Genomic DNA, 114,380 nt, shown 5'->3' on the forward strand with positions numbered 1-114,380 from the left:
TACTGAATCGAGGATAATCTGGCAGTCGACCGAACTGGGCTTAACGTGGTCAAATTACATGCCCGATGACCGAGGTTGTGGCCGAGTAAGGTGTCAGGCAGAATTCGCAGCCTCGTCCGAGGCACTCCGTTCTCCCCACCCCTGTATGGGTGGGTGCTTGCCATTGAATCGAGGGCCAGAACCGTGTCAGCCTTCCACTCGGAGACCGATGTCGCTCCCGGCGCCGGATCTCTGGAGGGCCGTCGACCGGTGATCGAGGCCTGTGTGAACCTGGACGCCACCTCCCGGAACACGAGGGCCCTGGCCGCTCGGGCCGGGACGGCGTCGTTGATGGCGGTAGTCGAGGCCAACGCGTACGGCCACGGTGCGGTGCCGGTGGCGGTCACCGCCTTGGCGGCTGGGGCGCGGGAACTGGGGGTTCGGACGATCGATGAAGGGTGCGCACTTCGCCGGGCCGGTATCGGCGCCCCGATCCTGGCGTTCGCGCCGGTACGTGGGTACGGGGAGGACTGCCTCGACGCGGGAATACGAACCGGCGTCGCCGTAACGGTTGAATCCGCCGATCAGGTGGCGGCCGTGAGGGCGGCGGCACGGTGCGGGACAACTGCGACGGTCCAGGTGGCCGTCGACTGCGGACGTGCACCCCAGCGGGTCCCGCACTGGGCAGATCTGATCCGGTCGCTACGCGCCGCTCAATCGGAGGGGACGGTGCACGTTCGCGGCATCTACTCGTCGACCGGCGACGACACCAATGCCGACTCTGTGGTGGATCGAGACCGCGACCATTTTCTCGAGTACTTACGGTTCGCACGCGCAGCCGGGGTGACCTTCGAATCCGCCCATCTCGCCGGCGCGCAGGCGCTGCGTCGCAGTGACTTACGCTTCGACCTGGTCCGCGCCGATCTCGGTCTGTACGGTGTCGCGCCAACCGGTTCTGCCCTCGAAGCGGAACTGGTTCCGGCCCTGACGTTGTCGGCGGAGGTGGCGCTGGTGAAGAAGATCGCGGCGGGCGATGGGGTCTCGTACGGATTCCGGTGGGTGGCAGAGAGGGACTGTTCGATCGCATTGCTGCCTGTGGGGTACGCGGACGGGATTCCGCGTGCGCTGGGTGGCCGTATGTCGGTGCTGCTGGGCGGCAGGTGGCGCCCTCAGGTCGGGCGGGTGTGCATGGATCAGATACTGGTCTACCTCGGGACCGACACCGATGTGGTGGAAGGAGATCGCGCCGTGTTGTTCGGGGGAACCGCTGGCAGCACCGCGGGTGCGCAGCGGTGGGCTCACGCGCTCGGGACGACGCCCGCCGAGATTCTCGGCGGACTGCGTGGTCGGATCGAGTGGCGTTATGTCGGTGGCGCGCCGGGTACCCCCGGCGCATAGCTCCGCGGATGCGGTGTCCGCGGAGCTATGCGCATCTACGGAACTATTCGTGGGTGCCGGTCAGTTGTCGTGACGCACCGAGTCGGGGTTCCCGGTCGGTATCGGCCGGTCGCTGGTCGGCATCGTCGATCGCGCATGGTCTCCTGCTGAGCGCGATCGTCGAGACGGCCCCAGCCACGCTCCAGAGTGCGAGCCAGGTACAGATCAGCCAGGTGGAGTGTGTCCAGCTGTAGAACAGCGTCGCCATGAACGGGGCGGTGCCACCGATGACACTAACTGACAGCGCCTGACTCAACGCGACGCCGCTGAACCGGACATCGACACTGAATCGCTCCGCAAGGAACGCCGGCTGCGGGGCTTGCAGTGCCGAATGCACCACCGCCAGCATGAAGGTGATACCCAAGAACGCGGCCCACCCCGACCCGGTATCCATCAGCGCGAACAGCACGAAACCTCCGAACAGAGCGGTGAAGCACCCGGCGAGAATGACGATGCGGCGGGAGAACCGGTCACTCAGATGACCGGATACCGGCAGGCTGATCAAGTAGACGATTGATGCGGCGAGCAGCGCATTGAGCATCGAGGTGCGGCTGATGTCCAAGATCGTGGTGCCGTAGGAGACGGCGTAGGTGGACACCAGATAGAACAGGATGCCTCCAGGCGCGATGACGCCCGCGGCCAGAGCGACTTCCCGCCATTGATTGCGCAGTAGTGAACGCACCGGGGTGCTTTGCTGGGCCGAGGCGGTCTGCAGTTCGGTGAAGTCCGGAGTTTCCTCGACGCCGAGGCGAATGAACATCGAGATGGCGAAAAGGACGGCGCTGAGCAGGAACGGGATCCGCCAACCCCAGGTCTCGAAGGCGTCGCCGGAAATGTGGTCACTGACGGTGATGGCGATGGTCGACAGCAGGAGTCCGCCGGGTACCCCCATCTGAACGGTGCTTCCGTACAGCCCGCGCCGGTGCGGGGGTGAATGCTCGACGAGCATCAGAGCAGCTCCACCCCACTCTCCGCCCATCGCGATGCCTTGCACGAATCGGAGGGTGACCAGCAGGAGCGGAGCGAACCAGCCGACTTGCTCGAATGTCGGAAGTACGCCGATCAGAACCGTCGCGGTGCCCATCATCAACAGCGAAAACACGAGCGTCTTGCGCCGACCGACCTTGTCCCCCATTCCGCCGAAGAGAACACTGCCCAACGGCCTGGCCAGGAATCCGACCGCGAAAGTCGCGAAGGAGGCGAGGGTCCCTGCTAGCGGGCTGTATGACGGGAAGAACAAGGGCCCGAACACGAGGGCTGCGGCGGTGCCGTACAGGAAGAAGTCGTAGTACTCGAGGGCAGTGCCGGCGAATCCTGCTGCGGTAACCCGCAGCATCTTTGTGGTGGAGCGTTTTTCAGTCACGCTCATGATGGGTTCCTCCAGGAAAATGGCTCGAGGGAGTAGTCGTGGTGACGTGTTGGCACGGGGGCTGGGAGTGGGCGACGTTCATGCGGAGAGTCCGCCGTCGATCACGAGTTCGGCGCCGGTGACGAAGCCGCTCGACGGGGAGACAAGGTAGGCCACGGATGCAGCGATTTCGTCGGTCTGGCCGAGGCGCCCGAGTGGTGTCGCGCTGACCACGGCCTCTCGTTGTGAGTCGGGAACAACGTCCAGCACGCTGGTATCGATGAATCCGGGATGAACCGAGTTGACCCGGATGCCGAACTGTCCGAGATCCACTGCGGCAGCTTTGGTCATACCTCGAACCGCCCATTTGGTTGTGGTGTAGGAGATTTGGTTGGGGTAGGCGCGGTGGGAGGCGATGGAGGAGATGTTGACGATACTGCCGTGGCGGGCTGCCTTCATCAGCCCCGCGACGGCGTTCATGCCGAGAAAGACTCCGAGTTGGTTGACCCGGTAATGGGAGTTGAAGTTCTCCGGACTGGTGTTCTCGATGTCGCCTTCCGGTTTGTAGATACCCGCATTGTTGACCAGTGCCGTCACCTTGCCGTGCCGGTCGACGGTGCTGTCGATGACGTCCTGCCAGGATTGTTCGTCGGTGACGTCATGTGGGATGTAGTGACATCGTGGACCCAGTTCGTCGGCAAGTCGACGGCCGCTCTCGGCGCAGCCGCCGGCGATGGTGACCGCACTGCCGTGCTCGCTCAGTGTCCGGACGATGGCGGCGCCGATGCCGCGGCTGCCGCCGGAGATGATCGTGACGTCGTTGTCGAGGGTGGTGGGTTTCATTCGGTGTCCATGTGCAGGGTCGTCGGTGGCGTGGGGTGGGCGAGGCTGTGCGGTCGGGCCTACCAACGCGGAAGGGCGTCAAGGAAGCTGGCCAGCGCCGTTGATACGGCGTCGGGGTTTTCCTCAGTCACCAGGTGGCCCGCGCCGGGGATTCGGGCGAAAGCTGATCCCGGTATCCGGGCATGCATCCGTTCGGCAGCTGCAATGTCGATGCCGTTGTCCTGCTCACCGTGCACGATGAGGGTCGGGATCTCTATCTCGGACAGGCGGGAGAGGCGGTCGCTCTTGCTGATCCACGAGTTGTATTCGCCCCACACCGACCGCGATGGTCTAGCTCGCCACTTGCGCACCCACGAATCGATCAAGTCATGACGGTTCGCGACGGCCTGCGGGCCGAAAATGATAGGAATGAAAGTTTCTGCGAAGGTCGCGGGGATGGGGTCTTCGCTCTTCATGGGCAGGAACACTTCGGCGAACTGAGCCTTCTCCTCGCTGGTGTAGGCGTCTGCCATCGTGTCCATCAGGACCAGCCCGGCCAGCCGTTCTGGGTACTTCAAGGCCAACTCGATCGCCATGAACCCGCCCACCGACATTCCCACCAGCACGAATCGGTCGACTCCTGCTCGCGCGGCCACCTCCAGGCAATCGGAGACCAGCGAGTCGAGGTCGTACGCGGTGGCGTATTCCGATGTTCCGGCCCTGCTGGTATAGGCGATGGTCCGGCAGCGATCGGCCAGAGCAGCGGTTTGCGCGGCGTACATGGTCCGATCCAGGAGCGTGCCGTGGCTGAAAAGCACTGCTGGGCCGGGTCCGTGATCTTCGACGTCGAAAACGTTCATCGGTTCTTTCCTTCGGGCCAGGGCATCGTGTCGCTCGGCCAGGGGCCGGTGGGGTAGCACAAGGGGATTTTGTTCGATGGCGGGGTCGCAATGCTCCGGTTGGTCCCGGTTGTGCAGCAACGCATGTCAGTGCACCAGGTCTTCGAGGTTGGAGTTGAGCGCCTTCGGCTGCGGGACCAGCCACAGGCCGACCAACGCGATCAGCGGCAGCACGGCACCGAAGACGATGACCAGCACATTCCAGCTGTAGAGGGTCAGCAGCGGGGCGACGACGAGCGCGAGAGTTCCGTAGCTGGCCCACAGCATGCCCGAACCCCAGGCTCCGCCCGTGCCACGGATACGCGTGGGGAAGGCTTCCTGGAGAAAATTCGAGGATCCGCCCCAGAGACCGATGGTGATCAAGACGTACACGATGAACCAGGGCACGATCGTCGACGGTGTCGCCAGGTACACCATGAAGATGGCGCATACAGATCCGAGCACTCCAACGGCCGTGAGGGTGTAGTGGGCACCTTTGCCCCGTGTGAGGAAACTGGCGGCGAGGATGGTGACGATACCGAGCCAGTTCGCCCAGCTGATCGCACGGTTGGCCTCGAGGAACGAAATGTCCTTCGCCTGCATGAAGCTCAGTCCGAAGTAGGACATGATGGCGTATTGGGGCACGATGAAGAGGAAGAACACGGTGACGCCGATGGTGCGGCGACGCATATCGGCTGCCCACAGCTGAGCGAGCACACTCTTCTCCGTCATAGCGACGTCGATGTGGAACCTGCTCGCCCCAGTTCGACGGGCATGCTGGAGATCCTGGAAGTGCGGTGTTTCCTTGATGACGAAGGAGACGGCGATACCGAAGACCAAGGGGAGTGTGCCGACGATCCAGAACACCGCCCGCCATCCCATGCCGGCGGCGATGTGTTCGGAGAAGAACGCCGACGATCCGAATCCGATGGCCCACCCCACTGGCACAGTCCCGGTCATCCATCCGCGATGCTTCGCGGGTACCGATTCCGCAATGAGTACGGTGGCTAGCCCCCACGAGACATAACCGATGGTTGCGATCGACCGCATGACACCGAATGATGCTGTGTTCCAGGCGAAGCCAGTCAGAATCGTGAACGCCGAGCAAATCGCGATAGCCGCTATGAATAGAGGCTTACGGCCGAACCGGTCGGTCATGGGGCCGATGAGGAACATAGCGATGACACCGCAGGTGAAGAATCCGGCTGCATAGATGTATCCGACAGCGCTGTCGGAGAATCCCAGACTTTGTTGGACGAGGGGGTAACTGGTGGGGAAGATTGCGGCGTCGGCCGCGATGGTCGCGTAACCGAGCACGCCGAGCACCATGACGGCCCAGTGATAGGGCCTCAGCGGCCCCTCCGAGGCAGGAGTGGCTGGCGGTCTCTCGCGCAAACCATCGTCAACGGCTATTTCTGTCATCGGATCTCCTGGTGACGTCGAGGGGCGATCGAGGAGGAGGGGAACACGCTGTGGCGCGCGCCACAAAGTGTGCGTCTTTTTGTATCACTTATCAAGTCTTACGGCCAACGACTCGTCCCTTCGTCCTTGAAAGGACGGTTGAACTGGCGATGTTCGACAAGGCTGCCGGACGTTTACCCCCGCACCCGCTGGAAGCGCACGAATAGTTGATACAATCTGAGCTTCGTGAAGCGGCAGTGCCTAGAAAGGAGGTATAGGTGTCGACATCCTGTCCCGACTGCTATTCGCGGAACGAGACAGTTCCTGGTGCCGTGAGGTGTTCCGCTGTCCACCGCGCAGTGACGGCACTGCGATCGGACGAGCTGGACGACCAGGCCGCCCGTCGTGTGGCTCTCGACATCCTCAGTCAGCTCGTCGCGGTTCCAAAAGACATCCATGGCACCGGCGGTTCGGCATCCTGGCCATCATTGAGCGGCCGAGAGCGCGACGTGCTCGGGTGCCTGGTCGCGGGCTCGTCCAACCGCGAGATCGGACAGCAGCTCTACATCGCCGAGAGCACCGTGCGCTTTCACGTCAGCAGTATCCTGCGCAAGCTGGGCGTGCGCACACGGGCAGAAGTCATTGCACTGGTGTTGCGCCAGCCGCGAATCGCATGCCCCACTCGCTGACACTCGCCCCGCCGTACCCGGCCACCTGCCGGCCAGGCCGTGAACGACGTAGAACTGACAAGTTTGTGCCTGCCACTAGGCGTCGTCGGCGAGGATCCCATCGCGCTTGAGCTTGGCGATCACGTACTCCCCCTCGAACTGGACATGTTCGCGCGATGCGGCATCCGCCGCTGCCGCGTCTCCACTCCTCAAGGCGTCCAAAATCTTCTGGTGCCCCCGATTGGCTTCCGGGCTCGCCCCCGGGGGTGCCTCGTACACGGCCCGTGGCAGGTTCTTGGCCAGCTGCCGCAGCACCGACAACAGGCGCCGACTGCCACCGGTCTGGTTGATGAGAGCGTGGAACTCCCAGTTCAGGTTGTGTAATAGATCAGGATCATCGCTCGCCTGCATGCCCTCGTGCAGCTCCTGCAGCCGGGCAAGCGTTGGTTGCGTGATCCGCGACGCAGCGCGCCGCGATGCGAGCCCCTGCACCATTCCGTAGATCCGGTAGTGATCGTCGATGTCCTCGCGCAGGATGGGAACGACGAAAGAACCACGATGAGGTTCGGAGTCGATCAACCCCTCGGCCTCGAGAGTGATGAGCGCTTCCCGAACCGGCAGGCGACTGACCCCGAGGTCTTTGGCGATTTGGTCCTGTGGCACTCGCTGCCCCCGGATCAGAGACCCGTCGAAGATCATGTTCTTGATGTAGTCGACGACCTGACCACTCATGTTCCGCCGCGAGACATGAGGACGAGCATCCTCACTCCTGCCACCGTTCCGTGCACGACGATTCGACAATTCGACCTCAGCGTCGGACGTGGTCATATCGACTCCTAATTTGATCAATCATCAACAATCGCTAGTGTAACGCGGTCGACAGGAGGGCGGGCACATCGCCCTCGGCAACACACCACACCCGCGCTTTTCCCCGCCGAGACACCTTCAGTATCGATCTGACCTGCTGGTTTTCGAAACCATCCGTCGTCAGCCCGTCGAGTTCTGCGTATCGCGTTTCCACACCGTCCAGGTCGGACTCGACTTCATGGGCGTCCTGACGTAATGTGCGTCACACCCGATGTATCACATATCCATTTTGAGAGGCACGATGACAACCACCGCATCGACTGATCACCTGCTCTCCTCGGCTGTCGTCAAGCGTTTGGACGCGGCGCCGCACGTCTTCATCGACGGCGAACGGCGCGCAGCGCGCAGCGGCGAGGAGCTTCCCATCTTCGACCCGGCAACCGGGCGCCAGATTGCGGTTGCGGCCTCGGGAGGGGTGGACGACGTCGCCGACGCGGTCGAGGCGGCCCGGCGCGCGTTCGCCGAGTCCGCTCCCTGGCGGCAGATGAGCCCACTCGACCGCGGACGCATCCTCCACCGGATCGGCGATCTGATCTACCAGCACGCCGACGACTTCGCTCAGCTCGAGGTCCTTGATGCAGGAAAGGTTCTCGGCGCAGCACGAAACATCGATGTCGAGTTCGCCGCCCGAGCATTTCACTACTACGCCGGTTGGCCCACCAAGATTGTCGGTTCGACCGTCCCGGTATCTCATCCCAACATTTACATACGCACCGAACGTGAGCCGGTCGGGGTGGTGGGCGCGATCACCGCGTGGAACTTCCCGCTTCTGCTGTGCGGATGGAAGATCGGTCCCGCCCTCGCGTCCGGGTGCACGATTGTCCTCAAGCCTTCCGAGGAAACGCCCCTGTCGGCGCTGTGGCTGGCGGAGCTGGCCACCGAGGCCGGACTTCCCGCCGGCGTGCTCAACGTCGTCCCCGGCACTGGCGGAACCGCTGGGCAAGCACTGGTCACCCATCCCGGGGTCGACAAGCTCACCTTCACCGGCTCGACGAAGGTCGGCAAGCACATCGCCCGCCAAGCCGCGGACGACGTCAAACGGGTGACGCTCGAACTGGGCGGCAAGTCCGCCAACATCATCCTTCCCGACGCCGATGTGCAGGAGGCGGTGACCGGTTCGGCGGGTGGCATCTTCTGGCACTCCGGCCAAACTTGCAGCGCCCCATCGCGATTGTTTGTGCACAATGACATTCACGACGAGGTCATCGAGCGACTCACCGCGATCGCCGGCCAGTTGAGGATCGGGCCCGGCATCGAGGAGGGCGTCGACTTCGGGCCCCTGGCCAACAAAGCGCAACTCGAGCGTGTCCGGGGATACGTCCAGCGCGCAAAGGAAGAGGGCGCCACGATCTATCAGGGCGCGCAGATACCCGAGGATCTGACCGGACACTTCCACCCCCCGACGATCATCGCCAATGCGACCGACGACATGGAATGCGCCCGTGAGGAGATCTTCGGTCCGGTCGTCGTCGTTCTCACCTTCGACCACATCGACGAGGTCATCGAGCGCGCGAATGCCAGCGACTACGGCTTGGCCGCGGGCATCTGGACGAAGAATGTGAACACCGTCCAGACGATGACCCGCCGACTGCAGGCCGGGACCGTCTACGTCAACGGGTGGGGGTTGACCGATCCGGCGGCTCCCTTCGGCGGGTTCCACCAGTCCGGCTACGGCCGCGACCTGGGCCCGGACAGCCTCGACGGATACCTGGAAACCAAGTCCGTCTGGACCATGCACAGCTGAATTTCCCTCGAACGATCGGAAAGAACAATGAAGACACGCGCTGCCGTACTGACCGCGCCCCACGCCCCCTTCGAGATCATGGAACTCGACATCGACGATCCCGGCCCCGGGGAGGTCATGCTGCGGATGTCCGCGGCCGGGCTGTGCCATTCGGATCTGCACATGATGGACGGAGATCTGTCGGTGCGCTATCCGATGGTGGGCGGCCACGAAGCGGCGGGCATCGTCGAGAAGGTTGGCCCCGGAGTGAAGAAGGTCGCGGTCGGTGACCACGTGGTCTGCAGCTTCACCCCGAGTTGCGGCATCTGCCGGTACTGCTCGACCGGACGCCAGAATCTCTGCGACGCAGGGTCCACGATTCTCGAAGGCAGCATGCCGGACGGCACTTTCCGTCTCCACAAGGACGGCACCGACTACAGCGCTTTCTGCATGCTCGGGGCATTCTCCGAATTCGCGACTGTGTCCGAATACTCGGTCGTGAAGGTCGACGACTGGCTTCCGCTCGACTCCGCGGTACTCGTCGGGTGCGGTGTCCCGACCGGATGGGGAACCGCGGTCAACGCCGGCAACGTTCGCCCCGGGGACACCACCGTCATCTATGGGATCGGCGGATTGGGTATCAACGCGGTGCAGGGTGCGGTGCACGCCGGTGCGAAGTACATCGTGTGCGTCGATCCCGTCGAGTTCAAGCGAGAGACGGCACTCAAATTCGGTGCGACCCACGTCTTCTCCAATGCCGAAGATGCGCACGCGAAGGTCACCGAACTGACCTGGGGCCAGGGTGCCGACCAGGCCCTCGTGCTCATCGGAACCATGGACGAGGAAACCATCACCGCGGCATTCAACGTGATCGGGAAGGGCTCGACGGTCGTGGTCACGGGTGTGTCCAACGCCGCCAACCTCACCGTCCACGTGTCGGGCCAGGAAATGGTGTTCATGGAGAAGACCATCAAGGGCACCCTGTTCGGATCGTCGAATCCGCAGTACGACATCGTCCGCTTGCTGCGACTCTACGATGCAGGTCGGCTCAAACTCGACGAGCTCATCACCACCCGTTACACGCTCGACGAGATCAACCAGGGATATCAGGACTTGCGAGACGGTAAGAACATCCGCGGAGTCATCGACTTCTCACTCTGACCTCCCCCGGGGTGCTTCGACCCTTCCGGTCTCCTCGCATTATGAGACCGGAAGGGTGCCTGGCGTGCCCGCGCGGCCGGTGGCGCCCGTTCTTCCTCGCATCGAATCCACCGCTGCACAACGTTATCCGACGTTGCTGCCCGATTCTCGTCCCCCTTGCGGAAACGTCGCCGGGCATGGCACAGTAAATTGTCCGTACGTATCAGTTATCAAATATGGAGTTGTAGTGCAGCCATACCGGCCCACAGATAAGGCCGTACTTCGCGCGGCCACCGCGGTGGTCGGGGTCGGCACGACCGAATTCGGCAATCTCGCGGGTTCCTCCGCCGACGATTTGGGCTTGACCGCCCTTCAGGCGGCACTCACCGATGCCGGACTGACTCCCGGCGACCTCGACGGCTTGATCGTGAACCGGGTCAGTAGTTACGAAGCAGTGGCCTCACGGATGGGAATCGAACCACGCTGGTCGGCGCAGCTACCGGCGGAGGGACGCATGACCGGCATCGCCATCCAGATGGCGGTACTGGCCATCGCTACCGGGATGGCCTCCACCATCGCGCTGGTGTACGGCAACAACGGGCGCTCCGGTGGGCACACCTATGGAGGCGGCAGCGCGAGCGCCAGCGCGGCCGCCGAGGGATACGGCACCACCCCGGCGCTGACCCTGCCCTACGGAATGACTTCTCCCGGAGCCTTTTACGCAATGATGTTCCAGCGGCACTGTGCGCAGTACGGCACCACCGCCGAACAGCTGGCGCAAGTCGCGATCACCCTCCGAGAGCACGCCTCGCTCAACCCGCAGGCCGTGTTCACAGACCGCATCTCACGCGAGATCTACCTCGAGTCCCGATTCATCGTCGAACCGCTGAAGATCTACGACTACTGCCTGATCAACGACGGCGGGGTGGCCATGATCCTCACCTCCGCGGACCGGGCCCGCGACTGTGCTCAACCGCCCGTTCATGTCCTCGGGCTCGGACAACAAGGGCAGCTACGCAACTCTGACTTCCCCCCGGACGACTTCTGGCGTGAGGCGATCGCCAGCGTCGGGCAGCAGGCCTACGCAATGGCCGACTGCACCCGCGCCGACATCGACGTCCTGATGGCCTACGACAACTTCAGCCCCAACGTGCTCTTCACCCTCGAGGGCCTCGGATTCTGCGCACCCGGCGAGTCCGGAGCATGGATCCAGGACGGCCGAATCGGGCTGCGTGGTGAGCTGCCGATCAACACCTCCGGCGGACACCTGTCGGAAAGCTACATGCAAGGGTGGGGGTTGAACGTCGAGGCGATCCGCCAGTTGAGGAAGACCTGCGGCGATCGCCAGGTGCACGACGCGACGATCGCTCAATACCTGTGCGCCGCTCCCGTGGTGACCTCGGTCGTATACGGAGCACAGGCATGAGCCCCCGCTATTCGTTGACCGCCCATCGCGAGGGGCTGGCCCGCCACAAGCTGTTGATCAGTGCCTGCGCGGCCTGCGGAACCCAGCAGTTCCCTCCGAAAGCGGTCTGCACTCGATGCGGCGACACAGAGACTCCACAGTGGAACGCGGTGACCGGAGAGGGCCACCTATGGTCCTACGCAACCTTCCGCAAGACCTACCGGACCGACTTCCACCTGCCGAGTCCATACGTCGTCGCGGTCATCGAACTCGACGAAGGCGCCAGAATCTACGGCAACCTCGTCGGCGTGCCAATGCCCTCCCTCCGGATCGGGCAGCGCGTCCGCGCCGAATTCATCACCGACGACGGAGAGTCGCACCTGATCTTCGTCGCAGCCGACAAGGAAGGCACATGACCGACACAGCCCCCTCCCCCGGCCCGCTCCGTGGACTGCGCGTCGTCGAGATCGCCGCGCTCGGGTCGGCACCGTTCGCCGCGATGATGCTCGCCGACGCCGGCGCGGAAGTCCTGCGGATCAACCGGCCCGGCCAGACCACCGACGACGCCGGCATCCTCGGCCGGGGACGGACCACGCTGAGCCTTGATCTCAAGGACCCCTGCGAACGCGACCGTGCCCTGGACGCCATCGATCGCGCCGACGTGCTCATCGAAGGATTCCGGCCGGGCGTGATGGAACGACTTAGGCTCGGACCCGATACCTGTCTAGGCCGCAACCCTGCCTTGATCTATGCCCGAATGACCGGCTGGGGGCAGGACGGACCGCTCGCCGATACCGCCGGCCACGACCTCAACTATCTCGCGCTGACCGGTGCCCTTCGGTCCATCGCCCGCCAGGGGGAAGTTCCCGTTCCGCCGCTCAATCTCGTCGGTGATTACGGCGGCGGCGGGATGCTGCTGGTCACGGGAATACTCGCCGCGCTCTACGAGCGGGTGTCGAGCAATGTCGGTCAGGTCGTCGACGCTGCGATGATCGACGGAACCAGCTTGCTGATGAGCGGTATCTGGAACCGCAAGGCCACCGGGAACTGGTCGAGCGAACCCGGCACGAACAGTATCGACAGTGGTGCGCACTTCTACAACGTCTACCGGACCTCGGACGACGCTTTCATGGCCGTGGGCAGTATCGAGCCGCAGTTCTACCAGCGGCTGCTCCTCGGGCTCGGGCTCGCCGACGCCGACCTGCCGGCACAACAGGACCGGGCGCAGTGGCCGGCCATGAAGGATCGGTTCGCGAGTATCTTCCGGACGCAAACCCGCGAAGAATGGACGGTGGTCTTCGCCGAACTCGACGCGTGTGTGTCCCCGGTTCTCACTCTCGACGAAGCGGTGACCGACCCACACATGCAGTTCCGAAACACCCTCATCCGGGGAGAATGCGTCGAACCTGCCCCCGCTCCCCGATACAGCAGAACACCGGGCAATGCCGGCGGACACGGTGAAAACACGGAGCCGGCAACAACGTTGATGACGCGTTGGGCGTCGACCGATTGCACGACACCGGCGACGACCAGAACAGGACAACACTGATGGCTGCACCATCGATCACCACCAGAACAGTCGAGGACGGCCTGACACTCGCAGAGAACATCGGCTTCACCGAGGGCCCCGTGTGGACCACCGACGGCCGACTATTCGTCACGAGCGTCAGCCGCGGCGCGTTGTACGAGGTCTTCCTCGACGGCCAACCGGCCGTTGCGGTCGCCGAAACCGGTGGCGGACCCAACGGCATGACGCTCGGGTGCGACGGTCGACTGTGGATCACCCAGAATGGTGGCGAGGCGATGCCCACCAGGTCACAGCTGCACACCACCCCGTCCATCCAGGTCTGGGATCACCACGCTCCCGCCGCGCCGCGCACCATCCTCAGCGAGAACGTCCATGCTCCCTCGGACTGTGCGTTCGGGCCGGACGGCGCGCTCTGGTTCACCGACCCGAACGGTCACGGCTTCGGCGACGCAGCCCTGCCGGGCCGCGTCTGGCGATACGATCCCGCGGCCGATCACGCAACCGTCATTCTCGACGACGTCTTCTTCCCCAACGGCATCGCGTTCGGAACCTCCCCGGAACACCTGTACGTCGCCGAGACCGCGCGCGACCGGGTGCGCCGCTATGTGGTCACAGCTTCGACCGCGACCGTCGATCATGACTTCCCGGAGATCACCGTCCCAACCCCCGATGGCATCACCGTCGACGCACGCGGCGGGTTGTGGGTGGCGGGGAGCAAATCGGGCACGGTTACCTACTTCGACCCGGCCGGGCAGCTGCGCGAGCAGTTGGCGATCGGTAAAGGAACGATGCCCACCAGTGTCTGCTTCGCCGGCGCCGCGCTCGACCGTCTCATCGTGACGGTCGCCAAAGGCGGGCGCGTACTCGCCTTTGCCGTCGACACACCCGGCTTACCCACCCCGCCTGCAGCTGTCCCCATCGTTTCGTCGCCTGCACAACCCGAGGAACTCCAATGACCGCATCAGCTCCTGCCGCTCACACCTGGGGGGCATTGCTGCACGAAATGGCCGACCGCTTCCCCAGACGCGCCGCGCTCTCTTTCGAAGGGACCGACATCACCTTCGCCGACCTCGATCGCGAGGTCAGCAGATGGTCGAAGGCACTGCTCGCCATAGGAATCGGTCGCGGTGACTCGATCGCCATCTTGGCAGGCAATCGGCCCGAGTGGCTATATACCGCGATGGCCGGGGCCCGGATAGGCGCCGCCGTCGTGCCCATCAACACCTGGTACAAGACCGATGAACTCTCGTATGCGCTCGACCACGGCGACGTGAAAGCCCTGCTGTTCTTCGACCGACTGCGCGGTACGGACTATGCCCCCATCGTCGCGGGCGCCGTCGCGGCGGTCACCGACTCACCCGGCCCCGACCGCGTACTCCACGACACGGCATTGCCGACGTTGCGTCAGGTCGTCGAGCTCGGAGACCACCGTCTCCCGGCTGCGGTACCGCTGCACCAGTTCCTCGGGCGCGGAGAACAGATCAGCGACGCCGCACTGACCGATGCCGAAGCCGCTGTCGAACCGGACGACCTCGCGTACCTCATCTACACCAGTGGCAGCACGGCCCGACCCAAGTGTGTCGCTCTCGAACACCACCACGCCATCGTCAATACCTTCAACATCGGCGAACGGCAGGCGCTCGACGAGCACGACCGGTCATTTCTCGCGACACCGCTGTTCTACGGTCTCGGTGTCATTCAGGCCCTCGGCGCGACCTGGACCCACGGCGCGTGCGTGGTCCTCATGGAGGTGTATGAACCCGGCCGAGCCCTCGAACTGCTCGAACGTGAACGCTGCACCGCCTACTACGGACTGGGCAACATGACCCGAAGCCTCGTCGACCATCCCGACCGCGCTCGCCGCCAACTCAGCCTCCGCAAGGGTGTCCTCGGCCTGAGCAAAGCCGACCGCCAACTCGCCCGCACCGAACTCGGACTGACCCTGGGCACCAGCATCTACGGATTGACCGAGTCCTACGGGTTGTGCGCGCTGACCGATGCCCACGACCCCGTCGAACGGGCCGAGGGCACCATCGGCCGACCCCTCCCCGACTGGGACTTCCGCATCGCCGACCCGGAAACCGACGACCCCCTACCGGCCGGTGAAATCGGACAGATCCTGATCCGCGGACACGTCATGCGCGGCTACTACAAGGATCCCGACCGCAACCGCGAGGTCATGACACCCGACGGCTTCTTCCGCACCGGCGACCTCGCATACATGGACGAGCACGGGTACCTGCACTTCCACTCCCGGCTCTCGGAAATGATGAAACCCGGCGGCATCAACGTCAGCCCCCTCGAAGTAGAACTCCTGGTCGGGGAAATCGCCGGCGTCCGGGAAGTGCATGCCGTGGGCATCCCCGACATCGTCCGCGGTGAGGCGATCGTCGTCTTCGTCGACGCCGACCGCGACGACGTCACCCTCGCCCGGATCCAGGACCACGTCCGCAGCAAGGCCGCCAAATACAAAGCCCCGCACCATGCGATCTACGGAACCAGCGCCAGCTTCCCGCGCGTCGCCAGCGGCAAGGTACCCAAGGCCCGCCTACGCGAACTTGCGCTCACCGAACTCGGGCTCGACGCCACCGGGATGCCCACCCGGTCCGTTCCCACTCCGCTCGCCGACCACTGACACAGACGGACTCTCACGTGACCTTCGACATCCCCGAGGAAGAACAACTCCTCATCCAGACTGTCCGCGACTTCATCGACCCGCGATGTGAAGCCCGTGGTCAACGAGATGGAACACCAGAACGAGTACCCCGAGAAATTCATCGAACAGATGAAGGATATCGGCATCTGCGGGCTGGCCGTTCCCGAAGAATTCGGGGGCGCCCCGGTCTCGACGCCGTGCTATGTCCAGGTCACCGAGGAACTCTCGCGCGACTTCCGCGACGCCCCCTGGTGGTCGTCGGTGAGGGCACCAACGAAATCCAGAAGAACGTCATTGCAGCGCAGCTAGTTCAGAGAGGCGGAATGTAGCCCATGATTTCCACAGGTTCACCACTGAGAAGCGATGTCGTCAATTTGGAGCCGCAGGGCCTTAAGGGTATTGCCTGCCGGATGTGTAGCCGACGCTCGTTCCCGGAGCGGCCGCTGTGCCCTCATTGCGGGGCTGACGCCGTCGACAACGTCCTGCTGGCCGGCCGAGGTCGAGTCGTCAGTTGGACCGTCGTTCACCAGGCCCCGCCCCCGTTGCAGACGCCGTACACCCTGGTGACCGTCGATCTCGACGACGGTGTCCGATTGTTGGGCGCGGCGACAGGTGCCGTCGAGATCGACGACGAAGTTGCTGTCGAGTTGTTCACATTGAAGACTGATTCCTCCGGAGAGCCACTGTGGTGGTACCGCTTCCGGGGCACCGAGGAGAACCGATGAGCGAGACCTACATCGCCGGCGCTGGCATGGTGCGATTCGGCAAGTACCCCGTCGACGTCACGTTCGAGAAACTTGCCGTCGGCGCCGCACGCGAAGCGATGTCCGACGCGGGCGTGAGCACCAAGGACATCGAATCTGTCTACGTCGGGCATGTCTTCGGCGGTCCGGTCGCCGGCCAACGCGTCGCGGCGCAAATGGGCCTCGGCGGACTCCCCGTATCCAACCACGAAAACTACTGCGCCAGCGGTGCCACCGCGATCCGAGAAGCCTGGATCGCGATCAAGGCCGGCCTGTACGACATCGTGCTGGTCATCGGCGCGGAGAAGATGACCGACCGCGTGTCCGGTGGGGTCATGCCCGATCCCACGGACCTCGATGCCATCAACGGCTTGGTCATGGCCGCCAATCACGGGATGAGCGCTCGGCGGTACATGTCCGACCACGGTGCCACCCGCGAGCAGATTGCCGCGGTGGCCGTGAAGAATCACGCACACTCGGTGCACAACCCATTCGCTCAATACCAGCGGCCGATCAGTTTGCGGGAAGTTCTCGACGCCCGCACCATCGCCGATCCCCTGGGACTGCTCGATTGCAGTCCCATCAGCGACGGCGCCGCCGCAGTGGTGCTGTGCAGTGCAGCCGGTCTCGCCAAACTCGGGCGATCATCAGCTCCGCGCATCGCCGGCTGCGCCCTCGTCAGCGGCAAGATCGTGACCGCCGACACCAACCTCAACGACGAGGACGTGTCACGCCGCGCCGGCGAACAGGCCTGGGACATCACCGGATACGGGCCGGAAGACATCGACCTGGTAGAGATGCACGACTGCTTCACGATCGCCGAGATCGTCCGCCTGGAAGGCCTCGGCGTCGTCCCCGTCGGCGAGGGCGGTAGGTGGGCCGAGAACGGTAACACCTCGATCGGCGGCAAACTCCCCGTCAACGCCAGCGGTGGCCTCCTCAGTCGTGGACACCCGGTGGGTGCCACCGGGGTCGCACAAATCTGCGAGCTCACCTGGCAACTCACCGACCGTGCCGGGCAACGGCAGGTCGACGAAGCGAATATCGGGCTCGCCTATTGCAAGGGAGGCACTGTCAGCGGCACCGACGGTGGCTCTGTCACAGTCCTGCTGGTGACGCGATGACCACCTCGGCGTTCACTACGATCGATCTCGCCGACACCACCCCTCCCGCCGACGCACCCGCCTCCTCGGTCGTGGTGCTCGTCTACCGTGGCGCCGATGGTGACCCCACGCTCGACACCGCGGACCTCGAGCGGGCGGTGGTAGATCCACTGATGACTGCATTTTCCGCCGTTCAGCATCACTGGACAGCCATCACCGAGGCACGCCATCGCGGCCGGGTGGTCATCCTCGCCCCGGCGTCGGCGGCATTGGGAGACCCGCTCAGACCGTTGGACTGCGCGGTTACCGGTGCACTGATCAGCTTCGTCCGGTCTGTTGCCATCGAGCTGCAGCGGCACGGCGGTGGCGCGAACGCAGTCTTCTACGCCACCGATCCCAACGAACCGGCCGTCACCGAACTGATCGCGACACTCACCGCCGAGCACGCGGCTGCGGTGACCGGTCAGGAAATCTACGCCGCCAACGGCCCCGACCTCGGAAGGCTGCACCCATGAACTCAGACGGCCAAAGACTCGCACCACGACCTCGGGTCGCCTTCATCACCGGCGCTGCAGGCGGTATCGGGCGAGGCATCGCCGAACACTTGGCCGAACTCGGATACAGTCTCGGCCTTTCCGACCTCTCCGAAACCGGACTGCGGGCAGTCGCGAACCACATCACCGAGACCAGCGGTGTCACTGTTTCTGCCCGCGCAGCGGACCTAGCCGACCGGGAATCCGTGCAGGCCGCGGTCGACGCCACCGTCTCCCGACTCGGCGGGCTCGATGTTCTGGTGAACTGCGCGGGAATCCTCAACGACGCCCGAATCGAGAAGATGGATCCCGCAGTCTTCCGGCAGGTTCTCGATGTCAATCTGATCGGGATGCTGACCACCACTGCCGCCGCATTACCGGCGCTGCGCCACTCGGGAAGTGGCCGGATCATCTCGCTGACCTCGCGCGCATGGCTGGGCAACTTCGGCTCCACCAACTACGCCGCCTCCAAGGGCGGGATCGCCGGCGTGAGTAGAAGCCTGTCGCTGGGTCTTGCAACCGACGGCATCACCGTCAACTGCATCGCGCCCGGGTTCATCGAAACACCGATGTCGAATTCAATGCCCACCGAGATCATCGAGCGAGTGCGCCAATCCATCCCGGTCGGCCGAGTGGGACAGCCCCTCGATGTCGCACGCACCGTTGCGTTCCTCGCCGACGCCGGATCCGGTTACATCACTGGACAGAGCATTCCGGTATGCGGAGGACGAAGCATCAGCGGCTCAATGAGGAAGGCCCCCGCCTCGGCATAGCGATTTGCCTGGGTGTGGTGCACCTAGGCAAACCGCGGCCTGTTCGCCCACCCCGATCACGCCGACGATGGAATCCGTACCCCGAGGAACCACACCTCGAAACACCACCGTCAAGGAGACACACCCCATGAGCCAGGTCCTGACCGGAACCCCCCTCACCGGCCGCATCGCCGTCGTCACCGGCGCCTCCAGCGGAATCGGCGAAGCCACCGCCGAACGACTCGCCCAACTCGGCGCCAAGGTCGCCCTCCTCGCCCGCCGCACCGACCGCATCACCACCACCGCCAACCGCATCAACGCCGCCGGCGGCACCGCGATCGCCGTCACCACCGACGTCACCGACCGCACCGCCCTGCAAGCCACCGCCGACCGCATCACCACCGAACTCGGCCCCGTCGACCTCGTCTTCGCCAACGCCGGCGTCCAGCTGATCTCCGAAATCGTCGACCTCAAGGTCGACGACTGGGACACCCAGATCGACCTGAACATCAAGGGCGTGATGAACACCATCCAGGCCTTCGTCGAACCCCTCGTCCAGGCCGCCGCCGACGACAAACCCGCCGACCTGATCACCACCTCCTCGATCGCCGCCACCCGCGTCCTCGAAAAGTTCCAGGTCTACTCCGGCACCAAGGCCTACATCAGCCAGCTCACCCGCCTACTGCGCACCGAACTCGGCCGAAAAAACGTCCGCGTCTCCACCATCGAACCCGGCATGGTCGACACCGAACTGCCCGACCACGTCACCGACCCCGACGCCAGCAAACTCATGGCCGACCTGATCGACCAGATCGACGTCCTCCAATCCGAAGACGTCGCCGAAACCGTCGCCTTCCTCACCGCCGTCCCCAAGCACGTCAACCTCACCGAAATCACCATCCTCCCCACCGCACAAGCCATCTAAACCCACCCACCTCAACGCCGCTGTCGCCCGAGATTTAGGGCGGCAGCAGCGTTGTCACATCTCGGCGGAACACCGATGGCACCGACGATCCCTACAACACCGCGATCTCAACAAGGCACTGTTCGACGAATTCGCTACCGAATCCGACTCAGCTCGCCCGCAGCGAGCAGATACCGTTCTACACGCCATCTCTCAGCCGCCTGTCCCGTGATTCCCTCACCCTGCACTACGTGGTGGAGTTCCTCCTCAGCCACAAAGTGCCGATCGCAACCACCAACTGCCTTATCCGACCGTCCGACGTCTGGGTGCGCACCGGTGTTCTCGTGCCGACGGACACACAGAACGTCCGAGCCGGCCTCGACGATCTCAACGGCCTGACCGGCAGCCACCGCAAAACCGTCGAGATGATCAGGAGGACATACCCCGGGTGAGCGTCGACCTCGACGAGTCGATGAGGTCGGACATCGAGTATCAGTGCCCGCGATCGCATACGTTGAACGGGTCAAATTCGTTTCGCGCGCAACCTAATTACCAACTACACCGACGGACCTCTCAATTGCATCACCTGCAGCACCGGCCGCGGCTCGCTCGTGAGCAGCATGACCAGCGCGGAGCGCTGCTCGTCGCTGCGCGGAGCCGACCCGAGCCGGGCGACCGAGGCGGTCCATCACTGGTGCAGGTTGATGCTGTTGTAGGTGGCCATCCGGATCCTGTTGGGTAGCAGATTGTCCCAGTAGTCACCGCGGCGGGCGGCCACCCAATTGCTGCCGGACCAGTCGATCCCGTAGTGCAGCAGCAACACCAACCTCTCCGCCACCTGCGCGGCCGGCGCGGTCAACGGTGGCAGCTGCGGCACAGCAGCGAGCCATCGATCGGTTACCATGATCGTGCGTACCCCCATCGTGTTCATCACTGCCGGGCGTAGAGAACTACGCGGGATTTCTCAAGCCAAGGACGCACCGGCCGGTGGCCGGTGACGAGGATGCATCCCACCACCGGCCACCCACGGTCACGTGTTCCCGGTTAGATGCTCGCGTGGATCGCCGCCCTGACGGTCAGACGCACGGCGAAGGACACCACCGCAACCACCGCCACCGTGGCCTCCCTGATGTGGTCTGTGCGCAACACGAACTCGCTGGTGCGCCAATGCGGGGCGGGGTCGGTGCGGTGGCGGGCCAGGGCCCGCCGGAGCCGCCAGAACCGGCGGAACAACTCGCCCACCACGGTCATGGCCGCGCAGGTCCAGATGAAGGTGAGGTCCAACATGACGACTCCTCGAAAATGCAGTCGGGAGACACCGCGGAATTTCGGTGCCTGCGAGGCACGGCTGGGTTGCCGTCCATCGCAGGCCATAGGAGACCAAACAGCTTCTCCACCCCACGTCCTACACGTGCCGAAACATCCTCTGAACAGCGCAGACAGACCTAGAGTCGGGTAGCGCGGAGGCTGACCGCGAACCACGGCCGCCGTGGTTCCAGTCGTCGAAGACCGTCAGCCACCGGTCGGCGGCGACCCTGCTTTCGGACGAGGTAACCCGGGGTGACGCCGCGGCCGCGAAGGCGAGCACGCGAGCACCCACAGGGCGCGGGCAACTCCCGCTTGGTGTTTGATCTGGGCGGTTGAGCCGCCGACGACCAGCCGGGCGCCGAGCCAGAGGGTCCAGGTGGTCATGGGTCGCGCGGGTCCTTCCGACGTGGGCGGGCGTGGAGTCTCGTGGGACAGGGTGTCATGACGCCGGCGGCCGAGCAGAACGGCGGGTCGTGGGCGGTCGTGTGATCGCGCCGCACTCTCGGCGACGGGAACCGGAAGGGTCGTCTCAGCTGTGGACATGGGCGCACAATCGGCCCATGCGGCTGATTGCGCCGATGTTGGCCACCCCGGGTGAGCTTCCCGAGGCAATGGACGGCGGCTGGGCGGCGGAAATGAAGTACGACGGCTGCCGCCTATTAGGCGCGGTCGGCGGCGGCGAGCCGCCGGTGTTGTGGACCCGCAACCTCAACGTCGTCACCTCCTCGTACCCGGAGGTGGCCGAGGCCTTGACCGACGCACTCGGCGGCCACGGCCGCATCGTGTTCGACGGCGAGATCGTGGCACTCGCCCAGGGGCGGCCGTCGTTCGCGCGCTTGCAGAAGCGGATGAACACCCTGCGCCCAACCACGGCCATGCGGCGGCAGGTGCCGGTCACCTACCTCCCGTTCGACATCCTCTCTGCCGACGGCAGTGATCTGATGGCGGCGCCGTATCTGGAGCGCCGCGCCGCTCTCACCGACCTCGGTCACGAGCTGCACGGGTCCGGCGGCCCCGTGCAGCTCTTGCCGCACTGGGTAGGAGTGGACGGTGCCGTCATTCTGGAGGCCGCCAGGAATTCCGGGATGGAGGGCGCGGTTTTCAAACGGGTGGGGTCGCCCTATCTATCGGGTCAGCGCACCCGGTCGTGGCGGAAGGTTCCCCTTCGCACGAGGAGCTCCTGCTTGATTGTTGGTTGGATCGCGGGCGGGGGTGCACAGCGGAACATGGTCGGCTCACTCGTCCTCGGCGCCTACGATGACCAGGGCGTTCTTCGCTACGTGGGCAATGTCGGGACCGGATTCACGATGGCCGTGCGCCGCCAACTGACGGAGAAGCTGGCCACCCTCGAACACCGCACCAGCCCGCTTGGACCCGATGCCGCGGCCGCGGAGGAGCACGGGATCGTGCGCTGGGTCGAACCGGTGATCGTCGTGGACGTCGCATACCACGGGTCCAGCAATTCGGGCGGGCTGAGGCATCCCAGCTTCAAAGGGCAGCGAGGAGACCTTGATCCGGGCTCGATCACCCGGGATTCGCTGTGACGGAACAGCATCCGTAGTCAAAGGAAAGCCGCCGACACCTTCCCCGGCGTCAGCGGCCTCCTCATCCCCTACGTCGAGAACGCTACGCAATGTAGGTCTTACCCGGCCAGCGGGACGGTGACAGTGACGCCATATCGCCTCTCGGCAAGTGGTCGCTCGCAGCGACTTTTCTGGTGTGGTACCCGGGGTATGAGCGCCACCGTCAGCCTCTTCAACAGCGGACGAGGTGGTGGGTATTCCGACCGGGGGCCCGGCCACTCCCACGGGCGACCGGTCACCGGCCGCGGCGTGCTCGGCGCGGCACCACCGTGCGAGCAGGGCGCGGGCCTGCGGTTCGGTCGCGACGACGGCCACCCGGTCGAGGACACCCTCGTCGATCCCGGTATCTCGCCTCGTTCGACCATCACACCGGGCCCACCCTGCAGCAGCATGACCCCGACGAACTTTCGACGAGGACCACTCGGTTCACGCGTCGACGCGGTGTCGGGAGAGCAGGGGACGGAAGACATTCGCCGCGAAGACGAGGAACCCCACCGCGACGACGCCCAGCACGACGACCTGACCGACCGAGCCGGCCGGATCCGAACGGGCCATCATGACCGCGGCCATGGACACCACGGACGGCGGAACCAGCACGAACCAGCCGAGCACCGCGTACAGCGCCTTGGGGGCGGACGGTGTCCGGCGGAAGAGGGCGACCGCCGAGACGATGGTGGCCGGCACCACGAGACCGAGGTCGAGCAGCACGATGGACCAGAAGAACGTGCGCGCGTCGGCGAATTCGGCGGGCATCGCGCCGCCGAGGATAGGGCCGAGATATCGCGACACCACGAAAGCCGCCAGCGCGAGCAGGATCACGCCGTAGGTACGTTGCTTGGCCGGTGTGGTGTCCGGCAGCGAACGGGTGTCGGTGATCGTCCAGGCCCCCACGGCGAGCACTGCCCCTGCCGCGAAGACGCCGAGGTCGAACAACACCACGGCATTGAAGGCCGCGTATTCGGGGCCGAGCACGTACTGAGCGAACATGTAGGCGGTGTAGGCGGCCGGGCCGAATGCCATAGGGCCGGCGGCGCGGTGCCCGCGCAGCGCCAGCACTGCAGCGGCAATGCTCAACGGGGCAACCAGAGCGAGGGTGACGATCTCGAGGCCGATCAGCTGGTTCTGCAAGGTGGTCGAGATCGGATAGTCGATAAGGCCGAGGCCGAGTGGTCCGAGAAGCGAATTGAGGACCAGCACACCAGCGAGGAGGAACATCCCGGTCCCGAATACGGCGTGCCGGCCCGGCGGCGCCGGGCGTGAGCCGGTGTTGCCGCCTGCCGAACGAATATCTGTCAACGTGTGTGACCTTCCGGACCCGAGTGTTCGCGTCAGTATGCCCAGCCGGTCTGCCAGCCCGCACCGCAACGTGCGATCGGACAGGTCGGTGCGGTCAGGGAGGTGGGCGGCTTTCCTGAAGCAGCGAGGACCACGCTTCACAAGCGCAACGCGAGGAATGGCCCATCCTCGCACCTCGAGAACCGGTCACCAGAAGATGCGCCGAGTTGGCGACTGTGTCGCAGGCTCGAATCCTGCTCGCCGGCCGCGCGGCGATCTTCGGGTCGTTCAGAGGTTCTCGGCGTCACGACCGGCGGTGCTGTTGCGCAGTTGCGGGGTCGGTTGGGGTGCACCAGATCACTGCGGCTCCGGTAACGAGGTAGAGCACCTGCAGGAAGTGAAACCCGCGAATAGAGGCGATCTCCGCAACGATCCACACCACCATGATCACCCCGGACAGGATGCCGGCCGCCTGCCATCCCACGCTTCGTTTGATCATCGCCGAGGCGGCGAACAACGAGCTGCCTCCCACAACGGCCAGCAGAATCACCCCGGGGAAGTAGAGACTGTCGAAGTCGGTGTGCTCAATCCATGAGGGTTGTTCCGGGATCGTGCCGGTCATCAGTGCGATGCCCCCGCCGGCTGCCGAGAGGCCATTGAAGACCAATAATCCGAGAACGAATTTACCGACTGTGCTCATACGCGGCCATCTTATGCCCGGAACCGCAACACCCACCGCCTACCACCGGGGTGCTCATTCGATCACCCCATCGAAGACGTCACCGTCGTTGACGTTGACCCGCAGATGGAACGCTTCCGTGTTCGGGGTGTCAGCGATTGACCGCGATGCGCGTCTCAGCGCCGGGATGCCCCGATTGCGTCTGCAGAGCACCGTCAGCGGTGCCGTCAAACAGGTCGCTCGATGTGAGTCGGCCACGTCCAGCCTCGCTGCTGGGTGGACGCCGTTCAGGTCACCGTTGAGCACCCCGGAGCTGCACTCCGATGGCGGCAAGCACTCCGCGGGTGTGAAGGCACAAACCCCCGAAGGGCAACGTGACCCGGGGACGAGCTAGGTAGCGGCACCGCGGCCGCCGGGTTGCCGCCGTAGTTCCTCGATCGTCTGCTCGGCGGCGCGCAGCGCGGTGGTTAGAGCATCTGCGCGTTCGGAGGCTGATTGCCGGACCTCGGCCAGTTGTGCGGCATGATCGGCGCGCGCTTGTTCACGGTCCGTGCGGGCCTCGGCGCGCAGGTCAGCGAGTTCGCTACGAAGACGGTCCACGTCCTCGCGAGCTTCCTGCGCGGATGTGTGCGCTGCCGCGGTCTGCGTTTCGGCGCGGGTCTGTGCGAGCTGAGCTTCGGCGGCCGCCTCTTGCGCAGCGTCAACGGCGGTCCCCGCGAAGGTCCTCCGCCCCGGGGATCACCGCACAGATCCCCGCGCCCTGTGGGGACGGCCCGGGGAGGTCGCACAGGTCGTGTGCACTTCCTGGCCGCAGACGCCTCCTCGACATCACCGGACAGTTCAACGGGCGGCATGTAATCGTGACCCAACCCGACAGATCCACCCCTGGTCCAGCCTCGGTGAGGCGAGGAAAATAGGGACGATGGTCGACATCTATGAGGTACCCGCAGGAGAGCCACGCCTGACGTCATTCCTCCAGGCGCAACACACCACCCAGATCGCCCGGCGCGGCGAGTTGGTCGACGCACGCGACCGCCCCGCCCTGATCGCATCGACCGATGACGAGACGGTCGGGGTGCTGATCTACGACATCGACGGCACGAACTGCGAAATCGTGAACATGCGCGCATCCGGCCAATGGGGCGGCGTCGGCACGGCACTTATCGAACGCATCGCCGAAGTCGCCCGTGCACAAGGCTGTTCGCGACTGTGGTTGGTCACGACGAACGACAACCTCGACTCGATGCAGTTCTACCAGCGGCGCGGCTTCCGCCTGTCGGCCGTTCGATGCGGCGCAGTGGACGATGCGAGACGGACCCTGAAGCCGGACATCCCCGACGTGGGCTACTACAAGATCCCGCGTCGGGATGAAATCGAGTTCGAGCGCGACCTCGAGCCCGCGTAGACGAGCTCGCCCCCACTCAGCCCGGCCGAGGAGGCGAAGCGGGCTGAGCGCCCATCTCGCTCTTCGGAGTGCGTGATTCTTGTTCGATGAGTGCCGCTGCTTTCTGCAACGCCGCGGCAATTATCCCGTACTATAGTACGGGTAGGCGTACAATAGTGCGCGAGACATGACGTCCCTAGGGAACGGAATTATGGATCTGATTCGGCCGCTACAGACAGTGACGCCCACCCTTGATGGTGATGTGCTCGCTGCGCTCGCAGCCGCATCTGAGGCGACATTCACGACCGGCCAGCTGCACCGGGTGCTGCACCGCCATTCGGAGGAGGGGATACGGAAGGTGTTGCAACGATTGAGCAAGCAGGGCACGGTGCTGTCTTCGAGGGTGGGCCACGCGTTCGTGTACCAGCTCAATCGTGAACACCTGGCGTTCCCTCATGTCATGGGTCTCGCCGACTTGTCCGGGGAGTTCCTGCGCAGGTTGGAGGCGCGGTTGGCCGGCTGGGAGATTCCCCCGATGTATGCCGCCGTGTTCGGATCGGCTGCACGCGGAACGATGACGATCAACAGCGACATCGACATCTTCCTGGTCCGGCCGGACGACGTCGCGGTCGAGGAGTGGGATGAGCAGGTGGCGGAGCTGATGGCCGAGGTGACCAGATGGACCGGCAACGATGCGCGGGATCTGCAGTTCGCGGAGAGTGAGATCGCCGGCCGCGGCACGGATGAGCCGGTCCTGCGGGATGTGGTGAAGGAGGGGCTGACGGTGGCCGGTTCACGGGCCGGTTTCACCCGGTTGCTGCGTCGGGGAAATCGGTAGTGGGGCGGACGCGGCCGTGTGACCAGACGGTCCGCCGGGCGCGGCTGAGAAAAGCCGAACAGTTCTTTCACCTGGCCGAGATCGGTCGCGACTTCGCCGACGAACCGGACGGGGTCGATGATGCGGTCGTGACGTTGTGGGTGCACGCGGGCATCGCAGCATCGGATGTCATCTGTTGCGCGCGACTGGGTAAGCATGCGCAGGGCGAGGACCACAAGGATGCTGTCACGCTGCTCGGGTCCGTCGACCCGACCACGGCGAAGCACCTCAGTGTGCTGCTGGGTCTCAAGACGCGGTCCGGTTACACCGATATGCCGACGAGCCGTACCGAATCGAAGCGCGCTGAACGTGCCGCCGAAGCTCTGGTCGAGGCGGCCCGTCGCGCGCACGCTCAGGCCGGAAACTGAACGTAAGACTCGAAACTGGCGGCGTCGGAGTCAAATCAGATCGAGCGAATAGAGCCTCGATCGATCAGTGACCTGCAGCGACGCACCCCGTAAATTCGGGCTGGAGCGGACACTCTGGGCGGGTCCGGGTCCAGGTCCGGCGTGACGTTTCCAGTCGCCGCCACACCGTGGGCGGACTGGTAGACAGACCAGGGGTGGTGGAACGCTCGGATCAGGAGGCCTCGATGCCGCGTCCATCATCATGGGTGAGTACGACGGCGTCCGCCCTCGGTGGGGATGACTATGACCGATCCCGACCATGTTCACGTGGTGGTTACCCTGATCGTCATTCGGTATCGCCGCCGATCCCGGCCCCTCCCCCTCGCCGAGCCCCAGCCCGGCACGGCTCGCGAACCCTGCTCTTGGGGCTGCTCGCGTTGAGCGCTCCGGCCCAAGTCCCCGACGGCGCCCGTCCGGCCCGGTCCAGAAGGGCGATGTTTCCGGCGCCGAGTGGAGCAGCCATGGAAATACTGGCCATCATCGTCGCCCTGACCACCGCCATCCTCATCGTCCCCGGCGCCTATCTTCTGCTGTGCGCTGTGACACTCGTCGAACAACGTCAACTCGAAGCCGACCACGACCAGTAATGGCCACAGCCGTCTCGACTGCCGGTTCACCAAGGTCGCCATAAAACTCGAAAATCACTGGGGTAGAGGGAGTTTACATAAATAGTTGACGTAATATTGGTTTTCGGCGCATGGCGGAGGTGGTCACCGCGCAGCTGCGAGCACAGAATGCCCCACTGCCGAAGCGAGGAGCGTTCGTTGTGTAGGTGGGTGGGCGCGCAAGGCTGGAAACCGCTGGATAGGGCTGCCTACAGGGGTGCTTACGCCCCGGAGACCTCCTACACGAATCACTCCCCTCGGCTACTGCCTCGGGCACCCACATTGTGTCGGTGCCGGTTGCGTCGACGCAACCGGCACGCCCGTGACCTGCACGAAATCGGCTAACGCCCAGCAGTCTCGCTCGCATTTCTCATCGCCCTTTCTCCTGGTGCGTCCTTTCTAGTACTCCTCCGTCTGATCTGGTACCCATCCCCACGGATCAAGGAGCCACCATGACCAACGCCGACAAGTTCGAAAACCCGACGACGGATCGGACGGACGCAAACCCACGGACTGCGGCACCCACGTGTTGCAGCACCGAACGACAAGCCACCTGCTGCGACCTCAGCGAGAAGTCGACGTGCTGCGGTCCGACGGCGACGGCCGGCGACGGATGCGGCTGCCAGTAGCCCTCACGTGACAACGGTGCGGTGCGAGCGAAGATGGCTCGCACCGCACCGCAGTCTTGTCAGCGTGACCTCGCCCGGTCGCCCCGTCGCCGTCACCAGAGATGATTCGCCGGTCTACTCGTCGTCCGATGGCGTGGCTCCGCAGGCGCAGGATCCGCTGCGGGGCTCGTAGTCGTGGACATGGCCGGTGCGATCCTGGCTGATCTGACAGCAGGCGTGCAATTGGGCCTGGAGGGCGGCGCGGCCGCGTTGGACCCGGGATTTCATCCCGGACACCGAGATTCCCACCTCGCTGGCGGCGGCGGCGTTGGTTCGGGCGTCGAGGTCGACCATCCTCACCGCCGCGGCCTGCTCGGCGGGCAGCCCGGAGAGCATCGGCACCAGGCAGGAGGCGAGTTCCTTCTCCGCCGTCTCGTCGGCGTCAGGTTCTCCGTCGGGTCGGTTGTCGGGGACACTGTCGACAGCCAGCTCGCGGCGGTGGGGTGCCGACCGGTAGTAGTCGGTGATCGCGTTGCGGGTGATGGCATACATCCACCCGAGGATTCGGTCCTGCTCCCGCAGGTTGTCGAGGCTCTTGGCCATCCGCAGGAACACGATCGACAGAATGTCGTCGGCGTCCTCGGGACGGGAGACCCGGCGGGCGATGAAGGCCCGCAAGTCGCTCGAGAAGCGGCGCCAGAGCTGGTCGAGATCAGCTGGTGCCGGCTGGGGTGTCGTCGCGGTGGTGGCCGAGTCCTCGTTCATGATCTGTGGTTCCTCTCCGTCTTTCAGGATCCCCGCCTTACGGCGCGGTCGCGACCCCCTGAGGGCGTCCTCTCTCAGGTACGGACGACGGTGACCGCGGTCGGACGCACCTGCGTCCGAATCCGAAGTTCCTCGTCTGTATGGGTGTCGATGTCGATTCCGGATGCTCCGGTTCGACGTACCAGTAGAAGCACGGTGAGGAGGTGAGAGCAATGCTGACTACACATCTGTTGTCGGGCCTGACCAGTGAAGAGGTCGATCTGATCGTGGCGGAGGAGCTGCATCTGCTCGACGCCGCCGCATGAGCGTCATCGACGCCCGCACCGGGCGCATCTGCTGACCACAGCGCTCTCCTAGCCTCTACCCCTCCATCGGGTAGGGGCTTGGAGAGTGCCCGGCTCCGGACGGACATCGAACACGCAAAACCCGGCCCGTCCCCGTGGGATGGGGACGGGGCGGGTTCGTTGTCAGCGGGTTCGCGCTGACCGAATCATGCGGGTGACGACGGGAACGGCGGTCACCACCGCCCACAAACCGATCGCCGCGACCAGGGCGGTAAGAGTGTCCCCGGCGGTGGCGGTGCCGAGCACGTGGCCGCGCAGGGCGTCGGTGGCGTGCGCAACCGGATTCACTGTCGCCATGGCCTGCATCCAGCCGGGCATGGTCTCGATCGGCGCGAACGCACTCGAGACGAACATCAGCGGCATCATCACCATCATCCCGGCGAACTGGACCACGTCCGGCCGGCGGAGCCGGTCCCCGATCAGCCCGAAGAGGGCGCTCATCGCCCCGGCCAACACCACCAGCACGACAACCGCGGCGACGGCATCCCCTGCGGTGCCGTGGAACTCGAAACCCAAAGCGACGGCGGCGATCCCGAGCAACGCAGCCCGGGCGAGGGTGAACACGGCCTCGTTGATGGTGCGAGCCACCCCCGGCAGCGCCGCTCGCATCGGCAGGGCCGCGAAGCGGTCGTGCAGGCCGTTGGTGTGATCGATCGCGGCGGAGACTCCGGCGTTGGTGCCGGCCATCACCGTGGAGACGGCGAGCATCGCTGGGGTGAGGAAGACGATGTAGCTGACCCCGGCCGGAAAGCCCGGTCCTGCGGCGACGCTGCGGAACACCTGACTGAACAGCACGAGCATCGCCATCGGCATGGTCAGCGAGAACATCAACAGCTGCGGAACGCGGGCGCTGGTGCGCAGGTTCCGGACGGTGAGTGCGGCGAGCTGGTCCCCGACCGAGGGACGCCCTACCGAAGGGGCGGCTGTGGTGGTGGTGCGGATGGTGGTCATCGGTGGGCTCCGGGGGTGTGGGCGAGGTGGGTGAAGACGTCGTCGAGGCTCGGTGAGGTCACGTCCAGGTCGGTGACCTCGATGCCGCCGCGGTGCAGGTCGGCGACCAGCGCGGTCGCGGCGGGGGCGTCGTCGACGGTGACGGACACCCGCAGGCGGTCGCCGTCGACCCGCGGATCGGTGTCCGGGATGAATGGCAGCGCGGCGAGCTGACCGGCGGGGATGGTGGCGCTGAGGACCTTGCCGCCGACGATCCGTTTGAGCTCGGCGGGGGTGCCGCGGGCGGCGACCCGGCCCCGGCGCAGGACCACGATGTGGTCGGCGAGCCGGTCGGCCTCCTCGAGGTACTGGGTGGTGAGCACGACCGTGGTGCCCGCGTCGGTGAGCTCGTCGACGACGTTCCACAATCCGGCGCGGGCGAGGGGATCGAGACCGGTGGTCGGCTCGTCGAGGAACAGTACCGACGGGGAGCCGACGAGGCTGGCGGCCAGATCGACCCGGCGGCGCGAGCCCCCGGAGAGTTCCCCGACCCGCCGGGACGCGTATTCCTGCAGCCCGAGCCGGTCGATCAGCGCGTCGGCCCGCGCGCGGGCGGTGCGGCGCAGCCCGGTCAGTCGGCCGATCAGCTCCAGATTCTCTCGGGCGGTGAGGAATTCGTCGAGACCGGCGTATTGGCCGGTCACGCCGATCCGGCGGCGGACCTCGGTGGCGTGGACGACGACGTCCAGGTTCTCGATCTGCACGCGGCCGATGGTGGGCCGCACCAAGGTGGCGAGGGTGCGGATCAAGGTGGTCTTGCCGGCACAGTTGTGGCCGAGCACCCCGAGCGTGGCCCCGGCGGCCGCTTCCAGGTCGACGCCGTCGAGGGCCCACGTCGTGCCGTAGGCGACGTGCAGATCCTCGACGAGGACGGCGGGGGCGGTCATCTCGCACCCCCGCCGTGGCCGCCGGCCTCGCGGCCGGTTCCGGTGGAAGAGAACAGGTGGGTGGTCATCGAAGGAGTTCCTCTCGAAGGACGGTGTGCCCCCATCCCGTCGTGGATGAGAGTTACCTCCTCAGACGAACCAACCGCGATTCGGACGCACCCGCCACCGATTGCGGCCTCCGATCAACTCGAGTGGCCGCGGGTGAGACGTCCCACCAAATGATGGGCGTCGCGGCCCACCCCGCGCAGCGACGCCGACGATAGCGACCGCTGCCACTCCAATCCCAGGTAGCCGAGCCCGGGGTGGGTGGTGGACAGGCCCTTGCCGCGTCGGGGCCGGCCGGTGTCGGTGAGCGCCCCCAGCCCGGCCAGATACGGCAGGTGCGGGGTGTAGCCGGTGGCGAGCAGGACCGTGTCCGCACCGGTGCGGGTGCCGTCCGCCCAGATCGCTTCGTTTTCGTCGAGGGCGGTGAACATCGGCCGCACACCGGGTTTGCCCGCGGCAAGGCCCGCGCGGTAGCGGCCGGTGTCGAACACCGCCACCGTCGGCGCCGTTTTCAGCAGGTGCCCGATGGGGGCGGCGTCGAGGCCGGTGACGGTGACGGTGAACCAGAAATGCATGTCTCGCCCCCCACGGGCGTTGCGGCACGAACTTCACCGGACTCCGGATGGCCAGCACGACCTCGTCGGCAACTTCAGCGAGTTCGGCGGCGATCTTGACTGCGGAGTTCCCTGATCGGACGACGATCACGTTCTGCCCGGCATAGTCGTCGGGTGTCCGGTAGTCGCTGGCGTGCTGCACCTTCCCGGTGAACGTTCCTCGACCGGCTAAATCGGGAAGGTGGGGTGAGCCGAATCCGCCGGTCGCCGCGATCAATCGGGGTGCGGTGAACGCGGTGCCGGTGTCGGTTTGGGCGGTGAACGCACGTCCGTCGTGGTCGACGGTGAGGACCCGGTGATTGACGTGGATGTCGGTGTCGATGGTTTTGGCGTACCGGCGCAGGTAGTCGACCACGTCGTCGCGGCGCGGATACCGATCCGGGTCACCGGGAAACGGCAGTCCGGGCAGGGAACTGTATTTCGCCGGGGAGAACAGGGTGAGGCTGTCGTAGTTGTGCGGCCAGGACCCGACCGGTTCGTCGCCGGCCTTGAGGATCGCCGGGCTGAGGCCGCGTGCACGGAGGTGGTGGGCGGCGGCGAGGCCGGACTGGCCGCCGCCGACGACGAGGGCGTCATAGTCACTCAATTCAGTTGTCTCTTCGAGGATGTCAGGCGGCGATTTCGGCTTTGCGGTGGTGGGGGATGCTGGCGGCCCCGATGAGGGCGGCGACCACAGCGGCGGCGGCGAGGATCAGGTACGCGTGGGCGTAGCTGCCCGTCCACGCCGATAACGCGGTCCCCGCCCACGGGGCGAGGGCCATGACGATGGCGACCGGCGCGGACATCAGCCCGTTGAGGCGCCCGTAATGGGTGGCACCCCACCGGTCGGTGATCGCGGTGGCCTGGATCAGGGTGAAGATCCCGCGGATCAGCCCGGCACCGATGGCGACCGAGATCAACGCGAGGGTGGTGGAGACGATCCCGAGCAACGCCGTAGACGCGGCGGTGGCGGCGAGGATCACCACGATCCGGGTGCGGGCGGTGGTGCGCGCGGCGAGCGGGAGGTAGCCGAGGCGGCCGAGGACCTGCCCGGCTCCACCCAACCCCAACGTCAGGGCCGCGAGGGACGGGGAGAAGCCCTGCTCGATCAGCAGCGGCACCAGGTTGAACACCCCGGCGAACGCGGCGAACGCCCCCAGGCTCAGGGCGATGACGAGGGCGAGGAACGCGCGGCTGTGGGAGGCGTCCCGGTGATCGACCGGATGCGCCCCGGTCGGGGCGGGTGGGTGCGGCCACCGCCCGCGCAGCCCGAGCAGGTGCCCGGGCACGGTGATGATCGCCAGGATCGCGGCGAGGACGAGATACGTTGCCCGCCAGTCATATCGGTCCACCAAGGCCGCGGTGAGCGGGGCGAAGACGGTGCTGGCCAGCCCGGCGGCGAGGGTGAGGATCATCAGCGCCTTGACGTAGCCGTCGCCGTACCAGCGGGTCAGTGCCGCGAATGCGGGTGGATACAGCACCGCGCCCATCGCGATCCCGGCAGCGAGCCACCCGGCGTAGAAGATCGGCAGGTTCGGGGCGGCCGCCACGACCAGCAGGGCGGGGACGGCGAGGACGGATCCGGTGGTCATCACCGCCCGCGGGCCGATCCGGTCGATGATCCGCCCGACCGGGATGCCGGTCAGGGCGGCGGCGAGCTGGGACAGGGAGAACGCGGCCACGATCACCGGCAGCGACCACCCAGTGTCCGCCGAAATGGACACCGAGAGCACCGGGAACGCGTAGTACAGGATGCCCCAGCTGGTGATCTCGGTCAGGCAGAGCACCGCCAGGACCCGCCGCAGACCGGCCTCGTCGAGAGACGTGGTCTGCGGCGGGGTCCTGGTGTCGGTCACGGGTTATCCGCCCGTGCGGGCGGACAGGGTGACCAGCTGTGGATCCGGGGCCGCGCAGCAGCCACCCTCAGCGGTGGCGGGTTCGGGGTCGTCGAACACCCCGGCGCCGCCGCACACCCCGGTCTCGGGGAGGGTGAGCTCGACCCGGGCCGCGGACTCGTGGTCCCCGTCGAGGGCGGCGGCGATGGAGCGGACCTGCTCGTAGCCGGTCATCGCCAGGAAGGTCGGGGCGCGGCCGTAGCTCTTCATCCCGGCCAGGAACACATTCGGTTCCGGATGCGACAGTTCGGCGACGCCGTGTGGGTAGACGGTGCCGCAGGAGTGCACGTTCGGGTCGATCAGCGGCGCCAACTGGGTGGGGGCCTGCAGCACCGGGTCGAGGCCGAGGCGGATCTCCGACAACCAGGACAGATCGGGGCGGAACCCGGTGAGCACGACCACCCGATCGACGTCGTCGATGCGGGCACCGGTGTCGGAGACCAACACCACCCGGTCATCGTCGTCGGCGGGTTCGATGGTGGCGGTGCGGAATCCGGGAACCACCGTCAGCAGTCCGGCGTCCACGGCCGCCTTGGCGCGCAGGCCGAGGGCGCCGCGGGCGGGCAGCTGGTCGTCGTCGCCGCCGCCGAAGGTGGATCCGACGTCGCCGCGGCGCAGCACCCAGCTGATCCGGGTGCCCGGCGCCTGCTTCTCCAAGTCGGCCAAAGCGACGATGGCGGTCAGCGCCGAGTGCCCGCTGCCGGCGATCACGATGTGCTTGCCCGCATACCTCGCTCGCACTGCCTCGTCGGCGAGGTTCGGGACCCGGTACTCGATGACATCGACGGCGTCGCGCTCGCCGAGGGCGGGCAGGCCCTCCCCGCCGAGGGGGTGGGGGTGGTCCAGGTGCCGGAGGCGTCGATGACGGCGCGGGCGGTGATGCGGTCCTCGGTGCCGTCCGATCGGCGCAGGTGCACCGACAGTGGTTCGGTGTCGCGGCCGGCGTCGACGACCCGGTCGCGGCCGTGGCGGGCCACGCCGACCACCTCGGTGTTCAGCTGCACGATGTCGTCGCCGAGCGCGGTCGCCAAGGGGACCAGGTAGTCGCGGGTCCAGTCCTGGCCGGTCGGGTATCCGTCGTCGTCCGGGGCGGTCCAGTCGGTGGTGTCGAGCAGGCGGCGGGCGGCGGGGTCGATCAGTTCACCCCAGCGGGAGAACAGCCGCACGTGATTCCACCCCGCGATCGCCGCACCGGCGCTCTCCCCGCGTTCGAAGACCAGCGGCGTCAGGCCTCGTTCACGCAGTTGTGCGGCGGCGGCGAGGCCGACCGGTCCGGCCCCTACGACGACTACGGGCATGGTGTTCATCTCGAGAATCCTTCCATCGACGTTCATCGATCCTATGATGGAGAGTATCGACGTCTGTCGATGAATGCAACCATCGACAGATATCGATATAGTGAACTCATGACTTCCCTGGACATGCCGGCCCTCCGCACCCCCGGCGCCGATCAGGTGGATGCGTTGGCGCCGGACGATGCGGCCACCTACGCCGGGTGGTTCGCCTGCCTGGCCGACCCGACCCGAGTCCGGCTGCTGCATCAGGTCGCCAGCCATCCCGCGGGCATCACCGTCGGTGAGTTGGCCGAGGCGCTGGGGATCGGGCAGCCCACCGTCTCGCACCACGTCCGCAAACTCGCCGACGTCGGGTTCGTCACCGCCGAAAAGAACGGCACCAGCACCGTCGTCGTGGTCAACCCGTCCTGCTGCACCGGCCTCCCGCACGCCGCCGACGCGGTGATGGGGGTGCTCACCCCGCGACCGTGCTGCCCGGACGACCTCCCCGACGACGTCACGGTTCGTCCGATGCGTGACGAGGATTGGGAGACGGTGCGCCGGATCTACGGCGAGGGGATCGCCACCCGCACCGCCACCTTCACCACCGAAGTCCCCACCCGGGACACCCTGGACGCACAGTGGCTGCCCGATCATCGGTGGGTCGCCGAAATCGACGACGTCGTGGTCGGCTGGGCCGCGCTGACCCCGACCTCCGGGAGGGACTGCTACCAGGGCGTCGCCGAGAACGCGATCTACGTCGCCGACGGCATGCGCGGTCGCGGCGTCGGCAAGGCCCTGCTGCGCACCCAGGTCATCGCCGCCGACGAGGCCGGAGTGTGGACCTTGCAGACCTCGATCTTCCCGGAGAACCGGGCCAGCATCGCCCTGCACCACTCCGCCGGATTCCGCACCATCGGCGTCCGCGAACGCATCGCCCAACTCGATGGCATCTGGCGCGACACCGTCTTCCTCGAACGCCGCTCCCCAGTGGCCGGATAATCCCCTCGAACCGCCTGGGGCACATGATGTCCGAGCCACCACCTGTTGATCGTGCCGCAATCGCCGCCGACCTCGACCGCACCCGGCGGGCACTGCACGACCTCCTCGATCACGCCTCGCCGGACGACTTCGAGCGCCGCTCAAACGGCACCCGCTGGACCAACGAACAGTTGCTGTTCCACATGGTGTTCGGCTACATGGTGGTACGCCGACTCCTGGTGCTGGTCCGGGTGTTCTCCCGGCTGCCCGACCCGATCGGCCACGGATTCGCCCGCGCCCTGGACGCCGGAACACCGGTGTTCCACCAGATCAACTACCTCGGATCGTGCGCGGCCGCGACCGTGTTCAACCGCCGCCGGATGGGCCGACGCTGCGACCGTGTCATCGCCAAGCTTCAGCACTCCCTGTCCAAGGAATCGGAGACGAATCTGCGGCGCAGCATGGCATTCCCGGTGCGCTGGGATCCGTTCTTCACCGAGACCATGACCCTCGAACAGGTCTACCGATACCCGGGCAAGCACTTCGACTTCCACCGCGCCCAGCTCACACTCGGCTGAACCCATTCCGCCGAAATCAGCTCGCGTGCATCCTTCCGAACCGGCCGACGTCTATAGGTGTGCCGACATCCCGGCACCCGACATCGAGTACGAGGACACTTTCATGACCACCATTCCCACCGATGCAGACACCGACCGCGCGCTCAAGGCCAAGCACCGGGCGTTGTGGGCCTCCGGCGACTACCCGACCGTCGCCGCCGAGCTGATTCCGACCCTCGGCGAGGTGCTCGTGGAGGCAGCCGATATCCGCTCCGGCCAGCGGGTGCTCGACGTGGCCGCCGGCAGCGGCAACGCCGCGATCCCGGCTGCCGCGCGCGGCGCCACCGTCGTCGCGTCGGACCTGACGCCGGAACTGTTCGTCGCCGGGCGAGCGATCGCCGCCCAGCGCGGCGTCGAGCTGGACTGGGTCGAGGCCGACGCAGAGGCGTTGGCGTTCGACGACGATAGCTTCGACGCCGTCATCACGGTCGTCGGAGCAATGTTCGCGCCGCACCATCGGCAGACCGCCGACGAGATGCTGCGAGTCTGCCGGCCCGGCGGCACCATCGCGATGATCAACTGGACACCGCAGGGCCTGATCGGCAACCTGTTCAAGACCATGGGACCCTACGCACCGCCCCCGCCGCGCGGTGCGACCCCGCCGCCGTTGTGGGGCGACGAGCAACACGTCCGCGACCTGTTCGGCGACCGGGTGACCGCGCTCGACGCGCACCGCCAGTCGCTCGTGATCGACCGCTTCGCAGACCCGACCGAGTTCCAGGAGTTCTGGAAACGCAAATATGGCCCGACGATCGCCGTGTACCGCCACAATGCCGCGGACCCGGATCGGATCGCGAACCTCGAGCGAGATTTCCTGCAGTTCCTCACCGCATGGAATCGGGCCGATGCGCCCGGTCGGACACTCTACGAGGCCGAGTACCTGCTCGTCACCGCACGCAAGCGGTAGCCCGCATTGGCCCTCGCTCAGGATCGCGGAACTCACCGCCTTCGCTGCAGAGTTTGAGAATGGCGGCATGCGTACCACTGAGATGTCGCCGCCCGCGCCGGAGCGAATGCGGAAGACGCTGCGGGACTACGAGCATCGAGGCCTGTTGGAGGCGCCGCCCCGGTCTTCGGCCGGGTATCGGTTCGCCTGTTGGGTTTGCCTCCTGATTCGACCTCTGTCTCGAATCTGCCGCGGACGTAGGCGGCGGTGCGGGAATCGACGGGCCCCGAACGCCGAACCCGAAAACGTAACTGGACCCGACCACCGGCACCGTCACGATGCAAGCGAGGGACGGTGCACCCGCGATCTGGACGCATCGCCCCTCGACTGATCGGACCCGTCGGTGTTCACTCGACTCATCACAAGCAATGCGAAGGCTCGACCTGCAGGGGTGGACACCACGGCGGCGCCGCAATTCGAGGCTGGGAGGACGGCCAGGATGAAACCGGAAACAGCGGAAGCCCGCATGTTGCTGTCGGCGATCGAGGAAGCCCAGAACATGGTCGCACTCGCCGACTACGACACCGGACGCCTGCGCTACCTCAACCCCGCCGGGATGCAGCTGATGGGACTGACCGACGAGGCCGCCGTCGCCGCCCGCTGGGCGCCGGAATTCTTCACAGACGTCGGATTCGTCCAGGCCCCCGACATGGAATCAGCCCTGCTCGAACAGGGCCGATGGGAGGGCCGGTCGGAGTTTCGGCACTTCCTGACCGGTGAACCAATCCCGGTCACCTTGTCCACCTACGTGATCGAGCGCACCGAGGACCAGCGCCCTGCGGTGATCGCCTGCATCGCCCAGGACCTGCGCACCGCCCAGGAGCACGAACAGCGCCTGCACACCGCGTTTGGAGGCGGCTGCGTACCGGGTCCGCGAACAACGCGCCCTCGCCGACCTGAGTCAGCTCGCCGTCGACGGCGACCTCGACCACGTCCTCGTGGCCGCGGCGGACGCAGCCGCCGCGTTGGTGGGGTCAACTGCGCCTCGGTGGCTCGGGCCGAGGAGCCGGGCGCGGTGTTGCGGGTGCTCGCCTATCGGGGTCAACCGCCCGTTCCCGAAACCTTCGCCCCCGGTACCGATTCCCAGCCCGGATACGCGGCCGCCACCGATCAGATCATCATCTGCCCCCACCGGTACGGCGAGCACCGGTTCTCCACCGAAGCCATGAATTCCCGGGGGCTACGGAGCGGGGTCTGCGTTCCCATCGGCGCCGAGACGGTGTGGGGTGTGCTCACCGCACACCGTGCCCGCCCCCGCGACTACTCCGACCGGGAGGTGATGTTCCTGCGCTCGGTGGCCGCCGTACTGGCGGCGGCGATCCGGCGCATCGAGGCAGAAGACGCGCTGCGGCATCTGAGCCTGCACGATTCATTGACCGGGCTACCGAACCGGGCCCTGGCGCATCAGCAAATCGACGCCGCACTCGCCGCAGCACGCGGAAGCGGGCGCATGGTTGCGGCGTTGCTGATCAATCTCGACGAGTTCAAGACCCTCAACGACCGGCTCGGCCACGCCGTCGGCGACGACGCCCTCATCCGGTTGGCCGAACAACTGCAATCGGTCATACGCCCCACCGACACCGGGGCCCGGATCGGTGGCGACGAATTCCTCATCGTCTGCCCGACACCACCACCACCGAGGCCATCGCCCTCGCCACCCGCATCACCGAACTGCACATCGGAGCCGACTCGACCGGACGCGAACTTCGGTTCACCGCCAGCGTCGGTGTCGCAGTTGCTGGTTCGGAGGAAACCCGGGAGACGTTGATCCGTCGCCCGGACGCCGCCATGTACCAAGCCAAAACCACCGGAAGCGGACACACCCTCGCACCCTGACACGAACCCCCACACCCAAGCACACCACCACCGACATTCATTGTGCCGCATAATGTTCCTACCGAAGCACCAAGCACGCCACCCACGCCAGCCGAGCGCGCCGAACCTGACCTGCCCCCAACAGGATCCGGGGAGCGGGTGCTTGCGACCGGGCCTCGGCCGGCACGACACCTACGGTGCATCAGCGAGATGCGCGAGCACCCCAGATGCGAACGCGCCCAGAGGCCCACACCAGACCCCACCGCACCACATCCGGCTCAGCGACGAATACACCCCGCGCCCTGGCGGCCGCCCGCACCGCCGGCCCAGAACCTCGACACCTCCGGTCCACGACCGCATCACCGACGCCCTCGACACCGAACAACCCGAATAGCAGGTTCAGTCGGAGATGCCGAACAGCGCCATCGATATGAAGAACCACACCACCAACGGCACGAACGCGCACACCAACGGGCAGGGCGAAGTCCACACTCGGATCGGCGACGATGCGGCCCGTGACGGCGACGACCTACGGGGTCATCTGTTCCCCGGTGACGAGGAAAATCACCCGGCGCCCGACCACGACGGCATGGTCACCGAAGCGCTCGTAGAAACGCCCCAACAACGTCACATCGACCGCGGCCGGGATGCTGCCGGTCCAGGCCGGATCCTCGATCAGAGTGAGCAGCCGTCGATGCAAGTCGTCGAGCTCATCGTCGCGTCTACCGATCTCGGCGGCCAGTTCGGGATCATGCGTGCGCAGAACCCGCTCGGCGAGGCCGGCAAACTCGGCCGCCACCCGCCCCATATCGGAGAGCAACTCCTCCGCCTCACCGGAAGCGACGTGCTCGGGATGACGCCGGCGGACACTTTCGGCCACATGCTGCACCAACCCACCCATCCGGCTCAGATCCGCCCCCAGGTGCACACCGGTGACCACCTGACGCAGATCACGCGCCACCGGGCCCTGCAACGCCAGCAACGCCATCGCCAGGTCCTCGCACGGACCGCGCAACTCCTCGATCTGTTCATTCAGGTCGAACACCCGCTCCGCCAGAGGCAGGTCCGCCAGCACCAGGGCCTCGGTCACCACCCGGACCGCATCCCCGGCCAGCCGGCACATCGACGCCAGACGGTCCGTCAGCTCGTCGAGCTGCTCGTGAAACTTCATCCGCATAACCATCATCCTCGTGCACCTGCCGAAGACAACACACCGGGACGTGTCATCTTTCCCGGTCCGACGGCTCGCCCAGGCCGCGATTCTTCCCCGCCCATCCACGCGATCACACCGAACACCCGCAGTACCGAGATCTCCTCCGGCAAACCCGTGGCGGCGCAGATCGACAGCAACCAGTGATGCAACGCCCCGTCGTCGGCCCGCAGTGCCTCCCGGACCGGGTTCAGATGTGCCCGCTCGGTGCCCAGCACCTGACTGACCACCGAAACCGAAGATCGGAAACAGCCGGGGACGTTTACGGGCAATCAACTTCGTCGCCTTCATCCCGCCCACGTCCCGCAGGCCGCGGAGGGCGGTTTCCAGGTCCCAGGCAGGCCACCCAGGGGTCAGCGGATCCGGTTCATCGAACCAGGCACCGATCCGGGCCCACCGGCGCCAGAGGAGCGTTCGAGGCCTCCGCCTCGGCGTCCAGGATCACCCCGCACCGCCGTCGGGGGGACCTGCGATCTACGCCACGTCCGCGCCCGGTAGAGCGGCAGTCGACAAAGTGTCTCATTATTGTGTATTTCGTTGGTGCTGAGGAGCTCTCGTTTTCGGCTCCTGAACTAGCAGTAGCAACGCATCACGTCCTCGTCTCCGGCGTTGCTCGGGCATCGACAGCCACGAGCGATGATCCGGATCGGCCAACGCCTCGGCCAGGGCTCGGACTCTGCCGCGATCGCTTCCCCTCATCCGTGTCCGATCGGCCATGGGGTTCTCGATGGCGCCCGCCAACACCACGGCATCGTCGAGATGACGCCCCCGATCGCGGGGATCCTCGAGGTAGGCCGCGCCCTTGAGCACCAACGCCCCCAGGACGTCGGGCACACTCAACTTGGTTGACATGCTGTCGATCTCGATCAGGCAGTCCACCGTCTTACGCAACGCGGACGTGCCCGCAGGAACGGCGAACACCTCACGTCCAGACACACTCGGCCGAAACCTCGGTGCCAGGTGATCGGCGACCATCACATCGACCTGCTCGACACCACCGGAACGTACGAAACGGTGCACCCGCCCCCTCACCGGCATCTGCAATTCGTATCCGATCTGCTCGAGCCGGGCGCGGACCCCGCCGAACGTCGCGGCACCGGTCTCGATATGCAGAATCATGTCGACATCGACGGTCGCCCGGGTCGGCGGCACCCCCGCGCGCACCGCATGAAGCTGAACCATCAACCCGCCGATCAACGTCCACTGCTCGGACGGAATCATCTGGGCGATCTCGGCGGCCTGCGGCCACGGCGGCCCCCACCCGCCGACCGGTGCCTGCACCGTCCACACCGGCCGCTCAGCGGATGTCATCGAGCAACTCCCCCAGCACCCGCGCCCCGGCGCTGCGCTCCCGGGTGTCGAGCGACTCCATCAAATCCACCGCAACAGTCGCCACCGGCAACGTCGTCGTCGTGAAAAACCGGTCCAGCGCAGTGACCACCCTCAACGTCACGTCCCCCTGACCGTCCGCCACCAAACCGAAGGTATCGATCACACCGTCGAGTTCGTCGCCGACCACATACCCGTCCACAGCACCACCAGCCCTTCCCGACAAACCGAACCGGCCCGCCACCCCCGGAACCTGGGTCAGCGCACTGACACCGGTGGCCGCCACGTACCCGCCGGTGACAAGAGTGTTCAGATCATCGCCCCATCCCCGCATCCGGTGCACGCGTGCGCGCCGGCGGGCAAGAAATGCCACCTCGGTCGCGCTCGCCCGGCGGAGCCGATGCCTCAGACGACTCGCCTGCGAAGGAGAAATCCAATCCACCCCCACACCAGACAACATCGCCAATGCCGCCCACGCGACATCCCCGTTCCACGGCCGGCCTCGATGGCGGTCCGTCTGCGCCACACGGTGCACCGACCCCGCATCCAACAGCAACGCCTTCCCCACCTCCCGCGTGACCACCAGCTCCCCCGCCCGCGCAAGGCGAGTGACCTGCCGGCCGGACACGCCCAGCTCGGCGGCCGCCGCCGACACCGACATCTCACCCATACATATATGGTCGCATTACAGACCATATGACGCAATATTCGCAGTGCAGTGGGTAGAGACCATAATCGGTCAGAGCTCGAGGGCACGGTCACCCCGAGACGGCCCGCCGCGTCGGCGGCGAACCCCGGATTGACACAACTACGGCCGCCTACGCTTGAGATCACGTCGTCGTGAGGTGATGCATGGGTGACAGCTGCCGACACCAAGCAGCGGGATCGATAGGTGATGGCCGAAATTGATCCGCTGACAACGCAGCGCGACCCGACTCCCGGAATCGAGTCGGAGTTGGCCGGGGCCGGCTTCGAAGGCGCCCACGAAATCGGGCGCGGCGGCTTCGGCATCGTCTACCGCTGCCGGCAGCCGGTCCTCGACCGGACAGTCGCGATCAAGGTGCTCACCGCCGATCTCGATCCGGACAACCTCGAACGGTTCCTGCGCGAGCAGCGCGCCATGGGCGCGTTGTCAGGCCACCCGAACATAGTCAACATTCTGCAGGTCGGCACCACGCCGTCCGGGCGGCCGTACATCGTGATGCCGTATCATTCCCGCGATTCGCTGGAGGCCCGGATCCGCCGGTCCGGCCCGCTCGAATGGAGCGAGGCGCTCGGGATCGGCATCAAGGTGGCCGGCGCACTGGAGGCCGCACACCGGATCGGCACCCTGCACCGCGACGTCAAACCGGCGAACATTCTGATCACCGACTACGGCGAGCCACAGCTGACCGACTTCGGTATCGCGCGCATCGCCGGTGGCTTCGAGACCACCGCGGGCACGGTAACCGGGTCGCCGGCGTTCACCGCCCCGGAGGTGCTCGAGGGGCGCTCGGCCACCGCCGCATCGGACGTCTACGGACTGGGCGCGACGCTGTTCTGCGCGATCACCGGGCACGCGGCATTCGAACGCCGCAGCGGCGAGCAGGTGGTGGCCCAATTTCTGCGAATCACCACGCAACCGGTTCCGGACCTGCGGGGCGAGGGCATCCCCGAAGACGTGTCCGCCGGCATCGAAACCGCCATGGCCCGGAGTCCGGCCGATCGCCCCGCCGCCCCCGCCGAGTTCGGGGAGAACCTGCGCATGCTCCAGCAACGGCACGGCCTGATCGCCGACGACCTACCGCTGCCCCCCGACCCGACGGTCGCCCCCGACGACGAGCCCCCGGGCCGGTCCGCCTCGAGACGATCTACCTCGGGCCGGTACAGCGCCCAGCGGCGGTCCGGGGCCCGCGCCCCCACCCCACCGGCCCCGGAGACCCGGTTCCGCCCGCCGACACCGCCCCGGACGCTGGTGCACCGCGGCCGGTTGCTCGATCTGCTCCGGGCCGGGCAGCGGCGACGCCTGAGCGTCATCCACGCGCCGACCGGCTTCGGCAAGACCACGCTCGCCACCCAGTGGAGCGAGGTGCTGGCCGGGGAGGGGCTGGCCGTCGCCTGGCTGACCGTCGACCGCGACGACAACAATGTGGTCTGGTTCCTCGGACACCTGCTGGAGGCGATCCGGCGGGTGCGCCCCGCCCTGGCCGAGGACCTCAAGCAGGCGCTCGAACAGCACGGCGACGAGGCCGACCGATACGTGCTGACCGCGCTGATCAACGAGATCCACGCGGCCGGGGAACGCGTCGTGCTCGTCATCGACGATTGGCACCGCATCGGCGCCGCCGCGACCCTCGCGGCGATGGAATTCCTCCTCGACAACGCCTGCCACCACCTGCAGGTCGTCGTCACCACCCAGAGTCGCTTCGGCCTCCCCGTGAGCCGGATGCGGGTGCGCGACGACGTGGTCGAGATCGACTCCACCGACCTGCGTTTCGACCCCGCCGAAGCCCACGCCCTGCTCGTCGACCTGGGCGGCCTGCCGCTCGAGCAGGACGACGTCGACGAGCTGACCGCGACCACCGAGGGGTGGGCGGCGGGCCTGCAGCTGGCGTCGTTGTCGCTGCGCGACAGCGACGACCCCGCACAGCTCATCGAGTCACTGTCCGGACGGCACCGCGCCATCGGCGACTACCTCACCGAGAACGTGCTGAACACCCTGGATCCGGACATGCTCGACTTCCTGCTCGCGACCTCGGTGGCCGAACGACTCCACGGTGACCTGGCCGCCGCGCTCGCCCACGTCGACCACGGACAGATCATGCTCGAGCGGGCCGAGGAACAGGATCTGTTCCTGCGCGCGATCGATGACAACCGGGAATGGTTCCGCTACCACCCCCTGTTCGCCCAGTGCCTGCAGCAACGGCTCGAACGCGAGCACCCCGAGCGGATCACCGAACTGCACCGCGCCGCCTCGGAGTGGTTCGCCGATCGCAAGCTGATCAGCGAGGCTGTCGACCATGCCCTGGCCGCCGCTGACCAGGACCGGGCCGTGGAGCTGGTCGAACGCGATGGGACCTACCTGCTCGAGCACACCCAGATGTCCACCCTCCTCGGACTCGTCGCGAAACTCCCCCCGCGAATCGTGTTGTCCCGCCCACGATTGCAGCTCGCGGTGGCGTGGGCGAACATCCTGCTGCATCGTGCCGAGCCCACACAGAAAGCACTCGAACTGGTCGAGTCCACACTCGACGCCGAATCGGCCACCGCCGACGAGATCGCCGAGCTGCGAGCCGAGGCCGACGTGGTGAAAGCCGCGGTGGCATGTCGCGCCGACCGGGTGGAGGGCATCGACGAACTGGTCGCGGCCGCACTGGCGCGGCCGGACTCGTTCCGCCCCTTTGTCGTGTCCTCGGCCGCGGGCACAGCCACCTTCGCCGCGATCTACCGGTTCGATTTTGCCGAGGCGCTCCGACGGCAGCAGTGGGCCGCCCCCTACAACGCACGGAACATCGGTCCGAACGGGGCGATGACCGGCCACTGTCTTGTGGGAATCGTCGCCAACGAACGCCTCGACATCCACCAGGCCCAGGACAGCTTCCGAACTGCCCTGCGGATTGCCCGGCGATCGGGTGGGAGCCATTCCTTCTCCGCTCGGCTCGCCGGGTCGCTGCTCGGCGAACTGCTCTCCGAGCAGGGCAGGCTCGACGAGGCGGAACGACTGCTCGACGAGAGCTGCAAGCTCGGCGCCGGCAGCGGCATGGTCGATTTCAAACTCGCCCGCTACGCTGCCGGAGCCCGGATCAAGGCGCTGCGCGGCGACCGAACCACGGCGGCACACCGACTCGACGAGGGTGCCCGGGCAGCCGCGTCGTTGCACCTTCCGCGGCTGCGGGCCCGAATCGAAAACGAACGGATCAGGCTGGGTCTGCCCCCGACTGCCGGGCTCGAACCACCACCGCTGGCCGAGTACACGACGCGTCGGCGCCCGGTCGACGGCGTCGACGCGATCACCGCGCAGCTCGAGGAGGACACCGCCATCAGGCTGCTGGCCGCGGCAGACTCCCCCGCATCCACCCGAATCGCCTGCACCTGGGCGCAGGAATGGGTGACCATGCTCGACGGCTCGAGACGGCGGCGGGCCCTGCTGCAGGCCAAACGCCTGCTCATCGTCGCCCTGGCCGCGGCAGAGCGCACAACCGAGGCAAAGGGGCTACTCGCCGCGGTCACCACGCAGTGCGCCGAGCTCGGAATGACCCGGTACCTGCTCGACAGTCCGATCCGCGTCCGCGAACTCGTCGCGGACCTGCGCGACGACTCGCTCGCCGGGCGTTGCCTACCCGAATGGGCGCCCGTCCCAACGTCCTTCCTCACCGACATGCTGGCCACGAACACCACCGTCGACGTGGCGTGAGACGCACTGCCCGCGCCGCCTACGCCAAGCCCCACTCCCAACCGTGCCGTGATAGCCAATTCATTCTGATCACGCCCTTTGAGTGCGAGTCGGTTCCGATCGGTTCAGAGTCTGGTCGTGCGACTCTGCTCGAGACATCACAAAAAGCCGGGATGGGTGGGCCGACGACCACCCTTCCCGGCTTTTGTGCTCGATCACTCCGTCAGGTGCTGTTCCAAGTCTCGACCCCGACCGCGTCGATAGATCACAGCTCCGTAGATTGCACCGAACACCGGAAGTAGAGGCATCAACGCGACGACGAGCGAGTCGCTTCCAGTCACTTCCTGGTAATGGGTGATGATGATCGCGCAGATACTCGTCAGCCCGATCCCGGCCAAGGTCGGGGCGAGGCGGGCGGACCAGGTTCCCTCGTTCACCAAGCCCTTGAACGACGCCGTGACGACGCTGATACAGCATCCGATCATCAACGCGGTCAACGAGAGCGACGTGATACCGGAAACCGCGGGGAAGAGATTGATGATCGGATCGGACTGGGCGATGACGAACGGTGCCAGAACGGCGATGGAGATCGCGATTTGGAAGAAGCCGCTGATGTAGGGGGTGCCGTATCGCCGATGAATGGTGGCGAAGCGGGACGGGAGTAGCCGCGACCGTCCCAGCGCGAACATGTATCGGGCCGCCATGTTGTGGAATGCGACTCCAGAGGCGAGGAAGCTGAATGCGACGATGATGCTCAGAGCCCCGCCTGCCCAGCTACCGAGGTAGATGTCGGCGGTTCGGAAGATGAGGCTGCCCGGATCTTCGGCGGCAACGGCCTGGACATCGTCGAATGCCGCGACGATCGACCATGTCGATCCCATGAAAACCAGGACCAGGAGAACCAGCGCGCTGTAGGTCGCCACCTGGATACTTCGTCGCGCCGCTTTGGCTTCTTCACCGTAGATCGCGGTCGCCTCGAAGCCGGAGAACGACAGGATGCAGAACACCAGCGACAGGGCGATGTTGCCGTGGAACATCTGGTTCGGGCTGAAGACGTCTATGCTGAAGCCGCCTGAGCGCTGGATCAGGATGGCGATGCCCAACCAGATGATGATGGCGAACTGCGCGATTGAGATGACCGTGGTCACGGTCTTCGCGATGCCGACGCCGATGTAACCGAGGATGGCGGTAACGACCAGGGCGACCGCGCCGTAGAGATACCAGGGTAGGTGAATACCGGCATAGGTACTGACAGCAATGTCAGTGAAATACCCTGTTGCCGCGATCATCCCGCCGGCTGCGAGATTGTAGGCAATGGTTGCGACGAAGGCGGCTCCGGCGCCGGTGGCCTTCCCGAGTCCGAATCCGATGAAGGCGTAGTAGGCGCCCGCGTTGAAGACTCGTCGGCTCAGCACGACGTATCCGGCGGTGAAGATCGCCAGGAGGGCTCCGACGAGCAGGAGGAGCCCGACCATTCCGCTGCCGACACCGAAGGCCAGGCCGAGCGAGAGGTTCGAGGCCATTGCGGTCAGCGGTGCGGCGGCGGCCACAACCATGAAGACCATCCCGGGGATACCGATGGTGTTCCGTTTGAGATGAGCGGATACAGACTCTCCCGCTGCGAGTTCTTGTTGGGCGGTCATGGTTGTCTCCTACGATAGGAAGGGGGCGCGTCCGCGCCGAGAGGGACGCGCAGACCGGGAGGGCCCGAGTGTGGGGAATGCGCGAGGAGGATTGCGCCTAGCGGCCGAAGTCGGGGATCAGTCGAGACCCAATCTTGGTGTTCGACTCAGTGTTCGGTGCGGCCCGGGAAGATGAACTCACCGTGGTCGTTGTATGTCCACGGCAACTCCTCCCGACTTGGGGAGGGTTCGAGCAGCTCGATCACGTAATGGGTGACCGTCTCGTCCTGAAGATTTCGAATCCGGTGGGGATTGAGGGGTTTGGAAGTACCGACGGTCTTGTACAGCACGAAGCCGGGCTCCGCGTTCTGCACGATCCCCCACTCGTCGTCCCCGAGTTCCTGCCCCTGAACCTTGCCGGCCTCCGGCCAGATCACGACGTGATCGTGGTGGTGCTGGTGAAAGTCGAACATCCCGCCGGGTGGAAGGGTCATGGTCCACACTCGAACCCGGTCGTTCTCGAAGATGAGGGTGTCGCCGGGAGTCGGCGGGATCGGATTGGGGTTCTCGGACATGCGTTCTCCTGTGAATCTTGTTGGTGTTGTGCCGATGCCCTCTGTAGATGCGGCGCTCAACGATCATGGGCCAACAGTCAGGTCGAGTATCGCCTGAAGTCGGACGATTGGATTCAAAACGACGTTTTTGGATCTCGTGTGCCGAAAGCATGCCACCGACATCGCGACTAGTCAATGGTGGGTTTACTCAGGTAAACGCACGTCAAATCAATGTTTCGGCTAAGTATCGCTGCCGTTTGCGCGGCCGACCAGCCGAGCGCACCGACATTTGCCCCGCAAGTGCCCGTTGCTTTGGTCAACGCGCTCCCTGTAGCTTTAGGATGCATCCCACACTGTTAGAACTGGATCCTATTTGTGGTGTTCGTTCTCAGCCGTGGCCAACATGCACCCTATGAGGGAGACTCAATGAGTTTCGTATCTCCGTCCGACTTCCGCACTCGTCCCGATCTGCGGGGCACCTTCGGTATGTGTGCCTCCACGCACTGGCTGGCAACCCAGACCGCGCAGTCGGTCCTCGAACGTGGGGGTAACGCCTTCGATGCCTCGACGGCGGCCGCCTTCGTGCTATACGTCGTCGAGCCGCACCTGAACGGGCCGGGTGGAGACCTGGTGGCCATCGTGGCCCCGGCCTCGGGGGAACCATCCGTTCTGGTCGGGCAGGGCCCCGCGCCGGCCGGCGCCACGATCGACCATTTCCGCGCCGAGGGACTGGACATGGTTCCGGCTGCAGGGGCGCTGGCTGCCGCGGTACCTGGCGCTGTGGACGCATGGCTGCTGCTCCTGCGCGACTACGGCACGTGGGAGCTCGCGGATGTGCTCGCGTATGCGATCGACTATGCCGGCAACGGACATCCCCTTTCCGAGCGCGTCGGTGCTGTGATCGGGACGGTGGCAGAGATGTTCGCCGAGTATTGGCCCACCTCGGCGGCGTTGTGGATGCCCCAGGGCGTGCCACCGGTCGCCGACGTGATGTTCCGCAATCCGGCGTTCGCGAACACACTCGACCGGCTCGTTTCGGATAGTCGGCACGCACCGACTCGGGATACGCGTATCGAGGCTGCTCGCACAATCTGGAAGAGCGGATTCGTCGCCGAGGGAATCGAATCGTTTGCCCGCAATCCGCACCGGCATTCGTCCGAATCGGATCATGCCGGGGTCGTTACGGCTGGGGATATGGCGTCGTTCAGTGCCCACTACGAAGCTCCGGTCGCCTTCGAGTTCCGAGGACACACCGTCCTGAAGGGCTCGTCGTGGGGTCAGGGTCCGGTGCTGCTGCAGGCACTCGCCATTCTCGACGGCTTTCCCGACGAGCAGATCGATCCTTCCACCGCGGTCGGTGCACACCACGTACTGGAGTCGCTCAAACTCGCGATGGCCGACCGTGACGCGTACTACGGGGAGAATCTGTCGTCCGAACAGCTGGAACTTCTACTCTCTCCCGAGTACGCATCGGTGCGCCGGAAGGAGATTGGCGAGAGAGCATCCCAGGAGTTCCGTCCCGGGGCGTGCGGCCTCGACCCGTTCTTTCCGCCACTCGTCGAAGATACCGACGCTCCGCGCGGGGGGTCCTCCGGGGAGCCCACCGTGTCGGTGACCGGTGAAACCCGCGGTGACACGTGCCACCTCGATATCATCGATCGTTGGGGGAATGCGGTGTCCGCCACACCCTCCGGTGGGTGGCTCCAGTCCTCACCGACGATCCCTGAACTCGGATTTGCGTTGGGTACCCGGCTCCAGATGACCTGGCTCGACCCAGCGAGTCCGTCCGCGCTGCGGCCGGGTCACCGGCCGCGGACCACCTTGACCCCGACGATGCTTCTCCGTGGGACGGAGGTCGTCGCCGCCCTCGGCACCCCGGGCGGCGATCAGCAAGATCAGTGGCAGCTGTCCTACTTGCTGCGCACACTGGTCGGCGGGTACACGCCGCAACAGGCAATCGACGCCCCCACATTCCACACGACCTCGATTCCGAGCTCGTTCTGGCCACGCCGATGGACCCCCGGTGGCGCGGTCGTCGAGGACCGCCTCGGCGTGGACGTCATCACCGGGCTCCGAGAGCGCGGGCACCGGATCACCGTAGCCGGAGGTTGGAGCCTCGGCAGGCTCAGCACGGTCACCAGGAACCCTGCCACGGGTGTGCTGGGGGCCGCAGCCAACGCCCGGGGTGCCCAGGGTTATGCCGCGGGTCGCTAACACGGCGGCGCGGAACGTACGTCAGGGCGCGAACGACTGATGCGACCGTTTGATGATCAGCTCCCGAGCCCGGCGTGAGTGCTCGATCATCAGGTCCCGGGCGAGGTTGCCGTCGCGTCGGTCGATCGCATCAGCGATCGCCGCATGCGCGGCCGCGTTCTCTTCCAGAAGCCGTGGATCCGCGTCCAGTGCTGTCCACGTCAGATTGCGGGGAATACGGTGATGGAGCGAATCGACGGTCGCGCGCAATTGATCGTTACCGGAGGCTGCGAGGACGGTGTCGTGGAAGGCATTGTTGGCGTGAACCCAGCCGGCCCGCAGTTCCTCCGGGTCGGCTTCGCCCGTCAGCGCCTGCTCCACCACCCCTCGGAAAGATTCGACCGCATCGAACAGCTCCCGTAGTTGCGTGTAGGTGATCTGCCGGGCGGCCTCGTGGGCGGCGTGCCCCTCGAGTACCGCCCGCACCTCGAACACTTCGAGGAGCTCACGCATCGACGGCAGCTTCGGTCGTGCACCGCGGTTCGGGACGATCTCCACCACCCCGAGTGCCTGTAGTTGTGCAAGGGCCTCACGGATGGGCATCCGGCTGACCCCCAGTTCCTGGGCGAGTGGCTCCTGCCTGATCCACGTTCCGAAACTGTAGGTGCCGCGACTGATGCGGTCCTGGATGGTCTCGACGAGCTGCTGAACCAGAGGAGAAGTCGCTGCGCCTTCGTCGGGGACGCCGACGACCGGTTCTGCCATGCCTGATCCCTCCGCCCTTGAATCCGTTTTTGGATCCCTTGTCACTCTAATGGGATCGCGGGTGACCGAATGCCCGGTCCATCCTGAGTGAGTCACGAAAGGTTACGAATCATGTCGAGGATGCCTGTGTGGGCCATGGTGGCCACCCCATTCGGTGCGAATGCAGAGCGGATCTGCGAGCCGTCGCTGCGCGCGCTTACCCGGGAGATGCTGTCTCGAGGCTGCTCGGGCCTCATCGCGCTAGGGGTCATCGCCGAACCCGACTCGCTCTCGTTGGCGGAGAAGTCACGGGCATTGGCGGTCATCCTGGACAGCGCAGGGCCCGCACCCGTCGTCGCTGCGTCCACGAATCGGAACCCGGACGAGGCCGCGAATGAGCTCCGTGTGTTCGCCGCTCAATTCAGTGGCCGCCTGCATGCGGTGATGGTTCCGGTCCTGTCGCCCGACCCAGTAGAGCTGCGCCGCGCTCTGGTCGCCACGCATTCGATCACACAGCTGCCGGTGCTGCTGCAGGATCTTCCCGCTGCCACCGGGGTCACGATCGCGATCGATCACCTGCAGGAGGCGGTGACCGGGCTGGATTTCCTGTATGGAATCAAGTGCGAGTGCCCCCCGACATTCTGGCGGATCCGCCAGTTGCGAGAGGTCACGGAGGCGCATCTGATGACGGGTTTCGGGGGCCTCGGTCTGGTCGACGATGTGCTGGCTGGTGCCGACACCGTCGCGGCAGGAATCACGGTGCCGGAGGTCCTTGTCGACGCGGTCGACCTGTTGGCTGCGGGCGAGGTCGGTGGCGCGAGGGAGGTGATCGGGCGTTCCGCGGGCTTGATCAACTTCGAAACTCAGGCGCGCACCAGCATTGCTATCCGGAAGGAACATTGGCGCCGCCAGGGCGTCATCGCCCACTCGACGGTCCGGCCGCCGTCGTTGCCCTATCTTGTCGAGTTCGACGAGCACAGTCGAGGGCATGGGTTCGTTCTCCCATGCGCGGGTATCCAGCAGCCGTAGGGGCGGTGTTTCCCGCTATCGTGGTCCGCCATTGGTACACCTCGGACACGGTCAGCCAGGCCAAGTGGTGGTGATCGGCGAAGTCGACGGCCTCGGCGAGATCGGCCATGCGCCGGTCGTCGACAGTGCTGACGAGTGTGGCCATGACCGCGGCAGGCGTCTGGTCGGCTGCACGGGTGAGTTCCAGTGCCGCCTCGGCGCGGTGTGGTCGTTCCAGTAGGCCGCCGGTCGCGGTGCGAATCGGCACGGTGTGCCCCGGACGGGTGAACCCCTCTCGCTGGGAGGTCGGGTCCGCGAGTGCCCGCGATGTCACGGCCCGGTCGTGGGCGGAGATGCCGGTGCCGACGCCGTCGATGGCATCCACCGATACCGCGTAGTCGACACCGGTGGTGGCGTAGTGCATCGGGGGAAGCCCCAAGCGATCACATGCGGCCGGCGGCAGAGCGATGGTCACGAATCCCGAGGTGTGCCGGACGAGAAAATCCATTGTGGTGGTCGACACCGACGCGGCACTGCACACGAGTTCGGCTTCCACCGCGTCGGCTCGGTCGGTGCAGACGAGAACGACAGGGTCGCCGTCGGCGAGCGCCCGCACCGCAGCTTCGATGCGGTGGGTACCAGCTGCAGGAACGGTTCCGTTCCCGCCCGAGCGCCGGCTTGGAAACAAATTCTTAACCCCGAACAGTGGAATGCGAATACTCATTCCACTATGGTAGCTGTCACACCTCCAAACGGCACCGCGTTTTCCGCAACGACCGTACGAAGAGGACACCACCCACAGGAGTTCACGATGCCCATTACCGCCCCCTCCATTGCCTGCGTACTGCCCACCAGTCGCGATGAGGTCGTCCAGCGAGCGAAGGAGTTGCGTCCGATCCTCGCCGAGGCCGGCCCGTCGATCGATGCCGAAGGATCCGATCCCACCGACAACATGCGCCTGCTCGGCGAGGCCGGTCTGCACGCCCTCAACGTCCCAGCCGCACTCGGCGGACTGTGGGACGGACCGTCGTTCGGGGGCTGGCGACACACCATCGAGACCCTCGCGGAAATCTCTGCCGGCGACGGCTCGACGGGCCAGTGTTGGCTCAGCGGCGCGTTGGTCGCTCGCGAAATTTTCGACGCACCGGAGTTGCCGTCGGAGACGCGCGAGCAGCTGGCCGACGAGGTACTCCGCCGCGGGCGTCGATTCGTGGCCTCGAACGCGGAAACGGGCGGAAACGGGCGCGTGGTCGGGCGGAAGGTTCCCGGTGGCATCGTCGTCGACGGCACCAAGACCTTCAACACCAACAGCGGCGGCGGCGGCCAGGACATCACCAGCGTCAGTTTCGCACTCCTCGGCGACGACGAGCAGCTCGAATCGAGCACCCGCCACCACGCGCTGATCCGGCTCGACAATCCCGCACTGACGCTGCATCACGACTGGGACAACATGGGCCAGCGCGGAACGTACAGTCAGACCATTGACTACCGCGAGGTCTTCGTACCCGATGGGTGGCACTTTCCGGCCCACGCAGCAGATCCCTACTTCTTCTGCGCTGCAATGCTTTTGCACGCCGGACTACTGCAAGGCATCGGGGAGGGCGCATATGACGCAGCGATCGCCTACCTGCAGAAGCTCAACCGCCCCAGCATGCCGAAGTTCGGAACGGCTACCAATGATCCACTGATGCACCGGCAACTCGGTGAGATGTCGAGCGAACTCGCTGCCTCGCGTGCACTGATGCTCACCGTCGCCGAGCAGCTCGAGTCCCCCGCCCGGGACGCCGAGCCCGCCGAGATGGCTATTCGCGGATTCCGCGCCAAAGTCGCCAGCACCCGGGCAGGTCTCGAGGTTTCCTCCCGAATTCACGATCTGACCGGCGCACGCAGTACGTCGAACACCTACCGCCTCGATCGATTCTGGCGCAACGCACGCACCTTCGGCAGTCATGACTCGATCGATGCGAAGAACGCGTTCATCGGCGCGTTCGATCTGGCCGGCGCACTGCCGGCGATTCCCGAGTACATCCGCATCTAACCGATCTGCCCGGACGCCCCTCGGCTCGAGCAAGGGCCTGAAACTGCTCGACGAGGACCACTACAGGAGGACCGTATGAGTGCAGAATCAGCACCATCGACTGCGCAGCACATCACGGATCTGGTACCACCCGTGGACTACCGTCAGTTCGCTCCGCCTGCCCTGGTCGAACCTCACCCGTGTGAAGTCCTGCCGGGGGCCGTGAGCTATCTCGACCTGCCCTTCGCCTCGGATGCCGGCTGGCGACCGCTGCGCCTCGACCTGCACGTGCCGACGGGAACCGAGACGGCCCCCGTCGTGGTCTACGCCCATGCCGGCAGCTTCCTCGCCGGCATCAAGGAAATGGGCCCCTGGCACTCACTTCCCGGGCAGGGCATCGCGGTGGCGTCCGTCGAGTACCGACTGTCAGGGGAGGCGCAGTTTCCCGAGCCGATCGAAGATGTCCGCGCCGCGGTTCGCTGGGTTCGCGCGCACAGCGACCGATTCAACCTCGATGCCGGCAGAGTCGCCGGATGGGGTAGTTCTGCAGGTGCCTACCTGATGTTGATGGCCGCACTCGACGGCCCGAGCCCGATGGGTCGCCCCATCGGCGAGCACCTCGACGAGTCGGCGCAGCTCTCGGCGGTGGTCGACCACTACGGAGTCACCGACCTTGCTGAACTGCGCACCGACGCCCATACGGACCCGGCCGTCAGCATCGACGATTTCGACGAGGTGATCCGCCGATTCCTCGGCGATGACCACCGATGCAGTGACGCAACATCCTCGGTACCGGGCCTCATCCGGCAAGGGGCGCGGCTTCCTCCGCTGTTGATCATGCACGGCGACGATGATCGGCGCGTCGGGATCGGCCAGAGCCGACGCCTCCACGAGGCCGTCTCCGTCTCCGGTGGACATTCGGAGATGGTGGTGGTGCCCGACGCGGACCACGGTGACGCTGTGTTCGCACAGGATCCGCTGGTCTCGGAAGTCGTTCGATTCCTCGAGCGAGTGTGGGCCGGCACCGAGACGGGAGAATGAACGGATGACCTCGATACCTACGCCCGAGCGCATCGCCCCCAAGCAGAAGCGCAGCGTGCGCTCGGAACAGCAGATCCTTGCGGCGGCGGTTGCCCTGCTGACCAGTGAGGGATTCTCCGAATTCACCATGTCGTCGGTGTCCGACGAATCGGGGGTGTCGATTGGCGGTGTCTATCGGCGCTTCCCGAATCGCGAGGCACTTCTCCGGCAGGTCAAGGAAGAGGTGATGACCGACTTGGAGGCCGTGGTCGAAGAGCGTCTCGCTGCCGAACCCAACCGGCTCACCGAGGTTCTCGACACCTTCACCGGGGTCTTGTCGACCGAATACTTCGCCCGGAGCCGGCTGTTTGCCTTCATCTTCGTCCACAGCGCCGATGACCGCGCCATGCGGCGGCGTGGGTTCGATTTCCACACCCGGATGAAATCGATGCTGCTGGAGGCGGTGCGGCGGTGCGGCGAGGTATCCGGTGATGACCTCGATGCGGCCGTCGATATCGCCTACGAGGTCATCATGCAGAGCCTGCTAATGCGAGTCACGACGGCCGGCAGTGTCACGGCCGACGAACCCACCTATGCCGGTCGCCCGGATTCCGGCACCTATGCCACCGAACTGGCGCGCGTGGCGCGCCTGTATCTCATCGAGCGCTGCGGCTGAACTCTCGCACGCGTCGCTCCCCCATCAGGAGAATGCAAGTGACTACCCAACACGTACTCGATCACGCGGGCCTGCGGGCGCTGTATGGATCCTTTCCGACCGGTGTCGCAGCGGTCGGCGCTCACATCCACGGAACACCAATCGGCATGGCGGCGAGCTCATTCACCTCCGTCTCGTTCGATCCCCCACTGGTTTCTGTTGCCGTCCAGAACACCTCCCGCACCTGGCAGGTCCTGCGCACGGCGCCTCGAATCGGGATCACCATCCTGGCTCGGCACCAAGCCGCGACCTGCCGACAGCTCTCACTGCGCGAGGGCGATCGCTTCGCGGAAGTGCCCTGGTCGCGCACCACGCAGGGGGCACTGCACATCGCCGGTGGAATCTCCACTCTCGACTGCTCACTGCACGCCGAGGTCGACGCCGGCGACCACGCCATCGCCTTGTTCGCCGTGCACGATTTCGCTCTTGCCCCGACAACAGATCCGCTCGTCTTCCACGCAAGCTCATTCAAACAACTCGCTGCTTCCTGACCGACTACACGTCGATCACGCATCGCCTTCTTCCGTTTCTTCGTCCATCAGAAAGCTTTGCCATGACTGTCGCCTCAACCACTTCGAAGCCCACTGCACCCGGGAAGGCACCCCCGGAATCTACGACTCTGACCCTCATGGTCGTCCTGACCTTCGTCACCGGTGTCGTCGACTCCGTCGGCTACCTCGGGCTGGACCGTGTCTTCGTCGGCAACATGACCGGTAACATCGTCATCCTCGGGATGGGCTTGGCCGGTGCCGACGAACTGCCGGTGCTCGGCCCCGCGATCGCCCTCGTCGCCTTCACCGCGGCCGCATTCGTCGCAGGCTTGGTGTTGCGCACGCAGCCCTCCGGCTGGACGAGTCGGGTGAGCATGTGCCTTGCGGTGGGATCTGCGGCGCTGGTGGGATGCACGATTGCGATCTTCGTGATCGACACTTCTGCCAACACCGCTGGGCAACTGATCATCGCGGCCGCGACCGCGGCCACGATGGGGACACAGGCTGCAGTCGCCCGTAAGGTGGGGGTGAAAGACATGACGACCGTCGTGGTGACTTCCACACTGACCTCACTCGCGAGCGAGTCCTGGATGTCGGGTGGAGGGTCGGCACTGTGGAATCGCCGGATCGGTGCCATCCTCGCAATCCTGATCGGCGCGGTAGTCGGTGCGATTATATTGCGGCACAGTCATCTCGGCGTGACAATGGCACTCGCCGCTGCCCTCACAGTCGCGGTCACGGTGATCGGACACGTCCGCACCGACCGCCGCTGACCCTGCCCGGGGCCGAGGGCGTCTCCCCCACGTCTGCTCGACGGGGATGCACGATTGGCCCGCCATCAATCACTCGAGCCTGATCGGCGGGGCCACTACCGTTGAGGCCCTGTCATTTCGGTGAACAGTTGCCGGGCGCGGTACGGCACCAACTGGAGCATCGAGATGCCGGCGATCGTGCGCTCCACCCCGTCGATCTCCAGGATTAGCGCGACGGTTCGATACAAATCGTCGGCTGGTCGCCGCCACCCGGGCGACCAGATCTACTTCCCCTGAAACAGTTATCATCTCCACTACCTTCATTATGCCACTACGCATTTCGGACAGACGACTCAGTTGCTGTCGGCCTACTCGGATGGTCCACGAAGACCAGCAACGGATACCCAAGGCTCCGCGGCGGGATTCGTTGATCGAAACCTCGGAGCATGTCGGGCCTGCCCCCACGGGTTTATTCGGGACTGCACAGTATTTCGAGACACTTCCATTCGATGCGCAAGATCCACGCCGCTAGCTCTCGGATTGTCACACAGGTCGCCGAGCAAGGTGGATGTCGGCGTGGTCGAAATATGGCATAGCGCGCATCTTGACGCATCCCCTTCAATACGGTCTGGGCATATTGCTCAATATGAAGATTGCGCCTTGTGCATCTTGCTAACCAGTGATTCGCTATCCCAACAACATGCCTATGCGGCAGTCGCCGCGCGTCGGAGGTATCCCGTGATCGACCACACCATCGCACCCGTACAACTCGTCACCGAGGACGGGCTACGCGTCGACGACCAGGAGCTCGCGCCGCTGGTCGCAGACATCGACACCCGGCGGCTGCTGGATCTGTACGAAGATCTCGTGGTGGTGCGGCGCATCGATTCCGAGGCGACGGCGCTGCAGCGCCAAGGTGAACTCGGCTTGTGGGCACCGCTTCTCGGCCAGGAAGCAGCGCAGGTCGGGTCGGCCCGGGCGCTGGCCGAGGACGACTTCGCCTTCGCGAGCTACCGGGAACACGGGGTCGCGTACTGCCGCGGGGTGGATCCGACGCACATGCTGCGATTCTGGCGGGGGTCAACGCATTCGGGATGGGATCCGCTGCAGTACCGGATGACCACTCCGGCGATCATTGTCGGGTGCCAGGCCCTGCACGCCACGGGGTACGCGATGGGCGCTCAGCTCGAGGGTGCCGCAGCCGCGACGATCACCTATTTCGGTGACGGCGCTACCAGCCAGGGCGACATCTCCGAGGCATTCGGTTTCGCGGCCAGCTTCCAGGCTGCGGTCGTCTTCTTCTGCCAGAACAATCAGTGGGCGATCTCCGAACCGGTGTCGCTGCAGACGAAGGTGACCATCGCCGAACGGGGCCGCGGTTTCGGGATTCCGTCCGTCCGGGTCGACGGCAACGACGTCCTCGCCGTTCTGGCCGCTACCCGGGCCGCCCTCGCGGGCGCGCGAGAGGGCAACGGCCCAACGTTGATCGAAGCGGTTACCTACCGGATGGGTCCGCACACCACTTCCGACGACCCCACCCGCTACCGGAATTCGGCGCTCGACGAGGAGTGGAAACTGAAAGATCCATTGGCTCGGATCAAGAAGTTGCTCGAGCGAGAAGGTGTGCTCGATGACGCCTACCTCGCACGCGCGCAGGCCCAAGCCGATGCCACCGCAGCCGAATTGCGCCGCGGGTGCCTCGAGACGGTCGAGCCCACCCCTATGTCCCTGTTCGACCACGTGTACGCCGACCCTCATCCCCTCGTCGACGACGAGCGCCGCCAGTTCGAGACCTACCTCGCCAGCTTCGAAGGACCGACACGATGACCACCACGACCACCACACTCCCCCTGGGCAAGGCCCTCAACGCCGGTTTACGGCGCGCCATGGAGGACGACCCGAAGGTTCTGCTCATGGGTGAGGACATCGGACAGCTCGGCGGCGTCTTTCGGATCACCGAGGGTCTGCAGAAGGACTTCGGCACACATCGGGTCATCGACACCCCGCTTGCTGAATCCGGAATCCTGGGCACCGCAATAGGCCTGGCGATGCGCGGCTTCCGCCCCGTCTGTGAGATCCAGTTCGACGGATTCATCTACCCGGCGTTCGATCAGATCGTCTCCCAGGTCGCCAAGCTGCATTACCGGACCGGTGGCAACGTCAAGGTCCCGATCACCATCCGTGTCCCCTACGGCGGTGGTATCGGAGCCATCGAGCATCACTCGGAGTCACCGGAGGGCTACTTCGCCCAGACTGCCGGTCTGCGAGTAGTCACCTGCGGCAACGCCGCCGACGCGCATCTGATGATCCGTCAGGCCATCGCCTCGGATGATCCGGTGCTGTTCTTCGAACCCAAGCGACGGTATTGGGAGAAGGGCCCGGTCGACCTCGACGCCGGTACGAACGCCTTCCCGCTGCACAAGGCTCGGACTGTGGTGGAAGGTACCGATGCCACGCTGCTGGCGTACGGCCCGCTGGTAACGACAGCGGTGCAGGCCGCGACGGTAGCGGCGGAGGAAGGAACGTCGCTGGAGGTCATCGACCTGCGTTCGCTCTCGCCTCTCGACATGGACACGATCGAGGCTTCGGTACGGAAGACCGGACGGCTGATCGTCACCCACGAAGCCCCGGTGTTCCTCGGAATCGGAGCCGAGATCGCGGCGCGAGTGACCGAACGCTGCTTCTACCACCTCGAGTCCCCGGTCCTGAGGGTCGGCGGGTTCACCCTCCCCTATCCGCCCGCGAAACTCGAGCAATTCTTCCTGCCCGATGTGGACCGGATCCTCGACGCCGTCGACAGATCGATTGCCGCGTAGCGCACCAGAACGGAACACACCATGCCTGAAGTACGAAGTTTCCTGCTGCCCGATCTCGGGGAGGGACTGACTGATGCGGAACTGATCTCCTGGTTCGTGGCCGTCGGGGACACCGTCGAGCTCAATCAGATCATCGCCGAGGTCGAAACGGCCAAGGCCTCCGTGGAGCTTCCCTCCCCGTACGCTGGCACGGTGACCGCCCTACACGCCGCGGCGGGAGCAACCGTCGACGTCGGCACCGCGATCATCGACATCGACACCGGCGAAGACCCCGCCGCCCCGGCAACCCCCGCCACACCGCAAACCTCCGCTGCCGCGCAGGCGGAGACGGGCACGCCGGATCGCATCCCCGTCCTGGTCGGCTACGGAGTGGCTGGCGACGGCGGTAGCCGACGGCGTTCGCGCCCCGCGGCTGCCGACGTCGCAAAGGTCCGATGCGATGCGGCCGGTGGGCCGGCAGCTAAGGCACGTCCGCTCGCCAAGCCACCGGTGCGGTTCTACGCGTACCAGCGCGATGTCGACATCGCGGAGGTCCCCGCCACCGGCCCGCACGGTGACGTCACCCGTGACGACGTCACCAATTACCTGGCGGCGCAACAGGTATCGGAAGCCTCACCGGAGTCGTTCTCGACCCCGCCTGTCGTTGCCGGGAGCACGCCCGGCGACGAGACCCGAGTCGCGATCAAGGGCGTCCGCAAGCACACCGCAGCCGCGATGGTCACCAGTGCGTTCACCGCGCCGCACGTCACCGAGTTCGTCACTGTGGATGTCACCCCAACGGTCGAGCTCCTCGACAGATTGCGTGCGCACCGCCAATTCACCGATGTGCGGCTGACACCGCTGGCGTTGATCGCCAAGGCGCTGCTCATCGCCCTTCGGCGGAACCCGAGCCTGAACTCGCACTGGGACGACGAAGCCCAGGAGATCGTGATCAAACACTATGTCAACTTGGGGATCGCGGCCGCCACGCCCCGGGGTCTCATGGTTCCCAACATCAAGCACGCGCACCGGCTGGGTCTGCGTGAGCTTGCCGACGCGTTGGTCGACCTCACTCGCACGGCCAAGGAAGGCAAGACCGGACCTGCGGATCTTGCCGGGGGCACCATCACAATCACCAATGTCGGGGTGTTCGGCGTCGACGCAGGCACACCGATTCTCAACCCCGGCGAAGCGGCGATCCTGTGCTTCGGAGCCATTCGCAACCAACCCTGGGAATTCGAGGGCGACATCGCTCTGCGCTCGGTGACCACGTTGAGCCTGTCCTTCGACCACCGGCTGGTCGACGGAGAGCAAGGGTCGAAGTTCCTCGCCGACATCGGCCGCATCCTGTCTGATCCGCTCGAGTTCGTCGCGCTCGGATGAGCACGATCGACGAGGCCCTGACACGGAGAATGCGCATGTACACCCACGACGACGGTGCGCTCGGGTTCGCCGAGCGGCAGATCGGTCGCCTGATCACCGTTCACCGGCGGCGAGACGGATGGCGCTGCGGCCAACCGGGACGCGTCATGATGGTTGCCCCGTCCCAGGGGCGACCGTGCTGGCTCGTCGAGTATCCCGACGGAGCGCACGATGTCGTACCCGTCGCGGACCCCGGTTACCACTACACCCTGCACTAGGCACTTGCGACAGCTGCCCGAACGCTGTCGCTAGAGAGGAGATCAGCGATGACTCGGACACCGGACCTCGTCGTCCTCGGAGGTGGGTCGGGTGGTTACGCCTGCGCGTTCCGGGCCGCCCAGCTCGGTCTGTCCGTCACCCTCGTGGAGAAGGACAAAGTCGGTGGAACCTGCCTGCACCGCGGGTGCATACCCACCAAAGCGCTCGTGCACGCGGCCGAAGTCGCCGACACCGTGCGCGACGGCCATTGGTACGGGGTGCGTGGCACTTTCGACGGTATCGATAGCGACCAGGTGCACAACTACAAGGACGGCGTCGTCGCCAAGCTGTACAAGGGTCTGCAGGGACTCGTCACACACCACGGCATCGAGGTCGTCACCGGCCACGGCCGCTACCTGGGCAACCGGACCGTCGACGTCGACGGCGAGAAGATCACCGGCAAATCGGTGGTCCTCGCGACCGGGTCGTACGCACGCAGTCTTCCCGGCCTCGAAATCGGTGGCCGTATCGTCACCAGCGACCAAACCCTCACACGCAAGGAGATCCCGCAACGCGTGGCGATCCTCGGCGGTGGTGTCATCGGCGTCGAGTTCGCCAGCGTGTGGTCATCATTCGGGTCGCAGGTGACGATCATCGAAGCACTTCCCCGTTTGGTCGCCGCCGAAGACGAGTGGACCTCGAAACAGCTGAGCCGCGCGTTCCGGAAACGCGGTATCACCGCTCAGACCTCGACGAAGTTCGTCGAGGCCACCGAGATCGGCGAGACCGTGTCGATCACACTCGACTCGGGCGACAAGATCGAAACCGACCTGCTCATGGCGGCGGTCGGACGCGGCCCCCGAACCGCCGACAGCGGTCTCGCCGAAGCCGGCGTGGCACTCGACCGAGGCTTCGTCGTCGTCGACGAACACCTCCAAACCAACCACGACGGCGTCTACGCAGTCGGCGACATCGTCGCCGGACTGCAACTCGCACACCGCGGTTTCCAACAAGGCCTGTTCGTCGCGGAACACATCGCCGGCCGCAATCCCACCCGAATCGAAGAAACGGCCATACCGCGGGTCACCTACACCCACCCGGAGATCGCGTCGGTCGGATTGACCGAGGCCGGCGCACGCGAGAAGTACGGAGACGTCTCCACGATCGTCTACGACCTCGCCGGAAACGGGAAAAGCCAAATTCTCGGCACCACCGGTGGCATCAAGGTCATCCGCGCCGGCGCCGAGTCCACCGACGGCCCGGTCGTCGGAGTGCACATGGTCGGCGCGCGGGTAAGCGAGTTGATCAGCGAAGCCCAGCTGATCGTCGCCTGGGGCGCCCATCCCCAGGAAGTCGCCCAACTCGTGCACGCCCACCCCACCCAGGCGGAGGCACTCGGCGAAGCACATCTGGCCCTCGCCGGACAACCCCTGCATGCGCATGGCTGACCACGCCACGCCCCACACCGTCACCACGAGAAGGAACACGAGATGACACTCACCACCGACGCCCCCGACGTGGCGACCACCGACGACAACACCGTCTTCGGTCGCGCCGACGCGATACCCGGGCTTCCCCACGAACAAGTCGTCTTCTGCGAAGACGCCGCCACCGGACTGCGGGCGATCATCGGCATACATTCGACAGTCCTCGGTCCCGCGCTCGGCGGCACTCGCTTCTACCCGTATCCCGACCAGAGCAGCGCGCTGACCGACGTCCTGCGCCTGTCGCGAGGGATGACATACAAGGCGGCGATCGCGGGAGTCGCGCTCGGCGGCGGCAAGGCGGTCATCATCGGCGACCCGGAGCAGACGAAAACCCCCGAACTGCTGCGCGCGTACGGCCGGTTCATCGACACCCTCGGTGGGCGGTACATCTCCGCCGGCGACGTCGGCACCAATACCGACGATCTCGATGTGATCGGTGAGGCAACCGATCACGTCGTCGGACGCTCCACTGCTGTCGGCGGATCCGGCAACAGCGGCCCCATGACTGCCCTCGGTGTCTACCAAGCCCTGCGCGCAGCTGCCGCCACAGTTTGGGGAAAGCCTGTGTTGTGGGGTCGGACCGTGGGCGTCGAGGGCGTGGGCAAGGTCGGCTCCGAGTTGATCTCACTTCTTCTCGCAGACGGAGCACGCGTCATCGCCGCCGATGTGCACGATGCCTCCCTCGCCCGCGTCGTCGAACGTTTTCCCGACATCTCCATCACGCACGACATCCTCGGCGAGCGGATCGACGTCTACGCGCCGTGCGCCATGGGCGGCGCGCTCACCACGGGCACAGTGCCACGGCTGACCGCATCCATCGTCTGCGGGGCGGCCAACAACCAACTGTGGACCCCTGAGGTAGGCCGGCAACTTCATGACCGGGACGTGCTGTGGGTCCCCGACTACGTCGCCAACGCCGGAGGCCTTATCCAGGTAGCCGGTGAGCGAGAAGGCGCGACTACCGACTGGATACGCGATCGCGTCGAACGCATCTATGACACTGTCATCGCCATCCTCGACAGGTCGAAAGCGGAGTCGATCACCCCCGGACAGGCAGCCGACAGCATCGCCGAAGCACGTCTGTCCTCCGCCCGGCTCGCGTAGAGCCTGAGACACCGGCTCGGTCGGTGTCCTGTGCCCGCTGCCACCCGATGGCAGCGAGCGTATCCCGTGCGTTCTGGCTCCCGCCCGGGATGCGGGCGGCCCCGTCGTCTACCCGGCAGCGACGGGGCCGCCAATTACCCATTGGGCGTGGAATTTAAACTCCATTCCGGAGATCCAACTCGCCGCGTTGCCTCCCAGCTTTGCCGACGGGGAATCCACCCCAGCCACTCCGGAACCCGATTCGGGCTTGCCCCGCACCCCGTTCGGCCACCGATATTGACCGAAGCCCTCCCTGCTCCACTGCAGCGAGGTCAGCAAGTACCGGTGGAGGGTAATTGGCTCCCCTCGATTCAGCGCCGTCACGACGACCGCCATCTGCAAAGGAGCCGGGATCTATCGGTGAATTATGTTCTCCAATAATCTATTTAGCATTCTTGCCGGTGGTCACGGTACTTCGAGGCCTGCATCCGCGTATGCGGTCCGTGCGTAGTCTGTTGTCAATGCAGTGATCAGGGCCGTTGCATTGCGGTCGCCGACGGCGTGGGTGCCGAGTGCTGCCGAGAATTCGGTGTAATGCTGAATCGATTCGGGGAGGGGTCCGACGATCTGGACCTCGGGGACGAACCTGAGCTCGCTGAGTTGCTGGATGGCCAGATCAGCGCGTCCGTCGACCACCGCAAGAGCGGTGAAGCCCTTTTCGACGATGGTGGCGCGGGAGTTGACCTCGTGGGAAATACCGAGAGCGAGGAGGAGTTCTGCGAAGTAGACGCCGCTTGCTCCGGTACGGGAGTATGCAACTGAGCGTGCCTGTTTGAGCGTCGAGGCGAGTGCTTCCGGGCTGCTGATGTCGGGTGTTGGTGTTTCGGGGGAGACTGCGAGTCCGACGCCGGTTCGAGCGATGGATTTGCGACTCGGCCCGTCGATAATGCCGGCAGTGACGAGTCTGTCGAACGACGATGACACACCGATCATCACGTCCGGTCGAGCACCGCTTTCGATCTTGTCCAGCAGCACGTTCGTGGGATCGAATGTCGATTCGGCGCGCGCGCCCGAGTCCCGTTCGTAACGAGGGAGAATGGTGAAGTCGAGTGCGCCCTTCACTGCGAGAGTGCTGAAGAGGGAGACACGGTTGTCGTGGGGGGTGCTCATGCCTGATTGTCCTATCGGGTGGAGGCGAGTGCATCACGTTGTTGTGTTGTGAGTGGGCGTGTGTTCATTCCCCGTAACAGGAGGAAGAGCTTGGATGTCTCTTCGAGTTCCTCGATCGCGTCGAGTGCTGATCCGACGGTGTCTCCCGCGACGATCGGGCCGTGATTGCTCAGTAGCAATGCGTGGTGGGTGATGGCCGCGTGTTCGGCCGTTTCTTCGAGTCCGTCGTCGCCTGGCGCGTAGTAGGGAAGCAGGGGAAGTTTCCCAATGCGCATCGCGAAGTATGCGGTCAGTGGCGGCAGCACGTCGGCGGGGTCGATATCGACCAGGCACGACACTGCACCCGCATACGTCGAGTGGGTGTGTACGACGGCGTTTGCCTGTGGACGCGCGCGCAGGATCGCAGCGTGCAGGAATGCTTCCTTCGACGGCCGTGTGCCGCCGAGGTGTTTTCCTGCCGCGTCGATGATGGACAACTCATCGGGTTCGACGGTTCCGAGGCTACTGCCGGTGGGAGTGACGAGGATGTTCTCGCCAGCGCGGACCGAGATGTTTCCGGTGCTGCCGTGAGTCAGTGATCGTGTGAAGATCGATCTGGCCGCGGCTATTACCTGGGCGCGCTTGTCGTCGAAGTGTGTCATGCGAGATCCGATCGATGGGCCGACGCGTCGGCGAGCAGTTCGGGGCTTCCGAAGTTCCCTGATTTGAGGAGCAGGGCGATTCGGTGTCCGGATGTTGTCAGAATCCATGGCACGCCCGGTGCGGCCTCGGATCCGATGAGTCCTCCGCTGACGTCGAGTGCGGTCACGATCGCTCCGGAGGTCTCGCCGCCGGCGGCGACGATTCGGGTGACGCCACGTTCGACGAGTCCGATGGCTATTCGGCCCGTGGTGTTTTCGAGGACGGCAGCCGATTCGGCGATCCCGAGAGCGTCTTGGACGCGTTTGAGCTCGACCGGATTGAGTGACGAGTAGATCAACGGAGCGTCGGTGGTGGTGAGAGCGTCGTACCAGGCGAGTGCGTCGGCGGCCAGGGTTTCTGGGTTGTCGTCGACCATCGCGTCGAGCTGGTACGAAGGGCGTCCCTGTCCTTTCATGACGGCGATCTGCTCGAGTGTTCGCGCCGAGCAGCTGCCGGCGAGGACGGCTGCTCGGCCTTCGCGGTCGGCACCTGCCTGAGCAGGGGTCGTGTTGCCGACGAGCGTCGAGTTGGCGGCCGCGACTGCCGCCGCTAGACCTCCCGCCAGGCCTGCTGCGCCGGCTGTCAGCGATGATCCTTGGATGGCACGACCAATCGCCTGAAGGTCCTGTTGGTCGACAGCATCGACGAGAATGTATTTTTCAGCGCGTGTTTCGGCTGCGGCGATGGCTGCCGTAATGGAGTCGGTACCCTCCTTGACCGTCGCATGGGGGATCAGTCCGACTGTTGCGTCCGTCTGAGTACGTAGCAAGCGAGGGAGGTACGAGTCGGTCATCGGCGTGACCGGGTGGTTACGCATGTGTGAATCGGATAGCAGGAGCATGTCGACGAAAAGGTATCCCTGGTACTGCGTTCGCAGGTGTTCAGGAGAGCTAGGTGTCGTTATCACCGTGGCCGCGCCGATGGCGTCGGTGAGAGCGTCCAGTACCGGGCCGATGTTGCCGCGTGGTGTCGAATCGAATGTGGAGCAGTATTTGAAGTAGATTTGGTCGGCACCGTGTTCGCGCAACCACCGTAATGCATCCAGTGACTGCTGCACGGCCTCCGGCGCGGGGGTCATCCTGCTCTTGAGTGCGATGACGACGGCATCGCTGGGCGACCGCTCGACGTCGTCGGGCGGTACACCGAAGAACATGTGCGTTCTCAGTCCTTCGCGACGGAAGGCCACGGCGACGTCGGTGCCCCCGGTGAAGTCGTCTGCGATGGCGCCAATCATGCTGTCTCGCTGGTGTAGTCGAGTCGTGTCCGGAGCAGTTTTGCCGCGGCGCCCGGACCGGATACAACCGGTATGCCCAGCCGTTCGGAGAGTGCGGACGCAACGGGTGCCAGGGAGTACTGAGCAAGCAGTATCGCGTCGATGCGATCGGTGAATGTCACGCAGGTCTCGGTCAGCGCGGTGAGTAGCGAGTGTTGGTCGCCGTCCCGGGTGGCCTCGTGCGCCGCGGGGGCGTAGGCGCCGAGGATCTTGATAGTCCTCGACTGCGTGGCCACGAAATCTGCGAATCGCTTCTCCGTGTCGAGTAGTGCGGCTTCGAAGGACGCGACAACCAGAATGCGGTCGAATCCGCCCTCCACAGCGGCGGCGAACGCGGCATCATCGGGCGCGAGAACGGGCACGAGTGCAGGGTAGGTGCGCGCGATCGGTCCGTACATGGAGCACGTGAGCAGGACTGCGTCGGCGCCTTCGGTGACGGCGTGGTCGATGAGTCGGAGCATTCTCTGCGCCAGCGGACCTACAACGCCGCCGTGTTCATCGGCTTCCGTCAGCAACCGGTCGTCGAGGATGTTCCACACCACTGCTTCGGGAAAATTTTCGGTCAAACCTACTACTGCGGGCGCTATGGCCGCGGGCGTTGCGCTGATCAGAGCTACCAGCGGTCTATCAGTGTGTATTGAAGTCATCTCTGTTCATTCGCATCGAAGTAGATGGGGTCGAAACCTGTTCGGGGGTGAAAGTTTCGAGCGCGTTACGTTTGAAAAATTCTCGATTGCCCCTTGCGCTTACCTGAAATATACGAGAAGTATATGGGATCGGCAAGGGGCTGAACCTGCACGCAGAACGTGCACGACGAGAGGAGACGTCATGGGCGGACAATCGACCGTGTCCAAGACGAACAACGCACGAAGAGTTATGTACAGGGCGTACGCAGCAAGTGCTACCGGTACAGCGCTGGAGTGGTACGACTTCGCCATCTACTCGGTGGCTGCCGCTCTGGTCTTTCCAGAAGTTTTCTTCCCTAACAGTGACCCCACTGCGGGCACCCTTCTCGCGTTCTCGACCTACGCCGTGGGTTACATCTCAAGGCCCGTAGGAGGCTTCGTCTTCGGGCGCCTCGGCGATGTGATCGGGCGAAAGCACTTGCTGGTCGTCACATTGATCATCATCGGTGCCACTACCTTCCTGATCGGATTGCTGCCCGGTTACGCGACTCTCGGCATCGCGGCACCAATCGCGCTCGTCGTGTTGCGGTTCGCCCAGGGTGTCGCAGTGGGTGGTGAGTGGGGTGGAGCGGTATTGCTGTCCAGCGAATACGGCAACCCGAAACGTCGTGGACTTCTAGCCTCGGCCGCGCAGGTCGGAACTCCGATCGGCAACCTCATGGCCAACGGTGTGCTCGCTCTATTGGCGGTTGTCCTGACCGACGAACAATTCACGTCGTGGGGATGGCGAGTTGCGTTCCTGCTGTCGGCCGTCCTCGTCGGCTTCGGTCTCTGGATACGCATGAAGCTGGAAGACACTCCGGTGTTCCAAGCGCTGAGCGAAAGCGGAGAGCGCCCGGAAGCGCCGGTCGCGGAAGTTTTCGGCACGGAGCGACGTGCACTGGTTGCTGGAATACTCACGCGAATCTGCCCAGATATCACGTTCGCGTTGTTCTCGGTCTTTTCGATCACATACGGAGTTCAGAAGCTGGGCTTCAGTCGCAGCGAGGTGCTGGTGGCCGTGATGGTGGGCTCCGCCGCGCAAATCGTGTTCACACCCGCTGCCGGCGCGTTATCCGACCGCGTCAACCGCAGACTGATGTTCGGAGTCGCGACCGTCGGCGCGTTCGTGTGGTCGATCGCGTTCTTCGTGATCGTGCAGGACGGCTCACTGCTCCTCATGATTGTGGGTGTCGTCGGCGGCTTGGCCTTCCATTCACTCATGTACGGCCCGCAGGCTGCGTTCATTTCAGAACAGTTCAGCGTCCGACTTCGCGCCACCGGATCCTCCTTGGTGTTCAGTTTGTCCGGAATCGTGGGCGGCGCGCTGGCGCCTCTCATCTTCACGTATCTGTTCACCCGAACCGGCAGCTGGGACTTGATCCCGGTCTACATCGGCATCGCCGCTGCATGCACTATCACCGGTCTCGCCATCGGCAGAAACCCCGACCGCGAAGAGGAAAGTCATTATCTTCCGCTGGAGAGAGAACCTGAGGGCTTTACTGGGCGAGTCGAGGCATTCGAATGACTTCTGTCGCGCCGGCGTTTCGGTTCGCTGCGAACCTCAAGTGGCTGTTCACGGAACTCCCCTTCGAGCAGCGCTTCACTGCCGCCGCCGACGCCGGGTTCACCGGAGTCGAGTACGCATCTCCGTACGAGTACTCGCTGAAGGAACTCACGAAATACTTGGCCGACTCGGGCCTTGAGCAGGTGCTGATCAATACTCCGGACTCGAACCTGCGGTACGGCACCGCATGCACTCCTGACGCTAGGCGAGTGTTCCGGACAGACTTTTCGACGGCGTTGGACTACGGGGTCGAATTGGGCACCGGCATCATCCATGTCAGGGCCGGCGTTCGTAGGCCTGATGTATCGAAAGATTCCGCGATAGCGACCTATGTCGAGAATCTCGCCTGGGCGGTGGAGCGGTCAGCGTCGACGGGCATCACGCTCGTCATCGAGTTGATCTCTCAGCAAGAATCCCCGGGATTCGTACTCGAATCGCTCGACGAGACAGCGGCGGTAGTGAACGCAGTCGGACACCGCCGAGTGGGTGTTCTCTTCGACGTCTACCACTGTCGAACAGACGGCGGCGACGTCGTCGACGACCTGGCGCGGATGATGCCCTTCGTTGCGCATGTGCAGATCGCCGACAGCCCGGGGAGATCCGAACCCGGAACGGGCTCCATCCCATGGGTCTGCGTGTTCGAGCAACTACGCCGGCTGCAGTATCAAGGGTGGATCGGATGTGAATACGCGCCCAGCCACGACACCGTCGAAGGTCTGGTGTGGCGAGAGGCCTTCACAGTATGACGACGGTGATCGACAGCAGGCGCGTGGGCCTTAGGACTTCGGAACGAGAAGGTCGTCCGTCCGTATGTCGATGTCGAAAGGCTGGACCGTTCCGGTCTTCAGTATCTGAATCAACCGGTCCTGTGTCTTGGTCGCGTGAGCCGGGCACAGCGTGCGAAGCGCGTCGCGATCGCCGCGGCGGACCGCGTCGATGATGGCCTCGTGTTCGCTGAGGTTCTCGTCGAATCGTGCTTCGTGCAGTTCCGAGTCTGCGGCTTCCAGTTGGTAGAGAAGCACGTTGAGACGGCGGACGTGTCGGTGGGTCGAATGCGCGAAGTCGTAGATGAAGCTGTTGTCGATGGTGCGGTGCATTCTCAGGTGGAATCGCTGATTCTGTTCGGTGATCTCCAAGTACTGGCGCTGGTTCACCTTTTCGCGATACTCGGCCTGAATGGCAGTCAGATCGGGCACCAGCGCCGCGTCGTCGAATCGGCACAGGTTTCCCACGACGGTCTCCGCCAACTGGTGGGCGGTGACGATCTCGCGGATCTCTGCGAGGTCGAGTTTGCGAACGAAGGTGCCGCCTCGATTCGGAGCGATCTTGACGAATCCCTCGGCGGCCAGTCGATTGATCGCCTCGCGCGCGGGGGTACGGCCGAAGCCGTAATTGCTCAGGAGCAATCTCTCGTCGATTCGACTCCCCGGTGCAAGTTCCAGGTCGATGATGAGTGATCGGATTCTCTCGACAACGCTGTCGGTCTGAGACGCAGACGAGGACTCGCCATCCGTCAGTTGATTCGTCATTTCGCTCCCCCGTCCGAGGATAGATACTGGGCTACTGGGTCAACCCACGAATATACGTTCTGCATACTTCCTGGTTACAAGGAGCGTAGCGCTTGATCGCGTAAACCCTTGTAACGACGAACACCGATCGCTACAGTAAATATACGTTACATATACAGATGGAGGTTGACGTGGACAGTTCGATCACTCGCATCGAAACCATCGTCGGTCGTACAGTCCGCCGGGACATCACTCGCCTGGTGAAGTTCGCCGAAGGAAACCTGCAACGCGCGGCTGAATCATTGGCCAACACCCCCACGCCGCACGTCGGAATCGTGTGCGGATTCTTCGTCCGTCACGCCGAACCGCCATCACCGGAGACGGACGGTCTCAATGGCATGGGTCAGCTCGCAGCAGGACTGATCGAAGCCGGAATCCCGGTCACCGTGATCACGGATGCCCCATGCGCCAAGGCGGTGTGGGCCGTCGTGGAGGCCTTGCCGGCCAAGGTCGACCTCGAGATCGTGGCAGTCGATCCCGCCGCCGTCCGCGCCCTGCGGGCACGCCTGGAATCGGCAGAACACCCGCTGTCCCACATCGTCGCTATCGAGCGATGCTCACTGGGGTCCGATGGCAAACCGCACCGCGAGCACGGTTGGGACATCTCGCAGGACACCGCCCCACTCGACTATCTCTTCGAAGACGACGGTTGGACCGCTCCCTGGGTGAGCATCGGCATCGGTGACGGTGGGAACGAAATCGGAATGGGTGTTCTACCAAAAGATATCGTCGAAAACGACATCCCCAATGGCTCACTCGTAGCAGCACAAACCAGCGCCGATCATCTGATCGTCTCCGGCGTCGCGAACTGGGGCGCATACGGCCTGCTAGGGGCACTTGCCGTACTACGCACGGACCTTACAGCCAAACTGCTTGCGCATTTCAACGCCGCGAACGAGGAGAAATACCTGAGCGAGGCAGTGCACATCGGCCAAGCAATCGACGATAGCCGAACCGATCGGCTCGGCCAACTTCAGATGACCATCGATCGCCTGCCGCTCGATGATCACATCGCGATCATCGATGCCATCAACGACGTGATCTCCGCCTGATCGACCAAGGCAGAATAACCTTTTGAATCCCGGAGGCAATCCAGAGTGAAACCCGTAGAACCGCAACACCACATGGTGTGGGCAGACGACATCCGATTTCACGTCGTCGAAGCCGGCGAGGGCCCAACGATAGTGCTGGTCGCAGGGTACCCACAGAGTGTGTACGCATGGAGGCGAGTGATTCCCCTACTCGCCCAGAACTATCACGTCATCGCACTCGATCTCCCAGGCCAGGGAGACTCCGACAAGCCGCTAGGTGGATACGACACCAAGACGACGAGCGCGCGGGTGCGAGCCCTGATGAGCGCGATGAATCAGGAACGCTACCTATTCGTCGGACACGACATCGGATCCTGGGTCGGTTACGCCTATGCCCACCAGTTCGCCGACGACCTGCGTGGCCTCGTCCTGCTCGATGGAAACATTCCGGGAGTTACGCTGCAGCCGACTCTAACGCTCGGGCCGGACAATTGGCGCAACTGGCACTTCCTGTTCAACCCGATCGCGGACCTACCCGAGGCGTTGCTCGCCGGACGCGAGCGAATCCTGATCGAATGGTTCTTCAGTCGCAAGACAGCGAACTGGAGGGCGACGTTCAGCCGGGAGGACATCGACGAATACGAGCGTGTCTACCAAGCGCCGGGCGGCACCCGGGGGATGCTCGGGTACTACCGCGCGGTGCTCGAGGACATCGAGCAGAACTCATCGCTGATGACGACGAAGATTGCCGTGCCAGTCTTGGCGCTCGGTGGCGAAGTCGGCTCTGCACCCGATCTCTTCGAACGTATGAAACCACTCGGCACCGATGTGCGAGGCGGGCTCATACCGCGATCGGGCCACTACATCCCAGAAGAGGAACCCGAGGCACTCGTGCGCGAAATCTCCAGCTTTGCCTACACCCTTCCGCAATAGAAAGCCGAACCGATAAATATCATGAGCGCTTCCACTGTCGACTCGACAGTCAAATCAGAGCAGCCCAGTAGCAATATCCGCCCACTGGTGGTCCATCGGGGCGTGGCCTACCTCAGCGGTCAGCTTCCCAGGGAAGACGGCCGACTCGTCCACCGTGGAAAGGTAGGCGATGACATCGATCTGCCAACGGCTCAGGCCGCGGCGCGCCTGTGCGCCCAGCTGAGCCTCGACACGTTGCAACGCGAACTAGGTCCTGCCCACAAGCTCGCCCGCCTCCTGAAGATCACAGGGTACGTCTCGTCCACATCGGACTTCACCGAACAAGGCAAGGTTCTCGATGCCGCATCGGAAATCTTCATCAACGAGTTGGGCGATCGAGGAACCCACGCACGCAGCGCCATCGGTGTCGCGCAACTTCCTCACGGCGCATGCGTGGAAATCGAATTGATTGTGTCGGTGGAAACAGCATAGTCACCCGTGCCGAATGCCTGCCGTGACCTCGTCGTTGTCTGGACGACGTCACGGCCGGCACATCAAATGGGCTATCACGTCAACTGGGCGACCCACCGTCTCACGTCGTCCGCAGTCCGAGAAATCGCACTGAGCGTGTCGCCGGAGTTCTCCACTCGGAATTGTCCACGCCATTGGTGCGGTAGCAACTTGCCCGGCGTGGGGCGTCTCTGATCACATCGCCGCCACGCGCCGCGCTCACGCTGCACCGACCGGGATCTGCACCCTCGACGCCACGACAGTGTGCGCTCCACCTGGGCGGTTCCACCGATCACCGCACACCAGATGCGCTCGCGACGAATATTCCAGCCACGGCATGTCCCCGTCCGTCAACACGATCACCACATGCGGCGCGGGAGGCGCACGGTGTCGTCGGCGAACTCGAGGAGTTCCTGCCCCGCTGAGGCCACCACCGACCTACTCGGCAATCTTCAGACACCCCGGGGACCGGCATCTGAAAGCGCGCAGACCGCACCCGGAGGGGTGGACGCGTGCTCTGTGGCCGTGGCGCCCACCCCCCTCCACCCGAACAAATCTTGTGCGGGTGGCCGGGACGTGCTCACCCAGTGCGTTCTGTGAGGGCATACGTGCCGGCGACTCGCAGCAAATCGAGTCGTTGAGCGTCGACGCTGCCCGCATCAGCGCTGTAGGCGACGATCTTCAGATCTTCCCCAGGAACCAGGAGTACGTCGCAATCGACCGTGACGTTGCCGACTGAGGGATGCTGGATCGTTTTGCGATCAGTGGCGTGCACTGCCGCTGTCCCCCCTGCCCACAGCGTGGCAAAGCGCGGACTTGCCTTTCTCAACTCTGCGATGAGGGAGGCCAGTTGTGTGTCGTCACTGTAGTTGGCCGATGCTAGACGGAGGTCTGCTACAAGGGCCGCCTCCATTTCTTCCGATCCTCGCTCGGAGTGGACAGGCCATGGGGTCGCCCGCGTTTCGGCTTTGCCCTTGCCGAGGAAGGTGGCTCGAACGAGATTGCGTTCGGTTGTCGGCCTGTCGAGCGGGTCTCCGAGAAGCAGCGCCCCGAGGGCAGTCCAGTACAGGAGCGTCCAGTCGGCGGAATAGATCGCGAGAGGAAGTTCCCCGAGCCGTGCGACGAGTCTCTGCACTCCGGGCGGCACGTGGGAGGAGATAGTTCTGCTGGCTGGAGGTAGAAGACCCGCGAGCCGGTAGAGGTGATCGTGCTCGGTTCGGTTGAGCTGTAGGCTCCGGGCGAGCGCGGCAACTACCTGCATTGATGGGTTACGTGCTCGTCCTTGTTCGAGTCGTACCACGTAGTCCACGGACACGCCGGCTAACGCAGCGAGATCCTCGCGCCGTAAACCATGCGAACGGCGTTGTCGACTGTCAGGAAGTCCCACATCGGCGGGCTGAAGCCGGTCTCGCCATGTGCGCAGGATCTGGCCGAGCGAGTTGTCGTTCGTGGTCACCGCTCCATTGTCTTCCTCTTCTTCCGCCCCGTCGTGGTACTGCGAGTCCTACCGCCGAGCAGGGCACTGGTTGTCATCGCGTTGCCGGTCGACGATATAGCCGTTCCCACTTCACATCGCTCGAGGTCGCACAGTCACGAACTCGGCATCTACTGCCCCACTCGGAGGAACGTCCATGGAGAACTCGACTCGGGATTACCCGTCGGCGCGGCCGAGCGGGCCACTGAACGGGAAGGTCGCGATAGTGACCGGAGCACCCCGCAGCATCGGGCGAGCAACCGCACAGGCACTGACCGACGACGGTGCATCCGTTGTCGTGCACTACAGGAGCCGCCGCGACGAGGCCGAGGAAACCGTGGCGTCGCTTCGATCCCGGGGCGCACAGGCACTCGCAGTCCGAGTCGATCTCACTGAAAGCTCCGAGGTTTCAGCACTCTTCGCGGCGACAACGGCTCACTTCGGCGGTGTCGATATCATCGTCGCGAACGCCGGCGTCACTGCACCCCTCACCTCCCTCGCCGAAGTCACGAACGAGGAGTTCGACCGGCTACTGGCGGTCAACACCCGCTCGGTCTTCTTCGTGCTCCGGGAGGCCGCGAGAACAATCCGCGACGGCGGCCGGATCATCAACATCACCTCCAGCACGGTCAAGTTCACGCCAGCCGGGTTCTCCGCATACGCAACCACCAAAGCCGGCGCGAACGCGACAGTCGGCGTGCTCGCAAACGAACTCGGCAACCGAGGTATCACAGTCAACTCGATCATGATCTGCCCAGTGGCTGCCGGATTCCTCGCCCCAGACTCCGAAGTCGTCGCGGGAGCACCGACAGGCATGATGGAATCGCTCGCCGCGGCCGCGCCCATGAGGCGACTCGGGCACCCCTCGGACATCGCGGGCATCGCGGCATTTCTCGCGACCCCCACCGCCGGCTGGGTCAACGGCCAAATTCTCCTGGCCAACAATGGCGGATCGATCTGATGCCGATGCGCATTCATCACGATCTCGCTGCCATCATTCACGCATCCGCAACGGAGGTATGGGCACTGGCCGGCAACTTCGGCAACATGTCCTGGCATCCCACTGTCACCGTCTGCACCATCGTCGACGGTGCCGCGCAAACCCCCGGCGCAATCCGCGAGATTCACCTCCAAGATGGCTCACGCATTCTCGAGCGCCTTGGCGAGCTGGATCACCAGGGCCGGAGTTTCACCTATTCCTTCGTCGGGACTCCTCCGATTCCGGTGAGCGCCTCCCACACCTCAGTCACCGTCACCGCACTCCCGGCCGGGCCGGACGCCCGCACGCTCATTGCCTGGCACGGCGAATTCGAAGTCGCCGATGACGCCGCGCGGACAACCGTCGAACACCGCAACTGCCAGATCGTCTGGCCCTCCACCGTTGATGCTCTCGCATCGACCCTCGGCGTCGAGTACTCACTCGACGTCCCCTCGCAAGGAAACACGAAAGGCAACGCCACGTCATGACCACCACCACTACCGGGATTCTCACCGGCAAAGCAACCCTCATCATCGGCGCCAGCCAGGGCATCGGCGCAGCCGCCGCCCGCCACTTCGCAGCCGAAGGAGCGCGCCTCGTGCTCGGAGCACGAAACCTCGAAGCCACGACAGCTCTACGTGACGAGTTGCGCGCACAGGGCCACCACGTCGAATCCCTCTTCGTCGATGTCACTGACGGTGACACGATCGCGGCCGCGGTCGCTCATTGTGTGGAGACGTACGGCCGGCTCGATGCAGCGTTCAACAACGCCGGCTTCAATACGCTGGAAAACTTCCACGACTACAGCGACGAAGATTATGACCGCGTCCTGGCGGTCAACCTCAAAGGCACGTTCTTGTCGATGCAGCACGAGATCCGAGCGATGCTTGCTTCGGGAGGCGGATCCATCGTCAACACGAGCAGCGTAGGTGGATTCGTTGGTAACTTCGGAATTGCGCCCTACATTGCGGCGAAGCACGGTGTTATCGGTTTGACCAAGGCGACAGCTTTCGAGTACGGCCAGAGCGGGATCCGCATCAACGCCATCGCGCCGGGATCCACCGCCACCGAGATGCTCATCGGCGGGCTCGCGCAGACGCCCCCCGACATCGCCGCAAAGTTCAATACCGCCAGCCCGATGAATCGAATGGGTCGACCTGAGGAGATTCCTCCCGCGGCGGCCTGGCTGCTTTCCGATCAGGCCAGTTTCGTCACCGGCATCACAATGCCCGTCGATGGGGGGTACCTCGTTCCGTAGCTTTCACGTCTTGTGAGGAGGCCGCATCCACGAATGCGGCCTCCTCCCTGAGCGGTTACCCTCGCACGGCTATTCGGCGACCTGGCACTATTGGCGCCGTCCCGGCAGATCGCCGCTGGCACACTCAGCAGGCCCGCTCCCTTGGGTCACCGTCCGGTGTGCATCTCGCAGGGCGGCGCACGCCGCGCTGCTTACCTTGGTTGGCGACACATGGGCAGCATCGCGGAATCGGTTGTGAACAGGTTCAGGTGCTCGCCCGCAGATCCACCTGCAGCACCTGTTCGTCTCCCGGTGCAATAAGCCCCCGGAGAACGTGTTTGAGTATCTTCCCCGTTCCGGACTTGGGCAGTTCGCGAAAGTAGATTTGTTTGGGTGTCTTGAAGCCTGCGAGTTGGGTACGTGTGTAGGAGATGAGGTCTTCGGTGGACACGTCCGCGCCTGGCCGCAGCGCGACGACAGCCACCGGAACTTCGCCCCATTTCGGATCAGCGACGCCGATGACGGCCGCCTCGGCGACCGCGGGATGGGAGGTGAGTACGTGTTCGACTTCGACCGTGGCGATGTTCTCTCCGCCGGAGATCACGATGTCTTTTGCGCGGTCCCGGATTTCCACCGATCCGTCGGGGTGCATGACGCCGAGGTCGCCGGTCTTGAACCATTCGCCGATCCGGGCGGCCTCGGTCGCTGCGTCGTCGTTGTAGTAGCCCAGCATGACGGTGTTCCCTCGGACAGCGATCTCCCCGAGAGTTGTGCCGTCAGCGGTGACGTCGGCGATCGGGGCGCCGTCTTTCTTGCCGACGGTGTCCAGGACCCTGATTCCTGTGCCGACCATGTTGGAGTTGCCCTGGACAGCCATTGCTTTGGAGAGATCGGTATGGCTGAGGGTGTTCCATTCGGGGCGTGGTTCGTTCACCACAGCAGGTCCGAAGGTTTCGGTCAGACCGTAGAGGTGGGTGGTGTGGATGCCGAGTGCGGTCAATTCGGACAACAGTGTGGGGGACGGCGGCGCTCCCCCGATTCCCACCTCGACGATTCTGCCGAGAGGCCCGTTGTCTGCCTCACGATGTTGTGTGAGGTTGGTGAGGACGGTGGGAGCGGCGTTGAAGTGGGTGATGCCCCCGCTGCGCAGATGGGCCCATACTGTGTCGGGGTCGGGGCGATCGAGACAGACCTGTGTTCCTGCCGCGGCGGTGATTGCCCAGGGAAAACACCAGCCATTGCAGTGGAACATCGGCAGGGTCCACAGGTAGACGGTGTCGAGGCCGAGTTTGGCGTGGTGGGTTATGGCAAGCGCCTGCAGGTAGGCGCCGCGGTGGTGGTACATGACGCCCTTGGGCCGGCCGGTCGTGCCGCTGGTGTAGTTCAGCGAGATGAGGCTGCGTTCGTCCTCGACCGTGCGCGCGTGTTCGGGTCCGTCCGCGTCCAGGACCTGTTCGGCAGCGAGGGTCCGGATGCCGAAGGATTCTGCGGCGGCGCTGAATTCGTTATCGACCAGAATGAGTGATGCGCCGGAGTGTTGGACGATGTACTTCAGTTCCGGTGCGGCCAGGCGGTGGTTGAGGGTGACGAGCACGCCGCCGGCCAAGGGAACGGCGAAGTGCGCGAGCAGCATCAGCGGGGTGTTCGAGGCCAGGACGGCGACGCGGTCGCCCGGTTTGACTCCGTGGCCTGCGAGTGTGCCGGCCATGCGGCGGGCGGTGACCGCGAACTCGCCGTACGACCACGACTGGGAGTGGTAGGTCATGGCGGTGCGATCGGCGTGGATGGCCTCCGCGCGTTCGAGAAAGTTCAGGGGTGTCAGGACCTGATCGCCGAGATGAGCGGTCACAGCACGCTTCTTTCAGAGTCGGTGACATCGGGGATGTCGAGTACATGGCCCATACGGTCGCGTTTGGTACGGAGGTAACGGACATTGTCGGTGGTCGCGTTGGTCGAGAGCCCGACGCGGGCAAGGACCTCGAGCCCGTCGGTGGTCAATGCCGCACATTTGGCCGGATTGTTGGTCAACAGGCGCACTCTGACTACTCCGAGTTCCCTGAGGATGTGGGCTCCGACCGCGTACGAGCGGGCGTCGGCGGCGAGGCCTTGGGCGAGGTTGGCGTCCACGGTGTCCATCCCGCGGTCTTGCAGCGCGTAGGCGTGGATCTTGTGCGCCAAACCGATGCCACGGCCTTCGTGCCCCCGCAGGTAGATCACCGCGCCGCATTGCTCCTGACTGACCGCCATCAGTGCCTGCTCGAGTTGGCTGCCGCAGTCACACCGGGTCGAGGCGAGAATGTCCCCGGTCAGGCATTCGCTGTGCAGGCGCACGAGGGCACCGGATTCACTCTCGGCGGCCGCGGCCACGTCTCCCATCACCAACGCCAGATGCTCGACTCCGTCATCGCTCGACCGGTACGCGATTGCCTGGAACTCTCCGAAGGCGGTGGGCATGCGCGAGGTCGAGAGTCTTTCCACGGGTCCCGTTTCCGGATGCAGGGATTGCGCGAGGTCGGCGATGGTGACCATGGGCAGCCCATGGCTGTCCGCGAATCGGCGCAGATCCGGCCCCCGCCGCATCGAGCCGTCCTCCGCGACGATTTCCCCGATCACCCCGACCGGAGCACGGTCGGCGAGGGTGAGTAAGTCGATTGCGGCTTCGGTGTGCCCAGGCCGCTCCAGGACACCTCCCGGGCGCGAGCGAAGCGGGAAGACATGTCCGGGGCGACGGAAGTCACCGGGGACGCTGGTCGAGCGGGCGAGGGCGCGCACGGTCATCGCGCGGTCGCTGGCGGACACCCCTGTCCCGGCGCCGATGTGGTCGACGGTGACGGTGAAGGCGGTCTGGTGGGTGTCCGTGTTCACCGGCACCATCGGCGCCAACTCAAGCTGATCGGCTCGTTCGGTGGTCATCGGAACGCAGAGGATGCCGGTGGTATGGCGGACCATGAAAGCTATCTGCTCGGCGCTGACGGTGTCGGCACCGGCCACGAGGTCGCCCTCGTTCTCGCGATCTTCGCCATCGAGCACGACGACCATGCCGCCGGCCCGCAGCGCCGTGACGGCCCGGTTGACCGCGTGTTCGCCTGCCCGATCCGGGGTCACCGGTGCTCCTGGCCGAGCAACATGTGGGTACCGAAATCGCGGCGGAAGTAGGTGAGCGGCGATCCGTCGTGGGCGACCGCCTCACGAACCTCGCCCAACACGACGATGTGGTCTCCACCCTCTACGAAGGAGGACGCGTCACAGACCACCCAGCCCGGTGCGCCGGTCAAACGGGGAACACCACCGACCCGAGTCCACGGTGTGTCGGCGAATTTGTCGGTCCCCTTGCGGGCGAAGGCCGTTGCTGCCGCCGACTGGGCGCTACCGAGGATGTTGACGCCGAACCGTCTGCCGCGCTGAATGATTCCGAGGAGCTCGGAGGTCCGGTCGAGAGAGACCAGGACCATGGGGGGTGCCATCGACAAGGATGCGAAGGCACTGACGGTCGTTCCGTGCGGTCGATCACCGTCCATCGCCGTCACCACCGAGACCGGGGTGCAGACCGCAGCCATCACCTCCTTCAGTGATGCTGCGATGTCCTCGTGCGGTGTTGTCGAGCATGTCGTCATGTTCTTCCTCCTCGCTACGTCAGCGGATGTGGTTGACGAGTCGAGTGACGCCGGGGATGTCGATGGTCAGCACTTCCCCGGGCTGTAGGTATCTGGGCGGATCCTGCCGGTAACCGATCCCGGCCGGCGTGCCGGTGGCGATGATGTCTCCGGGGGTCAGCGTCGTCCATGTGCTGACATATTCGATGACCGAGGGAACATCGAACACCAGATCCGCGAGAACCCCGGCCTGTACCCGGTTGTCGCCGAGGTAGGTGTGTACTTCCAGGGCGTTCGGGTCGGCGATCTCGTCCGCCGTGACCAGCCACGGGCCGACCGACCCGGATCGGTCGAAGTTCTTTCCCGCTGTGGCCTGCGTTCCGTGGAGTTGGAATTCCCGGACACTGTTGTCGGCGAAGGCGGTGTAGCCCCAGACGTGGTGCGCCGCATCTCGGGCCCGAATGTTCCGGCCGCCGCGGCCGATGACGATCGCGATCTCCCCCTCCCAGTCCAAACTGTCGGACGCCGGCGTTCGTTCGACCGGCTCCATGTGCCCGACGAGCGACGAGGGGAAACGGACGAAGAACGTGGGATGTTGCGGCGGTTCCTTATCCATCTCGACGGCGTGGTTGTGGTAGTTGAAACCGACGCAGAGGATCCGCCGCGGATCGGTGACCGGCGGTAGCCAACGGGTGATCCGGTCGAGATCGATCACCGGGCATCGGTGGAGATCCTGATCCGTCAGAGCAGCGAATTTGTCGATGTCGACGTCAGCGGTCACCACACCGGTGAGCCCGGTCACGTCCCGCGGTCGGCCGTCTGCGTCGAGGACGACGGTCCGCGGATCACCGTCCTGTTCGACCGTTGCCAATCGCATCAGAAAGCCTTTTCTTCGGTGAGGATGGTCGAGGCCTGACCGAGGAGGGTCTCGATCCGGTCGATGCCCGTCGATGTGGGCGTAATCAGCGGGGACCGCATGTGCGGTGAGGCGATCCGTCCCTGCTGGTGCAGGACCCACTTGGCCGGTGCCGGATTGGTCTCCACGAACAGCAGGTCCACCAGCGGGTGCAGCGCGTAGTGAAGTGCGCGGGCACCGTCGTGATCACCGGATGTCCACAGTTCGTACATCCGCGCGACCGTGTGGGGGGCGATGTTGCTGACGGCGCTGACGAATCCGACACCGCCGAGTGCAAGCAGGGGAAGGCAGAGCAGTTCGATGCCGGACCACACCGAGATATTCTCTCCGGCTTCGTGAATCACCCGGGAGAAGTGTTCGAAGTCCTTCGTTGTTTCCTTGATACCGACGATGTTGTCGAAGTCCCGGTAGAGGCGGGCGACCGTGGAGGGGTCCAGTTCGACGGCGGTCCTCGAGGGAACGTTGTACATGATGATCGGCAGGTCCGGGAACTCCCCGGCGATGGTGGCGTACCACCGGTACAGCGCCTCTTGGGTGGGTCGCGCGTAGTACGGGGTGATGATCAAGGCCGCATCGGCTCCGGCGGCACGAGCGGCTGCGGTGATCTCGAGGGTTTCGTCCAGCTTGGCCGATCCGGTTCCAGGGATGAAGGGAACGCGGTCGTTGATCTCGTCGGCGACGACCTCGATCGCCTCGATCCGCTCGGCGACGGTCTGTGCGGCCGGCTCCCCGGTTGATCCACCGATCGACAATCCGTGCGATCCGGCCGCGATTTGCCACTGGACCAGTCGGCGCAGGCTTGCCGTGTCGAGCGCCCCGCTATCGGTGAACGGGGTGATCAAGGGTGCGATCGATCCGGTGATCAGTGCGGTGTCGGTGCGGAATCTCATGCCAGTACTCCTTCGCGATTGGTCGACTCGAGCACCGTTGCTGCCACCGCCAGATCGGCCAGACCCATCCCGAGTCCTTTGAAGATCGTCAAAACGGGGTGCAGCGGACGCACCACCGCACCGGTGAGAAGGTCGCCGAGGGTCTTGACGGGGGTCCAGTCCTCGCCGTAGTACTCGGTCAGCTCCCGGGATGATCGACGTGCGTTGGCGATACTGTCGACGACCGCCAGGTCGGCGTCGGCCAGCAACGCGGGATCGAACTCGGCGTTGCTCGGCAAGATCGCGCCGACGGCATTGAGGTGCGTTCCCGGGGACAACAGTCCTCGCGGGAGGAACGGTTCCGTCGCTCGGGTGATGAGGGTGACGATGGGGGCCCCGTCGACGGCCTCGGCGAGTGTGGGGGCCGCGACGGCGTCGATGCCGAGGTTTTCGCGCACCGTTGCCGCGAAACCGGTCCGGCTGTTCTCGGAGCGGCTCCACACCCGCACCCGGGTGATCGGTCGAACTGCACACACCGCAGCAACTTGTCCCAATGCCTGCCGTCCGCTGCCGATCAGGGCGAGCTCGGACGCATCGGGGGCACTCATCAGGCGTGTCGCCAGCCCGGAGACCGCCGCGGTACGCATCCCACCCAGCGCACCGGCCTCGAGCACCGCACGGGGGGTACCGGTAGTGGCGTCGAACAGCGTCATCAGCGCCGAGGCACCTGCCGGAGTGTTGACCCAGGTCTTGAACGCGACGAGGCCGGCGCCCTCGTCATAGGCACCGAGAGCGTGCGCGCTGCTGGCCGGCTCCCAGGTCGTCATCGTTTTCGGGATGTTGCGGGCGGTGCCGTCGACTTCACGGGTAATCGATCGGGTGACCGACTCGATGGCGTCGAAGATCGAGACCCTTTCGCGTACTTGCTGTTCCGTTATCCACGGTACGTTCATCGTGTTCCTTGCCAGTTGTGTGTTCGAGGGCGGACACACCCGTGCAATCGGTGCGCACGGGGTGTGTGGTCCTCATTCCCGCGGAACGGATCGGCGATCCATACCACTGAGGCTGTGATGCACCTAACAATAGAGATTCCGTGGTATAAAGCAAATATCAAGATATCGATACACGCATCACTGATTGCTTATAGAGGGACCATGGAAGCGCAACTGTCGCTCAAACGCCTGGAAGTGTTCCGGCTCGTCGTCGAGGAGGGAAGTGTTACGCGAGCCGCGGAAGTGCTGATGGTCGCCCAGCCGGCCGTCTCGGGACAGTTGAGGGCTCTCGAATCATGGCTCGGCGCAAAGCTGTTCGTCCGCCGCGGTAACCGAATGTTGTTGACAGAAGCGGGCGAACGCGCCAACCAGTGGGCGAAGGAGATGTTGGCCTCGGCGGCCCAGATCAGGCGCGACGTCGACGAACTCGGATCGGGGCGAGGCGGCGCCGCGTCCATCGCATCGAGCATGGCGGTGGGCAGCTACCTCCTCCCGCCGATTCTGTCCCGGTTCCAGCGCGGCCGGCCCGGTGCGGACCTCACCCTTTCCAGCTCGCAACCCAACGAAGCGTTGCGTGCGGTGGAAACCGGTGAGGCGGACTTCGCCGTCGTGACCTGGGATCAGCGGCACCTCCCGGACACCATGTCCTCCGACGTCATCCGCACCGAGCCGATCACCCTCTGCGCCGGGCCGGGCCTCGTCGCCTCGTCGAGGGCGCTGTCCCTCGACGAGGCATTGGCGCTGCCGTTCGTCGGCGCGCCGCGGGAGGTGATCTACCAACGCAACCTGATGGAACAGCTCACCCGGCTCAGCGATATCGAACCGAATTTCATCATCAGATTCGGGCATGCCGAACCGATGAAGCAGGCCGCCGCCGAGAACGCGTGGGCGATTTTCGCCCCGCGCTACGTCGTCGAATCCGACCTCGCCGCGGGCCGACTACAGGAGTTGGCCGTTCCCGGCCTCGAACTCACCGAGCGTATCGCGTTGCTGTGGCGGCGGGACAAGTTCTTCTCGCCACTGCAGCAAGCGGCCGTCGACGAGATCCGCGACGCTCTCCGATCCCGGTGACGCCGCGGTCACGCACTGTCACCACGACCAGTTCCGCTCCTGCGGCGGCGACCAGACTCCCGCTTCCCGCAGATACGGCAACACCGGTGAGAACGACTCCAGCTCCTGCGGACTCCACAGAGGAAAGTTGATCAGCACATTGGATGTCGCCGTGGTGCGCTTGAGCGAAATGATCTTCTCCGCGACCTGTTCGGGGGTTCCGATCAGCTGCAGAACCGAGCCGGCACCGCCGAACGCGCGGGTGGCTTCGCCCTCCCCCATCTTCTCGTACATCGACCGCGAGGATTCGATCGATCCGAGCACATCAGCGGCGATCTCCTTGGTGGCCTCGACGTTGAGAGTCTGCAGCAGACGCGCATATTCCTCCTCGGCCTCGCCCTCGTTCGGGCGCACGATCGCCATCGAGAACGGACACGTTCCCACCGCTCGTTTACTACTTTCGGTCAACGCAGCCAGCCGACGATCGACCTCACGCACCAACTCCTCGGTGTTTGCCAACGTCACCAACTGATCGCAGAACCGTGCAGCGAACTCGGCGCCCGCCGGAGACGCGCCCGCACTGACCAACAAGGGGTGCGGATCCTGCACGGGCCGGGGACTTTTGATCCGTCCCGTCACGCGGTAATACTTGCCGTCGACGTCGATGGGTTCGTGCTCGGTCCACAATCTTTTGACGATGTCGACGAATTCGGCTGCCATGACGTAACGCTCGTCGTGGTCGATGAACGGCTCCCCGAACAGTGCCGCCTCGTCGGCACTGAATCCCGTCACCACGTTCCAGCCCCACCGCCCGTCGCTGAACGCATCGAGCGTGGCGCCCATTCGAGCGACATGAGCGGGCTTGTGGTGAGTGGTGTGGAACGTGGAGATGACGCCGATGCGCTCCGTCGTTGCCAGCAGAGCCATGGCCAGCAACGGCGCGTGATACGCCGGCGACTGGTGCCCGAACCCCTCGGCGACACGTTGGTGCCCGGACCAGTTGTCAGCGATGAACAAGGAATCGAAGCCCACCCGTTCGGCCGCTTGGGCGAGTTCGCCCAGGTTCGCTTTCGTCATCGCCGGTGTTCGCCGAGCAGCTTCGTCCGAGTACAGGAAATTTGTCTTTCCACTGGGAAAGAAGTACCCGAGGCTCAGCTGCGAAGGGTCTTCGGTTCTCGGCTTCATGGTGGTCCTCTTCGAGTGCTGCGCGGAACTCCCCGCACAAAGGTGGATAGTGACCGCAATCACACTATCGTTCCCGCGACATAAGGCAAGGATCATCTTTCTGATGAATCCATAAGAAGGCGGTTATTCGCTTGACGATCTGCGGAATAAGTGGCGACTTATGCCCTTATCTCCAATTCGGTAATTGTTTATATAGCGGTGCGCTCTTAGTGTGACCTGGAGCACTGATTTCGAGGCGGGGCCGTCGCGAGCCCACGAAAGGACCGGACCATGTCCACTATCGGCACGGGAGACCGGATACCGCATTGCCCGGTGTCGGAAACTATCACGACCAACACAGCCGAGGGCGAGCAAATGACTTCGCCGACCGGAGGATTCGAATTCGATCACCTGAGTCCGGGTTGGAATGACACGACCCTCTGGGACGCGTACGAGCGCTTGTTATCCGCCGGCGCTGCGACCTACTCGCCTCTCCACGGCGGATACTGGATCATCAGTCGCTATTCGGAGGTCAAGAAGGCGCTTCGTGACCACGAGACCTTCTCCTCTGCCTCTGGTCACCGGATCCCGATGGTGGACGGCATGTCGTCGATACCGATCGACTACGACCCCCCGGTGCACACCCACTATCGGTCGTTGCTGACGCGAGCGTTGACTCCCGACTCGATACGTGATTTGCAGCCGTGGCTCACCTCGATGATCTCCGAGGTCGTCGCCGCGTTCTACCAGTCAGGTGGAGGCGACGCCGTGGCTGAGGTCGCACTGTCGATTCCGCTGCGCGTGCTCACCAAGATTGTCGGTTTCTCCCCGGCAACCGTGGCGCGCTTTCGCGAACTGACCGAGGACATTTGGAAGGACGGGACGGCCGAGTCTCAGCTTCGAGGCCGCGCGGCGCTGGTCGATGCCCTCGACCGCGACATCGACGAGCACCGCGCCCGTCGGCCCGACGACTACCTGACCTGGCTCCTCGATGCTGAAGTCGACGGACGCCCGATCGACATCGGAGAAATACACTCGGTGCTTCTGACGCTGGCTGTCGCCGGCCACGAGACAACCCTGAATTCGGTGAGCACCCTGCTGTATCTGCTGGCATCGGATTTGCCCTTGCAGGAGCGGCTTCGCGCCGACCCCAGTGTCGCACCACGGTACGTCGAGGAGATGCTGCGGCTCCGTACACCTGCACAGATGTTCGCCCGCCGCACCAATCGCGCAGTCGATGTCGGCGATACCACCATCCCGGCAGGCTCGTGGGTACTGCTTCTCAATGCCGCAGCCAACCGCGACCCCCACCAGTTCGAGCACCCCACGGCGTTCGACATCGACCGTTCCGCACGAGGCCACTTGGCATTCGGGTGGGGCATTCATCAATGTGTCGGATCTGCACTTGCCCGATCCGAACTGCGCATCCTTCTCGAAACCCTCTGCCAGTATCCGCCGATCACGCTGGCGGCCGACCCCGCCTTCACGGCCATCGAGGCCGGGACACATTTCGGATTACGAAAACTCCCCCTGGCTTTCATCGACGCTGCACCCAGGAGCTGAAGCACTATGACACCGCGCATCCACATCGACACCGCGGCCTGCAATGGCTACGGAAACTGCCTGGTCGCCGCGCCCGACGTCTTCGACCTCGACCCCGACACCAACATCGCTTTCACCCAGCCCGGCCACCCCACGGAGGCAGACCACGACAGCCTTCGTGAAGCCGAAGCCGACTGCCCCGTCCGGGCTATCCGAATCTCCGAGTCCTGACCATGAACGCCGGAGCCACCACCGTCATCGTCGGCGCCTCCGTCGCCGGAATCCGAGCGGCGGCGGCGCTACGACACAACGACCCGCACCGCCGCATCGTCCTCGTCGACGGTGAAGACGAAGATCCGTACGACAAGCCACCACTGTCGAAGGCGGTGCTGTCGAACACCGACCTCCCGTCACCGACCCTGACCGACCACATCGGACACGGCATCGATTACCTCCGGGGAACACAGGCCGTCGCCGTGGATCCAGCGGCGTCGACACTCACCCTCGGCGACGGGAGCGTCATCCGCTACGACAGCGCCATCCTCGCCACCGGCTCCGCACCCCGCCACCTCCCCCAGCTCGCCGGGATACCGGGCGTGCACTATCTCCGAACCCTCGCCGAGGCGACTGCACTGCGCAACGACCTGCGTCGCCGCCCACGCGTCGTCGTCATCGGCGGCGGATTCATCGGTTCCGAAGTCGCCTCCAGTGCGCGCGAACTCGGCCTCGACGTCACCATCATCGAGGCCGGACCACGGATCGCGGCCCGGGTGCTGCCGGAACCGGTCTCCCACGCGCTGGCGGCACTACACGCACAACATGGCGTGAGCGTGCGATGCGGAACCGCCGTGCACGGTGCGTCCTATGACGCAGATCGGCGAGCCGTCGAGTTGAACCTCGACGACGGGGACACCATCGTCGGCGACGTAGTGGTGGTGGGGATCGGGACCACGCCCTGCACCGACTGGGCGGCCGACTCCTCGCTCCCCATCCGGGACGGCTTCGTGTGTGGCCCCGACCTGCGGGTGAAGGGCACATCGAACCTCCACGCCATCGGTGACGTCGCCCGCTGGTTCAACCCCCGCTACGGCGAGGAGATGCGAGTGGAGCACTGGACCAACGCCCGCGAGCACGCCGGGATCGCCGCGCACAACATCGGGCATCCGCACTCACCACGCCACGCGGCGACGGTGCCGTTCCTCTGGTCCGATCAGCACGGCACCCGGATCCAGCACGTGGGCGACCCGAACCTGACCGCGGTGGACGTCGACGCAGTGCACCTTTCCCACTCCGCTCGGGTGTTCACCTATTCGCGTGACGGAATCACGGTGGGGGCCACCGCCTTCAATGCCCAAGGCGCCCTAGCGAAGATCCGCAAACAACTGGTCGACCAGCGTGCAGCCGTGCTGCACGCCGACCACATCTACCACTGAACGAGGACGTGCCATGACCGCACCGCCCACCGATCGTCCTGACCCGAGCACGAGCACGCCGCTTCCCGGCAGCCCCGCCGAAACGCCCACCAGTGCACTGCGGCAACGGCGCAGCCTGATCGGTGTCACACTCGGCAACGGACTCGAAGTATTCGACTGGACCTGCTACGCCGTCTTCGCCCCCTTCTTCGCCAAGGCACTGTTCAACCCCCAGAACGCCACCTCCGCACTGCTGTCCACCCTGGTGGTCTTCGGCGTGGGATTCGCGATCCGTCCCTTCGGCGGACTCCTCTTCGGGTGGATGGCCGATCGATTCGGCCGCAAGCACTCACTGCTCGTAGCGATCGCGTGCGCGTCGACCGGGATGCTCCTCATCGGTCTCACACCGACCTACGCCTCCGTCGGTGTTCTCGCCGGCGCAGTCCTTCTCGTCGCTCGACTGCTGCAAGGCCTCGCACACACCGGGGAAGTCGCCGCCGCCTACACCTACATCGCCGAAGAAGCACCTCCCGCCCGTCGAGGCCTGTGGTCCTCCTCGATCTATGTATCCGGATTCCTCGCGATCATGGCCGCCACCATCATGGGCGCCCTCCTGACCACCGCTCTCAGCGAGCACCAGATGGCCACCTGGGGTTGGCGCCTGCCATTTCTCCTCGGAGCCGCCCTCGGCCTGGTAACCCTCTTTCTCCGCCGCGGGATGGAAGAAACCCACGCCTTCACATCCGCCACCGCGGCCCCCACCCGGAACGCCAGCCCGAAACGATCTGTCTTTGCGAATCTGTGGACCTACCGCGCCTCCGGGACCCGCGTGTTCCTGCTCATGGCATCGGTCACCGCCATGTTCTACGCCTGGGCAGTGAGCGGACCCACCTGGGCAATCTCCGTCGCCCACCTCGACCCCACGGCAGCGTTGTGGGCCGGCGTGATCGCGCTCGCCGTCGGCGCCTCGGTCCTACCGCTGCTCGGTTCCCTGTCGGACCGTATCGGTCGACGCCGAAGCTTCTACATCTACGGCCTCGGCGTCGCCGTCACCGCCTTCCCCCTCGACCACCTCGCCCGACAAGGCGCATGGCAATTCGGTCTGGCCATGACGATCGCGCTCGTACTGTTCGCCTTCGTCGCCTCGATCCTGCCGGCGGTCCTGTCCGAACTGTTCCCGACCGGCGTACGCGCCTCAGGCATCGCCATGCCCTATGCGCTCTCGGCCGTCGTGTTCGGCGGAACCGCCCCCTACCTGCAGCAGTGGACCGCGCAACACAACGTTTCGTACCTGTTCGTCGGCTACCTGGCATCGGCCGCTCTCCTCGGCGCCCTCGTCATGCGGTTCACCCCCGAGACCGCCGGCATATCCCTCGAACCCACCACACCCGACAGCACCGATCCGATCCAGGAGAAGAAATGAGCCCGCACGCCCACCTGCTCGACAGTCGCCAGGCACCCCCATACCGGCGGGAACAATGGTCCCCGCTGATGATCAGCGCCGCCGAGATCGACACCGCCTTCACCGCACTCGAAGCCGGCGAACCCGATGACCGGGGCCGCCGCGAGATGCTGATCGTGCATCCGCAAGCGCCGAAAGGGGTCCGCGGCCTCGCCCCCGCCACACAGGTCAGCCTCGGTGTCCTCCTGCCCGGGGAATCCACCGTCCCCGTACGCGCCAACACCACCGGCCTGTCGATGTGTCTGGCCGGCAACGGCACGGTCAGCATCGGGGCCCGCACCATGCGCGTGGTCCAGCAAGACGTGTGGACCAAGCCGTCGATGAACCTCGAGGCGCTGGCCAACAACGGCACCACCGCCTTCAGGTATCTGCGCTACACCAACGCGGCACTGCTGGAAGCCATCTCTGCCTACTACGAAGACTTCGGCAGCACCGTCGAAACCCACGACCACGATGTCGTCTCGGCACCAGGACGCCGCGCGAAAGACCTCGCTCCCGCTATCGCGTTGGGCGATGACGGCAGCCAACTCCTGCCCTACGAACACATCATCGACCCCGACCCGATCACCGACTCCCCCCTCCTCTTCGCCTGGGCGAAGGTCAGCCAACACCTCAGCGGCGTCCTCGGCCTCAAAACCGGATACACGGGTCGGCCACTGTATTGCCTGTACAACCCCTCCACCGGACGCCTCAACGGCACCACACCCTCGTTCTTCGCCACCATCACCGCGATCGGTGGCGACTTCGCCGGCGGAACCCACCGGCACATGAGCTCCGCCATCAACTACCACTTCGCCGGCAACGGATACAGCATCGTCGAAGGCCAGCGCTTCGACTGGTCCGCAGGCGACCTGATGCTGTCCGCACCCGGATGGGCGGCGCACGCACACACCATCAGCGGTGAAGGAGCCCGCATCCTCACCGTTCAAGACCACCCCCTGCACACCTCCACGGGATCGCTCGTATGGCAAGAAGACATCGACAACGGTGAAGTCTTGGCCCTCGGAACACAAACAGGCTTCGAGACCAACCTCGCCGAGTACGCCACACAGCAATAGACCGCCCACACGACGTGCTTCAGCCGTCAACACATCGGGCGCGCCCCATAGTCTGACGGATGCACCGAACCCGCTCCGTGCGAGCGGGTTCGGTGCCCGCGGAGCATCACCATAGAACACACGGTGTCCAAAACCGTTCCCGGGCAGAACACCGTACGCGTCCGCCCTTCACGGCCGTCAATCCCTAACACGGCTTTCACAGATTGAACATCCGCATGAGCAACGAAACCCCACGTGGTGGCAGCGCCGGTAGAGGTTCGAAAGCTGCCGCCCGCCCTTGCGACGATCAACTAATCCTCGAACTCGCCATCGAATGGCTACCGTTCGACGGACCATCGTCAGAAGACATCTGGGTGCAGTTCGGGATCGACCGAACACAATTCTGGGAGCGCATCTCGTGCCTGCTCGGTTACCGGCGATGGACATGGCTACTGGACGCGCCCACAGTTCGAGCTCTCTCCGAGCAGGCCACAACAATGTTGCGGGCACACCAGCACTCATCAGAAGGAAGGGTCAAGACGATGACCCCCGAGCACCAACTATGGCGGACTCATCGTCCGTGAAAGGACATCTCGCGAGCGGGCATTGGTCACGGCGAAGCACCGGCCCCGGAACCTCAGATGGGATTCGACACCGACCTCGCCGGATGGCACGGGCACCCGATAAACGTCGACACCGACAATTTCAAACCTATTGCCAGCACGCGATGTCGCCGGCGGCAGACCGAGTTGCGCACCCCTCAGTACAGGAGAAATACCATCCATGATCGACATCCCGACCATCACGGCCAACACCCGATTCACCGGAACCCTCTTCGAGCGCGACGATGAGGGCTACGAGAATGCTCGCGTCGGCCGAGTGTTCCACAGTCGATATCCTGACCGCTTTCCCCCGGCCGTCCTGATGGCCGAAATCGAGAACGACATCGTTGAGGGCGTTCGGTTCGCCAGGGAACGCGGCTGGAAGGTCGGCATAAGGTCTGGCGGCCACAGCTTCCCGGTGTGGGGCGTGCGGGACGACGCCCTGCTGATCGACCTCGGCGGCTACAAGGAAATTTCTCTCGACGAGAACACCGGCATCGTCAGCGTGACCCCGTCCGTCCAGGGCGGCAGCGAGCTGGGCGTCTACCTCGAGCAGTTCGGGCGGTTCTTCCCCGGCGGGCCGTGCCCGACGGTCGGTATCGGCGGATTCCTGCTTCAAGGCGGCATGGGGTGGAATCATCGGGGCTGGGGCTGGGCGTCAGAGCAGGTTCTGGCGATCGATGTCGTGACGGCCGACGGCGACCTTGTTCGCGCCGATGCCGAACAAAACTCGGACCTCTTCTGGGCGGCCCGCGGAGCGGGGCCCGGGTTCTGCGGGGTCATCACCCGGTTCCACCTCCAGACCCGACCGTTACCCAAGGCTCTTACCGGGACGATGCAGATTTATCCCGTGGAGCGGTATGCCGAGATTCTCGAGTGGCTCTCCGAAGCCCAGAAGGACATCGCGCCCAGCGTCCACCTGGTCGCGGTGTCGATGAATCCACAGTTCGAAATCCCCGGCCACGCGGGAGGCTACGTCTTCGCGGTGTGGGGACTCGCCTTCTGCGACACACGCGAAGAGGCCGAGCAGGCGCTGGCACCCCTGGCGACCGCACCATACTGCGAGCACGCGTTGATCATGAACAATGCTCAACCCACGACGATGAAGTCCGAGTACGAGTTCGTCGACATCACCCATCCCAAGGGCTTCCGCTACCGGGTCGAGTCGGCCTGGGTCGAAGGACCGTACGACGAGATCGCTGCGGCCGCACAGACGCTGGTCATGGACCGGCCCAGCAACGAGCCCGGGCATACCTTCTTCCAGTACACCCTTCCCCACGAAGGACCCGACCAGGCCATGTCGTTGATGACCGAAATGATGGTCGGGGTGTACATCATCTACAGCGACGCAGCGGATGACGAAAAATACCGGCAGTGGTCGCTCGGAGCGATGAAGCACTTGGAGCCCTACACGAAGGGTCAGTACTGGGGCGACTCCGACCAGCAACACCGCAGGGTGAAATGCCTGACCGATGACGCATGGAAGCGGCTGCAGGTGATCCGTGCCGACCGCGATCCGGAGGGCGTCTTCGTCGACTACCTGGCCGGTGCCGGGGGCTACCAGAACATCAACGAATGGGAAACGCCTGAGGGCGTGAATCTCGCCAACACCATGAGCCAATCCGTCTGAAAGGCACGTTGAAATGGATCTTCGCAACAAGACAGCAGTGGTCATCGGAGGCGGAGACGGTATCGGCAGAGCCGGTGTTCTCGCGCTCGCGCGCGCCGGTTGTGATGTCGTCGTCGCCGACATCGACGAGGCCGCAGCCAAGGCGGTTGCGTCCGAGGTCGAGGGTCTCGGGCGGCGCTCCCTCGCGGTCGCCTGCGACACCACCCGAACAGAGGATCTCGCAGACCTGCACCGTCAGATATCCGAGGTGATGGGCCAGACCGACATCGTCTGGAGCCATGCAGGCACCTCGGTGGCCGGCCCGCTGGAGCAGATCCCTCTCGAGCGGTGGGAGCATGTGCTCGATGTCAACGCTGTCGGCGTTGTCCGTGCCTTCCTCGAGTTCGGGCCCGAAATGGTGGCGCGAGGCCATGGCCACCTCATTGTCACCTCATCGAGCCTTGGGCTGTTTCCTGAGCAAGTGCCGTTAGGGGGTGCCTATACGTTGTCGAAGTCCGGTTTGATCGGTCTCGCCCGCACGCTGAACGCCTACCTCTCACCTCGAGGCGTGGGCGTCACCTTGCTCTGCCCGGACATCACCAACACGCGGCACACGCTCGAAGTTCCCCTGGTTGGCATACCGACCGAGATCTTCGAAGCCGGACTCGAGCTGGAGGCCCTCCAGAGCCCCGACGAGGTCGCGGACGCGTTGCTCGCCGGCTTGCGCGATGACACGTTCCTGGTCTCGCTCACCCCGGATGTCCGACAGAGGCTGCACGACGACATCGACCAGATGACGGGGCGCGGGCAGGTGCAAGACGGTGCAGTAATAGTCCAAAGCGGACGCCTCGTGATCGAGGAGGACCTCCATGACCGGGCCAGCGCCGCCATCGGGGAGCTAGTGGCGAAGTCGGTCCACGATGCGGGCAATATCTCGTTTGTTATCAGCGCTGACCTAGTGGCACGGGGGGTCTTCTACGTCTATGAGGAATGGGAGTCGCAGTCAGCGCTCGATCAGCACGCCGATTCGGAACATGGCCGGGCCTTCGTCGGGATGCTCCCCTCTCTAGGAATTCGGGAGTTGTCGCTGCGAGTCCACCGGGTGGAATCGAGCCAGGAAGTCACGATCCCGGTCTGACGCCATACCGCCGACCGGCATGCACACCGCCAGTGCATCTTCGCCTCAAACCGGGGGTCGGTCGGCAACCCGGCGACCACACACACGAGTCCACGCGCCAGGATGCAAACACTGATTCCCCTCTCCCGGATCACGCTAGGGGTCCCGTAGTCGCTGCGCACTCCCCTCTCCGCATCTCCGCCGTTTCCTCGGCGTAGGGCCTGAGCCTGGTGGTCAGCTCAAGCGCCTATGTCCGCCCTGGCCGGCCGCGTAATCCGGCGATGTTCGATCCCAACTCACCATTCTCCTGCGGCCGGCGGTATCGAGCACACACTGCCAATCATGCCCGGCTCGCGAAACGACATTGGCTTGCAGTCGAATTCGTCGGCCAGAGCGTGGCATGCTGCTGGCCGCCGACATGTACCCCTGCAGACCTTCATGGCTGCGGACCATGCGTGCAGACACCGTGTCCTTCTGGCTGAAGCCGGCCGGATTCTTCGACCGCAACCCCGCCCTCGACGTCGCCCCCACCCCGGAGGCGTGCGATCACCACCATTCCCACCACGAGGACTCCGATGACTGATTTCGAACGGCTCCGCGCCACCCTGCCCACCGGTCTGTGGATCGACGGCGCCCAGACCGACCCGATCGACGGCGGCACGGTCCCGGTCTACGACCCGGCCACGGGAACCCTCATCGCCGACGTCGCCGATGCCGGCGGCAAGGACGCGATGCGCGCACTGGACTCCGCCGCGGCGGTCCAGGAGGAATGGGCGGCGACCGCGCCGCGGCAGCGGTCGATCATCCTGCGCTCGGCGTGGGAGAAGGTCATCGAGCGCACCGACGACCTCGCGCTGCTGATGACGATGGAGATGGGCAAGGCCCTGCCGGAAAGCCGCGGCGAGGTGAACTACGGCGCCGAGTTCCTGCGCTGGTTCAGCGAGGAAGCCGTCCGCATCCAGGGCCGCTACACCACGTCGCCGTCCGGCAGCGGACGGATCATGGTCACCAAAGTGCCGGTCGGACCCACCCTGGCCGTCACACCGTGGAACTTCCCCCTCGCGATGGGCACCCGCAAGATCGGCCCCGCGCTCGCCGCCGGCTGCACGATCATCGTCAAGCCCGCCGAGGACACCCCGCTCACCATGCTGCTGCTCGCCGAGATCTTCGCCGAGGCAGGCCTGCCCGCCGGTGTGCTGTCGGTGCTGCCCGCGTCGAACGCCGCCGCCGTCACCGAACCGCTGCTCGCGGATCCGCGGCTGCGGAAGGTGACGTTCACCGGATCCACCCGGGTCGGCAAGATCCTCATCGAGCAGTCCGCCCAGCAGGTTCTGCGCACCTCGATGGAACTCGGCGGCAACGCCCCGTTCGTGGTGTTCGACGACGCAGACATCGACGCCGCGGTCGAGGGCGCGATGGCCGCGAAGATGCGCAACGGCGGCGAGGCGTGCACCGCCGCCAACCGCCTGATCGTGGCCAACTCCGTGCGCGAGGAATTCACCACCAAGCTCACCGACCGGATCGCCGCGCTCACCGTCGGACCGGGCAGCGACGACGGCACCCACGTCGGCCCCCTCGTCAACGAGAAGCAGCGCCGCAACGTGGCGTCCCTCGTCGACGACGCCGTCGCCGCGGGCGCCCGGGTCCGCACCGGCGGCAAGTCCGTCGACGGTCCCGGCTACTTCTTCCAGCCCACCGTCCTCGACGAGGTCCCGGCGAACGCGCGCATCGTCCGTGAGGAGATCTTCGGACCCGTCGCCGCGATCACCGGTTTCGACACCGAGGCCGAGGGCGTCGCCGCCGCCAACGACACCGAATACGGTCTCGCCGCGTACATCTACACCCAGAGCGTCGACCGCGCGTTCCGCGTCGCCGACAAGCTCGAGAGCGGCATGGTCGGTGTCAACCGCGGAGTGATCTCCGACGTCGCCGCGCCGTTCGGCGGAGTCAAGCAGTCCGGACTCGGCAGCGAAGGCGGCACCGAAGGCATCGAGGAGTACCTCGAAACCAAATACATCGGCTTCGCGTCTGGTCAATAGTCGCCCGACCGAGGATCGTCGACCGGTCATCCATGCCTGGCTATAGTCGTCGAGCGCGGAGATCTATAGAGCGGAGAGCAATTTCGCTGAGCCGACTTCATACTGAGATACGACTCGGGCCGAGACAGTTTCAGATCCCCTTTTTGAGCGCCACGGCGCAGGATCGTCAGGATGGCGGCCACGGCCATCGACAGGTCGATGTGCCGGTACCAGGTCGGGTACCCGCGGATCTGGTAGTGGTCGAGGCAGGTCTCGTTCTTGGTGGTCTGGGAGCACTCCCCTATCGCCCAGCGGCTGCCGGCCACCCGCACCGGCTCGGCAAGTTCGGTGTCGGCGGGACCGGGCAGATGTAGTAGGCAACGACATTGGGCGGGATCAGATGTCCCGCCTGATGGCGATCACCGGCATCACCGGAGCCGTCCGCGGCAAACACCACACGATCACCACCCAGCCCGACGATCGGGCGCCGCGGCACCCGATCTGATCGAGCGGAACTGGGACGCACCGCAGCGCCCGGACCAGTGGTGGGTCGCCGACTTCACCTACGGTTGGACGTTGGCCGGGTTCGTCTACACCACGTTCTGCGTCGACGTCTTGTCGGGACCGTGATCCCGAACGAAGGCGGCAGAGGCCGCCAGGCGCATCCGCTGATCAGCACGAACACGACCGCGGTGAACACCGCTCGGTCGTCGACCGGTGCGCTGCCGCCGCCCTGTGGTCGGGTGGCGAACGGCGGAATCAACGGTTCGGCTGTCTCCCCCAACGCATCCGGCAAGCCCGGAGACGTGCCGATCAACGTTCGCTACTCGCGCCGGCGCAATCCGTCGAGGACGATGCTGAGCAGGTGCCGGGCTCGAATGTCCCATTCGTTCTCGTCGAGCCGGGACAGGTAGCCGATGAGGAGGATGACGTCACGAGCGTCGACATCGGAGCGGATCGCTCCGGCGGCTTTGCCGGCGGCAAGGAGCATTGTCACCGCATCACCGATCGGACCGAGGCTGTGCGCGGAGAGGTCCCGCCATACCGCCGTCTCGACTGCGGCGAACACTCCACGCTTGATTCGTGCATAGTCCGCCACCCGGTTGAACCAGCAAGCCAGCGCCTTGAGCGGCTCATGCTCGGCGAGGAACGCCGGCGCGGCCGCAACGAGCTGTTCGACATCGTTGCGATAGACCTCGGCCAGCAGGTCATCTCGAGTCGGAAAGTGGCGGTACAGGGTGCCCTGGCCGACCCCTGCCTGCTTGGCGATCGCGTTGAGCCTCAGCTCGTCTGAGTTCGCGATGACCGTTCGTGCGGTCTCGATAATCCGAGCGCGATTCTCGGCAGCGTCGGAGCGGCGGCGGGGTGCGTTCATCTGTCCTCTGCATGACGACTTGAGTAAGCGGACACGTGTCCGCTAACCTGAAACGTAAGCGGACACATGTCCACTTTAAGTGAAGGGATTCCACATGTCAGCCATCAACGGCAAGGTTGTCGCCATCACCGGCGCGAGCAGTGGCATCGGTGAGGCAACCGCCCGCCTGCTCGCCGAGCGCGGCGCGGCGGTCGTCCTCGGTGCGCGTCGGACCGAGCGTCTCGACGAGCTCGCCCAGGGCATCCGTGAACGTGGTGGACGTACTGCCACCTGCACTACTGATGTCACCCGCCCCGAGGACCTCGAGCGGCTCGTCGGCCGCGCCGTAGAGGAGTTCGGCAGACTCGATGTACTGGTGAACAATGCCGGAATTAGCAAGATCGGGAACATGACAGACCTTGACGTCGACGGCTGGTCGGCGATGATCGACGTCAACCTCCGTGGGGTGCTCCACGGCATCGCCGCGGCACTTCCGATATTCCGTCGACAGGGCGAGGGGCATCTCGTGACCACCGTGTCGACGTCCGGCCTGAAGATCGTCCCCACCCAGGCGGTCTACGCCGGAACCAAGAACGCCGTCCGCACCCTGTTGGAAGGATTGCGGCAAGAATCGACCGACGGCGTACTGCGGACAACGTCGGTGTCGCCCGGCGTGGTCCGGACCGATCTCGCCGATTCCATCGACGATGCCCAGGTCCGCGCGCAGATCCAGCGGAACATGAACGAATTCGCCATCCCGCCGGAAGCCGTCGCCCGCGCCATCGCGTTTGCCATCGAACAACCCCACGACGTCGAAATCGGCGATATCACCATCCGCCCAACCGTCCAAGGCTAGGTGCCGTTGCCCGATCTCAAGGCATTCGCCCATAGGCGATCGCCTTGCGGCCACCCGGTGATGTTGCGCCTGTCTCTTCGTGCAACGAGTCAGGCGGTCCCATCGCACGTCCCGCCTGGCAATCGAGCTGAGATGGTGCTCGTGCCATTCAGGGACGGCGCGCCGGGATCATTTGCGGACGCGGAATCGGAGCATGGTGACGGGGCCCGACTGCGTGTTGCTGAACGGTTCCAGGTCGATCCTGCCGAGGCCTGGGGTCGAGAAGCGGATACCGTCGCCGAGAAGCACCGGCAGGACATACACCAGGATCTCGTCGACGAGCCCTCGCTGCAGGCACTGGCTGGCCACGTCGGCACCGAGGATCTCCAGGTTTTTGCCGCCCGCAGCGTTGAGCGCCGTGGCGACGGCTTCCGCGATGTCGCAGGTGAGGAACGTGACCCCTGGGTCCGGCTCCTCCGGCGGCTCGTGAGTGAGGACGAACTCGGGCCCCCCGTCGTAGGTGGTGTCCTCGTCGGCCATCTGCTTGGCGACCTCGTAGGTGCCCCGGCCAATGAGCATGGCGCCCGTGGCCGCCATGACCTCCGGGAACGCGGCCGCGCTCATGAGGTCGAGGATCCAGTCCATCGCGTGGTCGGGACCGGCGATGAAGCCGTCGAGCGACATCGCCCTGTTCACGACCACTTTGCCGGTGCCGGTGCTCGTGTCGCTCACGCGCTTCCTCGCAGGACTCCGGCGGGCTGGCGGGACAGACAGCGAGTCGTCTCCGCCCCAGCGGCGTCGGGAAGCGACACGTGAACGCCAGCGCCGCGCCAGACGACGTAGTAGCCGGGACTACCCCCGAGCTTGGTGTGGTGGTGCGCCGTGACGCATCTCCAAAGGGTGTCGAGGCCGATGTCGAACACCTCGCTGTACCACGCACTCAGCGATGTCGAAGTTGCCCGACGCATTCGGCTACTCTATCCGAGATTTTGCGTGTGACGCCCGGCTCCGGGCGCCACAGGGATGCTCGGCAGAGTGGGTGGACCCCGCCTCGTGAGGGACCCAGAGTACCTGCGGATGGGCTCACTTCGACGGGAATAGCACAGCGCCCACTCGTCCCGCACGCCGAACCTGCACCGGGACGAGATCGGCGCCCAGCGCGCACTCGCAAGGGTCAGCGCTCGTCCCGAGAGCGGATGGGTAACCAGGACTGTTTGGTGGGCGCTGCCCCCGCGCAGGCGCTCGGTTGCTGTTGCAGCACAAGCGCCCCGCGGAATTCGGTCAGTCGATGAGGGCGGTCGCCTCGACTTCGACGAGCACATCCGGCTCGAACAGGTAGTCCACGCCGATGAGCGATGTCGGCGGCAGCGGCAGCGTGAGCCCGATCTCCTCGGCGACCTGCTCGACACCGGCCATGAACTCACCGATCTTCTCGGGCTTCCAGTCCGTGACGTAAAAGGTCAGCCGGAGGACGTCGTCGAAGGTCGCGCCCACCCCGGTCAGCCCTGTCGCGGTGTTGCGGAGCGCTTGGGCGACCTGCCCCGCGAGATCACCTTGGGCAACCGGGGTTCCATCGGCGAGCCGTGCGATCTGACCTGCGACGTGGACGTGTCGGGTTCCGGAACCGACAGCGACGTGGTGATACGGAGTGGGCTGCGTCATTCCATCGGGGGTGAAGTACTGAACGGTCATGAAGGTTCTCCTCGAATATCGACCTGGATAGGTATACCTTTAATACCTGGTATACAGAAGTCACTTCAATGAGACTAGGTAGCATGCGAGATACTCCCCAGGCCGTTCGCGACGAACTCACGATCACCCCGCCTCATCGAGAGCTGCTTGATCAGATTCTCGACAAGTGGTCATTGGCGGTGCTCAACGAACTGTGCGAGCGCCCAAGCCGCTTCAACGATCTGCGCCGCGCGATCCCTTCAGTGACACAGAAATCTTTGACCGCCACCCTGCGTCGACTCGAACGCAACGGCATCATCGAGCGCGAACTTCTCAGCTCTCGCCCGGTCGCCGTCGAGTACCGGATCACCCCGCTCGGCAAGACCCTTCGCCATCCGGTCGATGTCCTCCTCGGCTGGGCCGAAACCCACATGCCCGAGATCGAAAACGCACGCACACGCTTCGATGCCGAGTCGGAACTCGCCTGATGCACCCGCACGGCATTCGGACGCAGGGGCCGGCCCCACAAGTGATCCCTGACAGCACCGGGCGCTCTGCTTGTCGATCATCATGCGCATCCTCTCAGGGATCGGTTTGCGGTACTGGCGCCTCTATCCCCTGCTCAGCATCGCCGCCGCAGTGAGCGTGGGGCTGCCGGCCTTCCTGCTGGCGCGGCGACTCCAACTCGCTGCGAGCCGATCCAGCTCGTTCCCGGCGCCGCGCGGCGGTGCCAGACTTTGCGCAGATGACTGACATCGACACGCTGCCGCCCGACCTTTCCAGGTTCATCGGCTGTGCCCGTGAACTCCGAGAGATCGCCGTCCTCGTGGCCCCGGGGAGGCTCGTCACGTTGCTCGGTCCGGGTTGGGTGCGGCAAGACACGTCTCGCAGCGCCCGCGGTGATCGAACGCTGGCGCGCGGGCCGGAAGATAGATCCTGACATGCCACGCGGTTTCGCCGATCTCAAACACGAGGTCTTCGCTCGCCACTCCAACCCGTGGAGTGCCTGGACTCGCTAGCTGAGCACCCCTCTTGTGCTCGTTCCTCTGTCGACACGGCAGTGGAGCCATGCCGCGATCGTCGGTGCCTGGATGGCCGCCAACCCCGTGATCTTCCCGAACCGGCGGACGAGCACGCTTGGTCCACCCGGGCGGTGCTCGGCGAAGAACTCTGGATCACCGAGCGGCCACGCGACACCGCGATGGCGGTAAACGCGGCGGCCACGCTGGCCGGCATCACCGCACTGATCGCCGCCCGGCGACGCCGCGCCGCACCGGCAGCCGGTGCCACCGCGGTCATGATGGCGCTGCTGCTGGTCTACTGGCGGCTGATGGCCGGCTACTACAGCCGACACCGGGGCGCCAACACCGGCTGAGCCCCGAATACGAGTCGGCTTCCGGTCGTCGTATCCGACGTGGACGATCCGGACGAGGGCAGGCTGCTGATGTAGTGCGGGCCGACGAATCCGCCGCCCGCTGGCACCTCTACACCCGAGGTTGCCGCCGCGACGGCATCATCTCCCGTCCGACGGCACCACCGCGTACGGGCCGATCTGGGACTGGACCACCACCGACGTCTGGGCCCACATCGCCCGCCACCGGCTCCCGGTGAATCCCGTCTACACCAAACTCCGTGAGCTGGGGGTCCCCGAGCAGCAACACCGCCTCTCCCACCTCCTCGACGGTGGCCACCTCGACCGCGGCCGTCTCACCTGGCTCCGCCGCGGCTGGCCCGCCCTCTTCGAACAACTCGCCGATGTACTCCCCCGCATCCGACAACTGAGTTAGGAAATGTCGCCGGGGTATGTCGAGAACCCGCACGCGGCTTCGTCCCCGCAGTGAAACGGCCAGAATGGGCCGCACCGCACCAAAGGAGAACATGATGGCCAAGTACCTGCTGCTCAAGCACTACCGCGGCGCGCCGGCATCGGTCAACGACGTACCGATGGACCAGTGGACGCCGGAGGAGATCTCCGCCCACGTGCAGTACATGAACGACTTCGCCGCCCGGCTCGAGGGCACCGGCGAGTTCGTCGACAGTCAGGCACTCTCCCCGGAGGGCACGTTCGTCCGCTACGACGGCGAGGGGCGGCCGCCGGTCACCGACGGCCCGTTCGCGGAGACCAAGGACCTGATCGCCGGCTGGATGGTGATCGACGTCGAGACCCACGAGCGGGCGCTCGAGCTGGCCGGCGAGTTGTCCGCGGCCCCGGGGTGCGGATGGGAAGCCGATCCACGAGTGGCTCGAGGTGCGCCCCTTCCTGACCGCTGCACCGACCACGACGGAGTGCGGCTTTCACCAGGGGTGATGACACGTCCCCCGAGCCTCTGATCGCGGTGCCGGGGCCGCTCGAACAACGCGGGCTGTCTAGTACATGAGCAAGAATGGGCTAGAGTTTGTCCACTGCGGATGCACAGGATGAGCCGGAGGCGTTTACCCCTTCTCGGGGTTGGTGCCTTCGGTTTTCTGTTTCGCGAGCCGTTCCTCGGTCATTCGCTTCTTCAGCTCCCGGCGGGCGCGTTGCTTCGGGGTTTCCTCGGGTTCGCTCTCGGGTTGGTCGTCGACGGGCCGGAAGTGCGCGCGCCCCAGCTTGATGTCCGGGTGCACGACCAGCTCGGGTCGGCCCTTGTCGTCGGTGAATAGTCCCATCAAGCCCCTCATTCCTCGGTGATGTCTCGCAGTTGCACGATCATCCGCCGGCCAATGCTCCCGTCCGGGCGACGGTAGCGCCCCTCACCGGCCGAGACCACCTCGAACCGCATCCCGCGCGGCAGCAGGTGCGCAGTGTCGTCGACCGTGTCCGACCGCCCCATATACATGCCCCGGTCCGTTTCGATCTCGAACACCACATCCCGCTCCCCGACCGTCGGGTCGAGTTCGTGCAGGGCATGGGTGGCCATTGTGTGCCGATCGAAATCCAGCCGCGAATCCGGCTGCAGCGTCGAGGGCAGGTTGACCGCTTCCTGCGGCACCATGTGCGGGAGCGTGACCGCGCAGTAGAGGATGTGGCCTCGGTCGTTGAACCGTTCCGCGGTCTGAATCGCCCGGTCCACGCGCTGGACCTGGGACCTCATCTTCTCGTCCAGTTGTTGCGCGTCACCGCGTGCCGTCGACAACGCCTCGCCGACCGTCTTCCACCGGTCCGGGTCGGTAATCAGGGTCTGCACGGCGGTGTACCCGACGGCCGGCAACCGCGACTGCGCCCTGTGCTTGTTCACCGAGCGCACCTTGCGCTGACGCGAACTCGGCGGCTGACGAATCGAATCCGGGATCGGCAAGTCCCGGCGTTTACGTTCGGAGACCTCGGGCACTGTCGCTCGCGGGAAGGCCCGCTCCAGGTCTTTGCGGGCGCGGGTGAATTCGGCGTCCTCGACCATCCGGTCAAGCTCCCGGGCCGAATCACGCTCCTGTGCGCGGTCTTTGTACGTGTCGGCGGAACGATAGCCAGCGGGCTTCGATGCGGGCGTAATACTGGTGCCGGCCTCCGGGTCCAGGCGCGTCGGTGGCGCGTCCGGGCTCACGTTGTACGCCACCCCGACCTCCCCGACCGCCTCGGTACCGCCCCTGAAACGACGAAACGTGGCAGACGGGTTCCTAGAGCCATCTGCCACGCCCGGACCCACCTCACGGGCGGGTTCCACGGAGAACGTGCATCATCTGGCGACCAACCATCAACACGTTCCCGCGCGCATCGCCGGCGTCACCGCCGACTGACGCCCAGCATACCTAGCGTCCGCAGTCCACGATCAGCTCATCCCGCCCGATTTCAGCCAACGATCGCTCCGAATGTGTTTGTCACGCTTATTCTGACTTCGCCTGGATCAGTGCCTGACGGGCCCGCCGAACGCGGTTCTCGATCGAAGCATCGTCTTCATTGATCTCCTCGCGGTCCTCTGGTCTTTCCACGATCAAAGGCTCCCAAAGCTGACGAGGCACAACCATCTCGAACTCATCTCGGTTGAAACCACCAAGTAGCGGCGCGCCTTGGACTGGACCTGATTCGCTGCTGTACGCCGTGTAGATACTGACGAAGCGTGCCGCAATTCGGTCCACTTCCTGGCCGCCATCGATCATCTCTTTGACCTTGTTGCGTAGTTCGTTCAGACGATCCTCACCCAGATACGACCCGTAGAAGAGCACGGAGCCAGTTTCCGAATCGTCCGTCGTGAGATCCGTGATGCAGGCGTCGAAACACCTGCGGTGCACGTCTTCCCCGACCGCACGAATCTGCTCCGACTCCTCCTCCGTGGGCGTGTTGGCTGCGACTGAGGTCGACATCGTCCGGATCGTCACGTGCAGTCCCCATTCGCTGACGAATGTCTCGAGGACTGCGCAGGCAGATTCAGCCGTGTCCGCTAGTACCACGGCGATGCCTGCCAATGCACCAGCGAACCGAGACTCCGAAGACAATCTCGAGGCTGTCGTGAAATTCAGGAGACGACGACTGACAACCAATGCGGCCGAAACCGCGTTAGCCGAGTTCATGCTCGCCGTGACCTTGGGCAAGAGGGTGCAACATTTCTCCGCCGCGTGGCCGGCCATCTGCTCATCCGCCAGCGCCATGCCCAGGGGTGACTGGTCGGCGAGTTGGCCGGTGTCCGCCAGCTCCGATAGTCCGGCCACAATTAGTGCGTCACTGATATCGCCCACCGGAATGCCCATGACGAAGTACCTGTCGAAATACGCACTTTTACAAACACTCTGCTTGCGCGCGTTTCCGATCCAGCCTGGTCCTCTAACAGCGGGGAAGAGGTATTGCACCAATCGCGCCAGCGCATCCGCGCGTTCGCCATTGACCTCAGCTGCCTCTTCGATCTGAGCACGCCAATTCGGCTCCTCTCCGCTCCGAGTGGAGACCGGCCCGGTCCTCAGCAGCCTGCCCTTCCACGCAGGCAGCTTCTGGTACAGCCTCGGATAGCGCACCCGCAGGAACGTCAGAAACAACAGGTCTGTGGCGTTGATCTCGTTCGGGCGGATCACCGTCAGCGTGATATCGAACTGGGTTACCAATCGATGGATTGCCCGGAGCGTTTCGAGGTCGCCGGGAGGAACGAGTGACAGGAGATCATCGACCGGTGATCCGAACGGCCCCCTGCCCGAGAGTATCGGCCCGAGACTGTGGGTCGCTTCCACCTTCGCGAGCGCCGTGGTCATCTCCCGAACGCGGTGTGGCTGTTGCAGAGGAGGAAGGTCGAACGGGTACTGCACGATCTTCTCGAGGAACTGCAGTGCCCGGTCCGAGTTCTTCGCGATCGATGTCGCGGACAGGACATCGAGAACGGTGTTCTGATCGTAGGCAAGCAAATAGTGGATCCCTGGGAAGTTTCCGAGGAGGCGGACCGTCTTCAGCACCGCGACCAACTCATCGGCGTGGAGTCGATCGATGTCGTCCACGACAACAAGTATGCGGATCCCTGCCTCGACGATGTCTTTCGATGCTTCCTTGAACTGATCCTGGAATGATTTCTCGAAGTACTTGCCAGTCTCCTCGAAAAGCGTGCTAACCGCCTTCCCCGCTACTGGAATCATGCTGGCTGCTCCGGTCGCAAGTGGGACCATCGCCCGCAACTTGCCTCCCATCTTCTTGCGGACATCGGTAGGCAGGGCGGATTCGATGGTGGCGTAGAACTCCTTCACCAGCGTCGCCGAATCGGATGCGGCCCACGGCGTGAAGTAATGCACGGACCATTCGGGGGTGGGCATGTTATCTGCAATCATCCGCAGGACGGAAGTCTTTCCACTACCCCAAGCCCCGGTGAGCCCGAACGCGACACTGTCGCGTCCACCCATCGCAGCAATTCGTTGGGCTACATGCGCCGAGAACTCCTCGCGATCGAGGCGATCTCCGCTGGCATCTGTGATCGGTGCGTCGGTGAAAATATGCGCTGGCGCGGTGACAGTCATGGTTTCACTTCATCACAGCCCGATCGCTGGACAGAACTGCACTGCCCAATAAACCCGCAGGTAGATCACGTGAATGACAGACCGTTGTGACGTGGCACCGCATGTCATTAGCTTCTTCCGGGCGCCCTGTATGCCGTGGCGGGACTCGTACCAGACCGGTGACTTCATCGTGGCGGCGGCCGTGAAACATCGCGACACGAATCGACCGAGTCCCTGAAGTCGGCGCCGTTTACGATCGGTGATGGCGGGGGAACGCCATTGTCAAGGGACATGGGGGCGTCCCTGTAGGCGGACAGGTGGTGTCCCTGTGCGCGGACAGCTGATCTCCCTGTCGGCGGTCAGCTGATCTCCCGCACCATCAGGTCAACGGCATCACCCCGCGTCCGGCGGTGGCGTCCTGCAACCGCAGCGAGGTGCCTTCGGTGATCACGACATGCGCATGGTGGAGCAGTCGGTCGACCGCGGCGGTCGCGAGCGTTTTCGGCATGATCGTGTCGAATCCAGACGGGTGCAGGTTGCTGGTCACCAACGACACTGCGGCGCTCATAGGCGGCATCGACGAGGCGGTAGAACGCCTCAGCGGCGGCCTGACCGGACGGCAGCATCCCGATGTCATCGACCACGATCAACTCGGCGCGGGTGATCTTGGTGATGGTCTTGGTGATCGACCCGTCCACCGCGGCCCGCCCGATCGCGGCGGTCAACGATTCGAGGGTGAACCACGACACCCGCATCCCCGCATCGATCACCGCATGCGCGAGCGCCTCGACGAAATGCGTCTTGCCGGTCCCCGACGGTCCACTGACCGCCAGGTTCTCGGCGCGCTGCACCCACTCCAACGTAATCAGGGCCTGCTGGGTAGGAGCCGGGATCGACGAATCCTGTTCCCGCCATGAGGAAAACGTCTTCCCGGCGGGAAGCCCTGCGGTCTTGCGGCGCATCGCCTTCGTTGCCTCGTCCCGACCGCGGACCTCCTCGTCGAGAAGGACCTTGAGGACCTCGGTCGGATCCCACCGCTGCGCTTTCGCCGTCGCCAGCACCTCCGGTGCGGCAGCCCGCAGGTAGGGCAGGCGCATCCGTTTGAGGACGGCGAGGAGGTCGTCGGGCAGTGGCGGTGCGGGGTTCATGAGCGTGCCTGCGCACCGGTGCTGCCGAATCCGGCCCAGGCGGCGGTGCCGGGTTGGACCGAATGCTCCTCGTCGGCGACGACACCCGCGCCGGCTGTGGTGTCGGTGTGGTGCGCGACGATCGCCGGCAGGTCCCCCTCGGCGAATCGGCCCGCTTCGGCTGCTCTCGACAATGCCGAGTCGACGGTGGCGGCGCCGACGAATGCGGCCAACTCGACCGCGGCGGTCATCTTCGCCCGGATCCGGACCGTCCCGGCCGCCGACGCGGCGACCAACCAGGTGTGCGCCCCGGGCCCGAGGTCGAGGAACCGGGCTTCGGCCGCGGAGCGGGCCTTCGGGACCGGCGGCTTCGGTGCCCCACCCGGGTCCTGCGGATGATCGGGGTAATGCGCCGGGTCGATCCGCGGGTTCCCCGGCGTCGAAAGTAAATGTCGCGCAACCTCACTCAAACCTCTCCTGTTTTCGGCCCACTCCGGGGCCTGGGGCAAGGCATCGAGGTCGGCGACGACGACCAGGTCCGTGCCGGCAGCGCGCACCCACACTTCGGTGCCGACCAACCCCGGTGGCGTCGAATACCGCACCGACCCGAACCGGATCGTCTGATCGGTGCCGACGCTGCGGGTGGTGCCCAGTGCCAGAGTGTGTGGGGAGGTCGGCAGGGTGTGCAGCCGGGCGCGTTCCTCGGCCAGGGCCTCGTCCGGGATGCGGGCGCTTTCGCGGTGCCGACGCGCATTGACCGTGGCGCAGAACTGCTCGCACGCGGCCTCGAGGTCGGCGAACGAGGCGTAGTCCGGCAGCAGGTTCGCGTCGGTGGGCACCAGATCGGCCTTGGCGATCTTGACGGTCGCCTCGCTGCCACCCTTCGATTCCGGGTCGAAGGGCACACAGGTGTGCACGGCCATGCCGTAGTGGCGGCCGGTTTCGACGATCTGCGGATGCCGCACCGCGATCCCGGCGACGTGGTCGATGCTGACCGTGCGCGGATTGTCGGTCAACGCATAGGTCGGCACCCCACCGAAGCGGCGCACCGTGGCATCGAGACACGCGATCAACGTCGGCAATGTTTGATCCCACACCGGGATCACCACCCGGTAGCGTGACCATGCCAGCCAGGCGCAGAACAACAGCGTCGAGCGCAGAATCCCACCGGGCCCGGGCACTTTCGGGCCCTCACCCCAGTCGAATTGCATCCACAGTCCGGGTTCCGTGATCCACGGTCGGTAGGTGCGGCGGTGCCCGGCCCGCCATGCGGCTTTCGCCTCCGCGACGGCGCGTCGGGTGGTGCGTTCGGTGCCGTCGAAGCCGAGAGCGACGAGGCGTTCGTGGACGATGTCGGCACGAACCTTGCCTTTGCTGCGCTCGACCCATTGCTCGATCTGGGGTAGATGCTCGTCGATGATGCGGGGCCGCCGCGACGGGCCGGTCACCGGCATCCCGGCGTCACGGACGGCGACGTAGCGTCGGACGGTTTTCGGATCGACCCCGGCCAGCTGCGCCGCTGAGTGCGCGGTGCCGGTGGTGTCGTAGGCCTCGAGAATTTCCATGATGTCCCTGTCAGACTTCTTCATGCGTCCCTCCGGTGGGAGTCGCTCGTAGGTGGTCGAAGACCTCGAGCAAAACCCCGGAGGGGCGTCTGTGTCAGGACCGACACACCGCCGGCCCCCATGTCCATCGACAGGGAGATCAGCTGTCCGTCAGCAGGGACGAACGTGTCCGCCTACAGGGAGGTTGGCATGTCCGCTAGCACGCCATCACGTGAACAACGAGGGGGATCACGCATGTCTGCAGATGAGGTCACCGAGGCGGAGAAGGCCGGCGCCGCCCCATACAGCCGGGCGCTGCTGGCGGTCTACAACTTCCACCTCGGTGGTCGGCACCTCGACATCGGCCCCGGAACCGGCTGGTACCTCCGCCGCGCCACATACCCGACCCCGAAACCCGACGATCGAGCTGCTCGACCTCAACCCGAACACCCTGCAGATGACCACCACCCGTCTCGCCGACCGGGGCATCACCGCGACCGCGTACACCGGCAGCGTCCTCGCCCCGCTTCCCCCGGACATCTGGGTGTTCAACTCCGTGTCCGCGAACTTCGTGCTGCACTGCGTGCCTAGTACCTGGGCGGAGAAGGGCCGCGCATTCGGACACATCGCCCAAGTTCTCGACGACGACGGGGTTTTCTTCGGCTCGACCATCCTCGACGTCTCAACGACTTACCGGACGGACTGAATGAGATCGCCATACTGTGCAAGTGCCCAGTCAGTAGCCGTCCACCTGTCGCGGGCCACCGGAGACGGCTAATCGAGTCATCGCGGAGCAATCGCGACGAAATGCACTTCCGCGCCTTGTGACGAATCATATTCCGCAGCTTGACATCAGAGCTGTACCGGGTGCCTGTAACCACGTCCTATTATCCACGTCTGTCCGCCTCGACCTCCGGGCCGTGTCGAGTCACACACCGCCGCAGTGCTGCTGTTGGGCACGGCTGGGGAAGATCGGACTGACCGCGGGACCTCCGAACGCTGCCGATCCGTGGCGCAGACCCCCGACCAGGCATGATCTGCAACATTCCTGTCCGACCTTGCCATGACGCTCGCCTACTTGGCCGACCGCGCCGCCCACCCCGGGCCATCCTGACGCGTTCGGGCATATCGCTTTCGGTACCGCGCTACCTCCATGATCACCACCCGGGCCCGCCGCCGACGACCACAAGACGACCGCGGCGATCGACACCGCCCGCGCTGCAGCCGGGAAGACCGCATCTCTGGGGCCGGAAAACCTGCTCCCGACCAGGGCATATGCATATGTAGAGTCTGTTGCCCAATGGTCACGGTGTTGTTTCGGGGTGCTGTCTTCCGTGCATGTGCCCAGGTGAGCGAAGTGTAAGCGCCCCGACACCACCGGCCATCGAGCGGACACATTCCGGCTTTATGGTTCTGCGAATCTTCAATCTCAGGAGCTAAGCCGTGACAACAATATCTCAGCGACCTTCGAACTCATCGCATGCCCCGATATCGGTCGGGCATCGGATCGACAAATGGGACCCCGAGGACGAGGCCGCCTGGGAGGCGGGCGGGAAGAACATTGCCCGCCGCAACCTCCTCGGCTCCATCCTCGCCGAGCACATCGGATTTTCGGTGTGGTCGGTGTGGTCGGTGATGGTGCTGTTCATGCCCACGGCGGTCTACCACATCGATGCAGCCGGAAAGTTCTTCCTTATCGCCATACCCACCCTGGTCGGCGCCATACTGCGCCTGCCCTACACCTTCGCCACGACCACCTTCGGTGGCCGGAACTGGACCATCATCAGCGCACTGGCACTGCTGGTTCCGATGACCCTGACCCTGTACTTCATCTCGAGGCCCGAGACCTCCTACACCATGTTCATGATCGTCGCCGCGTTCGCCGGACTCGGCGGCGGGAACTTCGCGTCCTCGATGACCAACATCAACGCGTTCTACCCGCAACGCCTCAAGGGCTGGGCCCTGGGCTTGAACGCGGGCGGCGGCAACATCGGCGTCCCTGCCATCCAGCTGATCGGCCTGCTCGTGATCGCCACCTGGGGCAACCGCAGCCCCCAGATCGTCTGCGCGGTCTACCTGGTGCTCATCGGCATCGCCGCCGTCATCGCCGCCCTCTACATGGACAACCTCACCGACCAGAAAACCGACGCACGATCCCTCATCGATGTACTCAAATTCCGTGACTCCTGGATCATCTCGTTCCTCTACATCGGAACATTCGGATCGTTCATCGGATTCAGCTTCGCCTTCGGCCAGATCCTGCAACTGAACTTCCTCGCCGGACTCACCAACGGCGCTCCGGCCACCCCTGCCATGCAAGCCACCGCCGCCCTGCACGCCGCCCAGATCGCCTTCATCGGACCACTTCTCGGGTCCCTATCCCGCCCACTCGGCGGACGCCTGGCAGACAAGATCGGCGGCGGCCGGATCACCCTCTACAGCTTCGTGGCGATGATGGCAGCCGCCGGTATCCTCGTCGTCGCCGGTACCGTCGACGACTCCACCCCCGGGGCCGCGAACACCGCCATCATGACCGCCTACGTCGTCGGTTTCATCCTGCTGTTCGTCATCTCCGGAATCGGCAACGGGTCCGTCTACAAAATGATCCCGGCCATCTTCGCCGCGAAAGCCGCAGCGCTGCACCCTCACGACGCACCGACCGCCGCCGTCTGGTCACGCACGATGTCCGGGGCACTGATCGGAATCGCCGGCGCCGTCGGCGCCCTCGGCGGAGGCGGAATCAACCTCGTCCTACGCGCGTCCTACCTCGGGGTTCATAAGTCCGCCACCACAGCATTCTGGGTGTTCGCCGCGTTCTACATCCTCTGCGCGGTGATCACCTGGACCGTGTACCTGCGGCGACCGACCGCACCGGCATCCACTCCGGTTTACACTCTCACGCCTGCTCTCTGAACAACAACCTCCGGAAACGTCCGGGAACGCCGACTCATCCACGGAACCCCGTTCAGCAGAACACCATCCCGGCATTGGCTGCACAGCCAGCCTGCGGGTCAACATCCTCACGACGGCGATTCAGCGCCTTCGGCCGCGTCGAGCGGCGCTGCGGTCATCCGCCGGACTCGTCCAGCACAGCAGGGACCGTTTCGGTCCCTGGAACACACGAGAAGGAAATCCACGAGCATGAAAATGTCCAAACTGATGGCGGTCGCCGCCATAACCATCGCGTCGATGGGAATCGTCGCCGGCACCGCCCACGCGGACCCCGCACCAGCCACCCCTCCCGGTGTGGGGTGGAACCTCACCCGCAACGGTGACCAGGTCATCATCGACACCACCGCCGGGTCACTGAGCACCGAGAACAACCACCTGATCATCCGCGACGCCTCAGGTGCCACCGTCGAGTCGGTACCCCTGTCGATCGCCGTCAACGGCTTCGCACACCCCGTCGCCGCACAGATCAACGGCCGCACCGCAACCCTGACCACCGACACCAGCCCGGCCGCCGCAACCCCGGTCGCTCTTCCGTTGCGGCAGGTCGACCTGCCCGCCGCCACCGCCGGAGTCAAGGACAACATCACCCTCACCGCGGCCGTCGGCGGCTTCCTCGGCGCGGCAACCGGTCTGGTCGGCGGCTGCGTCCTCGGCGCCGTGGCCGGGGCCGTGATCTCCGCACCGGCAGCACTGCTGTTCGGCGCCGGCCCCTTGGCAGGATGCATCGGCGGCGCACTACTGGTCGGCGCGGGCGCCTCCCTCGCCGGCACCGCGATCGGCGGCCTCGGCGCCATGGCAGCCAACGCCGATCCGTTCATCACCCTGCTGAACGCACCCCCGGCCCCGAAGAAGTAACACGATCCGCAGCGTCATCGCTGAACAACCTCCCGCGGTGCGGCCCGCCTGGCGGGCCGCACCGCGGACGCTCACGTCGCAGATGCGGATTCGTATCCTCGCAGCATGACGAGTGGACGAACACCACTGGAGCAGGCGTCGCACACCGTGCGCGGCCGACGCACTGCTGAATGGGGCCAGGCGTCGACGTATGCGCGAGCATCTCGCGGGGTCGGTCCCGACGCGGCGTCACTGGCTTCCAAATGGGGCCGGGAAGGACAGAAACGAGGACGACCGGATCGAGAAGCTGGGCAGGAGGATGAGCATCTACTCGGCGTCCAGTTCCCTCCGTATCGCGTCGAGTTCCTCCTTGATCCGAGCCGTCCTGTTGTGTCATGGATCCGTAGGGCGTCATCAGGATCAACTCGGTTTGCTGCGGTGAGAGCGAGTAGCGCACGCAGGCGGGCTGCGGCCTCGTCCCCTCCCTTTGATCGAAAGATCAATGCCAGGATTTCGAATGCGTTCTCCTGCGCCAGATTCGCTGCGACCAGGAGTTCATATCGTTCTCGCCGTATCGGCCCGCCAGGGTCCGGACGTTCCATCATCCTCACCTCCCTCCCGGACATCCGACCACACGGGACGCTCAGCTCGGTCGCTTTCCGAGCGAGTCGGGGCCGAGGCGGTGCACTGCCGGGCCGTCCTCGAAGCAATTCCCACAGAATCAGCCATTCCTGCTGCTCATGCGGATCGCGCTCGTACTGGCCACCGTGACAGGCCTACCGGTCGAGATGCACAATCGGACAAGTCCCGCTAGCAGCGGACAATCGCCCTGCTCAACGGGGCGATTGTCGGGATGGGCGATGCCGGGAAGTGCGGCGTCGAGAGAAACACGCGAATATGAAGGAAGCCTCCGACGATACGAAGTCCACCAAAAGTGGCGGGAATCGCTACCC

104 protein-coding genes and 11 pseudogenes (1 of these 115 only partly in view) are annotated in these 114,380 nt (G+C 65.1%); 66 read left to right on the top strand and 49 right to left on the bottom strand.

The window, feature by feature from the left end; all coding sequences use genetic code 11:
- Nucleotides 1-183: 183 nt before the first annotated feature.
- Nucleotides 184-1,377, top strand: coding sequence for an alanine racemase (gene alr, locus JWS14_RS42025; protein WP_167117949.1), 1,194 nt, complete (start codon nt 184-186; stop codon nt 1,375-1,377).
- 43 nt (nt 1,378-1,420) lie between these two features.
- Here alr and JWS14_RS42030 read toward each other — a convergent pair whose 3' ends face one another.
- From JWS14_RS42030 to JWS14_RS42045, 4 genes are all read right to left on the bottom strand, one after another.
- The gene (locus JWS14_RS42030) at nt 1,421-2,785 is read right to left on the bottom strand and encodes an MFS transporter (RefSeq protein WP_167117946.1); all 1,365 of its coding nucleotides are present in this window, start codon (nt 2,783-2,785) and stop codon (nt 1,421-1,423) included.
- A 78-nt stretch (nt 2,786-2,863) separates the two neighbouring features.
- The gene (locus JWS14_RS42035; protein ID WP_206016366.1) at nt 2,864-3,607 is read right to left on the bottom strand and encodes an SDR family NAD(P)-dependent oxidoreductase; all 744 of its coding nucleotides are present in this window, start codon (nt 3,605-3,607) and stop codon (nt 2,864-2,866) included.
- A gap of 59 nt (nt 3,608-3,666) precedes the next feature.
- A complete protein-coding gene (locus JWS14_RS42040; protein WP_206016367.1) occupies nt 3,667-4,446 on the bottom strand; it encodes an alpha/beta fold hydrolase in 780 nt (259 codons plus the stop codon).
- A gap of 126 nt (nt 4,447-4,572) precedes the next feature.
- The gene (locus JWS14_RS42045; protein ID WP_167117937.1) at nt 4,573-5,886 is read right to left on the bottom strand and encodes an MFS transporter; all 1,314 of its coding nucleotides are present in this window, start codon (nt 5,884-5,886) and stop codon (nt 4,573-4,575) included.
- 338 nt (nt 5,887-6,224) lie between these two features.
- Here JWS14_RS42045 and JWS14_RS42050 point away from each other — a divergent pair, with 338 nt between their 5' ends.
- Nucleotides 6,225-6,554, top strand: coding sequence for a helix-turn-helix domain-containing protein (locus JWS14_RS42050; RefSeq protein WP_241031751.1), 330 nt, complete (start codon nt 6,225-6,227; stop codon nt 6,552-6,554).
- A gap of 75 nt (nt 6,555-6,629) precedes the next feature.
- Here JWS14_RS42050 and JWS14_RS42055 read toward each other — a convergent pair whose 3' ends face one another.
- Nucleotides 6,630-7,361 (bottom strand): GntR family transcriptional regulator, encoded by a 732-nt coding sequence (locus JWS14_RS42055; protein ID WP_167117931.1) that lies wholly within the window; start codon nt 7,359-7,361, stop codon nt 6,630-6,632.
- 280 nt (nt 7,362-7,641) lie between these two features.
- Between JWS14_RS42055 and JWS14_RS42060 the strand changes: the two genes are divergently transcribed.
- The 13 genes and pseudogenes from JWS14_RS42060 to JWS14_RS42120 all read left to right on the top strand — a co-directional run bounded on the left by JWS14_RS42060 (nt 7,642) and on the right by JWS14_RS42120 (nt 19,908).
- Nucleotides 7,642-9,144, top strand: a complete 1,503-nt coding sequence (locus tag JWS14_RS42060) for an aldehyde dehydrogenase family protein (RefSeq protein WP_167117926.1) — start codon at nt 7,642-7,644, stop codon at nt 9,142-9,144.
- A 27-nt stretch (nt 9,145-9,171) separates the two neighbouring features.
- A complete protein-coding gene (locus JWS14_RS42065) occupies nt 9,172-10,284 on the top strand; it encodes an NDMA-dependent alcohol dehydrogenase (RefSeq protein WP_167117923.1) in 1,113 nt (370 codons plus the stop codon).
- Nucleotides 10,285-10,624: 340 nt separating this feature from the next.
- Nucleotides 10,625-11,689 carry a thiolase family protein gene (locus tag JWS14_RS42070; protein WP_206016368.1) on the top strand — a complete coding sequence of 355 codons (1,065 nt, stop codon included), beginning with the start codon at nt 10,625-10,627 and terminating at the stop codon, nt 11,687-11,689.
- A complete protein-coding gene (locus JWS14_RS42075; RefSeq protein WP_206016369.1) occupies nt 11,686-12,084 on the top strand; it encodes a Zn-ribbon domain-containing OB-fold protein in 399 nt (132 codons plus the stop codon). Before JWS14_RS42070 ends, JWS14_RS42075 begins: the two co-directional genes overlap by 4 nt.
- Nucleotides 12,081-13,217, top strand: a complete 1,137-nt coding sequence (locus tag JWS14_RS42080; RefSeq protein WP_206016370.1) for a CaiB/BaiF CoA transferase family protein — start codon at nt 12,081-12,083, stop codon at nt 13,215-13,217. Before JWS14_RS42075 ends, JWS14_RS42080 begins: the two co-directional genes overlap by 4 nt.
- The gene (locus tag JWS14_RS42085) at nt 13,217-14,152 is read left to right on the top strand and encodes an SMP-30/gluconolactonase/LRE family protein (protein WP_206016371.1); all 936 of its coding nucleotides are present in this window, start codon (nt 13,217-13,219) and stop codon (nt 14,150-14,152) included. The genes JWS14_RS42080 and JWS14_RS42085 overlap by 1 nt, the downstream gene beginning before the upstream one ends.
- Nucleotides 14,149-15,831, top strand: a complete 1,683-nt coding sequence (locus tag JWS14_RS42090) for an AMP-binding protein (RefSeq protein ID WP_206016372.1) — start codon at nt 14,149-14,151, stop codon at nt 15,829-15,831. The genes JWS14_RS42085 and JWS14_RS42090 overlap by 4 nt, the downstream gene beginning before the upstream one ends.
- Before the next feature lie 17 nt (nt 15,832-15,848).
- Nucleotides 15,849-16,083 (top strand): annotated as a pseudogene (locus JWS14_RS42095) (acyl-CoA dehydrogenase family protein); the annotation flags it as partial.
- Between the two features lie 101 nt (nt 16,084-16,184).
- Nucleotides 16,185-16,577, top strand: a complete 393-nt coding sequence (locus JWS14_RS42100) for a Zn-ribbon domain-containing OB-fold protein (protein WP_259376147.1) — start codon at nt 16,185-16,187, stop codon at nt 16,575-16,577.
- Nucleotides 16,574-17,719, top strand: a complete 1,146-nt coding sequence (locus tag JWS14_RS42105) for a thiolase family protein (RefSeq protein WP_206016374.1) — start codon at nt 16,574-16,576, stop codon at nt 17,717-17,719. Before JWS14_RS42100 ends, JWS14_RS42105 begins: the two co-directional genes overlap by 4 nt.
- Complete coding sequence (locus tag JWS14_RS42110; RefSeq protein ID WP_206016375.1) at nt 17,716-18,213, top strand: hypothetical protein; 498 nt, start codon at nt 17,716-17,718, stop codon at nt 18,211-18,213. Before JWS14_RS42105 ends, JWS14_RS42110 begins: the two co-directional genes overlap by 4 nt.
- On the top strand, nt 18,210-19,004 hold the full coding sequence (locus tag JWS14_RS42115; protein ID WP_206016376.1) for an SDR family oxidoreductase: 795 nt from the start codon (nt 18,210-18,212) through the stop codon (nt 19,002-19,004). The genes JWS14_RS42110 and JWS14_RS42115 overlap by 4 nt, the downstream gene beginning before the upstream one ends.
- A gap of 127 nt (nt 19,005-19,131) precedes the next feature.
- Nucleotides 19,132-19,908, top strand: coding sequence for an SDR family oxidoreductase (locus tag JWS14_RS42120; RefSeq protein ID WP_095869778.1), 777 nt, complete (start codon nt 19,132-19,134; stop codon nt 19,906-19,908).
- A gap of 667 nt (nt 19,909-20,575) precedes the next feature.
- Here JWS14_RS42120 and JWS14_RS50685 read toward each other — a convergent pair.
- The 3 genes from JWS14_RS50685 to JWS14_RS42135 all read right to left on the bottom strand — a co-directional run bounded on the left by JWS14_RS50685 (nt 20,576) and on the right by JWS14_RS42135 (nt 21,579).
- The gene (locus JWS14_RS50685; RefSeq protein WP_241031752.1) at nt 20,576-20,791 is read right to left on the bottom strand and encodes a hypothetical protein; all 216 of its coding nucleotides are present in this window, start codon (nt 20,789-20,791) and stop codon (nt 20,576-20,578) included.
- Between the two features lie 140 nt (nt 20,792-20,931).
- The gene (locus JWS14_RS42130; protein WP_206016377.1) at nt 20,932-21,174 is read right to left on the bottom strand and encodes a hypothetical protein; all 243 of its coding nucleotides are present in this window, start codon (nt 21,172-21,174) and stop codon (nt 20,932-20,934) included.
- A 225-nt stretch (nt 21,175-21,399) separates the two neighbouring features.
- Nucleotides 21,400-21,579, bottom strand: a complete 180-nt coding sequence (locus tag JWS14_RS42135; RefSeq protein WP_206016987.1) for a hypothetical protein — start codon at nt 21,577-21,579, stop codon at nt 21,400-21,402.
- 176 nt (nt 21,580-21,755) lie between these two features.
- Here JWS14_RS42135 and JWS14_RS42140 point away from each other — a divergent pair, with 176 nt between their 5' ends.
- Nucleotides 21,756-22,739, top strand: coding sequence for an ATP-dependent DNA ligase (locus JWS14_RS42140; protein ID WP_206016378.1), 984 nt, complete (start codon nt 21,756-21,758; stop codon nt 22,737-22,739).
- A 465-nt stretch (nt 22,740-23,204) separates the two neighbouring features.
- On the opposite strand, the gene JWS14_RS42145 is transcribed toward JWS14_RS42140, so the two are convergent.
- The 3 genes from JWS14_RS42145 to JWS14_RS42155 form a co-directional block, all read right to left on the bottom strand.
- Entirely contained in the window at nt 23,205-24,074 is an 870-nt protein-coding gene (locus tag JWS14_RS42145) for a hypothetical protein (protein ID WP_206016379.1), read from the bottom strand.
- A gap of 283 nt (nt 24,075-24,357) precedes the next feature.
- Nucleotides 24,358-24,753: a hypothetical protein gene (locus JWS14_RS42150; protein WP_206016380.1), complete on the bottom strand. Its 396-nt coding sequence runs from the start codon at nt 24,751-24,753 to the stop codon at nt 24,358-24,360.
- 369 nt (nt 24,754-25,122) lie between these two features.
- Nucleotides 25,123-25,332 carry a hypothetical protein gene (locus JWS14_RS42155; protein WP_241031753.1) on the bottom strand — a complete coding sequence of 70 codons (210 nt, stop codon included), beginning with the start codon at nt 25,330-25,332 and terminating at the stop codon, nt 25,123-25,125.
- 415 nt (nt 25,333-25,747) lie between these two features.
- Here JWS14_RS42155 and JWS14_RS42160 point away from each other — a divergent pair, with 415 nt between their 5' ends.
- The 4 genes from JWS14_RS42160 (at nt 25,748) to JWS14_RS51310 (ending at nt 27,987) form a co-directional block, all read left to right on the top strand.
- Nucleotides 25,748-26,137, top strand: coding sequence for a GNAT family N-acetyltransferase (locus tag JWS14_RS42160; protein ID WP_241031754.1), 390 nt, complete (start codon nt 25,748-25,750; stop codon nt 26,135-26,137).
- A gap of 190 nt (nt 26,138-26,327) precedes the next feature.
- The gene (locus JWS14_RS42165) at nt 26,328-26,954 is read left to right on the top strand and encodes a nucleotidyltransferase domain-containing protein (RefSeq protein WP_206016382.1); all 627 of its coding nucleotides are present in this window, start codon (nt 26,328-26,330) and stop codon (nt 26,952-26,954) included.
- A complete protein-coding gene (locus tag JWS14_RS42170) occupies nt 26,954-27,361 on the top strand; it encodes a hypothetical protein (protein WP_206016383.1) in 408 nt (135 codons plus the stop codon). The genes JWS14_RS42165 and JWS14_RS42170 overlap by 1 nt, the downstream gene beginning before the upstream one ends.
- A gap of 500 nt (nt 27,362-27,861) precedes the next feature.
- On the top strand, nt 27,862-27,987 hold the full coding sequence (locus JWS14_RS51310) for a hypothetical protein (protein ID WP_259376148.1): 126 nt from the start codon (nt 27,862-27,864) through the stop codon (nt 27,985-27,987).
- 761 nt (nt 27,988-28,748) lie between these two features.
- On the opposite strand, the gene JWS14_RS42175 is transcribed toward JWS14_RS51310, so the two are convergent.
- The 6 genes and pseudogenes from JWS14_RS42175 to JWS14_RS42200 all read right to left on the bottom strand — a co-directional run bounded on the left by JWS14_RS42175 (nt 28,749) and on the right by JWS14_RS42200 (nt 35,439).
- Nucleotides 28,749-29,378, bottom strand: coding sequence for a sigma-70 family RNA polymerase sigma factor (locus JWS14_RS42175; RefSeq protein WP_206016384.1), 630 nt, complete (start codon nt 29,376-29,378; stop codon nt 28,749-28,751).
- Between the two features lie 467 nt (nt 29,379-29,845).
- Entirely contained in the window at nt 29,846-30,673 is an 828-nt protein-coding gene (locus JWS14_RS42180; protein WP_206016385.1) for an ABC transporter permease, read from the bottom strand.
- Nucleotides 30,670-31,599: an ATP-binding cassette domain-containing protein gene (locus JWS14_RS42185; protein WP_206016386.1), complete on the bottom strand. Its 930-nt coding sequence runs from the start codon at nt 31,597-31,599 to the stop codon at nt 30,670-30,672. Before JWS14_RS42185 ends, JWS14_RS42180 begins: the two co-directional genes overlap by 4 nt.
- 182 nt (nt 31,600-31,781) lie before the next feature.
- Nucleotides 31,782-32,844 (bottom strand): annotated as a pseudogene (locus tag JWS14_RS42190) (flavin-containing monooxygenase).
- A gap of 22 nt (nt 32,845-32,866) precedes the next feature.
- Nucleotides 32,867-34,093: an MFS transporter gene (locus tag JWS14_RS42195; RefSeq protein WP_206016387.1), complete on the bottom strand. Its 1,227-nt coding sequence runs from the start codon at nt 34,091-34,093 to the stop codon at nt 32,867-32,869.
- A gap of 3 nt (nt 34,094-34,096) precedes the next feature.
- Nucleotides 34,097-35,439 (bottom strand): annotated as a pseudogene (locus JWS14_RS42200) (FAD-dependent oxidoreductase).
- Between the two features lie 99 nt (nt 35,440-35,538).
- On the opposite strand from JWS14_RS42200, the gene JWS14_RS42205 reads away from it, so the two are divergent.
- From JWS14_RS42205 to JWS14_RS42220, 4 genes and pseudogenes are all read left to right on the top strand, one after another.
- A complete protein-coding gene (locus JWS14_RS42205) occupies nt 35,539-36,408 on the top strand; it encodes a helix-turn-helix domain-containing GNAT family N-acetyltransferase (RefSeq protein WP_206016388.1) in 870 nt (289 codons plus the stop codon).
- Nucleotides 36,409-36,434: 26 nt separating this feature from the next.
- A complete protein-coding gene (locus JWS14_RS42210) occupies nt 36,435-36,965 on the top strand; it encodes a DinB family protein (protein WP_206016920.1) in 531 nt (176 codons plus the stop codon).
- A gap of 103 nt (nt 36,966-37,068) precedes the next feature.
- Nucleotides 37,069-37,911: a class I SAM-dependent methyltransferase gene (locus JWS14_RS42215; RefSeq protein WP_206016389.1), complete on the top strand. Its 843-nt coding sequence runs from the start codon at nt 37,069-37,071 to the stop codon at nt 37,909-37,911.
- A gap of 478 nt (nt 37,912-38,389) precedes the next feature.
- Nucleotides 38,390-39,786: pseudogene (locus JWS14_RS42220) on the top strand (diguanylate cyclase domain-containing protein).
- Between the two features lie 508 nt (nt 39,787-40,294).
- Here the strand turns inward: JWS14_RS42220 and phoU are convergent.
- From phoU to JWS14_RS42240, 5 genes and pseudogenes are all read right to left on the bottom strand, one after another.
- A complete protein-coding gene (gene phoU / locus JWS14_RS42225) occupies nt 40,295-40,942 on the bottom strand; it encodes a phosphate signaling complex protein PhoU (RefSeq protein ID WP_206016390.1) in 648 nt (215 codons plus the stop codon).
- A 5-nt stretch (nt 40,943-40,947) separates the two neighbouring features.
- The gene (locus JWS14_RS42230) at nt 40,948-41,205 is read right to left on the bottom strand and encodes a DUF6308 family protein (protein ID WP_206016988.1); all 258 of its coding nucleotides are present in this window, start codon (nt 41,203-41,205) and stop codon (nt 40,948-40,950) included.
- Between the two features lie 67 nt (nt 41,206-41,272).
- Nucleotides 41,273-41,362, bottom strand: a pseudogene (locus tag JWS14_RS51570) (hypothetical protein); the annotation flags it as partial.
- A 135-nt stretch (nt 41,363-41,497) separates the two neighbouring features.
- The gene (locus JWS14_RS42235; RefSeq protein WP_241031755.1) at nt 41,498-42,286 is read right to left on the bottom strand and encodes a hypothetical protein; all 789 of its coding nucleotides are present in this window, start codon (nt 42,284-42,286) and stop codon (nt 41,498-41,500) included.
- Entirely contained in the window at nt 42,273-42,965 is a 693-nt protein-coding gene (locus JWS14_RS42240; protein ID WP_241031848.1) for a hypothetical protein, read from the bottom strand. Before JWS14_RS42240 ends, JWS14_RS42235 begins: the two co-directional genes overlap by 14 nt.
- A 234-nt stretch (nt 42,966-43,199) precedes the next feature.
- Here JWS14_RS42240 and JWS14_RS42245 point away from each other — a divergent pair, with 234 nt between their 5' ends.
- Nucleotides 43,200-46,697 (top strand): serine/threonine-protein kinase, encoded by a 3,498-nt coding sequence (locus JWS14_RS42245; protein ID WP_206016392.1) that lies wholly within the window; start codon nt 43,200-43,202, stop codon nt 46,695-46,697.
- Between the two features lie 194 nt (nt 46,698-46,891).
- On the opposite strand, the gene JWS14_RS42250 is transcribed toward JWS14_RS42245, so the two are convergent.
- Nucleotides 46,892-48,319, bottom strand: coding sequence for an APC family permease (locus JWS14_RS42250; protein ID WP_095869967.1), 1,428 nt, complete (start codon nt 48,317-48,319; stop codon nt 46,892-46,894).
- 146 nt (nt 48,320-48,465) lie between these two features.
- The gene (locus JWS14_RS42255) at nt 48,466-48,873 is read right to left on the bottom strand and encodes a hypothetical protein (protein ID WP_167118259.1); all 408 of its coding nucleotides are present in this window, start codon (nt 48,871-48,873) and stop codon (nt 48,466-48,468) included.
- A gap of 405 nt (nt 48,874-49,278) precedes the next feature.
- On the opposite strand from JWS14_RS42255, the gene JWS14_RS42260 reads away from it, so the two are divergent.
- Nucleotides 49,279-51,066, top strand: coding sequence for a gamma-glutamyltransferase family protein (locus JWS14_RS42260; protein ID WP_206016393.1), 1,788 nt, complete (start codon nt 49,279-49,281; stop codon nt 51,064-51,066).
- 21 nt (nt 51,067-51,087) lie between these two features.
- Here JWS14_RS42260 and JWS14_RS42265 read toward each other — a convergent pair whose 3' ends face one another.
- The gene (locus JWS14_RS42265; RefSeq protein ID WP_095869964.1) at nt 51,088-51,810 is read right to left on the bottom strand and encodes a GntR family transcriptional regulator; all 723 of its coding nucleotides are present in this window, start codon (nt 51,808-51,810) and stop codon (nt 51,088-51,090) included.
- 111 nt (nt 51,811-51,921) lie between these two features.
- Here JWS14_RS42265 and JWS14_RS42270 point away from each other — a divergent pair, with 111 nt between their 5' ends.
- Nucleotides 51,922-52,818, top strand: a complete 897-nt coding sequence (locus JWS14_RS42270; protein ID WP_206016394.1) for a dihydrodipicolinate synthase family protein — start codon at nt 51,922-51,924, stop codon at nt 52,816-52,818.
- Here the strand turns inward: JWS14_RS42270 and JWS14_RS42275 are convergent.
- Entirely contained in the window at nt 52,706-53,521 is an 816-nt protein-coding gene (locus tag JWS14_RS42275; protein WP_206016395.1) for a 3,4-dihydroxy-2-butanone-4-phosphate synthase, read from the bottom strand. The genes JWS14_RS42270 and JWS14_RS42275 overlap by 113 nt on opposite strands.
- A gap of 87 nt (nt 53,522-53,608) precedes the next feature.
- Here JWS14_RS42275 and JWS14_RS42280 point away from each other — a divergent pair, with 87 nt between their 5' ends.
- From JWS14_RS42280 to JWS14_RS42330, 11 genes are all read left to right on the top strand, one after another.
- Complete coding sequence (locus JWS14_RS42280; protein ID WP_206016396.1) at nt 53,609-54,835, top strand: acyl-CoA dehydrogenase family protein; 1,227 nt, start codon at nt 53,609-53,611, stop codon at nt 54,833-54,835.
- A gap of 75 nt (nt 54,836-54,910) precedes the next feature.
- Nucleotides 54,911-55,855, top strand: coding sequence for an alpha/beta hydrolase (locus tag JWS14_RS42285; protein WP_206016397.1), 945 nt, complete (start codon nt 54,911-54,913; stop codon nt 55,853-55,855).
- A gap of 55 nt (nt 55,856-55,910) precedes the next feature.
- A complete protein-coding gene (locus JWS14_RS42290; protein ID WP_206016398.1) occupies nt 55,911-56,510 on the top strand; it encodes a TetR/AcrR family transcriptional regulator in 600 nt (199 codons plus the stop codon).
- Nucleotides 56,511-56,548: 38 nt separating this feature from the next.
- Nucleotides 56,549-57,040 carry a flavin reductase family protein gene (locus JWS14_RS42295; RefSeq protein ID WP_241031756.1) on the top strand — a complete coding sequence of 164 codons (492 nt, stop codon included), beginning with the start codon at nt 56,549-56,551 and terminating at the stop codon, nt 57,038-57,040.
- A 137-nt stretch (nt 57,041-57,177) separates the two neighbouring features.
- Complete coding sequence (locus tag JWS14_RS42300; protein ID WP_241031757.1) at nt 57,178-57,813, top strand: YoaK family protein; 636 nt, start codon at nt 57,178-57,180, stop codon at nt 57,811-57,813.
- 732 nt (nt 57,814-58,545) lie between these two features.
- A complete protein-coding gene (gene pdhA / locus JWS14_RS42305; RefSeq protein WP_206016923.1) occupies nt 58,546-59,619 on the top strand; it encodes a pyruvate dehydrogenase (acetyl-transferring) E1 component subunit alpha in 1,074 nt (357 codons plus the stop codon).
- Nucleotides 59,616-60,608, top strand: coding sequence for an alpha-ketoacid dehydrogenase subunit beta (locus JWS14_RS42310; protein ID WP_206016401.1), 993 nt, complete (start codon nt 59,616-59,618; stop codon nt 60,606-60,608). The genes pdhA and JWS14_RS42310 overlap by 4 nt, the downstream gene beginning before the upstream one ends.
- 21 nt (nt 60,609-60,629) lie before the next feature.
- Nucleotides 60,630-61,970, top strand: a complete 1,341-nt coding sequence (locus JWS14_RS42315) for a dihydrolipoamide acetyltransferase family protein (protein ID WP_206016402.1) — start codon at nt 60,630-60,632, stop codon at nt 61,968-61,970.
- Complete coding sequence (locus JWS14_RS42320) at nt 61,967-62,227, top strand: hypothetical protein (protein WP_206016989.1); 261 nt, start codon at nt 61,967-61,969, stop codon at nt 62,225-62,227. Before JWS14_RS42315 ends, JWS14_RS42320 begins: the two co-directional genes overlap by 4 nt.
- 48 nt (nt 62,228-62,275) lie before the next feature.
- On the top strand, nt 62,276-63,655 hold the full coding sequence (gene lpdA / locus JWS14_RS42325) for a dihydrolipoyl dehydrogenase (RefSeq protein WP_206016403.1): 1,380 nt from the start codon (nt 62,276-62,278) through the stop codon (nt 63,653-63,655).
- A gap of 42 nt (nt 63,656-63,697) precedes the next feature.
- The gene (locus tag JWS14_RS42330) at nt 63,698-64,798 is read left to right on the top strand and encodes a Glu/Leu/Phe/Val family dehydrogenase (protein WP_206016404.1); all 1,101 of its coding nucleotides are present in this window, start codon (nt 63,698-63,700) and stop codon (nt 64,796-64,798) included.
- A gap of 444 nt (nt 64,799-65,242) precedes the next feature.
- Here JWS14_RS42330 and JWS14_RS42335 read toward each other — a convergent pair whose 3' ends face one another.
- From JWS14_RS42335 to JWS14_RS42350, 4 genes are read right to left on the bottom strand one after another with little or no spacing between them, the layout of a single operon-like run.
- On the bottom strand, nt 65,243-65,947 hold the full coding sequence (locus tag JWS14_RS42335; RefSeq protein WP_206016405.1) for a molybdate ABC transporter substrate-binding protein: 705 nt from the start codon (nt 65,945-65,947) through the stop codon (nt 65,243-65,245).
- Between the two features lie 11 nt (nt 65,948-65,958).
- Nucleotides 65,959-66,588 carry a 3-oxo-tetronate 4-phosphate decarboxylase gene (otnC, locus tag JWS14_RS42340; protein WP_167118220.1) on the bottom strand — a complete coding sequence of 210 codons (630 nt, stop codon included), beginning with the start codon at nt 66,586-66,588 and terminating at the stop codon, nt 65,959-65,961.
- Complete coding sequence (otnK, locus tag JWS14_RS42345; protein WP_167118217.1) at nt 66,585-67,862, bottom strand: 3-oxo-tetronate kinase; 1,278 nt, start codon at nt 67,860-67,862, stop codon at nt 66,585-66,587. Before otnK ends, otnC begins: the two co-directional genes overlap by 4 nt.
- On the bottom strand, nt 67,859-68,467 hold the full coding sequence (locus tag JWS14_RS42350; RefSeq protein ID WP_206032758.1) for a hypothetical protein: 609 nt from the start codon (nt 68,465-68,467) through the stop codon (nt 67,859-67,861). The genes otnK and JWS14_RS42350 overlap by 4 nt, the downstream gene beginning before the upstream one ends.
- A 262-nt stretch (nt 68,468-68,729) precedes the next feature.
- Here JWS14_RS42350 and JWS14_RS42355 point away from each other — a divergent pair, with 262 nt between their 5' ends.
- Together JWS14_RS42355 and JWS14_RS42360 are read left to right on the top strand one after the other, a co-directional pair.
- Nucleotides 68,730-70,094, top strand: coding sequence for an MFS transporter (locus JWS14_RS42355; RefSeq protein ID WP_167118211.1), 1,365 nt, complete (start codon nt 68,730-68,732; stop codon nt 70,092-70,094).
- Nucleotides 70,091-70,879 carry a hydroxypyruvate isomerase family protein gene (locus JWS14_RS42360; RefSeq protein ID WP_167118208.1) on the top strand — a complete coding sequence of 263 codons (789 nt, stop codon included), beginning with the start codon at nt 70,091-70,093 and terminating at the stop codon, nt 70,877-70,879. Before JWS14_RS42355 ends, JWS14_RS42360 begins: the two co-directional genes overlap by 4 nt.
- A 30-nt stretch (nt 70,880-70,909) precedes the next feature.
- Here JWS14_RS42360 and JWS14_RS42365 read toward each other — a convergent pair whose 3' ends face one another.
- Nucleotides 70,910-71,662, bottom strand: coding sequence for a GntR family transcriptional regulator (locus JWS14_RS42365; protein ID WP_167118205.1), 753 nt, complete (start codon nt 71,660-71,662; stop codon nt 70,910-70,912).
- A 170-nt stretch (nt 71,663-71,832) separates the two neighbouring features.
- Between JWS14_RS42365 and JWS14_RS42370 the strand changes: the two genes are divergently transcribed.
- From JWS14_RS42370 to JWS14_RS42380, 3 genes are all read left to right on the top strand, one after another.
- A complete protein-coding gene (locus JWS14_RS42370; protein WP_167118202.1) occupies nt 71,833-72,753 on the top strand; it encodes a glutamate cyclase domain-containing protein in 921 nt (306 codons plus the stop codon).
- A gap of 72 nt (nt 72,754-72,825) precedes the next feature.
- Nucleotides 72,826-73,665: an alpha/beta fold hydrolase gene (locus JWS14_RS42375; protein ID WP_206016924.1), complete on the top strand. Its 840-nt coding sequence runs from the start codon at nt 72,826-72,828 to the stop codon at nt 73,663-73,665.
- Nucleotides 73,666-73,686: 21 nt separating this feature from the next.
- Complete coding sequence (locus JWS14_RS42380; RefSeq protein ID WP_167118196.1) at nt 73,687-74,136, top strand: RidA family protein; 450 nt, start codon at nt 73,687-73,689, stop codon at nt 74,134-74,136.
- Nucleotides 74,137-74,734: 598 nt separating this feature from the next.
- On the opposite strand, the gene JWS14_RS42385 is transcribed toward JWS14_RS42380, so the two are convergent.
- On the bottom strand, nt 74,735-75,610 hold the full coding sequence (locus JWS14_RS42385; protein WP_206016406.1) for a helix-turn-helix domain-containing protein: 876 nt from the start codon (nt 75,608-75,610) through the stop codon (nt 74,735-74,737).
- 175 nt (nt 75,611-75,785) lie between these two features.
- Between JWS14_RS42385 and JWS14_RS42390 the strand changes: the two genes are divergently transcribed.
- Genes JWS14_RS42390 through JWS14_RS42400 form a run of 3 tightly spaced genes read left to right on the top strand, consistent with a single transcriptional unit; the run spans nt 75,786 to nt 77,865 of the window.
- Complete coding sequence (locus tag JWS14_RS42390) at nt 75,786-76,589, top strand: SDR family oxidoreductase (RefSeq protein ID WP_206016407.1); 804 nt, start codon at nt 75,786-75,788, stop codon at nt 76,587-76,589.
- Nucleotides 76,589-77,095, top strand: a complete 507-nt coding sequence (locus tag JWS14_RS42395) for an SRPBCC family protein (RefSeq protein WP_206016408.1) — start codon at nt 76,589-76,591, stop codon at nt 77,093-77,095. The genes JWS14_RS42390 and JWS14_RS42395 overlap by 1 nt, the downstream gene beginning before the upstream one ends.
- Nucleotides 77,092-77,865 carry an SDR family NAD(P)-dependent oxidoreductase gene (locus tag JWS14_RS42400; RefSeq protein WP_206016409.1) on the top strand — a complete coding sequence of 258 codons (774 nt, stop codon included), beginning with the start codon at nt 77,092-77,094 and terminating at the stop codon, nt 77,863-77,865. The genes JWS14_RS42395 and JWS14_RS42400 overlap by 4 nt, the downstream gene beginning before the upstream one ends.
- A gap of 244 nt (nt 77,866-78,109) precedes the next feature.
- On the opposite strand, the gene JWS14_RS42405 is transcribed toward JWS14_RS42400, so the two are convergent.
- From JWS14_RS42405 to JWS14_RS42430, 6 genes are read right to left on the bottom strand one after another with little or no spacing between them, the layout of a single operon-like run.
- Nucleotides 78,110-79,693: an AMP-binding protein gene (locus JWS14_RS42405; protein WP_241031759.1), complete on the bottom strand. Its 1,584-nt coding sequence runs from the start codon at nt 79,691-79,693 to the stop codon at nt 78,110-78,112.
- Complete coding sequence (locus tag JWS14_RS42410; RefSeq protein ID WP_259376149.1) at nt 79,690-80,949, bottom strand: bifunctional 3,4-dihydroxy-2-butanone-4-phosphate synthase/GTP cyclohydrolase II; 1,260 nt, start codon at nt 80,947-80,949, stop codon at nt 79,690-79,692. The genes JWS14_RS42405 and JWS14_RS42410 overlap by 4 nt, the downstream gene beginning before the upstream one ends.
- On the bottom strand, nt 80,946-81,458 hold the full coding sequence (locus tag JWS14_RS42415) for a flavin reductase family protein (RefSeq protein WP_095869937.1): 513 nt from the start codon (nt 81,456-81,458) through the stop codon (nt 80,946-80,948). Before JWS14_RS42415 ends, JWS14_RS42410 begins: the two co-directional genes overlap by 4 nt.
- Before the next feature lie 19 nt (nt 81,459-81,477).
- A complete protein-coding gene (locus JWS14_RS42420) occupies nt 81,478-82,314 on the bottom strand; it encodes a fumarylacetoacetate hydrolase family protein (RefSeq protein WP_095869936.1) in 837 nt (278 codons plus the stop codon).
- Nucleotides 82,314-83,243, bottom strand: a complete 930-nt coding sequence (gene dapA, locus JWS14_RS42425) for a 4-hydroxy-tetrahydrodipicolinate synthase (protein ID WP_206016410.1) — start codon at nt 83,241-83,243, stop codon at nt 82,314-82,316. Before dapA ends, JWS14_RS42420 begins: the two co-directional genes overlap by 1 nt.
- The gene (locus tag JWS14_RS42430) at nt 83,240-84,175 is read right to left on the bottom strand and encodes an ornithine cyclodeaminase family protein (protein ID WP_206016411.1); all 936 of its coding nucleotides are present in this window, start codon (nt 84,173-84,175) and stop codon (nt 83,240-83,242) included. Before JWS14_RS42430 ends, dapA begins: the two co-directional genes overlap by 4 nt.
- A gap of 201 nt (nt 84,176-84,376) precedes the next feature.
- Here JWS14_RS42430 and JWS14_RS42435 point away from each other — a divergent pair, with 201 nt between their 5' ends.
- Entirely contained in the window at nt 84,377-85,285 is a 909-nt protein-coding gene (locus JWS14_RS42435) for a LysR family transcriptional regulator (RefSeq protein WP_167118175.1), read from the top strand.
- 18 nt (nt 85,286-85,303) lie between these two features.
- Here JWS14_RS42435 and JWS14_RS42440 read toward each other — a convergent pair whose 3' ends face one another.
- Complete coding sequence (locus JWS14_RS42440) at nt 85,304-86,449, bottom strand: LLM class flavin-dependent oxidoreductase (protein ID WP_206016412.1); 1,146 nt, start codon at nt 86,447-86,449, stop codon at nt 85,304-85,306.
- A gap of 270 nt (nt 86,450-86,719) precedes the next feature.
- On the opposite strand from JWS14_RS42440, the gene JWS14_RS42445 reads away from it, so the two are divergent.
- From JWS14_RS42445 to JWS14_RS42480, 9 genes are all read left to right on the top strand, one after another.
- On the top strand, nt 86,720-87,991 hold the full coding sequence (locus JWS14_RS42445; protein ID WP_206016413.1) for a cytochrome P450: 1,272 nt from the start codon (nt 86,720-86,722) through the stop codon (nt 87,989-87,991).
- Between the two features lie 6 nt (nt 87,992-87,997).
- A complete protein-coding gene (locus JWS14_RS42450; RefSeq protein ID WP_167118166.1) occupies nt 87,998-88,201 on the top strand; it encodes a ferredoxin in 204 nt (67 codons plus the stop codon).
- A gap of 2 nt (nt 88,202-88,203) precedes the next feature.
- Complete coding sequence (locus JWS14_RS42455) at nt 88,204-89,403, top strand: NAD(P)/FAD-dependent oxidoreductase (RefSeq protein ID WP_206016414.1); 1,200 nt, start codon at nt 88,204-88,206, stop codon at nt 89,401-89,403.
- A 13-nt stretch (nt 89,404-89,416) separates the two neighbouring features.
- Entirely contained in the window at nt 89,417-90,805 is a 1,389-nt protein-coding gene (locus JWS14_RS42460) for an MFS transporter (protein WP_206016415.1), read from the top strand.
- Nucleotides 90,802-91,902 (top strand): cupin domain-containing protein, encoded by a 1,101-nt coding sequence (locus JWS14_RS42465; protein ID WP_206016416.1) that lies wholly within the window; start codon nt 90,802-90,804, stop codon nt 91,900-91,902. The genes JWS14_RS42460 and JWS14_RS42465 overlap by 4 nt, the downstream gene beginning before the upstream one ends.
- Before the next feature lie 762 nt (nt 91,903-92,664).
- Nucleotides 92,665-94,113, top strand: coding sequence for an FAD-binding oxidoreductase (locus JWS14_RS42470; RefSeq protein ID WP_206016417.1), 1,449 nt, complete (start codon nt 92,665-92,667; stop codon nt 94,111-94,113).
- Nucleotides 94,114-94,126: 13 nt separating this feature from the next.
- On the top strand, nt 94,127-95,230 hold the full coding sequence (locus tag JWS14_RS42475) for an SDR family NAD(P)-dependent oxidoreductase (RefSeq protein WP_206016418.1): 1,104 nt from the start codon (nt 94,127-94,129) through the stop codon (nt 95,228-95,230).
- 430 nt (nt 95,231-95,660) lie between these two features.
- Nucleotides 95,661-95,792, top strand: a complete 132-nt coding sequence (locus JWS14_RS51315; protein ID WP_259376162.1) for a hypothetical protein — start codon at nt 95,661-95,663, stop codon at nt 95,790-95,792.
- Nucleotides 95,785-97,248: an NAD-dependent succinate-semialdehyde dehydrogenase gene (locus tag JWS14_RS42480; RefSeq protein WP_206016419.1), complete on the top strand. Its 1,464-nt coding sequence runs from the start codon at nt 95,785-95,787 to the stop codon at nt 97,246-97,248. Before JWS14_RS51315 ends, JWS14_RS42480 begins: the two co-directional genes overlap by 8 nt.
- A 128-nt stretch (nt 97,249-97,376) precedes the next feature.
- On the opposite strand, the pseudogene JWS14_RS42485 reads toward JWS14_RS42480, so the two are convergent.
- Nucleotides 97,377-97,618 (bottom strand): annotated as a pseudogene (locus JWS14_RS42485) (IS701 family transposase); the annotation flags it as partial.
- On the opposite strand from JWS14_RS42485, the pseudogene JWS14_RS42490 reads away from it, so the two are divergent.
- Nucleotides 97,604-97,848 (top strand): annotated as a pseudogene (locus tag JWS14_RS42490) (IS3 family transposase); the annotation flags it as partial. The pseudogenes JWS14_RS42485 and JWS14_RS42490 overlap by 15 nt on opposite strands.
- Here the strand turns inward: JWS14_RS42490 and JWS14_RS42495 are convergent.
- Together JWS14_RS42495 and JWS14_RS42500 are read right to left on the bottom strand one after the other, a co-directional pair.
- A pseudogene (locus JWS14_RS42495) lies at nt 97,826-98,023 on the bottom strand (transposase); the annotation flags it as partial. The pseudogenes JWS14_RS42490 and JWS14_RS42495 sit on opposite strands and share 23 nt — an antisense overlap.
- A gap of 27 nt (nt 98,024-98,050) precedes the next feature.
- Nucleotides 98,051-98,602, bottom strand: coding sequence for a TetR/AcrR family transcriptional regulator (locus JWS14_RS42500; RefSeq protein ID WP_095869924.1), 552 nt, complete (start codon nt 98,600-98,602; stop codon nt 98,051-98,053).
- 94 nt (nt 98,603-98,696) lie between these two features.
- Between JWS14_RS42500 and JWS14_RS42505 the strand changes: the two genes are divergently transcribed.
- A complete protein-coding gene (locus JWS14_RS42505; protein ID WP_206016420.1) occupies nt 98,697-99,437 on the top strand; it encodes an SDR family oxidoreductase in 741 nt (246 codons plus the stop codon).
- 168 nt (nt 99,438-99,605) lie between these two features.
- Here JWS14_RS42505 and JWS14_RS42510 read toward each other — a convergent pair whose 3' ends face one another.
- Complete coding sequence (locus JWS14_RS42510) at nt 99,606-100,148, bottom strand: dihydrofolate reductase family protein (RefSeq protein ID WP_206016421.1); 543 nt, start codon at nt 100,146-100,148, stop codon at nt 99,606-99,608.
- A gap of 549 nt (nt 100,149-100,697) precedes the next feature.
- Complete coding sequence (locus JWS14_RS42515) at nt 100,698-101,108, bottom strand: RidA family protein (RefSeq protein ID WP_095869923.1); 411 nt, start codon at nt 101,106-101,108, stop codon at nt 100,698-100,700.
- A gap of 83 nt (nt 101,109-101,191) precedes the next feature.
- Here JWS14_RS42515 and JWS14_RS42520 point away from each other — a divergent pair, with 83 nt between their 5' ends.
- The 4 genes and pseudogenes from JWS14_RS42520 (at nt 101,192) to JWS14_RS42535 (ending at nt 103,395) form a co-directional block, all read left to right on the top strand.
- Nucleotides 101,192-101,575, top strand: a complete 384-nt coding sequence (locus JWS14_RS42520; protein ID WP_095869922.1) for a winged helix-turn-helix transcriptional regulator — start codon at nt 101,192-101,194, stop codon at nt 101,573-101,575.
- 665 nt (nt 101,576-102,240) lie between these two features.
- Nucleotides 102,241-102,462: a hypothetical protein gene (locus JWS14_RS42525; RefSeq protein WP_338051659.1), complete on the top strand. Its 222-nt coding sequence runs from the start codon at nt 102,241-102,243 to the stop codon at nt 102,460-102,462.
- 74 nt (nt 102,463-102,536) lie between these two features.
- Nucleotides 102,537-102,874 (top strand): annotated as a pseudogene (locus JWS14_RS42530) (phosphoadenosine phosphosulfate reductase domain-containing protein); the annotation flags it as partial.
- A gap of 94 nt (nt 102,875-102,968) precedes the next feature.
- A pseudogene (locus JWS14_RS42535) lies at nt 102,969-103,395 on the top strand (YciI family protein).
- A 125-nt stretch (nt 103,396-103,520) separates the two neighbouring features.
- Here JWS14_RS42535 and JWS14_RS42540 read toward each other — a convergent pair.
- The 5 genes and pseudogenes from JWS14_RS42540 to istA form a co-directional block, all read right to left on the bottom strand.
- Nucleotides 103,521-103,736: a hypothetical protein gene (locus JWS14_RS42540; RefSeq protein WP_095869920.1), complete on the bottom strand. Its 216-nt coding sequence runs from the start codon at nt 103,734-103,736 to the stop codon at nt 103,521-103,523.
- Between the two features lie 8 nt (nt 103,737-103,744).
- Nucleotides 103,745-104,620: a hypothetical protein gene (locus JWS14_RS42545; RefSeq protein ID WP_095869919.1), complete on the bottom strand. Its 876-nt coding sequence runs from the start codon at nt 104,618-104,620 to the stop codon at nt 103,745-103,747.
- 268 nt (nt 104,621-104,888) lie between these two features.
- Nucleotides 104,889-106,991, bottom strand: a complete 2,103-nt coding sequence (locus JWS14_RS42550) for a KAP family P-loop NTPase fold protein (RefSeq protein ID WP_095869918.1) — start codon at nt 106,989-106,991, stop codon at nt 104,889-104,891.
- Nucleotides 106,992-107,349: 358 nt separating this feature from the next.
- Nucleotides 107,350-108,118, bottom strand: a pseudogene (gene istB / locus JWS14_RS42555) (IS21-like element helper ATPase IstB).
- On the bottom strand, nt 108,115-109,686 hold the full coding sequence (istA, locus tag JWS14_RS42560; RefSeq protein WP_241031760.1) for an IS21 family transposase: 1,572 nt from the start codon (nt 109,684-109,686) through the stop codon (nt 108,115-108,117). Before istA ends, istB begins: the two are co-directional and overlap by 4 nt.
- Nucleotides 109,687-110,098: 412 nt before the next feature.
- Here istA and JWS14_RS50690 point away from each other — a divergent pair, with 412 nt between their 5' ends.
- The 4 genes from JWS14_RS50690 to JWS14_RS42580 form a co-directional block, all read left to right on the top strand.
- A complete protein-coding gene (locus JWS14_RS50690) occupies nt 110,099-110,347 on the top strand; it encodes a hypothetical protein (protein ID WP_241031761.1) in 249 nt (82 codons plus the stop codon).
- Nucleotides 110,348-111,084: 737 nt separating this feature from the next.
- Nucleotides 111,085-112,554, top strand: a complete 1,470-nt coding sequence (locus JWS14_RS42570) for a nitrate/nitrite transporter (RefSeq protein WP_206016422.1) — start codon at nt 111,085-111,087, stop codon at nt 112,552-112,554.
- Nucleotides 112,555-112,782: 228 nt separating this feature from the next.
- Entirely contained in the window at nt 112,783-113,448 is a 666-nt protein-coding gene (locus tag JWS14_RS42575; protein ID WP_206016423.1) for a DUF8020 domain-containing protein, read from the top strand.
- Between the two features lie 876 nt (nt 113,449-114,324).
- Nucleotides 114,325-114,380, top strand: the start of a protein-coding gene (locus JWS14_RS42580; protein ID WP_179443367.1) for a hypothetical protein. The gene runs 97 nt beyond the window's last position; 56 of the gene's 153 nt are visible here — the first part of the coding sequence; its start codon is at nt 114,325-114,327; its stop codon lies off the right edge, out of view.

It is taken from the genome of Rhodococcus koreensis (assembly GCF_017068375.1).
In the GTDB taxonomy this organism is placed as follows: Bacteria; Actinomycetota; Actinomycetes; order Mycobacteriales; family Mycobacteriaceae; genus Rhodococcus_F; species Rhodococcus_F koreensis.

What these genes read in the sequence shown, in the direction of transcription:
- JWS14_RS42550 (WP_095869918.1), bottom strand. Translation starts at nt 106,991, where the DNA reads ATGACTGTCACCGCGCCAGCGCATATTTTCACCGACGCACCGATCACA.
- JWS14_RS42255 (WP_167118259.1), bottom strand. Translation starts at nt 48,873, where the DNA reads ATGTCCGAGAACCCCAATCCGATCCCGCCGACTCCCGGCGACACCCTC.
- dapA (WP_206016410.1), bottom strand. Translation starts at nt 83,243, where the DNA reads ATGAGATTCCGCACCGACACCGCACTGATCACCGGATCGATCGCACCC.
- JWS14_RS42035 (WP_206016366.1), bottom strand. Translation starts at nt 3,607, where the DNA reads ATGAAACCCACCACCCTCGACAACGACGTCACGATCATCTCCGGCGGC.
- JWS14_RS42280 (WP_206016396.1), top strand. Translation starts at nt 53,609, where the DNA reads ATGCCCATTACCGCCCCCTCCATTGCCTGCGTACTGCCCACCAGTCGC.
- JWS14_RS42520 (WP_095869922.1), top strand. Translation starts at nt 101,192, where the DNA reads ATGCGAGATACTCCCCAGGCCGTTCGCGACGAACTCACGATCACCCCG.
- JWS14_RS42575 (WP_206016423.1), top strand. Translation starts at nt 112,783, where the DNA reads ATGAAAATGTCCAAACTGATGGCGGTCGCCGCCATAACCATCGCGTCG.
- JWS14_RS42465 (WP_206016416.1), top strand. Translation starts at nt 90,802, where the DNA reads ATGAGCCCGCACGCCCACCTGCTCGACAGTCGCCAGGCACCCCCATAC.
- JWS14_RS42475 (WP_206016418.1), top strand. Translation starts at nt 94,127, where the DNA reads ATGGATCTTCGCAACAAGACAGCAGTGGTCATCGGAGGCGGAGACGGT.
- JWS14_RS42380 (WP_167118196.1), top strand. Translation starts at nt 73,687, where the DNA reads ATGAGCGCTTCCACTGTCGACTCGACAGTCAAATCAGAGCAGCCCAGT.
- JWS14_RS42205 (WP_206016388.1), top strand. Translation starts at nt 35,539, where the DNA reads ATGACTTCCCTGGACATGCCGGCCCTCCGCACCCCCGGCGCCGATCAG.
- JWS14_RS42130 (WP_206016377.1), bottom strand. Translation starts at nt 21,174, where the DNA reads ATGTTGGACCTCACCTTCATCTGGACCTGCGCGGCCATGACCGTGGTG.
- JWS14_RS42175 (WP_206016384.1), bottom strand. Translation starts at nt 29,378, where the DNA reads ATGAACGAGGACTCGGCCACCACCGCGACGACACCCCAGCCGGCACCA.
- JWS14_RS42390 (WP_206016407.1), top strand. Translation starts at nt 75,786, where the DNA reads ATGGAGAACTCGACTCGGGATTACCCGTCGGCGCGGCCGAGCGGGCCA.
- JWS14_RS42140 (WP_206016378.1), top strand. Translation starts at nt 21,756, where the DNA reads ATGCGGCTGATTGCGCCGATGTTGGCCACCCCGGGTGAGCTTCCCGAG.
- JWS14_RS42120 (WP_095869778.1), top strand. Translation starts at nt 19,132, where the DNA reads ATGAGCCAGGTCCTGACCGGAACCCCCCTCACCGGCCGCATCGCCGTC.
- JWS14_RS42320 (WP_206016989.1), top strand. Translation starts at nt 61,967, where the DNA reads ATGAGCACGATCGACGAGGCCCTGACACGGAGAATGCGCATGTACACC.
- JWS14_RS42335 (WP_206016405.1), bottom strand. Translation starts at nt 65,947, where the DNA reads ATGAGCACCCCCCACGACAACCGTGTCTCCCTCTTCAGCACTCTCGCA.
- JWS14_RS42135 (WP_206016987.1), bottom strand. Translation starts at nt 21,579, where the DNA reads ATGACCACCTGGACCCTCTGGCTCGGCGCCCGGCTGGTCGTCGGCGGC.
- JWS14_RS42065 (WP_167117923.1), top strand. Translation starts at nt 9,172, where the DNA reads ATGAAGACACGCGCTGCCGTACTGACCGCGCCCCACGCCCCCTTCGAG.
- JWS14_RS42440 (WP_206016412.1), bottom strand. Translation starts at nt 86,449, where the DNA reads ATGAAGCCGAGAACCGAAGACCCTTCGCAGCTGAGCCTCGGGTACTTC.
- JWS14_RS42250 (WP_095869967.1), bottom strand. Translation starts at nt 48,319, where the DNA reads ATGACCGCCCAACAAGAACTCGCAGCGGGAGAGTCTGTATCCGCTCAT.
- JWS14_RS42180 (WP_206016385.1), bottom strand. Translation starts at nt 30,673, where the DNA reads ATGACCACCATCCGCACCACCACCACAGCCGCCCCTTCGGTAGGGCGT.
- JWS14_RS42540 (WP_095869920.1), bottom strand. Translation starts at nt 103,736, where the DNA reads ATGGGACTATTCACCGACGACAAGGGCCGACCCGAGCTGGTCGTGCAC.
- JWS14_RS42245 (WP_206016392.1), top strand. Translation starts at nt 43,200, where the DNA reads ATGGCCGAAATTGATCCGCTGACAACGCAGCGCGACCCGACTCCCGGA.
- JWS14_RS42515 (WP_095869923.1), bottom strand. Translation starts at nt 101,108, where the DNA reads ATGACCGTTCAGTACTTCACCCCCGATGGAATGACGCAGCCCACTCCG.
- JWS14_RS42115 (WP_206016376.1), top strand. Translation starts at nt 18,210, where the DNA reads ATGAACTCAGACGGCCAAAGACTCGCACCACGACCTCGGGTCGCCTTC.
- JWS14_RS42030 (WP_167117946.1), bottom strand. Translation starts at nt 2,785, where the DNA reads ATGAGCGTGACTGAAAAACGCTCCACCACAAAGATGCTGCGGGTTACC.
- JWS14_RS42505 (WP_206016420.1), top strand. Translation starts at nt 98,697, where the DNA reads ATGTCAGCCATCAACGGCAAGGTTGTCGCCATCACCGGCGCGAGCAGT.
- JWS14_RS42080 (WP_206016370.1), top strand. Translation starts at nt 12,081, where the DNA reads ATGACCGACACAGCCCCCTCCCCCGGCCCGCTCCGTGGACTGCGCGTC.
- JWS14_RS42100 (WP_259376147.1), top strand. Translation starts at nt 16,185, where the DNA reads ATGATTTCCACAGGTTCACCACTGAGAAGCGATGTCGTCAATTTGGAG.
- JWS14_RS42110 (WP_206016375.1), top strand. Translation starts at nt 17,716, where the DNA reads ATGACCACCTCGGCGTTCACTACGATCGATCTCGCCGACACCACCCCT.
- JWS14_RS42075 (WP_206016369.1), top strand. Translation starts at nt 11,686, where the DNA reads ATGAGCCCCCGCTATTCGTTGACCGCCCATCGCGAGGGGCTGGCCCGC.
- JWS14_RS42355 (WP_167118211.1), top strand. Translation starts at nt 68,730, where the DNA reads ATGGGCGGACAATCGACCGTGTCCAAGACGAACAACGCACGAAGAGTT.
- JWS14_RS50685 (WP_241031752.1), bottom strand. Translation starts at nt 20,791, where the DNA reads ATGGTAACCGATCGATGGCTCGCTGCTGTGCCGCAGCTGCCACCGTTG.
- JWS14_RS42185 (WP_206016386.1), bottom strand. Translation starts at nt 31,599, where the DNA reads ATGACCGCCCCCGCCGTCCTCGTCGAGGATCTGCACGTCGCCTACGGC.
- JWS14_RS42445 (WP_206016413.1), top strand. Translation starts at nt 86,720, where the DNA reads ATGTCCACTATCGGCACGGGAGACCGGATACCGCATTGCCCGGTGTCG.
- JWS14_RS42270 (WP_206016394.1), top strand. Translation starts at nt 51,922, where the DNA reads ATGTCGAGGATGCCTGTGTGGGCCATGGTGGCCACCCCATTCGGTGCG.
- JWS14_RS42265 (WP_095869964.1), bottom strand. Translation starts at nt 51,810, where the DNA reads ATGGCAGAACCGGTCGTCGGCGTCCCCGACGAAGGCGCAGCGACTTCT.
- JWS14_RS51310 (WP_259376148.1), top strand. Translation starts at nt 27,862, where the DNA reads ATGGAAATACTGGCCATCATCGTCGCCCTGACCACCGCCATCCTCATC.
- JWS14_RS42480 (WP_206016419.1), top strand. Translation starts at nt 95,785, where the DNA reads ATGACTGATTTCGAACGGCTCCGCGCCACCCTGCCCACCGGTCTGTGG.
- JWS14_RS42260 (WP_206016393.1), top strand. Translation starts at nt 49,279, where the DNA reads ATGAGTTTCGTATCTCCGTCCGACTTCCGCACTCGTCCCGATCTGCGG.
- JWS14_RS42330 (WP_206016404.1), top strand. Translation starts at nt 63,698, where the DNA reads ATGACACTCACCACCGACGCCCCCGACGTGGCGACCACCGACGACAAC.
- JWS14_RS42215 (WP_206016389.1), top strand. Translation starts at nt 37,069, where the DNA reads ATGACCACCATTCCCACCGATGCAGACACCGACCGCGCGCTCAAGGCC.
- JWS14_RS42090 (WP_206016372.1), top strand. Translation starts at nt 14,149, where the DNA reads ATGACCGCATCAGCTCCTGCCGCTCACACCTGGGGGGCATTGCTGCAC.
- JWS14_RS42210 (WP_206016920.1), top strand. Translation starts at nt 36,435, where the DNA reads ATGTCCGAGCCACCACCTGTTGATCGTGCCGCAATCGCCGCCGACCTC.
- phoU (WP_206016390.1), bottom strand. Translation starts at nt 40,942, where the DNA reads ATGCGGATGAAGTTTCACGAGCAGCTCGACGAGCTGACGGACCGTCTG.
- JWS14_RS42400 (WP_206016409.1), top strand. Translation starts at nt 77,092, where the DNA reads ATGACCACCACCACTACCGGGATTCTCACCGGCAAAGCAACCCTCATC.
- JWS14_RS42455 (WP_206016414.1), top strand. Translation starts at nt 88,204, where the DNA reads ATGAACGCCGGAGCCACCACCGTCATCGTCGGCGCCTCCGTCGCCGGA.
- JWS14_RS42415 (WP_095869937.1), bottom strand. Translation starts at nt 81,458, where the DNA reads ATGACGACATGCTCGACAACACCGCACGAGGACATCGCAGCATCACTG.
- JWS14_RS51315 (WP_259376162.1), top strand. Translation starts at nt 95,661, where the DNA reads ATGCGTGCAGACACCGTGTCCTTCTGGCTGAAGCCGGCCGGATTCTTC.
- JWS14_RS42040 (WP_206016367.1), bottom strand. Translation starts at nt 4,446, where the DNA reads ATGAACGTTTTCGACGTCGAAGATCACGGACCCGGCCCAGCAGTGCTT.
- JWS14_RS42500 (WP_095869924.1), bottom strand. Translation starts at nt 98,602, where the DNA reads ATGAACGCACCCCGCCGCCGCTCCGACGCTGCCGAGAATCGCGCTCGG.
- JWS14_RS42365 (WP_167118205.1), bottom strand. Translation starts at nt 71,662, where the DNA reads ATGACGAATCAACTGACGGATGGCGAGTCCTCGTCTGCGTCTCAGACC.
- JWS14_RS42430 (WP_206016411.1), bottom strand. Translation starts at nt 84,175, where the DNA reads ATGAACGTACCGTGGATAACGGAACAGCAAGTACGCGAAAGGGTCTCG.
- otnK (WP_167118217.1), bottom strand. Translation starts at nt 67,862, where the DNA reads ATGATTGGCGCCATCGCAGACGACTTCACCGGGGGCACCGACGTCGCC.
- JWS14_RS42275 (WP_206016395.1), bottom strand. Translation starts at nt 53,521, where the DNA reads ATGAGTATTCGCATTCCACTGTTCGGGGTTAAGAATTTGTTTCCAAGC.
- JWS14_RS42105 (WP_206016374.1), top strand. Translation starts at nt 16,574, where the DNA reads ATGAGCGAGACCTACATCGCCGGCGCTGGCATGGTGCGATTCGGCAAG.
- JWS14_RS42395 (WP_206016408.1), top strand. Translation starts at nt 76,589, where the DNA reads ATGCCGATGCGCATTCATCACGATCTCGCTGCCATCATTCACGCATCC.
- JWS14_RS42240 (WP_241031848.1), bottom strand. Translation starts at nt 42,965, where the DNA reads ATGTCGGTGTCGGCGGCGGCCGCCGAGCTGGGCGTGTCCGGCCGGCAG.
- JWS14_RS42055 (WP_167117931.1), bottom strand. Translation starts at nt 7,361, where the DNA reads ATGACCACGTCCGACGCTGAGGTCGAATTGTCGAATCGTCGTGCACGG.
- JWS14_RS42285 (WP_206016397.1), top strand. Translation starts at nt 54,911, where the DNA reads ATGAGTGCAGAATCAGCACCATCGACTGCGCAGCACATCACGGATCTG.
- JWS14_RS42375 (WP_206016924.1), top strand. Translation starts at nt 72,826, where the DNA reads ATGGTGTGGGCAGACGACATCCGATTTCACGTCGTCGAAGCCGGCGAG.
- JWS14_RS42165 (WP_206016382.1), top strand. Translation starts at nt 26,328, where the DNA reads ATGGATCTGATTCGGCCGCTACAGACAGTGACGCCCACCCTTGATGGT.
- JWS14_RS42045 (WP_167117937.1), bottom strand. Translation starts at nt 5,886, where the DNA reads ATGACAGAAATAGCCGTTGACGATGGTTTGCGCGAGAGACCGCCAGCC.
- JWS14_RS42420 (WP_095869936.1), bottom strand. Translation starts at nt 82,314, where the DNA reads ATGCGATTGGCAACGGTCGAACAGGACGGTGATCCGCGGACCGTCGTC.
- JWS14_RS42235 (WP_241031755.1), bottom strand. Translation starts at nt 42,286, where the DNA reads ATGACATCCGCTGAGCGGCCGGTGTGGACGGTGCAGGCACCGGTCGGC.
- JWS14_RS42300 (WP_241031757.1), top strand. Translation starts at nt 57,178, where the DNA reads ATGGTCGTCCTGACCTTCGTCACCGGTGTCGTCGACTCCGTCGGCTAC.
- JWS14_RS42315 (WP_206016402.1), top strand. Translation starts at nt 60,630, where the DNA reads ATGCCTGAAGTACGAAGTTTCCTGCTGCCCGATCTCGGGGAGGGACTG.
- lpdA (WP_206016403.1), top strand. Translation starts at nt 62,276, where the DNA reads ATGACTCGGACACCGGACCTCGTCGTCCTCGGAGGTGGGTCGGGTGGT.
- JWS14_RS42360 (WP_167118208.1), top strand. Translation starts at nt 70,091, where the DNA reads ATGACTTCTGTCGCGCCGGCGTTTCGGTTCGCTGCGAACCTCAAGTGG.
- JWS14_RS42460 (WP_206016415.1), top strand. Translation starts at nt 89,417, where the DNA reads ATGACCGCACCGCCCACCGATCGTCCTGACCCGAGCACGAGCACGCCG.
- otnC (WP_167118220.1), bottom strand. Translation starts at nt 66,588, where the DNA reads ATGACACACTTCGACGACAAGCGCGCCCAGGTAATAGCCGCGGCCAGA.
- istA (WP_241031760.1), bottom strand. Translation starts at nt 109,686, where the DNA reads ATGAAGAAGTCTGACAGGGACATCATGGAAATTCTCGAGGCCTACGAC.
- JWS14_RS42150 (WP_206016380.1), bottom strand. Translation starts at nt 24,753, where the DNA reads ATGAGCACAGTCGGTAAATTCGTTCTCGGATTATTGGTCTTCAATGGC.
- JWS14_RS42060 (WP_167117926.1), top strand. Translation starts at nt 7,642, where the DNA reads ATGACAACCACCGCATCGACTGATCACCTGCTCTCCTCGGCTGTCGTC.
- JWS14_RS50690 (WP_241031761.1), top strand. Translation starts at nt 110,099, where the DNA reads ATGACCACCACCCGTCTCGCCGACCGGGGCATCACCGCGACCGCGTAC.
- JWS14_RS42470 (WP_206016417.1), top strand. Translation starts at nt 92,665, where the DNA reads ATGATCGACATCCCGACCATCACGGCCAACACCCGATTCACCGGAACC.
- JWS14_RS42450 (WP_167118166.1), top strand. Translation starts at nt 87,998, where the DNA reads ATGACACCGCGCATCCACATCGACACCGCGGCCTGCAATGGCTACGGA.
- JWS14_RS42435 (WP_167118175.1), top strand. Translation starts at nt 84,377, where the DNA reads ATGGAAGCGCAACTGTCGCTCAAACGCCTGGAAGTGTTCCGGCTCGTC.
- JWS14_RS42310 (WP_206016401.1), top strand. Translation starts at nt 59,616, where the DNA reads ATGACCACCACGACCACCACACTCCCCCTGGGCAAGGCCCTCAACGCC.
- JWS14_RS42085 (WP_206016371.1), top strand. Translation starts at nt 13,217, where the DNA reads ATGGCTGCACCATCGATCACCACCAGAACAGTCGAGGACGGCCTGACA.